Source organism: Pseudomonas sp. CBC3 (assembly GCF_037967085.1).
In the GTDB taxonomy this organism is placed as follows: domain Bacteria; phylum Pseudomonadota; class Gammaproteobacteria; order Pseudomonadales; family Pseudomonadaceae; genus Stutzerimonas.
Genome location: NZ_JBANEO010000002.1, coordinates 56042 through 171384 on the forward strand (window position 1 = coordinate 56042; position 115343 = coordinate 171384).

General features: G+C 61.7%; 96 protein-coding genes and 1 pseudogene (2 of these 97 running past the window's edge). 42 read left to right on the plus strand and 55 right to left on the minus strand.

Annotation, left to right across the window (positions count from 1 at the left end):
• A protein-coding gene (locus V6943_RS07405; protein ID WP_340553077.1) for a DUF3182 family protein crosses the window boundary here: on the plus strand, positions 1 to 217 show its end. 908 nt of this gene lie to the left of the window's left edge; only the last 217 of its 1125 coding nucleotides appear in the window; its start codon lies beyond the left edge, outside the window; it ends in the stop codon at positions 215 to 217.
• Complete coding sequence (locus tag V6943_RS07410) at positions 204 to 977, plus strand: alpha/beta hydrolase family protein (protein ID WP_181102016.1); 774 nt, start codon at positions 204 to 206, stop codon at positions 975 to 977. The genes V6943_RS07405 and V6943_RS07410 overlap by 14 nt, the downstream gene beginning before the upstream one ends.
• On the opposite strand, the gene V6943_RS07415 is transcribed toward V6943_RS07410, so the two are convergent.
• The 5 genes from V6943_RS07415 to V6943_RS07435 are packed head-to-tail and all read right to left on the minus strand — an operon-like array spanning position 974 to position 6535.
• A complete protein-coding gene (locus V6943_RS07415) occupies positions 974 to 2002 on the minus strand; it encodes an ion transporter (RefSeq protein WP_340553078.1) in 1029 nt (342 codons plus the stop codon). The two genes, V6943_RS07410 and V6943_RS07415, sit on opposite strands and share 4 nt — an antisense overlap.
• Complete coding sequence (locus tag V6943_RS07420) at positions 1995 to 2585, minus strand: cob(I)yrinic acid a,c-diamide adenosyltransferase (RefSeq protein WP_340553079.1); 591 nt, start codon at positions 2583 to 2585, stop codon at positions 1995 to 1997. The genes V6943_RS07415 and V6943_RS07420 overlap by 8 nt, the downstream gene beginning before the upstream one ends.
• 21 nt (positions 2586 to 2606) lie before the next feature.
• Positions 2607 to 4610 (minus strand): ATP-binding protein, encoded by a 2004-nt coding sequence (locus tag V6943_RS07425; RefSeq protein ID WP_340553080.1) that lies wholly within the window; start codon positions 4608 to 4610, stop codon positions 2607 to 2609.
• A gap of 42 nt (positions 4611 to 4652) precedes the next feature.
• Complete coding sequence (locus V6943_RS07430) at positions 4653 to 5570, minus strand: putative 2-dehydropantoate 2-reductase (RefSeq protein ID WP_340553081.1); 918 nt, start codon at positions 5568 to 5570, stop codon at positions 4653 to 4655.
• On the minus strand, positions 5570 to 6535 hold the full coding sequence (locus tag V6943_RS07435) for a GGDEF domain-containing response regulator (protein ID WP_340553082.1): 966 nt from the start codon (positions 6533 to 6535) through the stop codon (positions 5570 to 5572). Before V6943_RS07435 ends, V6943_RS07430 begins: the two co-directional genes overlap by 1 nt.
• Positions 6536 to 6679: 144 nt before the next feature.
• Here V6943_RS07435 and V6943_RS07440 point away from each other — a divergent pair, with 144 nt between their 5' ends.
• Both V6943_RS07440 and V6943_RS07445 read left to right on the plus strand, forming a co-directional pair.
• Positions 6680 to 7159 (plus strand): YajQ family cyclic di-GMP-binding protein, encoded by a 480-nt coding sequence (locus V6943_RS07440; protein WP_181102006.1) that lies wholly within the window; start codon positions 6680 to 6682, stop codon positions 7157 to 7159.
• 88 nt (positions 7160 to 7247) lie between these two features.
• Positions 7248 to 8072 carry a mechanosensitive ion channel family protein gene (locus V6943_RS07445; RefSeq protein WP_340553083.1) on the plus strand — a complete coding sequence of 275 codons (825 nt, stop codon included), beginning with the start codon at positions 7248 to 7250 and terminating at the stop codon, positions 8070 to 8072.
• Between the two features lie 55 nt (positions 8073 to 8127).
• On the opposite strand, the gene V6943_RS07450 is transcribed toward V6943_RS07445, so the two are convergent.
• Together V6943_RS07450 and V6943_RS07455 are read right to left on the minus strand one after the other, a co-directional pair.
• Positions 8128 to 9828, minus strand: a complete 1701-nt coding sequence (locus V6943_RS07450) for an AmpG family muropeptide MFS transporter (protein ID WP_340553084.1) — start codon at positions 9826 to 9828, stop codon at positions 8128 to 8130.
• Between the two features lie 34 nt (positions 9829 to 9862).
• Entirely contained in the window at positions 9863 to 10222 is a 360-nt protein-coding gene (locus V6943_RS07455; protein WP_340553085.1) for an MGMT family protein, read from the minus strand.
• 141 nt (positions 10223 to 10363) lie between these two features.
• On the opposite strand from V6943_RS07455, the gene V6943_RS07460 reads away from it, so the two are divergent.
• A complete protein-coding gene (locus V6943_RS07460; protein WP_340553086.1) occupies positions 10364 to 11368 on the plus strand; it encodes a DUF481 domain-containing protein in 1005 nt (334 codons plus the stop codon).
• Positions 11369 to 11459: 91 nt separating this feature from the next.
• On the opposite strand, the gene V6943_RS07465 is transcribed toward V6943_RS07460, so the two are convergent.
• The gene (locus tag V6943_RS07465; RefSeq protein ID WP_340553087.1) at positions 11460 to 12218 is read right to left on the minus strand and encodes an SDR family oxidoreductase; all 759 of its coding nucleotides are present in this window, start codon (positions 12216 to 12218) and stop codon (positions 11460 to 11462) included.
• A 103-nt stretch (positions 12219 to 12321) separates the two neighbouring features.
• On the opposite strand from V6943_RS07465, the gene V6943_RS07470 reads away from it, so the two are divergent.
• From V6943_RS07470 to V6943_RS07495, 6 genes are all read left to right on the plus strand, one after another.
• Entirely contained in the window at positions 12322 to 13026 is a 705-nt protein-coding gene (locus V6943_RS07470) for a HugZ family pyridoxamine 5'-phosphate oxidase (protein WP_340553088.1), read from the plus strand.
• 126 nt (positions 13027 to 13152) lie between these two features.
• Positions 13153 to 13617, plus strand: coding sequence for an FxsA family protein (locus V6943_RS07475; RefSeq protein WP_181101992.1), 465 nt, complete (start codon positions 13153 to 13155; stop codon positions 13615 to 13617).
• Between the two features lie 248 nt (positions 13618 to 13865).
• Positions 13866 to 14159, plus strand: coding sequence for a co-chaperone GroES (locus tag V6943_RS07480; protein WP_181101990.1), 294 nt, complete (start codon positions 13866 to 13868; stop codon positions 14157 to 14159).
• 58 nt (positions 14160 to 14217) lie between these two features.
• Complete coding sequence (gene groL / locus V6943_RS07485) at positions 14218 to 15867, plus strand: chaperonin GroEL (protein WP_340553089.1); 1650 nt, start codon at positions 14218 to 14220, stop codon at positions 15865 to 15867.
• 231 nt (positions 15868 to 16098) lie between these two features.
• The gene (locus V6943_RS07490) at positions 16099 to 16329 is read left to right on the plus strand and encodes a hypothetical protein (RefSeq protein ID WP_231752207.1); all 231 of its coding nucleotides are present in this window, start codon (positions 16099 to 16101) and stop codon (positions 16327 to 16329) included.
• A gap of 54 nt (positions 16330 to 16383) precedes the next feature.
• Positions 16384 to 16683: a DUF2845 domain-containing protein gene (locus V6943_RS07495; protein WP_181101986.1), complete on the plus strand. Its 300-nt coding sequence runs from the start codon at positions 16384 to 16386 to the stop codon at positions 16681 to 16683.
• A gap of 25 nt (positions 16684 to 16708) precedes the next feature.
• Here the strand turns inward: V6943_RS07495 and V6943_RS07500 are convergent, their stop codons facing one another.
• The 7 genes from V6943_RS07500 to V6943_RS07530 form a co-directional block, all read right to left on the minus strand.
• A complete protein-coding gene (locus tag V6943_RS07500) occupies positions 16709 to 19738 on the minus strand; it encodes a multidrug efflux RND transporter permease subunit (protein WP_340553090.1) in 3030 nt (1009 codons plus the stop codon).
• Between the two features lie 24 nt (positions 19739 to 19762).
• A complete protein-coding gene (locus V6943_RS07505; RefSeq protein ID WP_340553091.1) occupies positions 19763 to 20917 on the minus strand; it encodes an efflux RND transporter periplasmic adaptor subunit in 1155 nt (384 codons plus the stop codon).
• A 299-nt stretch (positions 20918 to 21216) separates the two neighbouring features.
• A complete protein-coding gene (locus V6943_RS07510; RefSeq protein WP_340553092.1) occupies positions 21217 to 22842 on the minus strand; it encodes a methyl-accepting chemotaxis protein in 1626 nt (541 codons plus the stop codon).
• Between the two features lie 121 nt (positions 22843 to 22963).
• On the minus strand, positions 22964 to 24058 hold the full coding sequence (locus V6943_RS07515; RefSeq protein ID WP_340553093.1) for a DUF1513 domain-containing protein: 1095 nt from the start codon (positions 24056 to 24058) through the stop codon (positions 22964 to 22966).
• 1 nt (position 24059) lies between these two features.
• Positions 24060 to 25127, minus strand: coding sequence for an imelysin family protein (locus V6943_RS07520; RefSeq protein WP_340553094.1), 1068 nt, complete (start codon positions 25125 to 25127; stop codon positions 24060 to 24062).
• 39 nt (positions 25128 to 25166) lie between these two features.
• Positions 25167 to 26582: a di-heme oxidoreductase family protein gene (locus V6943_RS07525; protein ID WP_340553095.1), complete on the minus strand. Its 1416-nt coding sequence runs from the start codon at positions 26580 to 26582 to the stop codon at positions 25167 to 25169.
• A gap of 172 nt (positions 26583 to 26754) precedes the next feature.
• Complete coding sequence (locus V6943_RS07530; RefSeq protein WP_340553096.1) at positions 26755 to 28098, minus strand: imelysin family protein; 1344 nt, start codon at positions 28096 to 28098, stop codon at positions 26755 to 26757.
• 186 nt (positions 28099 to 28284) lie between these two features.
• Here V6943_RS07530 and V6943_RS07535 point away from each other — a divergent pair, with 186 nt between their 5' ends.
• Together V6943_RS07535 and V6943_RS07540 are read left to right on the plus strand one after the other, a co-directional pair.
• Positions 28285 to 28857: a LemA family protein gene (locus V6943_RS07535; protein WP_340553097.1), complete on the plus strand. Its 573-nt coding sequence runs from the start codon at positions 28285 to 28287 to the stop codon at positions 28855 to 28857.
• A gap of 37 nt (positions 28858 to 28894) precedes the next feature.
• Complete coding sequence (locus tag V6943_RS07540) at positions 28895 to 29743, plus strand: GIDE domain-containing protein (protein WP_340553674.1); 849 nt, start codon at positions 28895 to 28897, stop codon at positions 29741 to 29743.
• 61 nt (positions 29744 to 29804) lie between these two features.
• Here V6943_RS07540 and V6943_RS07545 read toward each other — a convergent pair whose 3' ends face one another.
• The 3 genes from V6943_RS07545 to V6943_RS07555 all read right to left on the minus strand — a co-directional run bounded on the left by V6943_RS07545 (position 29805) and on the right by V6943_RS07555 (position 33730).
• A complete protein-coding gene (locus V6943_RS07545; RefSeq protein ID WP_340553098.1) occupies positions 29805 to 30488 on the minus strand; it encodes a spermidine synthase in 684 nt (227 codons plus the stop codon).
• A gap of 64 nt (positions 30489 to 30552) precedes the next feature.
• Positions 30553 to 32613, minus strand: a complete 2061-nt coding sequence (locus tag V6943_RS07550) for a putative bifunctional diguanylate cyclase/phosphodiesterase (RefSeq protein ID WP_340553099.1) — start codon at positions 32611 to 32613, stop codon at positions 30553 to 30555.
• A 493-nt stretch (positions 32614 to 33106) separates the two neighbouring features.
• On the minus strand, positions 33107 to 33730 hold the full coding sequence (locus V6943_RS07555; RefSeq protein WP_197445516.1) for a TetR/AcrR family transcriptional regulator: 624 nt from the start codon (positions 33728 to 33730) through the stop codon (positions 33107 to 33109).
• A gap of 254 nt (positions 33731 to 33984) precedes the next feature.
• On the opposite strand from V6943_RS07555, the gene V6943_RS07560 reads away from it, so the two are divergent.
• Complete coding sequence (locus V6943_RS07560; protein ID WP_340553100.1) at positions 33985 to 34803, plus strand: substrate-binding periplasmic protein; 819 nt, start codon at positions 33985 to 33987, stop codon at positions 34801 to 34803.
• Between the two features lie 17 nt (positions 34804 to 34820).
• On the opposite strand, the gene V6943_RS07565 is transcribed toward V6943_RS07560, so the two are convergent.
• The gene (locus V6943_RS07565; protein ID WP_340553101.1) at positions 34821 to 36281 is read right to left on the minus strand and encodes a sensor domain-containing diguanylate cyclase; all 1461 of its coding nucleotides are present in this window, start codon (positions 36279 to 36281) and stop codon (positions 34821 to 34823) included.
• A 234-nt stretch (positions 36282 to 36515) separates the two neighbouring features.
• Between V6943_RS07565 and V6943_RS20380 the strand changes: the two are divergent.
• Positions 36516 to 37544, plus strand: a pseudogene (locus V6943_RS20380) (HAMP domain-containing protein); the annotation flags it as partial.
• 129 nt (positions 37545 to 37673) lie between these two features.
• Positions 37674 to 38402, plus strand: coding sequence for a methyl-accepting chemotaxis protein (locus tag V6943_RS20385; RefSeq protein ID WP_445324132.1), 729 nt, complete (start codon positions 37674 to 37676; stop codon positions 38400 to 38402).
• A 130-nt stretch (positions 38403 to 38532) separates the two neighbouring features.
• Here V6943_RS20385 and V6943_RS07575 read toward each other — a convergent pair whose 3' ends face one another.
• From V6943_RS07575 to puuE, 7 genes are all read right to left on the minus strand, one after another.
• Positions 38533 to 39348 (minus strand): outer membrane protein OmpK, encoded by an 816-nt coding sequence (locus tag V6943_RS07575; RefSeq protein WP_131651043.1) that lies wholly within the window; start codon positions 39346 to 39348, stop codon positions 38533 to 38535.
• 75 nt (positions 39349 to 39423) lie between these two features.
• Positions 39424 to 40923, minus strand: a complete 1500-nt coding sequence (locus V6943_RS07580) for a uracil-xanthine permease family protein (protein WP_131651044.1) — start codon at positions 40921 to 40923, stop codon at positions 39424 to 39426.
• Positions 40924 to 41281: 358 nt separating this feature from the next.
• Positions 41282 to 42631 (minus strand): nucleobase:cation symporter-2 family protein, encoded by a 1350-nt coding sequence (locus V6943_RS07585; protein ID WP_181101954.1) that lies wholly within the window; start codon positions 42629 to 42631, stop codon positions 41282 to 41284.
• Between the two features lie 168 nt (positions 42632 to 42799).
• Entirely contained in the window at positions 42800 to 44047 is a 1248-nt protein-coding gene (locus V6943_RS07590) for a urate hydroxylase PuuD (protein WP_131651046.1), read from the minus strand.
• 141 nt (positions 44048 to 44188) lie between these two features.
• Positions 44189 to 44713 carry an ureidoglycolate lyase gene (locus V6943_RS07595; RefSeq protein WP_131651047.1) on the minus strand — a complete coding sequence of 175 codons (525 nt, stop codon included), beginning with the start codon at positions 44711 to 44713 and terminating at the stop codon, positions 44189 to 44191.
• A gap of 136 nt (positions 44714 to 44849) precedes the next feature.
• The gene (gene uraD / locus V6943_RS07600; protein WP_340553103.1) at positions 44850 to 45365 is read right to left on the minus strand and encodes a 2-oxo-4-hydroxy-4-carboxy-5-ureidoimidazoline decarboxylase; all 516 of its coding nucleotides are present in this window, start codon (positions 45363 to 45365) and stop codon (positions 44850 to 44852) included.
• On the minus strand, positions 45362 to 46294 hold the full coding sequence (puuE, locus tag V6943_RS07605; protein WP_131651049.1) for an allantoinase PuuE: 933 nt from the start codon (positions 46292 to 46294) through the stop codon (positions 45362 to 45364). Before puuE ends, uraD begins: the two co-directional genes overlap by 4 nt.
• Before the next feature lie 347 nt (positions 46295 to 46641).
• On the opposite strand from puuE, the gene uraH reads away from it, so the two are divergent.
• Positions 46642 to 46995 (plus strand): hydroxyisourate hydrolase, encoded by a 354-nt coding sequence (gene uraH, locus V6943_RS07610; RefSeq protein WP_131651050.1) that lies wholly within the window; start codon positions 46642 to 46644, stop codon positions 46993 to 46995.
• 554 nt (positions 46996 to 47549) lie between these two features.
• Here the strand turns inward: uraH and V6943_RS07615 are convergent.
• Positions 47550 to 48896, minus strand: a complete 1347-nt coding sequence (locus tag V6943_RS07615; RefSeq protein WP_340553104.1) for an NCS2 family permease — start codon at positions 48894 to 48896, stop codon at positions 47550 to 47552.
• Between the two features lie 368 nt (positions 48897 to 49264).
• Here V6943_RS07615 and V6943_RS07620 point away from each other — a divergent pair, with 368 nt between their 5' ends.
• Positions 49265 to 50020, plus strand: coding sequence for a GntR family transcriptional regulator (locus V6943_RS07620; RefSeq protein WP_181101941.1), 756 nt, complete (start codon positions 49265 to 49267; stop codon positions 50018 to 50020).
• A gap of 173 nt (positions 50021 to 50193) precedes the next feature.
• Here the strand turns inward: V6943_RS07620 and guaD are convergent, their stop codons facing one another.
• The 10 genes from guaD to V6943_RS07670 form a co-directional block, all read right to left on the minus strand.
• Positions 50194 to 51498 (minus strand): guanine deaminase, encoded by a 1305-nt coding sequence (gene guaD / locus V6943_RS07625; RefSeq protein ID WP_181101939.1) that lies wholly within the window; start codon positions 51496 to 51498, stop codon positions 50194 to 50196.
• A gap of 133 nt (positions 51499 to 51631) precedes the next feature.
• Positions 51632 to 52480: a xanthine dehydrogenase accessory protein XdhC gene (gene xdhC, locus V6943_RS07630; protein WP_181101937.1), complete on the minus strand. Its 849-nt coding sequence runs from the start codon at positions 52478 to 52480 to the stop codon at positions 51632 to 51634.
• A gap of 168 nt (positions 52481 to 52648) precedes the next feature.
• Entirely contained in the window at positions 52649 to 55045 is a 2397-nt protein-coding gene (xdhB, locus tag V6943_RS07635) for a xanthine dehydrogenase molybdopterin binding subunit (RefSeq protein ID WP_340553105.1), read from the minus strand.
• Positions 55038 to 56510, minus strand: a complete 1473-nt coding sequence (gene xdhA / locus V6943_RS07640) for a xanthine dehydrogenase small subunit (protein WP_340553106.1) — start codon at positions 56508 to 56510, stop codon at positions 55038 to 55040. The genes xdhB and xdhA overlap by 8 nt, the downstream gene beginning before the upstream one ends.
• Positions 56511 to 56807: 297 nt before the next feature.
• Entirely contained in the window at positions 56808 to 58163 is a 1356-nt protein-coding gene (locus tag V6943_RS07645; protein ID WP_340553107.1) for an 8-oxoguanine deaminase, read from the minus strand.
• 353 nt (positions 58164 to 58516) lie between these two features.
• Complete coding sequence (locus tag V6943_RS07650) at positions 58517 to 59218, minus strand: ABC transporter ATP-binding protein (protein WP_131651080.1); 702 nt, start codon at positions 59216 to 59218, stop codon at positions 58517 to 58519.
• A gap of 2 nt (positions 59219 to 59220) precedes the next feature.
• A complete protein-coding gene (gene livG / locus V6943_RS07655) occupies positions 59221 to 59988 on the minus strand; it encodes a high-affinity branched-chain amino acid ABC transporter ATP-binding protein LivG (RefSeq protein ID WP_131651081.1) in 768 nt (255 codons plus the stop codon).
• A complete protein-coding gene (locus V6943_RS07660) occupies positions 59985 to 61241 on the minus strand; it encodes a high-affinity branched-chain amino acid ABC transporter permease LivM (protein WP_131651082.1) in 1257 nt (418 codons plus the stop codon). Before V6943_RS07660 ends, livG begins: the two co-directional genes overlap by 4 nt.
• On the minus strand, positions 61238 to 62161 hold the full coding sequence (gene livH / locus V6943_RS07665; protein WP_131651083.1) for a high-affinity branched-chain amino acid ABC transporter permease LivH: 924 nt from the start codon (positions 62159 to 62161) through the stop codon (positions 61238 to 61240). Before livH ends, V6943_RS07660 begins: the two co-directional genes overlap by 4 nt.
• Before the next feature lie 255 nt (positions 62162 to 62416).
• Positions 62417 to 63535: a branched-chain amino acid ABC transporter substrate-binding protein gene (locus tag V6943_RS07670; protein ID WP_131651084.1), complete on the minus strand. Its 1119-nt coding sequence runs from the start codon at positions 63533 to 63535 to the stop codon at positions 62417 to 62419.
• A 199-nt stretch (positions 63536 to 63734) separates the two neighbouring features.
• On the opposite strand from V6943_RS07670, the gene V6943_RS07675 reads away from it, so the two are divergent.
• Positions 63735 to 64052, plus strand: coding sequence for a DUF2288 family protein (locus V6943_RS07675; protein WP_181101892.1), 318 nt, complete (start codon positions 63735 to 63737; stop codon positions 64050 to 64052).
• A 63-nt stretch (positions 64053 to 64115) separates the two neighbouring features.
• Here the strand turns inward: V6943_RS07675 and phnE (V6943_RS07680) are convergent, their stop codons facing one another.
• The 4 genes from phnE (V6943_RS07680) to V6943_RS07695 form a co-directional block, all read right to left on the minus strand.
• Positions 64116 to 64883, minus strand: coding sequence for a phosphonate ABC transporter, permease protein PhnE (phnE, locus tag V6943_RS07680; protein WP_340553108.1), 768 nt, complete (start codon positions 64881 to 64883; stop codon positions 64116 to 64118).
• Entirely contained in the window at positions 64880 to 65713 is an 834-nt protein-coding gene (phnE, locus tag V6943_RS07685) for a phosphonate ABC transporter, permease protein PhnE (protein ID WP_340553109.1), read from the minus strand. The genes phnE (V6943_RS07680) and phnE (V6943_RS07685) overlap by 4 nt, the downstream gene beginning before the upstream one ends.
• Positions 65707 to 66567 carry a phosphonate ABC transporter ATP-binding protein gene (locus V6943_RS07690; protein WP_340553110.1) on the minus strand — a complete coding sequence of 287 codons (861 nt, stop codon included), beginning with the start codon at positions 66565 to 66567 and terminating at the stop codon, positions 65707 to 65709. The genes phnE (V6943_RS07685) and V6943_RS07690 overlap by 7 nt, the downstream gene beginning before the upstream one ends.
• A 64-nt stretch (positions 66568 to 66631) precedes the next feature.
• Complete coding sequence (locus V6943_RS07695; protein WP_340553111.1) at positions 66632 to 67483, minus strand: putative selenate ABC transporter substrate-binding protein; 852 nt, start codon at positions 67481 to 67483, stop codon at positions 66632 to 66634.
• A 306-nt stretch (positions 67484 to 67789) separates the two neighbouring features.
• Here V6943_RS07695 and V6943_RS07700 point away from each other — a divergent pair, with 306 nt between their 5' ends.
• The 8 genes from V6943_RS07700 to V6943_RS07735 all read left to right on the plus strand — a co-directional run bounded on the left by V6943_RS07700 (position 67790) and on the right by V6943_RS07735 (position 75142).
• On the plus strand, positions 67790 to 68107 hold the full coding sequence (locus V6943_RS07700; RefSeq protein WP_256049070.1) for a hypothetical protein: 318 nt from the start codon (positions 67790 to 67792) through the stop codon (positions 68105 to 68107).
• Between the two features lie 99 nt (positions 68108 to 68206).
• A complete protein-coding gene (locus V6943_RS07705; RefSeq protein ID WP_340553112.1) occupies positions 68207 to 69262 on the plus strand; it encodes a M4 family metallopeptidase in 1056 nt (351 codons plus the stop codon).
• A gap of 14 nt (positions 69263 to 69276) precedes the next feature.
• A complete protein-coding gene (locus V6943_RS07710) occupies positions 69277 to 69600 on the plus strand; it encodes a protealysin inhibitor emfourin (RefSeq protein ID WP_340553113.1) in 324 nt (107 codons plus the stop codon).
• Positions 69601 to 69664: 64 nt separating this feature from the next.
• A complete protein-coding gene (locus tag V6943_RS07715) occupies positions 69665 to 70552 on the plus strand; it encodes an NAD(P)-dependent oxidoreductase (RefSeq protein WP_340553114.1) in 888 nt (295 codons plus the stop codon).
• Positions 70549 to 71331: a hydroxypyruvate isomerase family protein gene (locus V6943_RS07720; protein ID WP_340553115.1), complete on the plus strand. Its 783-nt coding sequence runs from the start codon at positions 70549 to 70551 to the stop codon at positions 71329 to 71331. Before V6943_RS07715 ends, V6943_RS07720 begins: the two co-directional genes overlap by 4 nt.
• A 125-nt stretch (positions 71332 to 71456) precedes the next feature.
• Positions 71457 to 72803 carry a spinster family MFS transporter gene (locus tag V6943_RS07725; RefSeq protein WP_340553116.1) on the plus strand — a complete coding sequence of 449 codons (1347 nt, stop codon included), beginning with the start codon at positions 71457 to 71459 and terminating at the stop codon, positions 72801 to 72803.
• 125 nt (positions 72804 to 72928) lie between these two features.
• The gene (locus tag V6943_RS07730) at positions 72929 to 74194 is read left to right on the plus strand and encodes an Hsp70 family protein (RefSeq protein ID WP_340553117.1); all 1266 of its coding nucleotides are present in this window, start codon (positions 72929 to 72931) and stop codon (positions 74192 to 74194) included.
• Between the two features lie 51 nt (positions 74195 to 74245).
• On the plus strand, positions 74246 to 75142 hold the full coding sequence (locus V6943_RS07735) for a CHAD domain-containing protein (RefSeq protein ID WP_340553118.1): 897 nt from the start codon (positions 74246 to 74248) through the stop codon (positions 75140 to 75142).
• Positions 75143 to 75199: 57 nt separating this feature from the next.
• Here the strand turns inward: V6943_RS07735 and V6943_RS07740 are convergent, their stop codons facing one another.
• Together V6943_RS07740 and V6943_RS07745 are read right to left on the minus strand one after the other, a co-directional pair.
• Positions 75200 to 75751 (minus strand): peptidylprolyl isomerase, encoded by a 552-nt coding sequence (locus V6943_RS07740; protein ID WP_340553119.1) that lies wholly within the window; start codon positions 75749 to 75751, stop codon positions 75200 to 75202.
• Positions 75748 to 76692 carry a LysR family transcriptional regulator gene (locus V6943_RS07745; RefSeq protein ID WP_256058252.1) on the minus strand — a complete coding sequence of 315 codons (945 nt, stop codon included), beginning with the start codon at positions 76690 to 76692 and terminating at the stop codon, positions 75748 to 75750. Before V6943_RS07745 ends, V6943_RS07740 begins: the two co-directional genes overlap by 4 nt.
• 63 nt (positions 76693 to 76755) lie before the next feature.
• On the opposite strand from V6943_RS07745, the gene V6943_RS07750 reads away from it, so the two are divergent.
• Complete coding sequence (locus tag V6943_RS07750; RefSeq protein ID WP_256049080.1) at positions 76756 to 77085, plus strand: 3-phosphoglycerate kinase; 330 nt, start codon at positions 76756 to 76758, stop codon at positions 77083 to 77085.
• A 214-nt stretch (positions 77086 to 77299) separates the two neighbouring features.
• Positions 77300 to 78646 (plus strand): DEAD/DEAH box helicase, encoded by a 1347-nt coding sequence (locus V6943_RS07755; RefSeq protein ID WP_340553120.1) that lies wholly within the window; start codon positions 77300 to 77302, stop codon positions 78644 to 78646.
• A gap of 48 nt (positions 78647 to 78694) precedes the next feature.
• Here the strand turns inward: V6943_RS07755 and V6943_RS07760 are convergent, their stop codons facing one another.
• Positions 78695 to 78988 carry a hypothetical protein gene (locus V6943_RS07760; RefSeq protein WP_181101863.1) on the minus strand — a complete coding sequence of 98 codons (294 nt, stop codon included), beginning with the start codon at positions 78986 to 78988 and terminating at the stop codon, positions 78695 to 78697.
• A 152-nt stretch (positions 78989 to 79140) separates the two neighbouring features.
• Here V6943_RS07760 and V6943_RS07765 point away from each other — a divergent pair, with 152 nt between their 5' ends.
• Positions 79141 to 79518, plus strand: coding sequence for a transcriptional regulator (locus V6943_RS07765; protein WP_131651103.1), 378 nt, complete (start codon positions 79141 to 79143; stop codon positions 79516 to 79518).
• A gap of 50 nt (positions 79519 to 79568) precedes the next feature.
• Here the strand turns inward: V6943_RS07765 and V6943_RS07770 are convergent, their stop codons facing one another.
• The 6 genes from V6943_RS07770 to V6943_RS07795 all read right to left on the minus strand — a co-directional run bounded on the left by V6943_RS07770 (position 79569) and on the right by V6943_RS07795 (position 87526).
• Positions 79569 to 81701 carry a glycoside hydrolase family 5 protein gene (locus tag V6943_RS07770; RefSeq protein WP_340553121.1) on the minus strand — a complete coding sequence of 711 codons (2133 nt, stop codon included), beginning with the start codon at positions 81699 to 81701 and terminating at the stop codon, positions 79569 to 79571.
• 588 nt (positions 81702 to 82289) lie between these two features.
• Positions 82290 to 84047 carry a S8/S53 family peptidase gene (locus V6943_RS07775; protein WP_445324126.1) on the minus strand — a complete coding sequence of 586 codons (1758 nt, stop codon included), beginning with the start codon at positions 84045 to 84047 and terminating at the stop codon, positions 82290 to 82292.
• Positions 84044 to 85009 (minus strand): L-histidine N(alpha)-methyltransferase, encoded by a 966-nt coding sequence (gene egtD / locus V6943_RS07780; protein WP_340553122.1) that lies wholly within the window; start codon positions 85007 to 85009, stop codon positions 84044 to 84046. Before egtD ends, V6943_RS07775 begins: the two co-directional genes overlap by 4 nt.
• Positions 85010 to 85011: 2 nt before the next feature.
• A complete protein-coding gene (gene egtB / locus V6943_RS07785; RefSeq protein ID WP_340553123.1) occupies positions 85012 to 86307 on the minus strand; it encodes an ergothioneine biosynthesis protein EgtB in 1296 nt (431 codons plus the stop codon).
• A 203-nt stretch (positions 86308 to 86510) separates the two neighbouring features.
• The gene (locus V6943_RS07790) at positions 86511 to 87200 is read right to left on the minus strand and encodes an SDR family oxidoreductase (RefSeq protein WP_340553124.1); all 690 of its coding nucleotides are present in this window, start codon (positions 87198 to 87200) and stop codon (positions 86511 to 86513) included.
• Positions 87201 to 87214: 14 nt separating this feature from the next.
• Complete coding sequence (locus tag V6943_RS07795) at positions 87215 to 87526, minus strand: hypothetical protein (protein WP_340553125.1); 312 nt, start codon at positions 87524 to 87526, stop codon at positions 87215 to 87217.
• 391 nt (positions 87527 to 87917) lie between these two features.
• On the opposite strand from V6943_RS07795, the gene V6943_RS07800 reads away from it, so the two are divergent.
• Positions 87918 to 92804 carry a DEAD/DEAH box helicase gene (locus tag V6943_RS07800; RefSeq protein WP_340553126.1) on the plus strand — a complete coding sequence of 1629 codons (4887 nt, stop codon included), beginning with the start codon at positions 87918 to 87920 and terminating at the stop codon, positions 92802 to 92804.
• Between the two features lie 255 nt (positions 92805 to 93059).
• Here V6943_RS07800 and rapA read toward each other — a convergent pair whose 3' ends face one another.
• A complete protein-coding gene (gene rapA, locus V6943_RS07805) occupies positions 93060 to 95909 on the minus strand; it encodes an RNA polymerase-associated protein RapA (RefSeq protein WP_340553127.1) in 2850 nt (949 codons plus the stop codon).
• Between the two features lie 182 nt (positions 95910 to 96091).
• On the opposite strand from rapA, the gene V6943_RS07810 reads away from it, so the two are divergent.
• The 4 genes from V6943_RS07810 to ccoM all read left to right on the plus strand — a co-directional run bounded on the left by V6943_RS07810 (position 96092) and on the right by ccoM (position 97492).
• Entirely contained in the window at positions 96092 to 96388 is a 297-nt protein-coding gene (locus tag V6943_RS07810) for an aspartate-semialdehyde dehydrogenase (protein ID WP_340553128.1), read from the plus strand.
• 23 nt (positions 96389 to 96411) lie between these two features.
• Positions 96412 to 96999, plus strand: coding sequence for an alpha-ketoglutarate-dependent dioxygenase AlkB family protein (locus V6943_RS07815; protein WP_340553678.1), 588 nt, complete (start codon positions 96412 to 96414; stop codon positions 96997 to 96999).
• Complete coding sequence (locus V6943_RS07820; RefSeq protein ID WP_340553129.1) at positions 96996 to 97157, plus strand: hypothetical protein; 162 nt, start codon at positions 96996 to 96998, stop codon at positions 97155 to 97157. The genes V6943_RS07815 and V6943_RS07820 overlap by 4 nt, the downstream gene beginning before the upstream one ends.
• Before the next feature lie 224 nt (positions 97158 to 97381).
• Positions 97382 to 97492: a cytochrome c oxidase subunit CcoM gene (gene ccoM / locus V6943_RS07825; RefSeq protein ID WP_305955872.1), complete on the plus strand. Its 111-nt coding sequence runs from the start codon at positions 97382 to 97384 to the stop codon at positions 97490 to 97492.
• A gap of 69 nt (positions 97493 to 97561) precedes the next feature.
• Here ccoM and pulA read toward each other — a convergent pair whose 3' ends face one another.
• Positions 97562 to 100681 (minus strand): pullulanase-type alpha-1,6-glucosidase, encoded by a 3120-nt coding sequence (gene pulA / locus V6943_RS07830; protein ID WP_340553130.1) that lies wholly within the window; start codon positions 100679 to 100681, stop codon positions 97562 to 97564.
• Between the two features lie 476 nt (positions 100682 to 101157).
• The gene (locus V6943_RS07835) at positions 101158 to 101628 is read right to left on the minus strand and encodes a MaoC family dehydratase (RefSeq protein WP_197445475.1); all 471 of its coding nucleotides are present in this window, start codon (positions 101626 to 101628) and stop codon (positions 101158 to 101160) included.
• A 332-nt stretch (positions 101629 to 101960) separates the two neighbouring features.
• Between V6943_RS07835 and fadD2 the strand changes: the two genes are divergently transcribed.
• From fadD2 to rarD, 5 genes are all read left to right on the plus strand, one after another.
• Complete coding sequence (fadD2, locus tag V6943_RS07840; protein ID WP_181101847.1) at positions 101961 to 103649, plus strand: long-chain-fatty-acid--CoA ligase FadD2; 1689 nt, start codon at positions 101961 to 101963, stop codon at positions 103647 to 103649.
• Between the two features lie 207 nt (positions 103650 to 103856).
• A complete protein-coding gene (fadD1, locus tag V6943_RS07845) occupies positions 103857 to 105545 on the plus strand; it encodes a long-chain-fatty-acid--CoA ligase FadD1 (RefSeq protein WP_340553131.1) in 1689 nt (562 codons plus the stop codon).
• Between the two features lie 390 nt (positions 105546 to 105935).
• Positions 105936 to 107540 (plus strand): M28 family metallopeptidase, encoded by a 1605-nt coding sequence (locus V6943_RS07850; protein ID WP_340553132.1) that lies wholly within the window; start codon positions 105936 to 105938, stop codon positions 107538 to 107540.
• A gap of 128 nt (positions 107541 to 107668) precedes the next feature.
• The gene (gene hrpA / locus V6943_RS07855; protein WP_340553133.1) at positions 107669 to 111706 is read left to right on the plus strand and encodes an ATP-dependent RNA helicase HrpA; all 4038 of its coding nucleotides are present in this window, start codon (positions 107669 to 107671) and stop codon (positions 111704 to 111706) included.
• 226 nt (positions 111707 to 111932) lie between these two features.
• Complete coding sequence (gene rarD, locus V6943_RS07860; protein WP_181101839.1) at positions 111933 to 112823, plus strand: EamA family transporter RarD; 891 nt, start codon at positions 111933 to 111935, stop codon at positions 112821 to 112823.
• Between the two features lie 81 nt (positions 112824 to 112904).
• Here the strand turns inward: rarD and V6943_RS07865 are convergent, their stop codons facing one another.
• Together V6943_RS07865 and V6943_RS07870 are read right to left on the minus strand one after the other, a co-directional pair.
• Entirely contained in the window at positions 112905 to 113234 is a 330-nt protein-coding gene (locus tag V6943_RS07865) for a DHCW motif cupin fold protein (protein WP_181101837.1), read from the minus strand.
• 228 nt (positions 113235 to 113462) lie between these two features.
• The gene (locus V6943_RS07870) at positions 113463 to 114092 is read right to left on the minus strand and encodes a DUF998 domain-containing protein (protein ID WP_340553134.1); all 630 of its coding nucleotides are present in this window, start codon (positions 114090 to 114092) and stop codon (positions 113463 to 113465) included.
• Between the two features lie 57 nt (positions 114093 to 114149).
• Between V6943_RS07870 and V6943_RS07875 the strand changes: the two genes are divergently transcribed.
• On the plus strand, positions 114150 to 114953 hold the full coding sequence (locus V6943_RS07875) for a LysR substrate-binding domain-containing protein (RefSeq protein WP_340553135.1): 804 nt from the start codon (positions 114150 to 114152) through the stop codon (positions 114951 to 114953).
• 185 nt (positions 114954 to 115138) lie between these two features.
• Positions 115139 to 115343 carry the 5' portion of a DUF6152 family protein gene (locus V6943_RS07880; protein ID WP_219853053.1) on the plus strand. The gene runs 239 nt beyond the window's last position, so only the first 205 of its 444 coding nucleotides appear in the window; it begins with the start codon at positions 115139 to 115141; the stop codon falls past the right edge of the window.

Here is a 115343-nt window from a genome sequence, read left to right on the forward strand (position 1 = left end):
GCAATCCTGGCGCATTGGCGGTGCCAGCAGTGCCGAGGTTGCGGCGCTGGAGGCGTTTATCCGAGGCGAGAGCGGGCCGGTCGTGCGTGCGTCATCGGTTGAAGTCTACGGTGAATCAACCGTGCCCGAAGGCGCAACGGTGCTGTTTCGCGGCGAGGACGCCGAGGTCGGCTTCATAACCAAATACGCAGTGGTGGAGGCTCATGGCAACCCATAGTGAAAGCGTGGATATCCTCGTAGATGACGAGCACATTGCCGGCACCTTTCTGTCGCCTCCGACGAAATTGCCGGGTGTGCTCTTCGTGCATGGCTGGGGCGGTAGCCAAGAGCGCGACCTGACCCGCGCTCGCGGTATTGCTGGTCTGGGCTGCATCTGTCTGTCGTTCGATCTGCGCGGCCATGCCCAAACGCTGGCGCAACAGCAGACTGTCACGCGTGAGCAGAATCTGCGTGATCTGATGGCGGCCTACGATCTCTTGGTACAGCATCCGAACATCGATCCTTCCGCGATCGCCGTGGTCGGCACCAGTTACGGCGGCTATCTGGCTGCGCTGCTTACTTCCTTGCGTCCGGTCAAATGGCTGGCGATGCGCGTGCCGGCGTTGTACAGGGATGATGACTGGGCGATACCCAAGCGCCAGTTGAGTCGCGATCTGCTCAATGAGCTGCGTGGTCGGCGGGTCGCTCCCGAGGAGAATCGGGCGTTGGCGGCCTGTGCCGAGTTTCGTGGCGATGTATTGATCGTCGAGTCCGAGCACGATCATCTGGTCCCGCACAGCACGATCATGAGTTACCGGGCGGCATTCCATCAGACCCATTCTCTGACTCACCGCATCATCCTTGGGGCCGATCATGGTCTGTCCCATGAGAATTGCCAGCAGGCCTACACCGATATTCTCGTCAAATGGGCCACCGAGATGGTCGTTGGTGGACGTGTCGGCCAGCAGCACGGTGCAGCCGCCGCGCGGTTGGGCTAGCCCGGCGGCGTCGGCGGCTCGATAGGGCCGACGAAGCGGCTCCAGCGCCGGTCGAGCACCTGCTGCTTGAGCACTTCGATGACATCGACCAGCAATTCCTCCAGCGCTAGATCGGTGTTTTCGTCCTGATACACCCAGGCCTCGAAGCATTCGTCAGCCAGGCTGCGAGCCAGGCGCTGGAATTGCGCGCCCCGCAGCCCGTCTACCGCGCCTTGGAGAAGCCGTGCCGCGATATCGGCGAGCGCATCGTCCAGGGTATCGACGACCCGGTCGCCAAGCGGCAGGCGACGCAGGCGAATGACCTCCGGGTTATTCGCCAGCGCCTGGTGGATCAATCCGTCGACATAGCCTTCGATGGCGCCGCGGTTGTCCCGATAGCCGTTCTCCAGCATGGCGTTCAGGCGACGAGATAGATCGTCGAGCAGCCGCTCCTTGCGCGGTCTTACCACCTCCTGCAGCAGCCGTCGGGAAAGGTCGTCGCTGGCACCAATCTCTTGCTGCATACGGCTGAACAGCCGAACCATGACGCGATCGGACAGCTCTTCCAGCAGCAGCAGGTAATAGCGGTGGACCAGTCCGTAGACCGGCCACCGGCGCATGTCGATAAGGCCCAACCGTTGCAGACGGATCAGCAAGCTGCCGACCCGCAGTACGCGCAGCCAGCGGAAACCGCTCAGAGGGATGCAGCCGAGTACGTCATACCAGTGAGCGAATGGGTAGTAATACCAGCGTGCATAGCGCCGTTCGAACAGCGCAATGGTCCAGCCAAGCAGCACGTCGAAAATGAATACCGCGACGAAGCCGAGATCGATCAGCTGGAAGTTGCGGTGGATCAGCGTGTCGTAGCGCCGATGCAGCTCGGGCAACCATCCGGCGAAGGCCTGGTTGATCGGCTGCACCATGAACAGACTGTCGAACAGGATCAGCCCGAGATTGATGCACACCAGCAGGACGATGAACGCTTCCCACGCGGCGTGCAGCCCGTCGTGCAAGCGTTCGCGCTGGCCTGCGGCTGGCTCAGGCATCGGTGCTGGCAGGTACGCTGGCGGGTTGCCAGAGAATTTCGGCACAGCCTTGGCGACGCGCGATCAGGCGAGCCACGACGAAGAACAGGTCCGACAGGCGATTCAGATAAGCCAGTCCGACCGGGCGCAACGGCTCGATGGCATTGAGCTGCTGGCAGCGCCTTTCGCTGGTGCGGGCCATGCTGCGGCATAGATGCGCGAGCGCGATCAGCCGGGTGCCGCCAGGCATGATGAAGTCTTCGAGCGGTCCGAGCTCCGCATTCCAGCGGTCGATCGCTGCCTCCAGGCGCGCTACCTCGGTAGGAGTCAGCGCTTGATAGTCCGGCATCGCCAGTTCGCCGCCCAAGTCGAATAGGCGATGCTGGCAGGGGGCCAATACTTCGATCAGCTCAGCCAGATCTGGCCAGCGCGTCTGCGCTTCGGCAAGTTCGGCAAGCAACAGGCCCAGTTGGCTGTTGAGCGTATCGATTTCGCCCATGGCTTCGACCCGCGGGTGGTCCTTGGGGACGCGGCGGCCATCTGCCAGGCCGGTTTCTCCGGCATCGCCGGTGCGGGTATAGATCTTTGACAGTCGATTGCCCATCTGTAGGTTCCTGGTGGTGCTTCAGTTGGCGTCGGACGTGGATGGTAGCGGCAGGCGCAGGGTGAAGGTCGTTCCCTGGTCCGGCTTGCTTTGCACTTCCATCTGGCCCTTGTGATTGTTGGTGATGATGAAATACGAAACGGAAAGACCCAACCCGGTTCCCTGACCCACCTCTTTGGTGGTGAAAAAGGGCTCGAAGATTCGCTTGCGGATGTGTTCGGGAATGCCACCGCCGTTGTCTTCCACATGAATTTCAGCCCATGGCGGGTTCAGACGCGTCCGCAATGTGATCTGTCCACGGCCTCGCTCCGGTTTCTGGTGGATGGCCTGGGCCGCGTTTTTCAGAAGATTCAGCAGTACCTGTTCCAGCTCGTTGCCGATGCAGGGGACTCGGTCCACTTGCGGATCGAAGTCGCGGATGATCTCCAGCGAGCGAAAGTCGAACCCCTCCATCAGCGCGAAGTCGTTACCGGCGATCTCCAGCGCCTGATCGATCAGTACGGGCAGTTGGCATTCGGCCAGTTGGCGGTTGCTCATGCGGCTGAAGCTCAGCATGTGGCTGACGATCTTGGCCGCGCGCGAGCCGGCCTGCTGGATGCCGTCGAGCAGCTGCGGGATTTCTCGCCGTTGCAGGTATTGATTCACCGCTTCCAGCCGAACGCCGGTGTCGTCGGCTGCTTCGCGGTTTCGCTCCAGGTCCGGTGACAGCCGCCGACGGATGTTCTGTGCGTTGTGCAGGATCGCCCCGAGGGGGTTGTTGATCTCATGCGCCATGCCTGCGGCGAGACCGCCCACTGAAAGCATCTTTTCCGATTGCACCATGATCTCTTCCATATTGATGCGTTCTGTGATGTCGTCGATGCGAATGACCACGCCACCGCCGCCCATCAGGGGATAGAGCGTCAGCGCGTAATGTCGGGGCTCGTCGTTGAAGGTCCAGGTGACGCGCTCGATCTTTTCCACCTGATGCCGTTCGGAAGCTCGGCGAATCTGAGTCAGGAAGGGTCTTAGCGGCTCGAAGGCGATGAACACGGGTTGGTTCAGCGCGTCGTCGATGGAGGTGCCGGAGAGTTCGCTGGCCTGCTGGTTCCATTGGGTCACGTAGAGCTGCTCGTCCAGAGCGATGAGCACCGATGGCATCGAGTCGATGATGCTGTTCAGGTAGTTCTGAAAGCCGGTGAGCTTCTTCTCGATCTTGCTGCGAACCTGTACTTCCAGCTCCAGCTTGCGGTTGGTGTGGCGGGTTTCCTCGGCCAGTCCCTGGGCATGGTCGAACGCTTCCTGAGCGTCGTCGCGCGCACGCTTGAGCTGTTGTTCCCGTGCCTCCATGCGCGACAGCATGGTGTTGAAGGCATCGGCCAGATGTCCGATTTCGTCGCGGTTCCTCGGCGTCGCGCGAAGCGAGTAGTTTTCTTCGCGTGTGACCTGGCGGGACAGGGCCTCGAGGTCATGGATCGGGCGGGTGATCATCTGCCGGATCTGCCGGGCGACCAGTATCCAGAGCAGTAGGCTGGTCAGAAGGATGGCGACGCTGGCAGTCAGGGTGCCGGTGTAGAAGGCCCCTGGCAATTCGCTACTGGCCACGATCAGCAGGTGGCCCGGAGGCCCTTCGGCTTGTGGTAGTTCCACCAGTAAATTGGCGCGCATCTCAGTCTTTTGCCATGCGGGTAGCTCGCTTACCTGCTGCGGCAGGCCCAGCGAATCGCCGTGATACAGCTGTGCCAGGCTCTGGCCCTCGCTGTCGTAGATCGCTGCTGCGCGCAGCGGGGCATAATCGTTCAGCTTCCGCAGGAGCCCGTCGGCGGCTGCTTCGGATGCCAGGGCGCGGTTGCTCAACTCGGGCGTAGAGAACAGCGCCCCAAGGGTATGCATGGCCTGCGGCGCAACACTCTGGCGGGAGATCCAGTAGGCCGCGCTGATGAAGACGAGATTCGATACCAGCAGCACTGCGGCAAGCAGTACGAGCAGGGCGATCAGCAGTTTGCGGCCGACCGGGAGATTTTCAAGGTGCTGGCGCAGAGTCATGGCAGGCACTGACTTAGGGTGTTTCAGCAGGGTAGCGGTGCCTCAGTCCGCGGGCAATCCGTGGGCACGCAGGAATGCCTGGAGCTGTTGCTGCAGGCTGAACAGCGCCGGCACGTGCAGATCGTGCTGTCCCGCGGCCAGACAAGCCTGGCCGAGCAAGAAGCTGACTTCGGTCCGGCGTCCGTTTCGCACGTCCTGGTGCATCGAGGAATAATTGTTGGCCGTTGCCTCGATGATCGAGAGCACTTCGCCTTCGAGCCCATGAGCTGCGTCACATTGATCGCAGGCTCGGAGCACCTCCGCGAGTTCATTGCAGAGTCGGTGGAGCTGCTCGGGGAACGCCCGTAAGTCGCCGTTGCGGCAGTCATTCAGGACGGTCAGGGGATTGATGGCGCAGTTGATCGCCAGCTTGCGCCAGAGCTTGCCCATGATGTCTTCCGTCCAGCCGTGCGGAATGCCCGCGGCGACCAGATCGGCGAGCCAGGATGGCTGATTGCGATGGTCGGGTTCGCCCAGCCAGTTCTGTCCTTGGCCGGCATGGACGATTCGGAAGTCAGCCTGACGATAGGCGCCCTCGGTACTAGAAACGAATATGCAGCGGCTGCCGGGCCAGCGTGCCGCAATGGCCTGCTGGCTGCCCAGGCCGTTCTGCAACAGAAGAATTTGCGATCCATTGACCAGACGCGATGCCACCTCGGCGATTGCGTCTTGCGCATCGTATGCTTTGCAGGCAACCAGCAGCCGGTTTATCGGCGTGGCTGCATCCGGCAGCTCCGCGGGTACCGGATAGACAGCGGTGACGCCGGCCTCGGTCAGGCTCAGGCCACCCGCGGCGCGGTAATCAGCGAGTCGTTGCGGGTTGCGTAGGATGACTTGCACCGGTACGCCGGCGCGGTGCAGGCGCGTCGCCCAGAGCCCGCCGAGGCTGCCAGCGCCCAGAACATGCCAGGTATCGATCATCAGGCTGGTTGCCGAAAACGCAGGGGCACGATACGTCCAGTGGTGTATGCGTCGGGCAGCAGGGCCGCGGCGCTTTCGATCAGCGTCTGGGGCTCGACCGGCAGGGTACTCGCATCGAGGCTGACCAGACCGATGCCGGCCTTGATCGAAATGAAGCCTTCACTGGTCTTGAACGCCTTGAGGTTGAGCCCTTCGTGCAAGCGTTTGAAGCTGCTCGGCGAACAACCGCGCAAGTCGTCGACCAGGGCGAGCAGGCCGAAGTGGTGATCATCCAGGCGGGTGAGGGTATCCAGCGGCCGCACCAACTGACCCAGGCGCCGAGCGATGCCTCTCAGCAGTTCGTGATGAAGAAGCTCGCCGTAGCGCTCTCGCTGATCGAGGAGTTCCGGCAGGCCGATCACCAGATAGCACAACGCGCCGCCACGGCTCTCGATATGACTCAGGCTGTCGCCGAGCCGCTGACGAAGATGGCGCATGTTGCCCAGCCCGGTAATCGGGTCGATCAAGTTGCGATTTTCCAGGCTGGCGATGTTCTCGGTCAGCAGACGGTTTTCCCGCATCAGCCGCTGCAACGAGCCACAAAGCCGATCGGCGGCATACACGCGAGGTACCAACTGCTCGTTCATCACCGACTTGCCGATGAAATCATCCACCCCATGATCGAATGCCTTGCTCAGTACGTCCTGACCGTCTCGCCCGGTCAGCAGAATGATGTAGGTGTAGTGATGGGACATTTCGTCCTGCTGACGGACCTGAGTGGTCAGTTCCAGCCCGTCCATTTCGGGCATCAGCCAGTCGGCGAGCAGAACATTAGCCGGGCGTTGCTCAATGAGCTCCAGCGCAGCGCTGGCACTGTTGGCGAAGCGAATGTCCTCGTACCCGGCCTTCGAAAGGGCGCGACCGATCATCACGCTGGAAAATTTGGCGTCGTCGACCACCAGGATACTGAGTTGGGGGTTGGGCATTCATGCGCTCGGTTAAGGAGGGTTGCCGTAACAGGCCAGGGGCCGGGCGTTATTGGCCTGAACCGTTATAATGATCGCCCATTTGAATCGTCAAGCTAAGCGCGCTGGGTCACACCGTTGCGCCGTATTTATAGGAGGAAGGCCATGCCCTCGTTCGACGTGGTGTCCGAACTGGACAAACACGAAGTCACCAACGCCGTCGACAATGCGCTCAAGGAACTGGACCGGCGCTACGATCTGCGCGGTAAAGGTACCTTCGAGTTCAAGGAACTGACGGTCCATCTGACCGCCGATGCCGACTTCCAATTGGAGCAGATGCTGGAGATCCTCAAGCTGAGCCTGGTCAAGCGCAAGATCGATATTCAGTGCCTGGAGTTCAAGGATCCGTACCCATCCGGCAAGTCGGTCAAGCAGGACGTGGTGCTGCGCGAAGGCATCGACAAGGAGCTGGCGAAAAAGATCGTTGCGTATATCAAGGAGGCCAAGCTCAAGGTGCAGGCGGCCATTCAGGGCGAGCAGGTTCGAGTGACCGGCAAGAAACGCGACGATCTGCAGGAGGCCATCGCCTTGCTGCGGGCCAAGGAGTTCGGCATGCCGCTGCAGTTCAACAACTTCCGCGACTGATTTCCCCGGCACTTTAGGTGCCTTCCGTTTTAGCCGAGCGGCCTGCCTGACGGCACGCTCGGTTTTTCCCTGAGGGAGACGTCCACTGATGGATTTCAGTGTCGATTATCTGGTCGATCTATCCGAGGCATGGTTGCCGATCGTCCTGCAATACGGTGCTCAGCTGTTGCTGGCGCTGGCGACTTTCCTGATTGGCTGGTGGCTGGTCAACACGTTCGTCAGCAAGATTGGCAACCTGCTACAGCGGCGCCAGGTGGACGCTTCGCTGCACGGCTTCATCGAGAGCCTGGCGAGCATCGTGTTGAAGGTCCTGCTGCTGGTCAGCGTGGCGTCGATGATCGGGGTGGAAACCACCTCCTTCATCGCGGTGATCGGTGCGGCCGGTCTGGCTATCGGTCTGGCACTGCAAGGCAGTCTGGCGAATTTCGCCGGTGGGGTGCTGATCCTGGTGTTCCGTCCGTTTCGCGTTGGCGAGTGGATCGAAGCCCAGGGTGTGGCTGGCACCGTGCATTCGATCCAGATCTTCCACACGATCCTCAAGTCGGGTGACAACAAGACCATTGTGGTGCCCAACGGCAGCCTGTCTAACGGTCACATCACCAACTATTCGCGCGAACCGCGTCGTCGCGCCGATATCAACGTAGGAATCGACTACAGCGCGGACATCAAGCTGGCGCGCAAGATCCTGCTAGAAATCGCAGAGGACGAGCGCGTGTTACGTGACCCTGAACCGGTGGTCTTCGTGACGGGGCTGGGCGATAGTTCTGTCAATCTGTCGCTGCGGGTCTGGGTAGCGACCGGCGACTTCTGGCCTGTGACCTTCGGCTTCACCGAACTGCTGAAAGAACGCTTCGACGAGGCGGGCATCGGCATTCCGTATCCGCAGCGCGTGATGCATCTGGTTCAAAGCTGACGCTCAGTAAAGATGCTCAGTAAAAAAGAAGCCGGCGATTTCGCCGGCTTCTTTTTCAGCTTCGCTCGGTAGACGGGACCGAATCAGAGGCTTCCGGTGGCCGGCGGCTGCGGGACCACTGCCAGGCAATCAGCACCAGAGTCGGTACGCCGAGCAGTGCAGTGACCAGGAAGAAATCGCTGTAACCAAGGTGTTCGACCATGACGCCGGAGTAGCCGCCCAGGAGGCGCGGCAATAGGAGCATCAACGAACTTAGCAGGGCGTACTGGGTGGCCGAGAACTTCAGGTTGGTGAGGCTCGACAGATAAGCGACGAACGCCGTGGAGGCCAGGCCGCCACTGAAGTTATCGCAGGATATAGTGACGATCAGCATGTTCAGGTTGGCGCCCATATCCACCAGCAGCATGAACATGAGGTTGGTGGCCGCTGATGCGACACCGCCGATGAACAGGATCGGCAGAATGCTGAAACGGACGATCAGCAGACCGCCAAACGCCGCGCCGAGCAGCGTCATGATCAGCCCGAACAGCTTGCTGACGCTGGCGATCTGGTCCTTGCTGAAGCCTTGGTCGATATAGAAGACGTTGGCCATCACGCCCATCACCGTATCCGACATCCGGTACGTGGCGATCAGCCCCAACAGCAGCAGCGCCTGCCAGCGATAGCGCAGGATGAAATCGGTGATCGGCGTCAGCACCGGTCCCATCAGAATACGGCCGGGACCGGATAAGCAGCCCCAGCAGATCAGCAGATACATGGTGCCGCGTGGCCAGTAGCCACCCCAGTAGGACTGGAACATGCCAGTGGTCGAAACCATCAGGATGATCAGCACGATTACTGAAACCGCCTGATGCACGAAATCGAATCGCGCCGGGCGCTGGCGCTGTCCGGCCTGGTGCAGCATCTGCCTAACGGGGAACAGCAGAGCCCGCCCCCAGGGCGACAGCGAGCCGATAATGAATAGTAGGTACAGTGTGGCGCGGGGCCAGGCCTGGGCAATCAGCGCGTTGATCATCGCCGGTACGGATATCAGCAGGACCAGCAGCAAACCGACTCCCGCCAACTGGTGGTTGAAGCTGTATTTCGAGGGCTCGTTGGGCAGCGGCGCGGCGCCCTCCGGCTCGGGAATCAGCAGGCTGGTGACCAGGCCCGGGAGTATCAACAGCGCGAAGGCTATATAGGTCGTGGCCCAGGCGCTCTGGCTATATTCGAGATTGGTCGAGCCCAGCCATTCGGCGAGAAACAGTGCGCCAGCGCTGGCCAGCAGCATGGCGATCCGGTAACCGGTCATGTAGCTCGCGGCTAAGGTTGCTTGCAGCTTGTCCTCGGCGATCTCCAAACGATAGGCGTCGATGGCGATGTCCTGGGTGGCCGAAGCGAAGGCCACCGCGACAGCCAATGCAATCAGCATGGTCAGGTTGTGCTGCGGGTTGCATAGCGCCATGCCAATCAAGCCGACGGCAATCACCGCCTGCGACAGCACCAGCCAGGAACGGCGGCGCCCCAAAGCGCCGATCCAGGGCAGGCGCCACTGGTCGAGCATCGGTGACCAGACCCATTTGAATGCGTACGCCAGGCTAATCCAGCTGGCAAAGCCAATGGTTTCGCGCGATACGCCCGCTTCCCGCAACCATACCGAAAGCGTGGAAAACACCAGGATTGCGGGCAGGCCTGCGGCGAAGCCGAGCACCAGCAGGGTCAGCGAAGCGGGGCTGGCATAGGCGGCGAGTGCGGCGCGCCATGTTTCACGGGACATATGACGGGACGGACAGAAATATGAAGCGCGCACTCTACCCGCTGTGCTCCGACGAATGCCAGCCGTGCCGACGTATGTCGACACGGTCGTTGATGATGGTCACGCCCTCGGCGCGTAACCGCATGCGTTGCTCATGCCCCGCAGCGCTGCCTGCTGGCAGACTGAGCCGTCCGCCAGCGCCGATCACTCTGTGCCAGGGCAGGCTGGTGCCATCCGGTAGTTGCGACATCAGCCGGCCAACCCAGCGCGCAGCACGACCGAGTCCGGCCATGGCGGCCACCTCGCCATAGCTCACCACCTTGCCCGTCGGGATCTGGCCCATGACGAGGTAGACGGCGGCGCGACGCGCTTCGGCGTCGGCACCCGGAGGTAATAAAGGTGGCTGGTCAATCATGCGGAATGCTTCCTTCGTGAGCCGGGACCGATTGGGCGGCGCTGAACTCGTTTCCCGTTCAGCGGTCAGTGCTTGCTGTGACAAAAAGCATAGGGATAATGCCTGCCTTTTAACCGCATCTACCCAGAATTTCAGTCATCTATGCTCTCTAGAACCCTGCTTTGCGTGTCTCTTTCCGTAATCTCCCTGCCTTCGTTCGCCGATACCGTATGGTTGAAGAACGGTGATCGCCTGACCGGCAAGATCAGTGTGATGGATGGCGGTAAATTGCTGATCGAGACCGACTACGGCGGCTCGATCCCCGTGAAGTGGAGTCAGGTCGCAACGCTGGAGAGCAACCAGCAGTTACTGATCAAGCAGGACGATGTGACCGGCGAAGTGGCCAAGTCGCTGCAGGCCGCAGATGACGGCAAAGTCACCCTGAGCAACGGTAGTGTGCCGCGTACGGTTCCGCTGGCCAGCATCACTCAGATCATCCATCCGAAACCGCTGATCCAGGATCTGACCTGGAAAGGCAACGTGGACGTGGCGCTGGACTACAAGCGCGCGGAAACCGATACGGATGATTACGACATCTCCTTCGATACCTCGGCTCGGCACGGGCTCTGGCGCCACAGCGGGGCGGCCAATTACAACCGCGAATACCGCGACGGCGTAACCGCGACCGATAACTGGGATGCCGAATACGCGCTGGATCGCTTTATCGACGAACACTGGTTCTGGCAAGGGCGCTTCGAATACAAGCGCGACAAGGTCGAGGACGTCCGCCGCCAGCGCTCACTGGGTACCGGTCCGGGTTATCAGTTCTGGGATAACGAACTGGGTGCTTTCTCCCTTGCCTCGTTGATCAACCGCAGTGACTACGAGTTTGCCAGCGGAGAGACGGAGAATTTCTATTCGCTGGCGATGAAGTGGAAGTACAACCGCTATCTGGTGGGCAAAACGTTCGAACTGTTCAGTAACGGTGAAATCGGCAAGCCGCTGGAAAACGTCGCTGATTATGAACTCGATGCCGAGGTGGGGCTGCGCTACAAGGTGACCGACTGGGCGTCGCTGAACATGAAGGCTGAAAAGGACATCGTCAGCGGCGCGGAAAGCGACATGGATGAAACGCGTTACAGCATCGGTTTCGGCGTGGGTTGGTAAAAGTTTCAAGCGTCAAGCTATGAGCTGCAAGAAGAAAAGCGGTGGGATGTTTCTACTTGCAGCTTGAAACTCGCGGGTCTTCCAACTGCCTTTACAGCCGCAGCCCGCCATCCAGCTCCAGAATACGTCCTGTGTAGTAGTCGTTCTCGAAGATGTAGGCGACCGAGTGGGCGATTTCCATCGGCTTGCCGAGCCGCTTGAGTGGAATGCCGGCGGCCATTTTTTCCAGCGCTTCGGGTTTCATGCTGGCGACCATTTCGGTCTCGATGAATCCTGGCGCAACACCCGCCACACGTATGCCGTAGCGTGCCAACTCCTTGGCCCAGACCACCGTATCCGCCGCTACGCCCGCCTTGGCGGCGGAGTAGTTCGCCTGGCCCATGTTGCCGGCTCGTGAAATCGAAGAGATGTTGACGATCGCGCCCTGACGCTTCAGCTCGATCATCTTCGCGGCTACTTCGCGGGTGCAGAGAAACACGCCGGTCAGGTTTACATCGATCACGGCCTGCCATTGCGCCAGGCTCATTTTCGACAGCTCGCCGTCTTTCACCTTGATGGTCAGGCCATCGCGGAGAATGCCGGCGTTATTGACCAGCCCGTCGAGGCCGCCGAAGTCGTCACTGACCTGGCTGACCATGTGGTTGACCTGTTCTTCACTGGCCACGTTGCATACGTAGGCCCGCGCATCGCCGCCCGCGCTCTTGCAGGCCGCCACCGCTTCGTCCAGCTTTTCCTGATTGAGATCGACCAGCGCCAATCGCGCGCCCTTGCCGGCGAGGTATTCTCCCATCGCGCGTCCCAGGCCTTGTCCGCCGCCTGTAATGATGATGACTTTGTCTTTGAGCTGCATGCGAATCTCCTCTTGTGGCTCTTGCCGCGGGAAACGACGCCCGCCGGTGAAACCGTTATGCTGAGCGCCCCGTCGAATCGAACAAAGCTATCGAGGACCCCCTGTGAGCACTGAAGCCGTCAAGCATGCCCGACAACTCCTGCTCAAGGAATACCGTGGCGTGCTCTCGACGCACTCCGCAGCGATGCCCGGATTTCCCTTCGGCTCCTCGGTGCCCTATTGCCTGACCGAGAACGGGTGGCCGCTGATTCTGATCAGCCGAATCGCCCAGCACACGAAAAACCTCAAGGCTGATCCGCGCTGTTCGTTGCTGGTGGCCGAGCGCGGCGTCGAAGATGTACAGGCCAACGGGCGCCTGACCGTATTGGCCGAGGCGCGCCAGCTCGACGATGCTTCAGCCATCGACGCAGCGGCGGCGCGTTACTACCGTTACTTTCCCGAATCGCGCGACTACCACAGGGCGCACGACTTCGATTTCTGGAGCCTGCAGCCGGTTCGCTGGCGCTACATTGGCGGCTTTGGTGCGATTCACTGGCTGGACGATGTGGCGCTGAGCAATCCGTTCACTCGGGCCGGCGACGCCGAGAGCGGAATGCTCGAGCATATGAATGACGACCATGCCGCAGCCATCGCCCATTACGTTGAGCGGGCTGGGTTGCCATCCGCGCCTGCTGCGCAGATGGTTGGCATCGACAGCGAAGGTTTTCACCTTCGCATCGGCCAGACCATTCACTGGCTGGCGTTTCCAGACACCTGCGACAACCCGGGTGCGGTGCGCCAGGCACTGGTCGCCATGGCGCGCCGCTGATTCAGCCTGAGGTAAGCACAGGGGCGAATAATCCGGTTACAGCCTACTCTTTGGGCGGGTTGAATTCGGTACAAGCTGCCGTCATCTACACGAGATCGGAAGCCGTTCTTCCGCCAAGGACTATCGATGCGTATTTTCTTACTGCTGTTTCTCCTATTCCCGCTAGCCGAGCTGGCATTGCTGATTCAGGTCGGCAGCTCGATCGGTGTGCTGCCGACCATTCTGTTGCTGATCATCAGCGGTATGGCCGGCATTCTGTTGTTGCGTCTGGCAGGTTTCGCCACCGCCTGGCGTGCGCGCGAGCGGCTGGCGCGTGGCGAGCTGCCGGAGCGTGAAATGCTTCAGGGGCTGATGATGGCCGTCGCGGGCGGTTTGCTGTTCCTGCCCGGATTCCTCAGTGACATCATCGCGTTGCTGGTGCTGTTTCCGCCATCGCGCAAGCTGTTTCTCGCCTTCGTTGGCCGCCGTGTCGAGGCCCAGGCCCAGCGTCGTCGAGCCTTTGCCGATGACCTGCGCCAGCAGCAGGAGCGTCAAGCCGGGCCACAGCGTCCCAATGTCATCGAGGGCGAATGGGAGCGTCGCGACAAGTAATGCTTGCTGCCCGAGCGAAAAGGCATGCGCAAGCATGCCTTTTTCATTTTTCAATGCAAAAAATCAACGCGCGCCCTTGAAATCATTTTGCGCGCCCGCATGTAGCGGTCACCGCAAGGTCGCTGTCGTGTTCGACAGTCCGTCTTCTGCGGCTCGCATTGCGGGCCGCAACCGGCACCGCCGGATTTGCCCAACCCGCCGATGAAAATGCATCGGCATGGAAACCACTGTACTAGGAGAGATCGACAATGAAGCTTCGTCCTCTGCATGACCGCGTCGTGATTCGCCGCAGCGAAGAAGAAACCAAGACCGCAGGCGGCATCGTGCTGCCGGGCTCCGCTGCCGAAAAGCCGAACCGTGGCGAAATCGTCGCAGTTGGTACTGGCCGCGTTCTGGATAACGGCGAAGTACGTGCGCTGGCCGTCAAGGTTGGCGATCAGGTCGTATTCGGCCCTTACTCCGGCAGCAACACCGTCAAGGTCGACGGTGAAGACCTGCTGGTAATGAGCGAGAACGAAATCCTCGCCGTCGTCGAAGCCTGATCAGCGCCCGGTCCATAGCGAACTGCGCTCCATCAACAGAATTTGAGGAAGAATCAACATGGCTGCTAAAGAAGTTAAGTTCGGCGACTCCGCTCGCAAGAAGATGCTCACCGGCGTCAACGTCCTGGCTGACGCGGTAAAAGCGACCCTCGGTCCGAAAGGCCGTAACGTCGTTCTGGAAAAGAACTTCGGCGCTCCGACCATCACCAAAGACGGCGTTTCCGTTGCCAAGGAAATCGAGCTGAAATGCCGTTTCGAGAACATGGGCGCGCAGCTGGTCAAGGACGTTGCGTCCAAGGCCAACGACGAAGCCGGTGACGGCACCACTACCGCTACCGTTCTGGCTCAAGCCATCGTCAACGAAGGCCTGAAAGCCGTCGCTGCCGGCATGAATCCGATGGATCTGAAGCGCGGCATCGACAAGGCGACCATCGCCGTTGTTGCCGAGCTTAAGAACCTGGCCAAGCCTTGCACTGACTTCAAGGCCATTGCCCAGGTCGGCACCATCTCCGCCAACTCCGACAGCTCCATCGGCGCCATCATCGCCGAAGCCATGGAAAAGGTCGGTAAAGAAGGCGTCATCACCGTTGAAGAAGGCTCGGGCCTGGAAAACGAACTGTCCGTCGTAGAAGGCATGCAGTTCGACCGCGGTTACCTGTCCCCTTACTTCATCAACAAGCCGGACACCATGGTTGCCGAACTCGACAGCCCGCTGCTGCTGCTGGTCGACAAGAAGATCTCCAACATCCGCGAACTGCTGCCGGTACTGGAAGGCGTGGCCAAGGCCGGTCGTCCGCTGCTGATCGTTGCTGAAGACGTCGAAGGCGAAGCCCTCGCTACGCTGGTCGTCAACAACATGCGCGGCATCGTCAAGGTTGCTGCCGTCAAGGCGCCTGGCTTCGGCGACCGCCGCAAGGCCATGCTGCAGGACATTGCCATCCTGACTGGCGGTACCGTGATTTCCGAAGAAGTCGGCCTGAGCCTGGAAACCGCTACCCTGGAGCACCTGGGTAACGCCAAGCGCGTCGTGCTGAACAAAGAAAACACCACCATCATCGATGGTGCTGGTCAGCAGGTCGACATCGAAGCCCGCGTTGCGCAGATCCGCAAGCAGGTCGAAGACACCACGTCCGACTACGACAAAGAGAAGCTGCAAGAGCGTCTGGCCAAGCTGGCTGGCGGTGTTGCCGTGATCAAGGTCGGTGCCGGTACCGAAGTCGAGATGAAAGAGAAGAAGGCCCGCGTCGAAGACGCCCTGCACGCCACTCGTGCAGCCGTTGAAGAAGGCGTGGTACCTGGCGGCGGCGTGGCCCTGGTGCGTGCGCTGCAGGCCATCTCCGAGCTCAAGGGCGAGAACGAAGACCAGAACGTCGGTATCGCACTGCTGCGTCGCGCTGTTGAAGCGCCGCTGCGCCAGATCGTTGCCAACGCTGGTGGTGAGCCAAGCGTCGTAGTTGACAAGGTCAAGCAGGGCGAAGGCAACTACGGCTTCAACGCGGCGTCCGACACCTACGGCGACATGATCGAGATGGGCATCCTCGATCCGGCCAAGGTTACCCGTTCCGCGCTGCAGGCTGCTGCCTCCATCGGCGGTCTGATGGTCACCACCGAAGCCATGGTCGCCGAAAGCATCGACGACAAGGCTGCTCCAGCCATGCCGGACATGGGTGGCATGGGTGGTATGGGTGGTATGGGCGGCATGATGTAAGCCGACCGGCTCCCGCTGTAGCTGTATGAAAAGGCCCCGCTTCGTGCGGGGCCTTTTTTTCGTAACTGAAGCGACATTCATGACGCTGTCATGCTTTGGTGGCAGCGTGAGCCGCCTTGCCGTTCGTTGCCCATGCGAGCGAAAGCGACCATTGGTCGTCTGGCTGGGCAGCAGGCTAAATTGTGATCTATGGTGAGTTTCTCGACTCACCTAATAACAAGGGCTTGCGCGATGAAGCTTGAAATTGCTCGAGGACTTTTTCTAGTCGGCGCACTCAGCGTTGCTTCCTTGTGCGCTGCTGCCTGGAGCGAGCCCGACGCTCGCGTCGTGTCGCGCAGCGATGTCAGTGATCATTGTGCAGTGCCGCGAGTCGCTCGAGCTTCTTCGATCGACGTGCGGCCAGATCACGATCTGCTGCTGTTCATGTACGGCCTATCTCAGAGCCTGATCGGGCGGGGTTGAACGGACAAGCTCCGCGCTATCGCTGACGGGGCGGTGTCCTTCAAGGAGACTGCAATGAAACGCGCGGCGCTTATCCCAGTGTTAGGCGCGTTTTTTCTTGGACAAGCCTATGCAGCAACCATGCGCTGTGACGGCGGACTCATTGCCACAGGCGCAGGTTCGTTTGAAGTGCTGACCAAATGCGGCGAGCCTTACGACAAGGAAATCGTGGCGCCTGCAACCCGGCCTGACGGGAATCCGGCAAGGGGATCTGTGACTGTGGAGACATGGATTTATGGTCCAAATAATGGGGCGCATCGCTTCCTGCGCTTTATCGACGGGCAATTAGTCAAGATCGAAACCCGGCGGTTATAGGCCCCACATCAGGCTATTTGCTCAATCAAGCTGTCCTTTCCGGGCTTGCCAATACCGTATAGACGGCCGGCAGAACGAATAGCGTGAAAAGTGTGCCGATGGTCATGCCCGTGGCGATCACCGTTCCGATGTCGAAGCGGCTGACGGCTCCGGCACCACTGGCCAGGATCAGCGGAACCATGCCGAATACCGTTGCTGCCGTCGTCATCAGGACCGGTCTCAGTCGAATCGCTGCCGCTTCTTCTACCGCTTCGCGGCGGCTCATACCCTGCTCGCGGCGTAGCTGATTGGCGAACTCGACGATCATGATGCCGTGCTTGCTGATCAGCCCGATCAGCGTCACCAGTCCGACCTGGGTATAGATGTTCATGGTCGACAGGCCGAGAAAGAGCGGCACCAGCGCGCCACAGATCGACAGCGGCACCGTGATCAGAATCACCAGCGGATCGCGGAAGCTCTCGAACTGCGCCGCCAGCACCAAGAAGATAACGGCCAGCGCGAGAGCGAAAGTCGTGTACAGGGCGGTCCCCTCCTGAATGTACTGGCGCGACGCACCGGCGTAATCGAAGGTGAATCCCTGCGGCGCTTCTTCTTGAGCGATGCTGAGCAGCGTGTCGATGGCCTCGCCCATGCTGACGATCGGGAAGCCCTGTATCGTCGCTGCGTTGAGCTGCTGGAACTGCTTCAACTGCGTCGGCCGGGCCCGGTCATGGATCTTGATCAGCGTCGACAAGGGCACCATCTCGCCCTGGTCGTTCTTCACGTAGTAGTTCTTCAGCCAGCCGGGATTGTCCCGGTAGGCTCTTTCGACCTGGGCGATCACCTTGTAACTGCGACCCTCGATGGTGAAGCGGTTGATCTCGCTTTCGCCGAGCAAGGTGGCAAGCGTCACGCCAAGGTCTTCCATCGTTACGCCCATTTGCGCGGCCTTTTCGCGGTCGATATCGACGACGATTTCGGGTTTGTCGAAGGCCAGGTCTACATCGAGGAAGGCGAACTTGCCGGACGCTTCGGCTCTTTCCTTGATGCGCTCGGTGACCTGCAGCAGCGACTCGTAGTCGCTCGCGGTGTTGATCACGAACTGAAAGGGAAGGCCTTCGCCAGTGCCGGGCAAGGATGGCAGGTTGAAGCCGAACACCTGCAAGCCAGGAATGCTGTCGAGCTTGGCCTGCACCTCTGGCAGTACCTCCATCTGGGTACGCTCGCGCTCATCCCACGGCTTCATCAAAAAACCGCCAATGCCGCTCTGTACGCCGTCGAACCCGTTGATCTGGAACCAGGAGTAGTACTCGGGGAAGGATTTGAAGATTTCCAGGAATTGGTCGGTATATGCGTTCAGATAATCGAGGTTGGTCGTTTGCGGTGCGCTGGCCATCATGAAGATGATGCCTTGATCCTCTTCCGGAGCCAGTTCGCTTTCGGTGAATGTGAGCAGAACCGGAATCAGCCCGAGCACGATCACCGCGAACACCAGCACCACCGGGCGGGTATTCAGCGTGCCATGCAGGGCGCGCTGGTAACGCAGCTTCAGCCGGTCGAACAGCATGTCCAGCCGGTGCGCCAGGCCCGTCGAGTTCTCTTCATGACGCAACAGCCGCGAGCACATCATGGGCGACAACGTCAGCGCCACAACGCCGGAGATCAGCACCGCGCCGGCCAGCGTCAGCGCGAATTCCTGGAACAGCGCGCCGGTCAGTCCTTGCAGAAAGCCGATGGGCGCATACACCGCCGCCAGGGTGACGGTCATGCTGACCACCGGCATGGCGATCTCGCGCGCCCCGTCGATGGCTGCCTGGAAGGGTGTCTTGTCTTGTTCGATGTGTCGGTGGATGTTTTCGACCACGACGATGGCGTCGTCCACCACCAGGCCGATCGCCAGCACCATGGCTAGCAACGTCAGCAGGTTGATCGAATAACCCATGGTCTGCATGAAGAACATCACGCCAATCATCGACAGCGGAATGGTCACCACCGGAATCAGTACCGAACGCAGCGAGCCGAGGAACAGGAAGACCACGATGATGACGATGACCACCGCCTCGGCGAGGGTTTTCACCACTTCATCAATGGACGCCTGGATGAAACGCGTGGCGTCATAGGCGATAGTCACCTTCAGATTCGGTGGCAGTTGCGATTCGATCTCCGGCATCACTGCACGCACTTCGCGGATCACATCCAGCGGGTTGGCGCTCGGCGTGCTCTTGACGCCGATGTAGACCGATGGGATGCCGTCGAACGAGCTGATGGCGTTATAGCTCTCGGCGCCCATTTCGACCCGTGCGACATCGCCGAGCAGCACGCGACTGCCGCCCTGGGTTTTCAGCGGAATCGCCGCAAAGGCTTCCGGCGTCTTCAGGTCGGTGTTGGCATTGATGCTGGTGACGACATATTGGCCTTTCACCTCGCCGGCAGCGGAAAGGAAGTTGTATTGACGCACCGCCTCGTTCACGTCGCTTGCGGACAGGCCATGGGCGGCGAGTTTCACCGGGTCCAGCCAAAGCCGCATGGCGAAGACTTGATTGCCGAGAATCTCCGCCTCGGCCATGCCGGGCAGGGTGGCCAGCTTCGGCTGAATCACCCGCGACAGGTAATCGGTGATTTGCGGATTGCTCAGCTGCTCGCTGTAGAAGCTGATGTACATGAGCGCGGTCGAGTCGGCGGCCTGCTTGTTCAGCACCGGGTCTTCGGCGTTCTGTGGCAGCTGGTTCTTTACCGAGTTGGCCTGGCTCAACAGCTCGGTGTAGAGCCGGTCAGTGTCGGCGCCGATGCGCGCGTAAACCGAGATGACCGACAGGTTCTGCCGGCTCACCGAGGTCATGTAATCCACGCCTTCGGCGCTGGCCAGACTCTGCTGCAGCGGTTGGGTGATATAGCCCTGAATCGTTTCGGCGTTGGCGCCGGGATAGGCGGTGGTCACCGTGATCAGCGCGCTTTCCATCTGCGGATACTGACGAATCACCAGGCTGTTGAACGCCTGGAAGCCGAGCAGCACGATCAGCAGGCTGACCACGCTGGCCAGCACCGGGCGGCGAATGAATGGGTCGGTAAAAGCCATGAGGATGTCTTTCCTGTGTCGACGTCAGCGGGCGTCGGAGCCGTTGTTCGGCTCGAGTTCGAGCGTGCGCTTGTCGGCGATGGCCACGTGAGTGCCGGTGTCCAGCTTGAGCTGACCGGCAATCACCACCTGTTCGCCGGCATCGAGTCCGTCGAGGATCACCACGCGGCCGTCGCGCCGCTCACCGGTTTCGACGAAGCGACGTTCCACCACCAGATAAGGTTCGTTGCGCTCGGGCGCTTCGTCGCCTTCCTCGGGTTCGGGCGCCTGGCCTTCCTTCACCAGCAGTACCGAATTGCCGTACAGCGTGTAGGTGATGGCTGTCTCCGGCACAACGACCTGGGGCCCGTCGTCCGGCAACAGCACCTGCAGGTCGGCGAACATGCCGGGCAGCAGCCGCTCGCCGGGATTGGCCAGCTCCGCGCGCACCTGGATGTTGCGGGTGGTGACGTCCACCTTGGGATTCAGGGCGACGAGGGTTCCCGTGAACCGCTCGCCGGGAAAAGCCGGCACCTGGATGTGCACGGGCAGGCCGATGGCGAGCGAGGGCACCTGTTGTTCGGCCACGTAGAAATCGACGAACAAGGTGGACAGGTCCTGCAGCGTCGCGATCGGCGTACCGGCGGCGACGAAGTCACCAACGTCCACCTGTCGAATGCCGATGGTTCCGGAAAAGGGCGCAAGAATGCGTTTCTTCGCCAGGCTGGCCTTCAGCTGCTCGACCGCGGCCGCCGCTTTCTGCGATTCGGCGTTGAGCCGATCGTATTCGCTGCGTGATATGGCTTGGCGGTCGACCAGGCTGCGCGCTCGCTCGAACTCCACTTTCGCCAGATGCAGATCGGCTTCGGCGGCAACCAGGCTCGCCTGTTCGATTTCACTGTCGAGCAGAACGATTGGCTGACCCTTGTTGACCTTTTCGCCCGAGCGGAACTGTACGTCGCTGACGGTGCCGACGACCTCCACGGATAGATCGATGCCCTGGAACGCCGTGAGCGTGCCGATCGCCGAAAGTTGGCGTTGCCACGGCTGTCGGCGCGACTCCACGACCTCGACGTTGACGGGCGGCTTCGGGGCCTTGAACTGTTGGATCTGCGTGTAGATGGAATTGAACTTGATGGCGGCGAGAATCAATACAACGACAATCACCGCGCCCAGCATGAGCAGCATGCGGCGCAACATTTTCCGTATTCCCTGGAGTGGTGGGCCGGCTGACTACTGCCATGAACGAGGCAGCCGTGCGGGTAAACACTGGATCACCGAATGCCGCCCTGACGGGATGCTCGGCCTTTTACTGTTCCGACCGGTGGGGTCGGAGAACAGCGAAATTAGTCCTGAATCGAATGTATGTAAAGCAGTCGATAGATAGGCCCGACGTGCAGTCTTGGGCGCGCAAACAAGAGGGGTAGAGCGGCGCGTCCAGCATTCGCCGTCACCGGCCCGCTTTTATGGCGAGGCCGGTGGGTCAGGGCAGGTTTGCGTCAGCCTGCGAGACGGTGAGTTACTTCACTGAGCTGCGCCGACAAGCCGTGCAGGTTCTGACTGGCTTTTTCGGTGCGCTCGACATTGCTCTGATTGGTGGTGGCGATTGCGGTGATCTCGGTGAGGTTGCGTGAGATGTCTTCCGCCACGGAGGTTTGTTCCTCGGCAGCGGTGGCGATCTGCCGGTTCATGTCGCGAATCGCTTCGACTTCCAGCGTGATGCGTTGAAGCATGCTGCCCGCTTCGGTCACCCGCTCGACTCCTTCATCGCTACGGCTCTGGCCGTTTTCGATCGCGCGCACCGCATCCACCGCGCCGGTCTGCACCGTATCGATGATCTGGTGAATCTCGGCGGTGGAGTCGGCCGTGCGCCGGGCCAGCGTGCGCACTTCGTCGGCCACGACGGCGAATCCACGGCCCGCGTCGCCAGCCCGTGCCGCTTCGATGGCGGCGTTCAGCGCCAGCAGATTGGTTTGATCGGCGATGCCGCGTATGACCTCCAATACCTTGCCGATTCGACCACTGTCAGCCTCCAGACGGCGAATGACGTCGGCCGTATTGCTGATCTCGCCACGCATGTGGGTGATCGTCTGAATGGTCGAGCGCATCATGCTTTCGCCCTGCTGCGCCGAGTGGTCGGCAGCGTCTGCGGCGCGCGCGGCGTCAGCGGCGTGGCGTGCCACTTCTTGAGCCGTAGCGGACATTTCGTGCATGGCGGTTGCGACCTGATCGGTGCGAGAGAACTGTTCGCGGGTGCCTTGGCCCATCAGCGCCGCGATGGCGTTCAGTTCGCCGCTGGCATTGTCTAGGTCCGAGGTGCTGCGCTGCAGGCGGGTGAATGTATCAGCGAGAAAGTCACGCAGAATATTCGCGGCCGCTGCTAGACGTCCTAGTTCGTCGGCACGGCTGGTGTCGACGTGTTCGCTGAAATTGCCCTGGCTGAGTTTGGCGATGTGGTCGATCAGATGACGGATCGGGTTAATCAATTGGCGATTGACTAGCCACAGGCTGAGAAGCGCGACCAGCGCGCCAGCGATGACCATGATCAGCGACCCGGAGATGATGGCCTGGTCGGCGGCGTGGCCGATTTCATCGGAGCTGTGCAGCGCTGACTCACGCAGCTGTTCGACCAGAGCGCTCAGCTGTTCGCTGGTGGCGCGGTCGATGCCCTGAACGGATTCATCGCCTGCTACCGGATCGTTACCAGCGGCGATATAAGCATCGCGCCCGGCTCGATACTCGACACCGAGAGCGCGATGTTCTGCTCGTAGCGTTTCGATCTTGCTCGACAGGTCCGGTCTGTGGCTGCTCAGTTGTACGAGCGTGGACAGTAACTCCTGGACTTTGCGCTCCTGCTTTTCGAAGCTCTGCCAATACTTATTCATGGCATCAGACGATTTTCCACGCAGCAGGACGTTCTTCCATTCCTGCACCTGTACCTTGAATTCCAGATTGGCTTCGTCAATCAATCGCGACGCTTCGACCGGCCCTTTCAGCAGAGTCTGGTATGCCGAAATATCCTTGGACAGGAAGAAAAAACTGGCGAGGGCGATCACGAGCATCACCAGCAGGCTGGCGCCGATCAGACCCAGTAACTGAGCCCGTAGGGATTTTTTCAGAAACATCAGAGCATTCTCGTATCGAGTAGGTGCGCTTGCACTAATGGCAAGAACTAACCGGGCGCTCACAAGGGTGACCGCCCGGTCGCTTTGTTTTTCGGCGCATCGTCTCGATACTTGAGGACTTTCAGACCAGGCGCAAATGGTTGTCCCAGAGCCCTGCCGGTAGTTGCAGCGGGCTACTGACGAAGCGCTCGCCCAGGCAGTCGACCAATCGGCAACGACCTTGTCCCGAACTCACCACGAAGCCCTGTTCGACCGCCGCGACGCCGGCGCAATCGGGCAGGTGAATTTCTTCGCGCAGAGCAGCACTGTCCAGATCCCAGATGAAGACCTTATTGCCGCGCGGCGCCGTCACGGCCAGCAGGCGCAGCGGGTCATTGATCGCCAGGCTGGCGGTGTACTGGTTCATCGTCTGGCGCTGCGCTTCACCCAGCGGGAACGCCTGGAACGCCTCACCGGGACGCTTGATCGCTAGCAGCGGGACCGCATCCATGGGATCGCCTTCGTACTGCTGGCCGGAAACCACAGTGCCGTCCTCGCCAACCGCAAGGTGACGCACGCTGTTCATCTGCTCGGGCAGCTGCTCCTTGCTGATCAGCGTACCGTCGCGATGGAGCAGCACCAAGCTCGGCTCCATGGCATCGAGATTCATCATCTCGCGACTGTCGGCCTCGGTGCGGATGCCGCCATTGGCAATCACCAGGGTCTCGCCGTCGGGCATCCACAGCAGCTGATGCGGGCCGATGCCATGGCTGGAATGCTCGCCTTCGCGGACCAGCCGGCGCTCCTCGACGCGGTAGATGCCAATCACTCCGCGACCGGCATCGGTGGTGTCGTTCTCAGTGGCGTAGAACAGGTCGCCGCTGGCATGAAACACGCCGTGCCCATAGAAGTGTCGGTCAGGTGGCGAGGCGATGACCTGTAGCAGGGTGCCGTCCCGGCTGTCGAGCAGATAGCTTTCGCGGCTCGGCCTGCGCCCGACGAAGACCGCCAGCGGCAGATGCGGATGGACATAAACGTCATGGCAGCGCTCATTGACCGGCGTGGCGAACACGCGGCTGCCGTCGAGTCGATAGCCGACCGCGTAGTGACGGCCATCGGCATCATCGCGCGCGGAGAGCAGCAGCGGTTGCTCACTATGACGGGTCAGTGTCCAGCCACCGACGGCGGAGACGGCGACCAGAGCACTGCCCAGTCCGAGAAAGGCTCTACGTTTCATATCAATCTCCGTCGTGAGCGTTGAAGCCGATCTGCACGCCCAGCGCGCGGGCCAGTTCGTTCTGATGCAAGCGGTGTAGTACGTCGATGTCCTGGTACAGCGCGTTCAGCCTTTCGCGACCGGCCTCGTCGGCGATCAGTTCGCTGAACGGCAGCATGATGTCCGTCAGGTGTTGGCGGGCCGTCGCGTAAGCGACGTCGATGCGTTTGACCAGGTCGCTCTGATCGGCAGGCACCAGACGTTTGAAGCCGTTGTCATCGGCGCCTTGCCAGAGTTTTTGTGCACCGGCGAGGGCGGCATCGATACTGCCGAGCGTGGCGTCGCTGCGCCAGGCTTCGGCCTGGAAGGGCTGCGGGAAGCCTTTGGTCTGGCGACCCAGCGGGGCGCCGAGCTTTTTCTTCAGACCGTCCAGCGCGGTGACCTGTACGCGCAACAGATCGGCGATCGCCTCTTGCGATTCGGCATAGCGCTCGTTAGGGAACTCGCTGAGTTGCGCGACCATGCCGCCTTCGGCCTGCCACTCCTGCAGCATGTTCGCGGCAAGCTTCTGTTGGTGCTCGCCGATGGCCTCGAGCAGCCGGCAATGGCGCGCCTTGGACTCGTCGTCCTGCAGGTCGACGGCCTTGTCGAACAGCACGTATTCGTAAGCCGAAAGGCCCTGCAGCACGACGCTCGCGTTTTCCAGGTCGGCCTGGGTCAGCTGGGGATTCTTCTTCAGCAGAGCGGTGACCTGCCGTCCTACCAGATTTTTCTTGTCGGGCCAGAACTGCACTTGCCAGGCTCGGTTGCCTTCGCCCATCGGCCCGATCAGCAGCGGTTGCAGGCCCGTCCAGGCGAATTGTGCCTGCAGGAAGGTCTTGCGCGCGTCGTCCAGTTCTTCGTTGCACGCGCAAAAGGCAATGCTGCTTGCGGCCATGCGCCGGTTGGTTTCGGCCCACTGGGTATAGGCAGGCAGCAGGACTTCATCGGCCAGGTGCTTGCTCGTTTCGGTAAAGGGGTCGGACGGCGCGCAGGCGGTTAACATCAGGCCCAGTGCGGTGGCGGAGAGGATTGAAAGGTTGAAATGCATGTTGCTCCTCGGCAAGGCGGGTCGCCGGTTGGTCCGGCGCTAGAGTGATTCGAGAAAAGCCAGCAGGGCGCTGCGTTCATCGCTGTCGAAACCGAGCACGGCCTGTTTGGCTCGTTCCGCTTCGCCGCCGTGCCAGAGTATGGCTTCGAGCAGGTTGCGCGCCCGTCCGTCATGCAGAAACTGGGTATGTCCGCTGACCGCTTCGGTCATGCCGATGCCCCATAGCGGTGGGGTTCGCCATTCACTGCCGCTGGCTTCGAACTCCGGCCGGTGATCGGCAAGCCCTTCGCCCATGTCATGCAGCAGCAGATCGGTATAAGGGCGAATCAGCTGATTGGCCAATTCGGGCTCGGCGGCATCGCCCGTGGTGAATGTTGGCACATGGCAGCTCTGGCAGCCGGCACGGTGGAACAGTGCTTTGCCCTGAAGGATCTGGGGGGCGTCAACGTCGCGGCGCGCCGGTACACCCAGATTGCGAGTGTAGAACGACACCAGACGGAGGATGTTGTCGCTGACTTCCGGCTCGCCCCCGTGGGGCATGGTCAGGCAATCCGTTTGCCGATCGGTACAGCTGTTGCCGGTGAACAGACTCGTGGTCAGGCCCATGTCGTTGAAAAACGCATCGGCATTCTGCTGGTTGAGGTTCGGTTGTCCGGCCTTCCAGCCGAAGCGGCCAATCGCGGTGTCACGCGTGACCTGGTCGAACACCCGGTTAGGGCGGCCGGATATGCCGTCGCCGTTGCTGTCGTCCGGGTCGGCGTTGGCCAGTAGCGCTGCTTCGGGAATGGCTTCCAGCAGACCCAGGCCGATCATTTGCGGTGCCACACGGACGGAAAATTGCGTATCGGGATGCATGGGGCCGTAACCGAGCTCGGTGATGGCCAGCTTCGGTTCGCGCAGCTCGACTTCGAATCCGTCGGCGAATCGCTCGATCCGGGTGGCATAGCTGAGACGGACCTTGCCCTCCGGCATCACGCCGGGAATGGCCATATCCTGCAACTGACCACCGTAGACGGGCTCCGGTGCGATACCGCGCTCGCGGATAACCTCGGCGTGCTCGGCACCGGCGGGAATCGATAGCCGTACCAGCATGGAAACGGCATTGCCGCGCTCGGCATCGGCGGGATGGCCGCGACCGTCTTTGATGTGGCAGCTCTGACAGGCGTTGGTATTCATCAGCGGACCGAGGCCGTCGCGCGCCGTGGTCGAAGCCGGCGCAATGACCCAGGGATTTCGGAAGAAGCTGTTGCCGACACTGAAATCCAGTCGCCTCACAGGCGATAGATTGGCAGAGGGCATCGAGAAGGCGTTCTGATCGAACTTCATCACGGTCGCGCTACCGGCGGAAAGCGCTTCGCCCGGCTCGGCCTGCTCGAAGCGTGGCGCCTGCTCGCCGCAGGCGGCAAGACTCATGGCCAGCAGCAGGGCGATAGCAGAGCGAGAAAGCGGGTGCATCAGGTGTACCTGGGCGTGTGACAGGGCGGCAATCTTAGCAGCCTAATGGAGTGTGAATAAGAGCAGTTTGCATTTGGTCTGGCTCTGGTTGCTACAGCTTGGCTGTTAGCGAAAGAGCGCACCATGAACGGCATTCAGGGAGCGGCCTTGCACCGCTCCCTGAAATACAGGATCAGAACTGGTGATTGGCAGTGTCCGGGTTCAGGTCGCCGATACCCAGTGCGGCAGCGGCTTTCTCGATCGAACCGGTCTGTTGTACCAGCGCCCCGATCGCGGCGCGGACTTTTTCCTGCCCTTCATTATTGTCAGGTGCGATCAACTGATCGAACGCTTCACCCTCGTTGGCGCTGACGACCAATACCTGCATTTTGGCTTCGGTGGTTTCCAGATCGGTCTTCAGCGTGGTGTTGACCTGCGGATCGACGCCATCGACCAGCGAGGCCAGGCTCGGCCCGCTGAGCGTGCTGCCATCGACGCGGGTGTACTCGCCGAGATAGACGTTCCTGATGCCCTTGGCATTGAAGAAATGCGAGTTGTGGGTGTTATCGCTGAAGCAGTCGTGCTCGTCTTCCGGTGAGTTGGCTTCCAGCGCGACCTTCATGCGCTCGCCCGCCAGTTCGCCGAGCGAAAGGCTGCCCATGCCGAAGAACATCTTGCGCAGGCCATTCTCGGCAGATTCGCTTTCCAGGCTGGCGCGATAGTTGTCGGCGACACCGGGCTTCCACTCGTTGACCATCTCTTCGAGGTCGGTGACCAGGAGATCGGTCGCGGCTTTCAGGTAGGTGCGGCGGCGATCGCAGTTACCGCCGGTGCAATCTTCACCTTCGATATAGTCGCTTACGGGACGGTTACCTGCGCCAGGGCCGGTGCCGTTCAGGTCTTGACCCCAGAGCAGGAATTCGATGGCGTGATAACCGGTGGCGACGTTGGCTTCCGAGCCGGCCAATTCGTTCAGGCTGGCGAGCTTCTCGCCGGTGATTTCGCTGACGTCGAGCTTGTCTTCGCCGATCTGCAATTCCTTGTTGGCGATGATGTTGGCAGTGGCGCCGGGGTTGCCCAGGGCGTGCTGATAGTCGCCCTCGACGTAGTCGATCATGCCTTCGTCCAGCGGCCAGGCGTTGAGCTGGCCTTCCCAGTCATCGACCACGGCGTTGCCGAAGCGGAACACTTCGGTCTGCATGTAGGGCACACGTGCGGCGAGCCAGGCGTCCTTGGCGGCCTGCAGGGTTTGCTCCGTCGGATCGGCGAGCAGGGCGTCGATGGCTTCCTGGAGCTTCATTGCAGTGCTGTGCGCATCACTGAAGATGGCATGCGCCATGTCCGCGTAATGCTTGACCACCGCCTGTGCGGCTTCTTCGTTCAGGGTCGCTTCTGGCGCGCTCGCAGTTGCCGGCTCGCTCTGGGTGGTTTGCGGAGCGGCGGCCTGTTCGGCTGGCGCTTTGTCTTCGCCGCAACCTGCGAGTGAAATGGCGACAGCGAGAAGGCTGGCGGTGGCCCAGACGGGGGTGCGTAGCATGGCGGGTTCCTTTGCGTGCAGGTGAGAAAAAGGAAGGCCGACCCAGAGGGTGCGGCCATTCGCTGCAGGGCATAATGCGAAAGATTTGCATTTTGTGCAAAGAAAATGCGTGGAGCAGGTCGCGCTTGCCATTGTGCGGTCCGGCTAGAATGCCGCCTCCGAATTCGGACTTTGTGGAGATACTCGATGAGCCTGGGAGCCGTTCTTGCGTGGGTCGTGCTGTTTCTTGCCATCGCTTATGCAGTGGTGCTTTACAACGGCTTGGTGCGCCTCAAGCACGGCGTAAGCAAAGCCTGGTCGAACATCGACGTGTTGTTGCGCCAGCGGCACGAAGAGCTGCCCAAACTGGTGGAAACCTGCAAGCAATACATGCAGCACGAGCGCGGCACGCTGGAACAGATCATCAGGGCGCGCAATGCGGTGTCCGATGCGCGCGAGCAAGGCGATGTCGGTGCGCTCGGGCAGGCGGAAACCGGGCTGCGCGCGGGGCTTGGGCGGCTATTCGCGCTGGCCGAAAACTATCCGGAGCTGCGCGCCAACGAGAGCTTTCGGCATCTGCAACAGCGCATCAGCGGGCTGGAAAGCGGCATCGCCGACCGTCGCGAGCTGTACAACGAGTCGGTCAATCTGAATAACGTGCGCATCGAGCAATTCCCCGACGTGTTGCTGGCGCGCGCATTCGGTTTCCGCGAGGCGCCCTTGCTGCAGTTCAGCGAGGCGGAAAAGGCGGACGTCGACCTGAAGCCGCTGTTCGGCTGAGGGCTTCAGCGTGCTGCTGGCGGGCGTGGGTGTGGCGATGTGTCTGGGCGGCGGTTGGCTGTGGGTTAGCCGATGGTCGAAGGTCCGCCACCTGCTGGATACGCCGACCTCGAAGATCCGCTCGGCCGCGCAGGGCTATGTCGAGCTTGCCGGCATGCTGGGCGAGGTTGCCGATCTGCCGGTCATGCTGGCGCCGCTGACCGCCAAACCCTGCCTATGGTGGCGCTATCGGATCGAGGAATACCGCGCCGCGGGCAAGCGCAGCAGCTGGCGGGTCGTCGAACAGGGATGCAGCGACCGCCCGCTGCGCTTGAGCGATGCCACTGGCGACTGCCTGATCGACCCGAAGGGCGCCGAGGTATTGCCTGCGCGCCGCGACGTCTGGACCGGCGATTTGCGCCATCCCAGAGGGCTGCCGCCGACAGGCGTCCTCGCTTGGTTAAGTGGCCATCGCCGCTATCGCTACACCGAAGAGCGCTTGCATGCCGGCGAGCCGCTGTACGCCATCGGCGATTTTCGGACCACCGCGGGCGGCCGGCAGGGGCTCGATCTCCATGCGGCGCAAGGACAGGTCGTGCGGGAGTGGAAGGGTGATTACGCCGGCTTGCTGCGGCGTTTCGATAACAATCGCGACGGCAAGCTCGACGACACGGAGTGGGCGCGGGTTCGACTCGCTGCCGGTCTCGAGGCGGAGCTGCGGCACCGCCTTGCCAGTAGTCGTCCGGCGGAACATCGGCTTGCACGGCCGACCGAAGCGCTGCCATTCGTGCTTTCCAGCCATGGCGAGGAAGTCCTTGCGCGCCGCTACCGCTGGCAGGCGATCGGTGGCGCTGCGCTGTGCGCTGGCGGTGCCTGGTTGCTGACAACGCAGCTGGCGTTTATCTGATCCACAGCTTGGCGATCTCGGCCGCGCACTGTCATTGGTTAGGGGCTTGTTGGTGTCCGGCCTAACGAGATTTTTTCTCTGCTATCCAGATGGTATGCCGTGTGCCGCGGTTTCCGTGGGCGAATACCTGGACCTCTTCGGCCTTGAAGCCCGCTTTGGCCAAGCGCTGCGAGAAGGCTTGGTCCGCGCTCGCTGACCATACCGCCAACAGGCCTTTCGGGCGCAGAGCTTGCGCGCAGGTATCCAAACCCTCTGCTGAATAGAGCCAGCTGTTGTGCTTCTGGGTCAGCCCTTCCGGTCCGTTATCGACATCCAGCATGATCGCGTCGAAGCCTTGAGGTTCGCGCCGTAGCACGTCAGCGACATCATGGTTGAGCACGCGGGTGCGCGGATCGTTGATCGGCAGTCCGGCCTTCTCTCCGAGCGATCCGCGGTTCCACTCGATCACGCCGGGCACCAGTTCCGCGACCTGTACTTCGGCATCCTTGCCGAGGTGTTTCAACGCCGAAGCCAAAGTGAACCCCATGCCCAGCCCACCGATCAGCACGCGGGGGCGTGGACGCTGGGCGATCCGTTCGCAGGGGATTCGCGCAAGGGCATCTTCGGAGCCGTGCATACGTGTGTTCATCAGTTGGTTGCCATTGCCGCCCTGAATCTTGATGACAAAATCATCACCGTATTCGAACAGGCAGAGGGCACCGCCGCCGGGGATATCGGCGGTGTCGATCAATACGAAACGCTTCATGCAAGGCTCATCGAAGGGAAAATAAGGAAGCGCAGTGAAAGAGCTGCGCCACGGAAGAGTGCGCTCACAGCGGCTCTGAATTGAACGTGCGCTCGAAACGTCTGGATTGGCGAAGCAGGGCGGTCAGTTCGGGGCCCGGTAGGGGCCTGCTGTAGTAATAGCCTTGGCCTTCGTTGCAGCCTTCATCAATGAGATAGCGCTCTTGCTCGGCGGTTTCCACGCCCTCGGCAATTACCAGCATATTGAGACTTTTGCCCAGCTGGATGATCGCTCTGACGATGGTCGTGTCGCCTTCGTCGGCGGACATGTCGCGCACGAAGCTCTTGTCGATCTTGATCTTGTCCAGCGGCAGGCTTTTCAGATAGCTGAGCGAGGAATAGCCGGTGCCGAAGTCGTCGATGGCGATCAGCGCTCCGGAGCGGCGCAGGCTGTGCAGGTTGTGTGTAGCGGCGGCGATGTCTTCCATCAGCCCGGTCTCGGTTACCTCTAGCTCCAGGGTTTCAGGCGGCAACCGGTGGTTTTTCAGCAGGTTGTTGATCGTCGTCGGCAGTTCGGCATGGTGCAACTGGACCGTGGAGAGGTTGACCGCCATGCGCAGGTCGCTGAACCCCTGCAGATGCCATTCGCTCAGCTGTTGGCAGGCCTGATCGAGCACCCATTCGCCGATGGCGATGATGCTGCCGTTCTGTTCGGCGAGAGGAATGAAAATGTCCGGCGGAATCATCTTTCCGCTCGGCTGCGTCCAGCGCAGCAGGGCTTCGACGCCGGTGATGCGCTTCAGTCGATAGTCGATCTGCGGCTGGTAGACCAGATGAAATTCATTGCGTTTGACCGCTTCGGCCAGGTCGTTCTGCAATTCCCGGCGCGTTCGCATTTCGCTGTCGATGCTCGCCACGTAAAACTGGTAGCGGTTGCGCGAGCGGTTCTTGGCCAAGGTCATGGTCTGTTCGGCTTTCTGCAACAGCTTCTCGGTACTGTCGCCATCTTCCGGGTACAGCGTGATACCGATGGTGGCGCGCAGGCGGATGCTTTGCTGATCGAGGGTGACCGGCCGCTCCAGATCGTCGAGTACTTTCTGCGCCAGTTCCGCGGCCTCGTAAGGTTGTTCGCAGCCGAACAGCACCAGCACGAACTGGTCGCCACCCAGGCGGGCAAGGGCACCGACACGTCCGCTCAGGCTTCGCAAGCGGTCGGCCAGCGCGACCAACATACGGTCGCCGCACTGGTAGCTGAACTGCTCGTTCACCCCCTTGAAATCATCCAATCCCAGGCAGAGCACAGCCACACGGCGTTGCAGCCGGGCGGCCTCGCCGAGAATATTGTCGAGCTGTTGCTGCAGCTGTTGCCGATTGGGCAGCCCGGTGAGCGAGTCGTACTGGGTCATGCGTTCCAGGCTGCTTTCCGCGGCATGGCGCAGCTGCATGTTGTGCTGGATGGAGGCGAGCAAGCCGTTGGCGGTTTCTACCCAGAGGCCCAGCTCGTTTCGCTCGTGCCCCTTTGGCATCGGTAGTGAATGCTCGCCGGGACGGCCTGGATTGATGCGCGACAGGTGCTCGGTGAGCTTGGTCAGCGGTCGCGTCAACAGCCATTCGTAAATCAGGTAAAGCAATAGACCCAGGGCCAGCGCACGGAGAATGCCGACGAAGAAGATGATGATCGAGTCGCTGATGAATTCCTCTCCGTAGGGAGCGGTGTCGAGCGTGATGCGCAGGTCGCCGTAGTATTCGTTGTAAGGAGGACGACCAATCAGCGGAATCGAGAATTCCTGACTGCGACCGAGTATCGGGTCGGTTAGCCAGCGTGTCGGTGCGGATATGAGTGGGCGGGATTTATCGGCCAGAGGCTCTTCGCCGGGATGGGCGATTGATGCCTCGTTAATCGACTCGTGCTGAAACAGGCCTTCCATGACCTGTGAGCCCATTTCGCGGTCCAGGCTGTAGATCGCCTGTGCCGAGGGGTCGCGCGTCATGCGCAGGATTCGCTGGGCCTCTGCATTGATCAGTTGGCGAGTTTTATAGGCATCGAAAACGATCTGTGCACAGCTCAATACCAGCCCAACGGCGAGCGCTGACAGCAGAACGATACGGAGTAATTTCCTCGACAGGCTGTTGCGCAATGCAGTCAAAAGAATTTCCTTTTTCCAGGCCGATGCTAGGGTCTGTTGACGTTTCGTCGCAAGCCGCGTTGCTGCGCCAAATGTCGCCAGGCCGGGCGGTGCTCCGCAAGGCGCGGGACGCAGACAATGGCCTGGGCCGGCCGCGTCGTTCCCCAGCCAAGTCCCGCAACTCCGCATGGCGCCATTTGCCGCGCAACCCTTCGGGCCGAGCCTGTTTTTGCGCGATGCGGCGGTTCTCGTCGCTCATTTGGAACAACCAAACCTCACTCCTCGTGCCTTGCCTCGCGCAAACACAGGCTCCGGCGCGGCCGCGAACGATACGTCAACAGACCCTAGCGCAAGTATTGGCAGTCATGAAGGAAACGTCAAAAGCTAGGCATGCCTATGGGGCAAAACGTTATCAGAACCCTCGATGCCCCGCCGAACCTTCCGTCGACCACCTCAGGACATAGCGATATGTCGTGCAAGCGGCATGCTAGAGGCTTCGACAAGCATAGTTGGTTCAGCTGACTGCGGACGTTTCCTTTACCTCGCAACCCTTGATGACCATACGAATGATCGTATCGGCAGCGGCTTCGTAATCTGCATCGTCGAGAGAGGCTTTTCCCGTCACGGTGGATATCTGCCAGTCGAAATCGGCATAGGTCTGGGTCGCCGCCCAGATGCTGAACAACAGATGATTGGGGTCGACCTTCGCCATCAGTCCCTGATCGATCCAGCCTTGGATGCGAGCCACGTTGTGGCTGGCCTGGGCGTTTAGCTGCTCCGCCCGTTCGGCTGGCAGATGGGGCGCGCCATGCATGATTTCGCTTGCGAATACTTTGGAGGCGCAGGCGTGCTCGCGTGAAATCCGGATTTTGGTGCGGATATAGGCACGTAACACATCGGCGGGTTCGCCGGGCTGATTGAAGGGGGCGGATGCTTGCAGCAGCGGCTCGACGATGCTGTCGAGCACCTCGCGATAGAGGTTTTCCTTGCTCTTGAAATAGTAATAGACGTTGGGCTTGGGCAGCCCGGCGCGATTGGCGATGTCGCTGGTCTTGCTGGCGGCGAAGCCCTTTTCGGCGAACTCTTCACTGGCAGCGCGCAGGATCAATTCTTTGTTGCGCTCGCGGATACTGGACATAGGGCCTGTTCAATTCACGACCACCCGCCTGGTGGCCAGCCGCGGCATGCTAGCACCGGCCTCCAGACCGTCTCAAGACGGGCCCGTCAATCCGCCTATTTGTGAACAAATTCTTAAGTCTTTGTACACAATTATAAAAGAACGCTGCTACGCTACTGCCATCAGTGCAGCGTCATGGATATCGCCTTTCGCATTTTCCTGCCGGCTCGCCTCAAGCCTGCCGAACGGGTCGTCCAACTTACAAGGAGTTCCAAATGAAGAAATTTCTTGCGGTCGCCTTGCTGGCGCTCTCAGTGCCTGTAGCCGCCGAGCAAACCTATGTAATCGGCGTCGAGCAGGCAGCATTCATGCCGCACTACAGCGGCGATGCGCAAGGCAATTACGGGGGCTTCGCCCGTGAGCTGCTGGATAGTTTCGCCGCGTATAGCGGCGTGCGCCTGACATACAAGGTGTTGCCAGCGGACGAGCTGTTGCCGGCGTTGCTGAACGGGCGTGTCGATGCCAAGTATCCCGATAACCCCAACTGGTCCGGACCCGCTAAAGCCGGACATCGTCTGCACTACAGCCAGGCGGTGGTCAATTATGTCGACGGTGTGATGGTGGCGCCGCGGCGTGTGGGGCGAGGTATCGATGAGCTCAGGCGACTGGCGGTGGTCGATGGCTGGACGCCCTGGGGCTACGAGGACCGGGTCGCGGCCAACCAGATCCTGCTGGTCGGTAGCGAGAACCTGCCGCGCATGGTGCGTCAGGCACTGCTCAAGGATAGCGACGGTGCCTATTACAACGTAGTGGTGGCGGCGCATTACTTGAACAACGTGCGCGCCAAGCCGGGAGCGCTGGTCTTCGATGCCGATCTACCGCACACACGTAGCACCTTTAACCTGTCCAGCCTCAATCATCCCGAACTGATCGAGCATCTCGACCGCTACCTCAAAATCCAGCTGCCCGCCGTCGCCGCGCTCAAAGCCAAGCATCAGGTGGAGGCGAACCTGTCATCGGAATACATCGGCATGGAACAGTGGAAAATAGAGTTTCTGCAGCGACAGAAGGCCAAGGAAGCCGCCAGCAACTAGCGCATCGGTAGCGACGATCAATTGGCAGCTATGCCCGTTGCGCTACAGACTTGGTTGCGTCCGCCATTTTTCGCCCGATACAAGGCCCGGTCGGCGGCGCCCAGCAGAGACTCCAGGTTACCGCCCGGTGACAGTTGGGCCGCGCCTATGCTGACCGTCACTCGTAATGGCGTGCCTTCGAAATCGAATGTCGCAGCCTCGGTGGCTGCACGGATTTTCTCCGCTAGCGCCAGTGCGGTGGCCAGATCGGTGTCCTTGAACATGATCACGAACTCCTCGCCACCCCAGCGCGATATCAAGTCGCTCTGGCGTATTTGTCCGGCCAGTAGCCTGGCGAAGCTGCGCAATAGAAAGTCGCCGCCGAGGTGGCCGTAGGTATCGTTGAACGTCTTGAAGTGGTCGAGATCCAGGATCAGTACGCAAAGGTCGCTACGCTGGCGTTTTGCTTCGAGCATCGCCTGCTCGGCGACCAGGCCGAAGCCGCGCCGGTTGAGCAACTCGGTCAGCGCATCGTGGATGGCCATGGCTTCGATACGTTGCAAATAGCGGCGGCTGATCGAACCGACCAGCCCAAGCACTATCAGCATGACGCTGAACCCGATCAGCAGATTGATCCAAAGGGTGCGCTGTACCGGCGCCATGACGTTGCTTTCGCGCTTGTCCACCATCAGATACCACTTCAACTCTGGGATGTAGCGGATGTTGATGAAATGCTGCTCGCCATCGCTTCGGTAAAGGAACGAGCCGGTCCGCAGCTCGGGTAACTGCTGCTTGAGGTCGGCCAGTGCGGGGATATCGCTCAGATGAGCACCGCGCGGAATCTCTTCCGACCCAGCTTCGCTACCGGTTACGACGACGTTCTGCTGGCTGTCGACGAAGTAAATGGTGCGCTGATAGCGCCGTTGATAGGTATCCATCAGATGACGCATGCGATCCAGACTCATACCGACCCCGGCCACACCGAGGAACGAGCCATCACTTGCTGTCATTCGATAGTTGAGAAACAGGGTCAGACGCCGGACATCCACGACAACTTCCCAAGGCGTCCCGGCACCTTCGAAACGGTAGAACCAGTGGTGCGCCGGCTCATCGGGCCGCATGGGCTGGTGTGCATCATCGGTGTAGTAGATCTGCGAGCGATCAGAGGCGAAGAAGGCGTTTGACGTGTCGTAACGCTTCTTGATGGCTTGAAGGTAGCGAGTGATCAGCTTCGTGTTGCGCTCACCCTGATCCACCCAGTCGAGCAGCAACGGATCTTCGGCCATGGCGGAGGCGACCTGGACCAGCTTGACCAGATCCTTTTGCAGTTCCAGGGAGATCACGTCTGCCGTCAAGGGAAGCTCGGTGCCGATGATGCTGTGGCGGATGGTGTCGCGCGACGCGAAGTAATTGGCGATGGTCGCGATCAAGAAGCCTAGCCCGATGATGAAGGCAAGCAGCGTCAACAGCGTGGTCTGCTTCAGATTCGGTTGATACATCCATTCCCCTTGTAGCCCGACGAATGCTGGCGAGGCGCTTTGCCTGAGCGCGATTGCCGAGCCGCCGGACGGTATCTAAAGGCATCGGAAACCTGGCCGATAGCCATTTAAGCTCTAGAAGCTAATATTTCGTATACATTTCAGCAATGAAGTGTGTACGTTAAGAAAAAAACAAAGCGAGATACCTCCATGCCTTTCATGCGACGCAGTATTCAGTGGCAGTTGATCGTGAGTATGGGGGCGGCCCTGCTCACAAGTATTCTGATCGTCATCGCCGTTTATTCCTCGGCGGTCAATCGCCTGGCGGAACGCTATCTGATCGGAGAAGCGCTGCCAGCCAACGTCACAGCGATCCGTAACGATATCCAACGCACCCTGGCGGAGCCGATCACCGCGACGAGCGGCATTGCCGGCAATATCTTTGTGCAGGAGTGGATGCGCGATGGCGAGAGCGCGGACCAGGCGGCCGCGATCAGCCGCTACCTCGACGGTGTGAAGATGCAGCAGAACGCGCTGACGACCTCTGTCGTGGTGCTGGAGAGCGGCAACTACTACTCCGAGACGGGCCTGTCACGTACGCTCAACCGCAGTGCTGCTGCCGACAGCTGGTTCTACAGCCTGATCGACGGCAACATCGAACAGCGCATCGAGATCGACATCGACAAGGCCTCGCGCCAGCCAACGCTGTTCATCAATCAACGCATCAGTTCCGGTGGAAAGATCCTAGGCGTGGCGGGGCTTGGATACAGCCTGAAAAGCATGTCCGAGCTGATCAGCAATTTCCGTTTCGGCGAGCGTGGGAATGTCTATCTGGTCGGCAGCGATGGCCGGGTCAAGGTCCATCCGGCTACCGAGCACAATGATCGTACCGAGCTTCGCACCTTGACCGGCGCGCAAGCGGCCCAGGAACTGCTTGCCGGCGCCAACAAGGCGATACGTTTCGAGCGTGACGGCGAGGTCATCCTTGCAGTGGCCCAACCGATCGAAGGCCTGGGCTGGTTACTGGTAAGCGAGGTTCCCGAGGCGGAGATCTTCGGTGAAGCGCGACGCACGCTGTGGACCATCAGCCTGATCGCCGCCTGTATCGCGCTGTTCTTCCTGGGGCTGGTGGTACTGCTGGCACGCGGGCTGGTCCGGCCTATTCGCCAGGTGACTTCGGCGCTGGTGGAAATCGGTGGCGGTGGCGGCGACCTGACCCGTCGGCTTGACGAGAGCCGTGCCGATGAGCTGGGTGATCTGGCGCGTGGTTTCAATCGTTTCATTGGTAGCCTGCGCGGCCTCATCGGCGACGTGCTGAGTACCAGCCAGCAGTTGCGTACCGCGGTGGGACAGGTGGCGGAAGTGGTCGACAACACCGCAACCCGTGCCGAGCGCCAGAACGAGATGACCGACATGGTCGCCACGGCCGTCAATGAAATGGGCCTGACGGTGCAGGAGATCGCTCGCAACGCCAGCAGCGCCGCGCACGCCTCGCAAGGTGCGCGTGAAGAAGCGCTGCAGGCGGGCAAGGTGGTTGGAGAGTCCATCGCGCACATCGAAAAGATGTCCGGTGAGATTGGCCACGCTGCTGAATCTGTGACCGATCTTGCTCAGCAGGTAGCGTCCATCGATAAGGTGCTGGCGGTGATCCGCAGCATCTCGGAACAGACCAACCTGCTTGCGCTCAACGCGGCCATCGAAGCGGCACGTGCCGGAGAAATGGGGCGTGGCTTCGCGGTCGTCGCCGATGAGGTGCGCACCCTGGCCAGTCGCACCCAGGCATCGACAGATGAAATTCAGCAGATGATTCAAGGCCTCAAGAGCGGTGCGGACAACGCGGTCAGCTCGATGCATGCCGGACAGGCTGCCACCGGTACCGGTGTGCAAGCCAGCCAGCTCACCGGCCAGTCATTGAACGCCATCACCGAGCAGGTCGAAGCGATCAGCGACATGAACGCTCAGGTGGCTGCGGCGACCGAAGAGCAGAGCAGCGTGACCGAAGAAATCACTCGCAACGTCCAGGGTATCGCCGACCTCGCCCAGGCGACTGCCAGCGATGTGCAGGGTTGCCGCGAGGACTGTCATGCGCTGAGTCGCCTGGCGGACGATCTGAGCCGGCAGATGGGCAGTTTCAAGTTGTGATGAGCGAAGGGCGCCGGGGAGAACTGGCGCCCTTCATTTACAGGATGAGCATGTCCGGCAAATGAATCGTGCAGAAACAAAGAAGGCAGCCATCGGCTGCCTTCTTTGTATTCATCAACTGACCGTATCGTCAGAAGTGCGCTTTCACCAGCAAGCTAAAGGTGTTCTGGTCGGTTGGGCCAACAAAGTTCTCACTAACGAACCCGCCGTCCTCGATGCCATATTTATTGGACCAGTAGTCGTACTCGATACCCACGTAGAGCTTGCCGGGCTCGCCGTCGAGCGCCTTGCCCAAGTCATATTTGATCTGCGGGTTGATGTGCAGGTTTTTCGAGATGAAATCGCCGCGGCTCTCGGAGCCGGCATCGTTGACCACCCAGTCGATATAACCATCGAAGAGTATGTCGGACTTGCCTACCGGGAAAGTCATGGCCCAAGTCGGGGTGACCTGCCATTGGCCGGACGGTTTGCCTGTGGTGCCGTCGGGCTTGCGGTAGTAGACGTTGATCGCCAGACGATCGAAGCCTGGCACATCCAGGTCGACGGCCGGGCCAAGCAAGTAGTTCTGGTTCGGGACCCCGTCGGTGCTTTCGCCGCGCTCGTAAGTGGCTGCCAGGAGCACATCCTTGATCGGGCCGAAGGACATTTCCTGGCCCGTGATCTTGCCCAATGACAGGCGCGGGGCAAACTCGCCGTAGTAGGTATGCCCATCACTGCCGCTGACGCCGTTGTACCAGATGTTATCGACGAACAGGAACATGTCGCCCCAACTCCAGCCGCTGGCATGTTCGAACGTGATCGTCTGCTGGATATCTGGGTTGATCTTGAAATCCTTGCCGTACAGGTACGTCAGGCTGTTGTTCTGCCAATGCATCTCGGCGAAGGCCGGAGCGGCAAGCAGACTGCCAGCCAGCGCCAGCGAAAGAGGAGCGAGTTTGAAGTTCATGCGGAGTGCCCTTTGGTTTTGTTGTTGTGAATGCAGTGCTGCCAGGGCACCGTGGTGCCCTGGCGCCAGGGCTGATCAGCCCGTTGGTGTCAGGTGCGCTGAGGGATCGTTGCTGGTCGCCTTCGGTGCAACCTTCGAATAATCCGGGATGTTGACCGCCAGGGTATTGGTGCCGACCGAATCCTCGATCAGGTTGTCGGGGTCATAGTCGTCCAGTTCCTCCGGTTCGCGAGGCAGGATGAAATTGAGCAGGATTGCGCTGAAGGCGCCAATGGTGATCGGCGAGCCGAAGATGTTCTTCAATACCTCGGGCAGATTGTTCAGCACATCTGGTACCGCAGCCACGCCCAGCCCGAGACCCAATGAGATGGCGACGATGAGCATGTTGCGACGGTTCAGGCCTGCTTCGGCGAGGATCTTGATCCCGGCGATCGCGACGGTGCCGAACATGATCAGCGTGGCACCGCCGAGGACGGGTTTGGGCATCAACTGCAGTACGCCGCCCACTGCTGGGAACAGCGCCAGCAGAATCAAGATGCCAGCGATATACAGCCCGACATGGCGGCTGGCGACGCCGGTCAGTTGGATCACACCGTTGTTCTGGCTGAAAGTCGTCATCGGCAGGCTGTTGAAGGTTGCCGCCAGCAGCGAACTGCAGCCATCGCCCAGGATGCCACCCTTGATGCGCTTCATGTAAAGGGGACCCTTGACCGGCTGGCGCGAAATCATCGAGTTGGCTGTCAGGTCACCCGCAGTTTCCAGAGGTGTGATCAGGAAAATCACTGCGATCGGAATGAAGGCCATCCAGTCGAAGGCGAAGCCGAACTTGAACGGCTGCGGCACGCTAACTGCCGGGAGCGCCGCGAGACTTGAAAAATCCACCATGCCCATCATCCAGGCGGCAAAGTAGCCTACCGCCAAGGCGACGATCACTGCCGACAGCCGCAGCAGTGGCATACCGAAGCGGTTGAGCAGAATGATAGTGCCAAGCACTAGCCCAGCCAGCGCCAGGTTGTGCAGCTCGCCTGGGTTTTCAACCCCGTAGCCGCCGGCAATATCCGTCATCGAAACCTTGATCAGCGACAGGCCCATCAGACAGATGATGGTGCCGGTAACCACCGGCGTGATGATCCGGCGTAGTCGATGGATGCACTGACTTACCCCGATCTCCACGAAGGCGGCGCAGAAACCGACACCGAACAGCGTGGCCAGGATTTCTTCGGGGCTGCCGCCGCGACCCTTGACGATGAAGCCTGCCGCCAGGATCACGCTGAGAAAGCCGAAACTGGTGCCTTGTAAGCAGAGCATGCCAGCGCCGACCGGGCCAACCCGTTTGGCCTGGATAAAGGTGCCGAGGCCGGACACGAACAGCGCCATGCTCACCAGATAGGGCACGTATTCGCCCAGACCAAGCACGCTGCCAATGATCAGGGTCGGAGTGATGACGCCAACGAAACTGGCCAGCACGTGCTGGATGGCGGCAAATGTGGCGGGAAGCGGACCCGGGCGATCCTCGAGTTGATAGATCAGGTCCTGGTTGGGAGCGTCACCGCTCCTGGATTCGGTTGCGGTCATGGTCAAGCCTGCCATTAGTTATTGTTCGGTCATGGGCTTTGGGGCTGCACGGACCCCGATCGCTGGTCGCCGAAAGTTGTTCCGGCGGTCAGGATGAGCTGACTATAGCAACCTGTGAACATGCGGTTAAACAATTAATTTCAATATTGTGCACAATCTCGACGAGCGCAAATAGAAGACGAGCGGCGCCCGATCGGGTGGGTAGTGCGGTTGGTTTAGCGCTGGCGTTAGTGTCCGGCAGGGTGGTGCAGTTTGGTGGCGAGCTTTCGTCGGCGGGGCGGAGGCAGCGGAGTCGGTTCGGCGCCGCGAGCGGAGTCGGTTCGGCGCCGCGTTCCGTCGCGGCGCGCTCCGTCATGGATCAGTGTTGAGCCGCACCGGTCAGCGCATTGCGCTCCGGCCCGCCGAGCACGTTGAACAGCAGGTTCAGCGTCACAGCGCTGATGGTAGCTACGGCGATTCCGCTATGGGTGATGGGCTCCATCCAGTGCGGCAGGTGCGCGAAGAACTCGGGACGGACTACCGGCACCATACCCAGACCGATGCTCACCGCGACCAGCAGCTGGTTGCGACGGTCACCGATATCGGCTTCCTGCAGAATCTTGATGCCCGTGGCTGCGACCATGCCGAACATGGCGATGCCGGCGCCGCCCAAAACCGCCGCGGGAATCGAGGCGACCATGAACGCGGCCTTTGGAAGCAGGCTAAGGCTGATCAGGAACAGTCCGGCAACGGCGGTCACGTAGCGGCTGCGCACGCCGGTCATCTGCACCAGGCCGATGTTCTGCGCGAACGACGAATGCGTGAAGGTGTTCATGAAGCCGGCAAAGAAAGTCGCACCGGCATCGCACAGCAGGCCGCGGCGCAGCTGCTTGGGGTCGACTTCCTGTCCCGTGATCTTGCCCAGCGCGAGAAACATACCGGCCGACTCGACGAATATGATCACCACCACCAGACACATCGAGAGGATCGGTGCGAGGAGGAATTGCGGTGCGCCGAAGTGATTCGGCGTGACCACCTGGAACGCCGGCGCCGAGTTGATGCCCGACAGGTCGACCATTCCCAGGCTGGCCGCCAGCACGTAACCCAACGCCATGCCCACCAGTACCGAGACGTTGACCCAGAAGCCGCGCATGAATTGGTTGATCAGCAAAATCACAGTCAACACCGCAGCCGCCACGCCGAGATAGGGCAAGGCGCCGAACTGGCCGGTGGTGCTGCCGCCGCCGGCCCAGTTCACTGCTACGGGGAACAGCGATAGGCCGATGGCGGTAATCACCGTGCCGGTCACCAGCGGCGGAAAAAGACGGACGATCTTGGAGACGAAGGGGGCGATCAGCAGCCCGAAGAAGCCGGCGGCGATGGTCGCGCCGAAGATACCCGTCATGCCGACACCGGGCATGCCGGCCATGACAACCATGCTGCTGACCGCAGCGAAACTGGCGCCCATCATCACCGGCATGCGAATGCCGACCGGACCGATCCCCATGGATTGAACGATCGTGGCAATACCCGCCACCAGTAGATCGGCATTGATCAGGAAAGCGATTTCCTCGCGAGAAAGGCCGGCAGCCTGGCCGACGATCAGCGGTACGGCGACAGCCCCGCCATACATCAGCAATACGTGCTGAAAACTCACCAGCAGCATCTGCAACAAAGGCAGCTGCTTTTCTGTAACGGGCGCGGTTTCCCGCTGGGTTACATCGTTCATGCAAAACACCTCGGACGCTTTTGTTATTGGATGTCGCGTGGCCCCGCTGAACGTGCGGGGCTGATATTCGAGCTGTGATTCTGCTAGGGCAGAACCCTGTTACGGCTATTCATGAGGTAGTAATGGATAAAAAAAAGCCGCGCTCGAAAGCGCGGCCTGCGGGCACGATCAGTTGATCTGCGCGCCCTTATCGATCCAGGCACCGAGCAAGTCGCGCTCTTCCTGAGTCATGTTGGTCATGTTGCCCAGTGGCATGATCTGGCTGGCCACGGTCTGCGCATGAATCTTCGCGGCCTGCAGTTTGATCTGCTCAGGCGTGTCGAACATGACCCCGGCGGGTGGCGCGCTGAATAGCGGGCTGCTCGGCTGGGCGGCATGGCACACGGTGCAGCGCTCGTTGATCACCTGCTTGACCTCGGCGAACTCGCTATTGCCGGCTTCGGCGCTCGCGGTGCCGCTTTGCTGCGCGGACATGCTCGCTTGCTCCGGGGAGGTGGCGGCCAGGTTGGGTGCAGCGGGCTGGCGGTTCGGCGACAGCACGAAAGCCAGGCAGATCATGCCGACTGCGGCGGCGGGCAAGGCCCAGGCGAAGCGGTTGCTGTCGTGGCGGGTGTTGAAGTAGTGGCGTACCAGTACCGACAACGCGCCGAGTGCGGCCAGGATCAACCAGTTGTACTGGCTGCCGTAGGTGCTCGGGAAGTGGTTGCTGATCATGATGAACAGCACCGGCAGGGTGAAGTAGTTATTGTGACGCGAGCGCAGCAGGCCCTTGGCCGGCAACAGCGGATCGGGTGTGCGGTTCTGCTCGATGGCGGCGACCAGTGCGCGCTGGGCCGGCATGATGATACGGAACACGTTGCCGACCATGATGGTGCCGATCAGTGCGCCGGTATGGATGTAGGCAGCGCGACCGCTGAAGATCTGCGAATAGCCCCAGCAAGCGGCGATCACCAGAACGAACAGGACCAGGCCGAGCAGCGCTGGCGTCTTGCCCAGTGGCGAGTCGCAGAGCAGGTCATAGATGAACCAGCCGACGATCAGCGAACCGAAGCCAATGGCGACCGCTGCAGCGGGAGAGAGGTCGCTGCCTGGCAGAACCAGATAAAGGCTGGGGTTGAGGTAATAGACCACCATCAGCAGGGCGACGCCCGATAGCCAGGTGGTATAGGCCTCCCACTTGAACCAGTGCAGGTTCTCCGGCATTTGCGGCGGTGCGAGTTTGTATTTTTCCAGGTGGTAGATACCACCGCCGTGGATCGCCCAGAGATCGCCGGACAGGCCTTCTCGGGGGTTGGCACGGTTAAGGTTGTTTTCCAGCCAGACGAAGTAGAACGAGGCACCGATCCAGGCGATACCGACGATCATATGAATCCAGCGAATACTCAGGTTCAGCCATTCGGTCAGATGTGCTTCCACGATAATTACCTCTTGCACGGCTGGCGTACCAGCCGGTTGTTTCTTCTTATTCGACTCGTTGCAAGTGTTCCGCTTGTTCGGCGGCGCGTATGTCCGGCGTCGGTTGTGCGCGGCAACCGTGCCGGCGTGGCGCTTGGACGATCAATCGGTCGCTTGCTCGGAGTCCCGGTGGGGGTCGAGGAGAACCAGCTCGTCCTCGGTGAAAAAATGCTCGTCGCAGTTGTTGCCAGAACCGCTGCGATCGACCACCAGGAATTCATCCCGCTTTTCGATCGTCAGCACCGGGTGGTGCCAGACGCCGCGGTGGTAATTGACGCCTTGCCTGCCGTTGCTGCGGAAGGCGCGGACGTGTCCCGGTACAGGTGCATCGCCAAGTGGCGCGACCACGACCAGAAAGGGGTTGCCGAGCAGCGGAATGAACGCCTGGCTGCCCAGCGGATGTCGTTCGAGCATGCGAATGGCCAGCGGCATCTCCAACGCGTCGGCGGCGAAGATGCTGATGATGGCCTGGTCTTCCGGCTGCGCGGTCTCTACCGACGCCAGCTTGTGATAGCGGCGGGTGGAACCGTTGTTGATCATGAAGTAGTCGCTGCCTTCGGTTTCGATCACATCACCGAAAGGGGCGAAGGCTTCCTTGGTCAACGGTTCGATCTTGAGTGTGCGCATGGCTGGTGCTCGTTGTTGAATTATGTATGGTCGAGGCCCTATCCGTAGGGTGGGTCGGGCGGCGCTCCGCTTCAGCCCACCGTAACAAGGCCGGCTGTATGCATGGTGGGCTGAAGCCCACCCTACGTCTGCCTGCTCACATCGTCTGCAGACGGAACAGCGCGATCTTGTTGATCTCGCTCACTGCCCGGTCGAATTCCTGCTCCGGGGTGTTGTGCAGACGTTCCTCGAACGCCGCCAGAATCTGGTGCCGGTTGCTGCCCTTGACCGCCATGATGAAGATGAAACCGAACTTTTCCTTGTAGGCCTCGTTCAGCTCTGTGAAACGGGCGAATTCCTCGGCGGTGCATTCATGGATGCCGGCTCCGGCCTGCTCGGAGGTGCTCGATGCGGTCAGCTCGCCACGCACCGCGGCCTTGCCAGCGAGATCAGGGTGAGCATTGATCAGCACCAGCTGCATTTCACGCGGCGCGCTCAGGAGTATGTCGGCCATGCGTGCATGCAGCGTCTCGATGTCGTCGAGACTGGCATCGACTCCCTTGTCATAAGCCTGCTCGGCGACCCAGGGCGAGTGCTCGTAAATGTCGGCGAAGGCAGCGACGAACGCGTCGCGGTCGAGGCTGGAAGGCTGCAATGTCTGAAAACGGCTCATGCGGCGGGTTCCTGTCTGAGAGGGAGGGTGGCATGCCAGTGGCGAGCAATATCAACACGGCGGGCGAACCATACCTGCTCGTGACTCTTGGCGTACTCGACGAAGCGCTGCAGAGCGGCCAGACGTGCCGGGCGACCCAGCAGGCGACAGTGCATCCCGATGGACAGCATCTTGGGCGCGCCCTCGGTGCCTTCGGCGTAGAGCACGTCGAAGGCATCCTTCAGGTACTTGAAGAAGTCGTCGCCGGTGTTGAAGCCCTGCACCTGGGTGAAGCGCATATCGTTGGTGTCCAGCGTGTAGGGGATCACCAGGTGCGGCTTGTCCGGCGTGGATTCCGGGTCCCAGTAGGGCAGATCGTCGTCGTAAGTGTCGGAATCGTAGAGGAAACCACCTTCCTCACGCACCAGGCGGCGGGTGTTCGGCCCGGTGCGGCCGGTGTACCAGCCCAGCGGACGCTCGCCGGTGAGGTTGGTCAGGATGCGGATCGCCTCGAGCATGTGCTCACGCTCTTCGGCTTCGTCCATGTATTGGTAGTCGATCCAGCGATAGCCGTGACTGCAGATCTCGTGGCCATCGGCGACCATCGCTTTGATCACGTCCGGATGCCGTTGCGCAGCCATGGCCACGGCGAAAATGGTCAGCGGAATATCGTGCTTGCGAAATAGCTTGAGCAGGCGCCAGACGCCGGCGCGGCTGCCGTATTCGTAGAGCGACTCCATGCTCATGTGACGCACGCCCTGGAACGGCTGGGCAGAAACCATCTCGGAGAGAAAGGCTTCGGACTCCTTGTCACCATGCAATACGCAGCGCTCGCCGCCTTCTTCGTAATTGAGCACGAAGGACAGGGCGATGCGGGCATTGCCCGGCCATTGCGGATGGGGTGGGTTTTCGGCATAGCCGATAAGGTCACGAGGGTAGTCGGCGCTCACTTGTTATTCCTTATTTGAATACGGGTCGCCACCGTGAATTGCTGTACGACCGTCATGAGTTGATTGTATACAAAACGTTTTGCAGTTTGTAAATCATCAATCTTTAATTTTTCTCGTGTGTCGTTCGGTGGTAGCGATTGCCACGCTCGTTCTTCAAAGGCGTACGCTCTAGATAGGGGCTCTGCAACGGGCAGAGCGGCAGGCAGGATGAAAGGGCGTTAGATTGTGTACAATTTTAATGAAACCTGTCTTTCAAAAGCCTGTACGCATGCTATGCTCGAACCCAGTCCACACCAATCACAAGAGGAGGCGGGCATCAGCGGTGTTGATCCGCGATGCCAGAATCTATGGGACGTTTGACTACTCATGTACTGGATGCCGCTCACGGCTGCCCTGGCAGCGACATCCGCATCGAACTCTATCGGGTCGAAGGCGAGCGCCTCGAGCTGATCACCACGCGCCAGACGAATGCTGATGGCCGTTGCGATTCACCATTGCTGGAAGGGGACGACTACCGTTCCGGTGTTTACCAGCTGCAATTCAGTGCCGGTGACTATTACCGTGGCCGTGGCGTGCAACTGCCCGAGCCGGCGTTTCTGGATGTGGTCGTGCTGCGCTTCGGCATCAGCGCCGAGCAGGATCATTACCACGTGCCACTGCTGATTTCTCCGTACAGCTACTCCACGTATCGCGGTAGCTGATCGGCTGGCTGCCGCGACTACTGCGGCAGTGCTTTCTCCCATGCGTAAAGCTTGACTCTCTGAGTCTTCGACCCGCCTCTTTGGCGGGTTTTTTTGTGCGTGCGCCAGGCATGGCGCGTTGCGCCGTCACTGGTGTTGTTCGATTCGCTGTGGTGGCGAGCCGGTTATGTAGAGCCCTCTACATAACGGCAAAGGGTTGTTAGCGGAGGCAGGGGTGTCGCGGATTACCGTGAATCCGGAGGAGGCTCGAGGCTAATCCTGGCTGAAGGGCGCCTAGTTGAACGGAGGGATGATGCTGACAGGGCGCAACCACCGGCGGCGCGCTCGGCCTCGATGCCTACAGGGCCGACCCGTGCGCGATGAGGTGCAGCTCCGTAGGGTGGGCTTCAGCCCACCAGAACCTTCTGGCCGCAGTCGTGGGCTGAAGCCCACCCTACGAGGCTGCTGCTTTTATGGGCTTACTAAGCGAACAGCATTGCTTGATAGAAAATCCCCCAGCCAAAACGCAAAAAAGCCCCACCGCCGAAGCGATGGGGCCGTGCGATCCGCCAGATTTAGAGGAAGGCGAACTTGGCAATGAAGATCACGCAGAGCACGTACAGGCTGACCGACACTTTGTCGCGCTGGCCCGTCAGGATCTTCAGCGTCGCGTAGGTCAGAAAGCCCAGGGCGATGCCGTTGGCGATGGAGAAGGTCAGCGGCATCATCACCACGGTCACGATGGCCGGGATGGTGTCGGTGTGGTCCTTCCAGTCGATGTGCGCCATACCGCTCATCATCAGCATCGCGACGTAGATCAACGCACCGGCGGTGGCGTAGGCGGGAATCATGCCGGCCAGCGGGGCGAAGAACATGGCCGCGAGGAACAGCACGCCAACAGTGATCGCGGTCAGACCGGTGCGGCCACCGGCCGCCACACCCGCAGCGCTCTCCACGTAGCTTGTAACCGGCGGGCAACCGACAAAGGCCCCGGCGACGCTGGAGGTACTGTCGGCTTTCAGCGCGCGGGAGAGATTCTGGATCTGACCGTTCTCGTCCACCAGATTCGCCCGATGTGCGACGCCCATCAGCGTGCCGGCGGTGTCGAACATGTTGACGAACAGGAACGCCAGAATGACGCTAATCATCGCCACATTGAAGGCACCGGCAATGTCCATCGCCAGGAAGGTCGGCGCCAGGCTTGGCGGCATCGACACCAGCCCGTTGTATTCGACCAGACCCATGGCCAAACCGATGCCAGTGACGGCGAGCATGCTGACCAGGATCGCGCCGAACACATTGCGGTGACTGAGCACAGCGATCATCAAGAAACAGATCGCCGCCAGCAGAGCGGAGGGCTCGCCGAAGGAGCCCATGGACAGCAGCGTGGCCGGGTTGTCGACGACGATGCCGGCGGTCTTCAGGCCGATCAGACCGAGGAACAGCCCTACCCCAGCGCCCATGGCGAAGCGCAGGCTCATCGGAATGCTGTTGAGCAGCCATTCGCGTAGCCGTGACAGGCTCATGATCATGAACAGGACGCCTGACAGGAACACTGCGCCCAGCGCGATTTCCCAGCTGTAGCCCATCTCGCCGACCACCGTGTAGGTGAAGAAGGCGTTCAGGCCCATTCCCGGTGCGAGGCCCACCGGCCAGTTGGCGTAGAGCCCCATGAGCAGGCAGCCCAGTGCGGCACCGACACAGGTCGCGACGAACGCCGCGCCGTGGTCGATGCCCGCAGCCGCCATGATGTTCGGGTTGACGAAGATGATGTACGCCATGGTGACGAACGTTGTCAGGCCAGCGAGCAGTTCCGTTTTGACGCTGGTGCGGTGTTCGCTGAGTTTGAAGAATCGATCGAGCCAGCCGGGGTTGTTTGGTTGCAGCGCGGCGGTCTGCTGTTCCTGCTTAGTGGTGTCCACAAGGTGTTCCTCATCGTTCTTGTTGTCTATCACCCAGAGCGCGGTACTCTCGAGGGCAGGTGATGGTTAGGCTCGTCCTGTCGGTTTTTTTGACCGAGAGGTCAGGAAGGCTTGACGCGATTATGCTTTTGTATACAAGAATTGCAACTCGATTTGCAGAATTTCCGCCTGTTAATCGTCACCGCAGAATCCTTCTCAGCCGTGCGGCGACTTTTGCTGCTGGCCGAGGGGACTCCCAAGAGGCGACGTTTCTTCTTGATTGTGCACAATAAACAGTTATTTATTTGCCTGTTTGACTATCGACTACTGCCAGCAACGTCCCGAAGGCAGTAAAGTTCGGTCTGCCGAAATTTCTGACGCGAGTCACCATGAACGAACAGCTGCAGCCTCTGAAAAAGCCGACACGAAACGGCAAGGCCCGGACCGGAACCCAGGACGACATCGTTTACGCTCATATTTTCGACGCTATTCTCGAACAACGGCTGGCACCGGGCACCAAGCTCAGCGAAGAAGCGCTGGGGGAAATTTTCGGCGTGAGTCGCACCATCATCCGGCGCGCGCTGTCGCGGCTGGCTCATGAAGGGGTTGTGCTGCTGCGCCCGAACCGCGGTGCGGTGGTCGCCAGCCCGAGCGTCGAGGAAGCCCGGCAGATCTTCTTCGCGCGGCGCCTGGTGGAGCGGGCAATCACCGAGCTAGCGGTACAGCATGCTACTGACGAACAACTCGCCGAATTGCGACAGATGGTGCTCGATGAGCAGGATTGCTTCGCTCGTGGTGATCGCGGCGCCGGTATTCGACTCTCGGGCGAGTTTCACTTGAAACTGGCAGAGGCGGCGAAGAATGCCCCGTTGGTGAGCTTCCAGCGCAGTCTGGTGTCTCAGACCTCGCTGATCATCGCCCAGTACGAAAGTGGCAACCGCTCGCATTGCTCGTACGACGAACACAACCAACTGATCGACGCCATCGCCGCTCGCGACAGCGAGAAGGCGGTGAGCCTGATGCTGCACCACATGGATCACATCGACAGCAAGCTCAACCTCGACGAGGACAGCGCTTCGGATGATCTACATGCGGTGTTTTCCCACATTCTGGGGAAGGCGGGAAAAGCCGCGAAAAAGCGCTGAAGGCTGTATTGCGTTAAATGTAGGGCGGGCCGGGCGGCGTTCCGCTTCAGCCCACAGCAAAGTATGCCTTGGTGGGCTAAAGCCCACCCTACGATGCAGTTGGAATGGGGCTCCATGTAGGGTGCGCTCCGCGCACCGCCGCTTTGGTACTGTGCCAGGCGTACCCTTGGAGATCACGCCTTGCGGTGCACCGAAACCCCGGCCGCGTAGGTTTCCTTCACCGCGCGGTCGTCGCCGAGGATCATCAGGGCGAAGAGTCGCTCTTCCAGGCTGCGTGCCTGCTTCAGGCGGTACTCGATCAGCGGCGTGGCCTTGTAATCCAGCACCACGAAATCAGCTTCTTTGCCCGGTTGCAGGTTGCCGATCCGGTCGTCCAGATACAGCGCGCGGGCGCCGCCCAGGGTGGCGAGGTAGAGCGACTTGAATGGGTCCAGTTTCTTCCCTTGCAGCTGCATCACCTTGTAGGCCTCGTTCAGCGACTGTAGCTGGGAGAAACTGGTGCCAGCGCCGACGTCGGTACCCAGGCCCACGCGCACGCCAAAGCCTTCGACTTTCTCCAGATCGAACAGGCCGCTGCCCAGGAACAGGTTGGAAGTGGGGCAGAATGCCACCGCCGAGCCGGTTTCGCCGAGGCGTTTGCATTCGTCGTCGCACAGGTGCACGCCGTGGGCGAACACTGAACGCGCGCCGATTAGGCCGTGATGGTCGTAGACGTCCAGGTAGCCCTTGCGCTCGGGGAACAGCTCGCGCACCCATTCGATCTCCTGGCGGTTCTCGGACAGGTGGGTGTGCATGTACAGGTTCGGGTATTCCTTGAACAGCTTGCCGGCGGCCGTCAGCTGCTCCGGCGTGCTGGTCGGCGCGAAACGCGGGGTGACGGCGTAATGCAGGCGGCCCTTGCCGTGCCAGCGCTCGATCAGCTCCTTGCTGTCGGTGTAGCCGGATTCAGCGGTGTCGGTGAGGTAGTCCGGCGCATTGCGGTCCATCAGCACCTTGCCGGCGATCATCCGCAGGTTGCGCTTTTCACAGGCTTCGAAGAAGGCGTCCACCGACTCCGTGTGCACGCTGCCGAATACCAGCGCCGTGGTGGTGCCGTTGCGCAGCAGTTCGTTCAGGAAGACATTCGCAACCTCGCCGGCATGGGCCGGGTCGGCGAAGGCACGCTCGGTGGGGAAGGTGTAGGTGTTGAGCCAGTCCAGCAGCTGCTCGCCATACGAAGCGATCATGCCAGTCTGCGGGTAATGGATGTGTGTGTCGATGAAGCCGGGGGTGATCAGCGCATCCTTGTACTCGATCACCTCGGTACCGGCCGGCAGCTTGGACAACAGGTCGGCCGCATTGCCAATCTGCGCTACCTTGCCGTCCTCGACGACCAGCAGGCCGTCTTCGAAATATTCGTGGGATTGCTCGATGCCCACTTCGCGCGGATCGGCGAGGCTGTGAAGCAGGGCGGCACGGTAGGCTTTGGTTTGGGACATGGTGGTTCTCGGAAATCGTTATAGAGGGAATAGTGTGGAAGGCCCGGCTCGGGGCCAAGTTTTTAGCTCTGGCTGACCAGCGGACCGCTTCGCCGCGGGGCGCGCCTCTCACAAAAGAAGCGCGATCGTTCGCTCAGCCGATCTGCGAGCGGCGCGAGGCGGGCACCAGCATCGGGACGGGCTTTTCGCCGTCCTGGGCTTTTTCACCAAAATTCATGTTGTACGTGGCGATCACTTCTCCGGCGATGGATACGGCGATCTCGACCGGCAGCTTGCCTTTCACCTCGGCGATGCCCATCGGGCAGCGCATGCGCTGCACGGTCTCCGGCTGGAAGCCGCGATCGCGCAGGCGGTGCTCGAACTTGGCTCGCTTGCTCTTCGAGCCGATCAGGCCGTAGTAGGTGAAATCGTTGCGTTCGAGGATCGCCGCGGTCAGCTCGAGATCCAGCTGGTGATTGTGCGTCATGACGATGAAGTAGCTGCCGGCGGGCATGTTCTCTACCTCGTCGACCACTTCGTCGTTGACCACCTTCTCCACGCCGGCAGGGATCTGTGAAGGAAATTCGCTTTCCCGCGAATCGATCCAGCGCACCTTGCAGGGCAGGCTGGCCAGCAGCGGCACCAGCGCACGGCCGACGTGGCCGGCGCCGAACACGGCGATGTGCGCCTGCGGTTGGCCCATGGGCTCGAACAACAGCACGGTCGCGCCGCCGCAGCATTGCCCCAGGCTGGCGCCGAGGGAAAAACGTTCGAGGCGGGTTTCACGCACGCGGTTTTCCAGCATCTCGCGGGCGATCTTCTGTGCCTTGTACTCCAGGTGGCCACCGCCGATGGTGTCGAACAGGCGCTCGCGGCTGACGATCATCTTCGAGCCGGCATTGCGCGGCGTCGAGCCGCGCTCCTCGATGATGGTCACTAGCACGCAGGGTTCGCCGCGTTGCTGTAAGTCGGCGAGTGCTTCGATCCAGACCGTGTTGCTCATGGTTCTGTCCCTCGGATAGCGCCGCGCAGCGCTTCTTCCGTTGTAGTGTTCTGGTGGGCCGGCGGCGTTCCGCTGAGGCCCATCATTGACGTTCGCTCTTTGGTGGGCTGAAGCCCACCCTACGATACGATCCGACTCTGTTGTAGGGTGGGCCCGACTTCCAGCCCGTCAGGCCGGTGTCGTTTCCGTGGCTACCGCTGCAGTGGCGCTCTGCTTCAGCTTGCGCATCTGCTCGACGCCCCAGAGCACGCGCTCCGGTGTCGCCGGCGCGTCGATCTTCGGCTGTGCCTTGTAGTCGGCCAGGCTGGCCACGGCGTCCTTGATCGCGCACCAGACCGAGATGCCGAGCATGAACGGCGGTTCGCCAACGGCCTTGGAATGGAAGACCGTGTCCTCGGGGTTCTTGCGGTTTTCCACCAGCTTGACCCGCAGGTCCAGCGGCATGTCGGCCACCGCCGGCACCTTGTAGCTGGCTGGGCCGCTGGTCATCAGCTTGCCTTTGTCGTTCCACACCAGCTCTTCCATGGTCAGCCAGCCCATGCCCTGAACGAAGCCGCCTTCCACCTGGCCGATGTCGATGGCCGGGTTCAGCGAGGCGCCGACGTCGTGCAGAATGTCGCTGCGCAGCATGCGGTATTCGCCGGTCAGGGTATCGACGATCACTTCCGAGCAAGCGGCGCCGTAGGCGAAGTAATAGAACGGCCGGCCACGCGCCTGGTCGCGGTCGTAGAAGATCTTCGGCGTGCGGTAGAAGCCCGTCGAGGACAGCGACACCTGACCGAAGTAGGCCTGCTGGATCAGCTCTTCGAACGATACGAACTGGTCGCGGATGCGCACCTGACCATTCTTGAACTCCACATCTTCCTCGGTGACCTTGTAGTGCCGTGCTGCGAATTCGACCAGGCGCTGCTTGATGATCAGCGCGGCGTTCTGCGCGGCCTTGCCGTTGAGGTCGGCACCGCTGGAGGCAGCGGTCGGCGAAGTGTTGGGCACTTTGTCGGTGTTGGTGGCGGTGATCTGGATGCGATCGATATCGACCTGGAACACTTCGGCCACGACCTGCGCGACCTTGATGTTCAGGCCTTGGCCCATTTCGGTGCCGCCGTGGTTCAGATGGATGCTGCCATCGGTGTAGACGTGTACCAGCGCGCCGGCCTGGTTGAGAAAGGTAGCGGTGAAGCTGATGCCGAATTTCACCGGCGTCAACGACAGGCCCTTCTTCAGGACCGGACTCTTGGCATTGAACGCACGGATTTCCTCGCGGCGGCGAGCGTATTCGCTGCTTGCCTCAAGCTCGGCGGTCATCTCCTGGAGCATGTTGTGTTCGACGGTCTGGTAGTACGGCGTGACGTTGCGCTCGGTCTTGCCGTAGTAGTTGCGCTTGCGCACGTCCAGCGGGTCCTTGCCGAGGTGACGCGCGACGGCGTCCATGATCTCCTCGATGGCGACCATGCCCTGTGGGCCGCCGAAGCCGCGGTAGGCAGTGTTGGACGCCAGGTTGGTCTTGCAGCGATGGCCGTGGATCGTGGCATCGCCCAGGTAGTAGGCGTTGTCGGAGTGGAACATGGCGCGGTCGACGATTGAGCCCGACAGGTCCGGCGAATAGCCGCAGTTGCCGGCCAGGTCGATCTGGATGCCGTGCAGCAAGCCGTCGTCATCGAAGCCCACGTCGTATTCGACGTAGAAGGGGTGACGCTTGCCGGTCATGGTCATGTCTTCCATGCGCGGCAGGCGCATCTTGGTCGGCCGCCCGGTCAGGTGGGCGATCACCGCGCACATGCAGGCGGGCATCGAGGCCTGGGTTTCCTTGCCGCCGAAACCACCGCCCATGCGGCGCATGTCGATGACGATCTTGTTCATCGATACGCCGAGGACTTCGGCCACCAGTTTCTGCACCTCGGTGGGGTTCTGCGTCGAGGTGTAGACGATCATGCCGCCGTCTTCGGTAGGCATTACCGAGGAAATCTGCGTCTCCAGGTAGAAGTGTTCCTGGCCGCCGATGTGCAGCGTGCCTTGCAGGCGACGTGGCGCGGCAGCCAGTGCCGTCGCTGAATCGCCGCGCTTGTGGGTGTGGCTGTCGAGCACGAAATGCTTCTTGCGCAGCGCGTCGACCACATCGAGCACCGGCTCCAGGTCCTCGTATTCGATGATCGCGGCCATGGCGGCCTTGCGTGCGGTCTCCAGGCTGTCGGCGGCGACGGCGATCACCGGCTGGCCAACGTACTCGACCTTGCCGTCCGCCAGCAGCGGGTCGCCGGCGACTACCGGACCGATGTCCAGCTGGCCGGGCACGTCTTCGGCGGTGATGGCGATGGCCACACCGGGAATCTGGTAGCAGGGCGAGGTGTCGATGCTGACGATGCGGGCGTGAGCGCGATCGCTCATGCGCGCATAGACGTGCAGCTGGTTTGGGAATTCCAGGCGGTCGTCAACGTATACCGCTTCACCGGAAACGTGCTTGTCCGCGCTGTCGTGCTTGACACTCCGACCGACGCCGGTGACCAGGTCCTGCTTGAACAGGGCGGCTATTTCTTCCTGGGTCTTGGCAAGGCTGTGGTTAGACATAAGCGGTCACCCTCGTTTCGGTTTTCGGTGCGTGCTGTTCCAGGAAGCACTTGCGCAGCAGGTTTTGTGCAACCAGCAGGCGGTATTCGCGGCTGGCGCGGAAGTCGGTCAGTGGCGTGAAGTCCTGGGCCAGGGCTTCGCAGGCGCGCTCGGCCGTTTCGATGGTGAAGGCCGCACCATTCAGCGCGGTCTCACAGGCAGCCGCCCGCTTCGGAATCGCCGCCATACCGCCGAAGGCGATCCGTGCGTCGGCGATCACACCATTCTCGACACGCAGATCGAACGCTGCGCATACAGCAGAAATGTCATCGTCCAGTCGTTTGGACACCTTGTAGGCGCGGAAAATCTGATCCGGTCGAGCGCGCGGAACGATGATCTTCTCGATGAATTCGCCTTGCTCGCGAGCGGTGACCTTGTAGTCGATGAAGTAATCCTGCAGCGGCAGGGTGCGGCTGTTACCACCCTTACGCAGCACGACCTGGGCGCCAAGTGCGATCAGCAGCGGCGGCGAGTCACCGATGGGCGAGGCGTTGCCGATGTTGCCGCCCAGGGTGCCCTGGTTGCGGATCTGCAGTGAGGCGAAGCGATGCAGCAGCTCGCCGAAGTCAGGGTATTCGCGGGCCAGCGCTTCGTAGCAGTCGGTCAGCGCAGCGGCAGCACCGATTTCGATGCTGCTGTCGGTAACTTCGACTTTCTTCATCTCGGCGATGTGGCCGACGTAGATCATCACCGGCAGTTCGCGGTGGAACTGGGTGACTTCCAGCGCCAGATCGGTGCCACCGGCCAGCAGACGGGCATCAGGATTGGCGCTGTAGATTTCGGCCAGATCGCTCACTGTGAGCGGCGATAGGCAGCGCTTGTCGCCGCTGTTCAGCTCGGCGGTTTCGTGCGGTTCGATGGCTTTCAGCTGGGCGATGGTTTCGGCTTCGCGCGCGTCGAACTGGTCCGGCTGCTTGCCGCGGCAGGCTTGTTCGGCCGCTTCGAGAATCGGGCGGTAGCCGGTACAGCGGCAGAGATTGCCTGCCAGCGCTTCGTGGGTCTGGGCCGGATCGTATTCATTGACGGCACCTGACGCGGCGCGACTGATCGCAGCCCGATTCTTCTGCAGGGCAAACAGGCTCATGACGAAGCCGGGGGTGCAGAAGCCGCATTGCGAACCGTGGCAATCGACCATCGCCTGCTGGACGCTGTGCAGCTGGCCTTGATCCTTCAGGTCTTCGACGACGATCAGTTGCTTGCCGTGCAGGGCGGAAACGAAGGTCAGACAGGAGTTGAGCGTGCGATAACGCAGCCGGTCGCCGTCCAGCTCACCGACAACGACGGTACAGGCACCGCAGTCACCGGAGGCACAGCCTTCTTTAGTACCGGACTTGCCGCGATATTCGCGAAGGTATTCAAGTACGGTGGTATTCGGATCGAGAGTCTGCTCACGGCGCAGCTCTCGATTGAGTAGGAACTGGATCACGGAACCTCCGGGGTTTTTTGTTCTGGGCTCTGGCGTGGAAATTAGCTTTATCTGACTTTTAGGTCAACAAATACCTGACTCAAAAGTCAGAGCTGCCCACGAGTAAGCTTTCAGCGGCGAGAGCATGCCGCTTGGGTGTGCCGATTCATGCTTTGAGTGTGGCTTAGATCGGTGAATATTGCCGTCCGCCGCGACCGTTTGCTGCGAGCGGAGCGAGGTTCGCGCCGCAACCTGGAGCTGCGGTTACGACGCGAGTTGCCCATCAAAAGGACATAGTCACGCTGCGCGGTGTATCGTTCAGCCCGCCAGTAGAGCGCGTGCGGCTTGGCTGTGGTCGGCAATTAGTCCTGCCACATCCAGCCCCTCGACCAGCCCGTCGATCACTTGCCAGCGGCCGCTGATCATCACTCGGTCGGCACGGTCGGCACCGCATAGCAGCAGCGCTGAGATCGGATCGTGACTGCCGGAGAAGCGCAGTTCGTCCAGTTTGAATAACGCCAGGTCGGCCTGTTTGCCGACCGCCAGCTCTCCAATGTCGTCGCGGCCCAGCAGCCGCGCCGAGCCGCGGGTGGCCCAGCCCAGTGCCAGCTCCGGGGTGATCTTCTCGGCGCCGTAGCGCAGGCGCTGCAGGTACAGCGCCTGGCGCGCTTCGAGCATCATGTTGGATGCGTCGTTAGAGGCCGAGCCGTCCACGCCCAGGCCAATGGGGGCGCCAGCAGCTTCCAACTCCAGTGTCGGGCAGATGCCGGACGCCAGGCGCATGTTGGAACTCGGGCAGTGACAGATGCCGGTACCGGCCTGACCGAGGCGGGCGATTTCATCGGCGTTGAAGTGGATGCCGTGGGCCAGCCAGGTGCGGTCGGACAGCCAGCCGACGCTGTCCAGATAATCCACGGTGCGCAGGCCGAAGCGCTCAAGGCAGAAGTCTTCTTCATCGAGGGTTTCCGCCAGATGGGTGTGCAGGCGAACGTCCAGGCGCTCGGCCATGGCGGCGCTGGCGCGCATGATCTCCGGGGTCACCGAGAAGGGTGAGCAGGGCGCCAGGGCGATCTGGATCTGCGCGCCGTCGCCGCGCTCGTGGTAGCGCCCGATCAGCCGTTCGCTGTCGGCCAGGATCACCTCGGCTTCCTGCACTGTCTGTTGCGGTGGCAACCCGCCGTCGGCTTCGCCCAGGCTCATCGAGCCGCGTGTGAGCATCGCGCGCATGCCAAGGTCGCGCACGGCCTGGACCTGCACGTCGATGGCTTCTTCCAGCCCGTCGGGGAACAGATAGTGGTGATCGGCGGCGGTGGTGCAACCTGACAGCAGCAATTCGGCCAAGGCGACCTTACTTGCCAGTTCGAGCTTTTCCGGGGTCAGCCGTGCCCAGACCGGATAGAGCGTTTTCAACCAAGGAAACAGCGGCTGGTTGACCACAGGGCCCCAGGCGCGGGTGAGTGTCTGATAGAAGTGGTGATGGGTGTTGATCAGCCCCGGCAGCACGACGTGCTCGCGGGAGTCGAAAGTGCTGTCAACTGGCGCGGCGGGCGTCTGGCCGGCGGCAAGCAGTTCGGTGATGACGCCATTTTCGATGACCAGCCCGCCGGCGGCGTCCTGATCGTTAGCGGTGAAGATGGCGAGAGGGTTCTTGATCCAGATGCGGGTAGCGGCCATTGCCGGCTCCTCCTGAAATGATGGGTTCAGAAAAGCCAGCTCAGTTATGCCCTGTCTGCTGATCCAGGGGGACGCCTAGTCGGGGACGCCTAGTTGGGGGACGCCTGGTTGGGACGCCCCTTGGGCGCGAGGCGCGGACAACACGATAGTGGCTTGCGGTTGGGTTGTCACCCGGAATGCGCGTGCCCCTACGACCGAACATCGGTAACGCTGAGCGCATTGCCCAGCTGATTTGCTTGGAGAATGGCCGCCCTGAAAAACGAAACCCCACCGAAGTGGTGGGGTTCGTCAACAGCTCGCAAAGCTGAGCGCGGCCTTCAGACCTACAAAGCACACGCTTCTCCGCTCTCCGATCAACCGCCCAGGTAAGCGTCGCGGACCTTGGGGTTGCTCAGCAGCTCTTCACCGCTGCCTTGCATGACGATGCGTCCGTTCTCCAGCACATAACCACGGTCGGCCAGCTTGAGTGCCTGGTTGGCGTTCTGCTCGACCAGGAAGACGGTCACACCATCCTCGCGCAGCTGCTCGATGATCTCGAAGATCTGCTGGATGATGATCGGCGCCAGGCCCAGCGACGGCTCGTCGAGTAGCAGTAGCTTGGGCTTGCTCATCAATGCACGGGCGATGGCGAGCATCTGCTGCTCGCCGCCGGACATGGTGCCGCCGCGTTGCTGGTAGCGTTCCTTCAGCCGTGGGAACAACTGCAGCGCTTTGTCCAACTGCTCCTGGAAGTCGCCCTTGTTGGTGAAAAATCCTCCCATGGCGAGGTTTTCCTCCACGGTCAGGCGGGCAAAGATGCGCCGTCCTTCAGGTACCACGGCGATGTCCTTGCGCATGATGTCGCAGGTCTGTTTTCCGACCAGTTCTTCGCCCTCGAAGCGGATGCTGCCTTCGGAGGCCATCGGCGTACCGCAGAGGGTCATCAGCAGCGTGGATTTGCCTGCGCCGTTGGCGCCGATCAGCGTGACGATTTCGCCCTTGCGGACCTCGACGTCGACGTTATGCAGCGCCTGGATCTTGCCGTAGCAGGTCGAGACGTTTTCGAAATACAGCATGGTTACGCCTCCCCCAGATAGGCTTTGATCACGTCCGGATTGTCGCGAATCTGCTCCGGAGTGCCATCTGCCAGCGGGCAGCCCTGGTTGATCACGACGATATGGTCGGAAATGCTCATGACCAGCTTCATGTCGTGCTCGATGAGCAACACCGTCACGCCATGGGTGTCGCGCAGCATGCCGATCAGCGCCTTGAGGTCCTCGGTTTCCCTCGGGTTGAGGCCAGCCGCCGGCTCGTCGAGCATGAGGATGCGCGGGCGCGTCATCATGCAGCGGGCGATTTCCAGGCGGCGTTGCTGACCATAGGCGAGCGTGCCGGCTGGGCGGTTGGCGATATCCGTCAGGTTGACCTGCTCGAGCCAGTGCGCGGCGAAATCCATCGCTTCGTGCTCGCTCTCGCGAAACGCCTTGGTCTTCAACAAACCGGAGATGAAGCCGGTGTTGAGGTGGCGATGCTGGGCGACCAGCAGGTTTTCCACCGCGGTCATGTCCTTGAACAGCCGGACGTTCTGGAAGGTGCGAACCACGCCCTTGCGTGCGATCTTGTGGCCGGGCAGGCCCTGGATCGCTTCGCCGTCCAGTAGGATCTCGCCTGAGGTCGGCTGATAGAAGCCGGTCAGGCAGTTGAAGACGGTGGTCTTGCCCGCACCGTTGGGGCCGATCATCGAGACCACTTGCTTATCGTGTACGGTCAGGCCCACCCCGTTGACGGCCAGCAGGCCGCCGAAGCGCATGGTCAGGCCGCTTACTTCAAGAATCGGGCGGCTCATCGCTTCAGCTCCAGGTTTGGACGTTGCATGGGCAGAAGCCCCTGCGGACGCCAGATCATCATCAGCACCATCATGGCGCCGAACATCAGCATGCGGTATTCGCTGAACTCACGCATGAGCTCGGGCAATAGGATCATCACGATGGCGGCGAGAATCACTCCCAGCTGCGAGCCCATGCCGCCGAGTACCACGATGGCGAGGATGATGGCCGATTCGATGAAGGTGAACGACTCCGGTGACACCAGGCCTTGGCGTGCGGCGAAGAAGCTGCCGGCAAAACCGGCGAACGTCGCGCCGATGGTGAACGCGGAGAGCTTGATCACCGTGGGATTCATGCCCAGCGCGCGGCAGGCGATTTCATCCTCGCGCAGTGCTTCCCAGGCCCGGCCGATCGGCATGCGCAGCAGGCGATTGATCACGAAGAGCGTCAGCAGGACCAGCAGCAGGGCGATCAGATAGAGGAAGATCACCTTGTTGATCGAAGCGTAATCCACCCCGAAAAACTCGTGAAAGGTTTGCATACCCTCGGCGGCGCGCCGGTCGAACGACAGGCCGAACAGCGTCGGTTTGTCGATGCCGCTGATACCGTTTGGTCCACCGGTCAGCTCGGTCATGTTGCGTAGCAACAGCCGGATGATTTCGCCGAAGCCCAGGGTCACGATCGCCAGGTAATCGCCCCGCAGCCGCAGCACCGGAAAGCCCAGCAGAAAGCCGAACAACGCCGCCATGGCGCCGGCGATCGGCAGGCTGAGCCAGAACCCGAAGCCGTAGTAGTGCGAGAGCAGCGCGTAGGTGTAGGCACCGACGGCATAGAACCCGACATAACCCAGATCGAGCAGGCCGGCCAGACCCACCACGATGTTCAGGCCCAGGCCGAGCATCACGTAGATCAGGATCAGCGTGGCGATATCCACCGCACCGCGCGAGCCAAAGAATGGCCAAGCGAGCGCCACCAGCACCAGGCCGATGATGATGTAACGCTGAGTCGAGGGTAGGGTGAAGAAGTTGCCGGCGCCGGCGGGTATGGTCGGCAGGCTGGGGCTGGCCGCCCATCCCGCTGCCAGACGGGTGCGAACCAGCTGCCAGAAAAACATGGCCACGGCGCAGGCGGCGATGATCCAGAAGGTGGAAGCTTCGGCGCCATGGACCTCGACCTTGATACCCACCGTGGTGAGCTTCAGGCCGAATACCGGCACCGCGACGGCGATGACCAGCAGGGCACTGAAAAAGGCAGTACGCAGATGCAGAGTCATACCTTTTCCACCTCCGGACGACCGAGGATGCCGGTGGGGCGGAACAGCAGGACGAGGATCAGCAGCGTGAAGGCCACCACGTCCTTGTACTGGTCGCCGAAGATATCGGCGCCGAAGGCCTCGGCCACTCCCAATACCAGGCCGCCGAGCATGGCGCCGGGGATGCTGCCGATGCCGCCAAGTACCGCGGCGGTGAAGGCCTTGATGCCGGCCAGGAAGCCGATATGCGGGTTGATTACCCCGTACTGCATGCTGATCAGTACGGCTGCGACCGCTGCTAGCGCTGCGCCGATGACGAAGGTCAGGGCAATGATGCTGTTGGTGTTGATACCCAGCAGGTTGGCCATTTTCAGGTCTTCGGCACAGGCGCGGCAGGCGCGACCCAGACGCGAGCGTGAAATGAACAGCGTCAGGCCCAGCATGGCGAGGATAGTGACCACGAAGATCAATATCTGCATGTAGGAAACGACCACACCGTTCATGGCGCTTTCACCGAAGATGAAATTGCCAGGCATCAGGTTAGGAATCGCCTTGTCCTTCGAGTCCTGGGACAGCAGGACGACGTTCTGCAGGAAGATCGACATGCCGATCGCGGAAATCAGCGGAATCAGACGGTTACTGCCTCGAAGCGGTCGGTAGGCGACCCGTTCGATGCTGTACCCGTAGGCGCTGGTGACGATCATGGCGGCGGCGAATGCACCGATCATCAGAATTGGTAGCGCATCGAGCCCCATCATCGTAAGCCCGACGATGGCGATGAAGGTCACGTAGGAGCCGATCATGTATACCTCGCCATGAGCGAAGTTGATCATGCCGATGATGCCGTAAACCATGGTGTAGCCAATGGCTATCAAGGCATAGGTGCTGCCAACGGTCAGGCCGTTGATCAGCTGTTGGAAGTAGTGGTAAAGCTCAGGCATTACATTCTCCTGAACATCCTGCGTCCGTGCTCGCTACCAATGCAGGCCTGCTTCGAACACGCTGCATGGAGAATGCAGCGCCAAGGGCTCAGTGCGGATCACGCACCTACCTGTTCGACGCGGGCCAGCTCTGCAGGCTGCTCGCTTGGTTAAGGATGTTGCTGGGGCGGCCCTGTGCTTGTGGCCGAGTCAGCCCCGATCAGCTAAAACAAAGCCCACAGCGGGTGCCGTGGGCTTCGGTTGGTGGTTACTGGCTCACTTGGCTTCGGTCTTGGTGCCGTCCTGGTGCCATTCGTAAACCACGAAGTTGAAGTCCTTGAGGTCTCCCTTCTCGTCAAACGAGAGGTTGCCGGTCGGAGTATCGAAGGTGTTGCTGCGCAGCGCTTCGGCCACCTTGTCGGTGTCGGTGCTGCCAGCTTTCTCGATACCCTCGGCAATAACCTGGACTGCGGCGTAAGCGGGGAACACGAACGGGCCGCTCGGGTCCTGCTTCTTGGCCTTGAAGGCTTCGACCAGTTCCTGGTTGCGAGGATCCTGGTCGAAGGATTTCGGTAGGGTGACCAGCATGCCTTCGGAGGCTGCACCGGCGATTGCCGAAATTTCGGAGTTGCCGACGCCTTCAGGCCCCATGTAGCGCACGTTCAGGCCTTTTTCCTTGGACTGACGCAACAGCAGGCCCAGCTCCGGGTGGTAGCCGCCGTAATAGACGAAGTCGACACCGGCCTGCTTGAGCTTGGAGATCATCGAGGAGAAATCCTTGTCTCCGGCATTGATGCCTTCGAACACGCTGACCTTGACGCCTTTCTCTTCTAGCGTCTGCTTGACTGCGGTGGCGATGCCCTCGCCGTACTGCTGTTTGTCGTGGATGACCGCAACGTTCTGCGGCTTGACGTGGTCGGCGATGTAATTACCGGCGGTCGGGCCCTGCAGGCTGTCCAGGCCAATGGTGCGGAAGATCAGTTCGTAACCGCGCGAGGTGATGTCCGGGCTGGTCGAGGCCGCGGTAATCATCAGAATGCCTTCGTCTTCGTAAATATCCGAGGCCGGCTGGGTCGAGCTGGAGCACAGGTGGCCGACCACGAAACTGATTTCGTCATTGACGATCTTGTTGGCTACCGCAACCGCCTGCTTCGGGTCGCAGGCGTCGTCATACACGACGCCTTCCAGTTGTTGCCCGTTGACGCCGCCCTTCTTGTTGATCTGCTCGATGGCCATCTGGGCACCGATGAATTGCATGTCCCCGTACTGCGCGACGGCCCCCGTGACCGGACCGGCCAAACCGATCTTGATAGTGTCGGCGGCAAGCGTGTAGCTCGCGGCTCCCGTCAAAGCGATAGCCATGAAAAGTTTGGACAGACGCTGCTTGGTCATCATTTGCGCTCCACTTGCATATTATTGTTTGAATCCTGCTGGCTGCAGTGTCGTTAAGGGGCAAACGTCCCCAAACGGTACGGCAACTGTACCGGCACAGTGTAGAAGCGTCAGCACCTATTTGCACAGTCAGGAATTCGATCTCGTTTGATGAGATTTACCCGGGCGCTATCATTGCGCCCTTTCGAAACGGGTGAGTCTCATGAGCGAAGTACCAAGCACTCTCTATGCCAAGCTGCTGGGCGAAACCGCGTCGATCTCGTGGCAGGAATTGCAGCCTTTTTTCGCTCGGGGCGCTCTGTTGCGCGTCGCCAGCGACTTCGACCTGATCGAGGCCGCGCAGGCCGTGGCACAGGACGACCGGGAAAAGGTGACTGCATGGCTGGCTTCAGGCCATATCGCCAAGCTCGAGGTCGGGCAGGCGCAGGACTGGCTGGAGCGGGATCCGCCACTATGGGCTGTGGTCGTTGCGCCCTGGGTGCTGGTGCAGGAACGGGCGGCGAAGCCCAGTCTGCACTGATCCGGAGCCTGTTCTCGTTTCGCTGGGAACGCGCCGGAGCCTGCTCCGGCGCCGGCCAAACGCCTAGCCACGCACCCAGCGCATCCTCACCCAGCCGCTCAAGGCGTCCACCGCCAGCACCATCAGCAGCATCGCCAGGATGACCGTTGACGCCTGGGCTTGCTGGAACAGGCTGAGGCTCATGTAAAGCATCTGCCCCAGGCCGCCGGCGCCGACGAAACCGAGCACACTGGCCATGCGGATGTTGTTTTCCCAGCGATACAGGCTGTAGGCGATTAGTTGCGGCCACAGGACGGGCAAAGTGCCGTAGCAGAAGGCGCTGATGCGATCGCTGCCTGAAAGCCGCAACGCCTCGGCGGGAGCGCTCGGGGTGTTTTCCAGGGCTTCGGCGAATAGCCGTCCCAATACGCCAGCGGTGTGCAGCGCCAGGGCCAGAGTGCCGGCATTCGGCCCCAGGCCAGCCGCCAGTACCATCAGCGCCGCCCATACCAGCTCGGGAATGGCCCGCAATGCGTTGAGTAGCAGTCTGGAGAGGCCCTTGCCGAGCAACCCGAAACGTCCCGACGCCGGTAACGCCAGCGCCAAACCAAGCATTGCGGCCAACAGCGTGCCGATAGCCGACATCGCCAGGGTTTCCATCGCGGCGTAGCCAATCGCGCGCAGATGGGTACCTGACAAATCCGGTTCGAGGAAGCCCGACGCATACTCGGCCATCTGTCCCAGACCGTCGCGGCTGAACAGTGCACTGGCTTCGAGCTGCAGAACGACGAACGAGCCGATCACCGCGGTGATCAGCAACAGCGGCAAGGCATAGCGCGATAGCGCCCTCACACGAACCTCCGGCGCAACAGTTGGCTGATCAGGTCCGCCATCAGCACCAGGGCCAGGAAGGTCAGCAGCATGCTGGCCACTTCACCCCCGGCGAACATGCGCATCGACAGATCCAACTGCTGGCCCAACCCGCCGGCACCGACGAAGCCCATGACCACCGAAGCGCGAATCGCACATTCCCATCGGTAAACGGTGTAGGAGAGCATTTCACCCGCCGCTTGTGGCAGCACGCCATAGGCGAAGGCCTGCAGTCGCGAACCCCCGCCGCCGAGCAGCGCACGCGTGGGCAGCGGATCGACTGATTCGAAGATTTCCGCATAGACCTTGCCGAGCATGCCGGCATAAGTGATGGCGATGGCCAGTACCCCGGCGGTCGGGCCGAGGCCCACCGCGCGGACGAACAGCAGTGCCCAGACGATCTCCGGCACGCTGCGCAGCACGATCAGCAGACCACGCACTGGCCAGCGCAGTGACTGCGCCCACCAGTGCGGCCGCCCGCCGCGGCTGATGGCCGAGATCGACAACGCGCGTGTGGCCAGGATGGCGCACGGCAGCGCCACGACCAGCGCCAACGTCATGCCAGCGGTTGCGATGGCGAGCGTCTCCCACGTGGCTTGCCACAACAGAAGCAGGAAATCTTCGTCGTGCGCCGGTGGCCAGAAGCCGGAAAGGAATACCGCCATGGTGTCGGCGTTGCTGCCGTCGAACAGCACGCTGAGGTCCAGCTCGCTCAGCGTCAGGCCCGGCCACAGCAAGGCCAGCGCCAGCAGGGTCACCAGCAGACGCGGCCCGGCGGACGGGTCGCGCTGTGCGATGGCAGGGTTCAGCATCGGGGGACGTGCAGCGGCTGGCCGGGCAAGGACAGAGGCATTTGTTCATTGCCCAGCTGCTCGTTGGCGTAGAGCGCCTCGAGCTCGGCTGGCGTCACGTCCGTCGAGGCCTTGTCGAACAGGATGCGTCCCGCACGCACGCCGATAACACGCGGGAAGTGCTCAAGCGCCAGCTCTACCGCGTGCAAGCTGGCGACCAAAGTTGCCTGGCGGCGCATGGCTTCGCGGTTGAGCACATTCAGCGAGTATGCGGCGAGCACCGGGTCCATCGCCGAGACGGGCTCGTCGGCGAGGATGAGCGTCGGGCTCTGATACAGCGCGCGGGCGATGCCGACGCGCTGCAGCTGGCCGCCGGAAAGCTGATCGCAGCGCTCGTAGAGTTTGTCGGCCAGATCCAGTTGAGCCAATGCCTGTGCCGCGCCTTCCTTGTCCAGCGGATAGACCAGGCTGAGCAGGCTGCGCCCCAGCGACCATTGCCCCAGGCGACCGGCTAGCACCGAGGTGATGACGCGCTGACGCGGCGGCAACGGTGGTGCCTGGTGAATCAGTCCGATACGGGCGCGGAGTCCCTGCCGGGCGCTAGTCGACAGCGACCAAGGCCGGCATCCGAGCAGCTCCAGCCGGCCAGTACTTGGCGGTAGATGAGTCGCGAGCAGACGCAGCAACGTGGTCTTGCCCGCACCGGAAGGTCCGATGAGGGCAATTCGCTCGCCTTTGACGATCTGCAGATCGAGATCACGCAGCGCGACATGGCCGTTGGCGTGGCGATAGCTCGCGCCCGATAGCGTCAGGACAGGCTCGGCGCTGCTCGTGCATGTCGTCAGCAGCGCCGAACTCGATGTTGAATGGCTCATTCCGACCTGCCTGCTTGCCGCTCTCCAAACGCCCACAGGGCCGTTGCAGAACGGCCGGCAAGGCTCACTTCAGCAGGCCAGCGGCGCGCGCTGCTTCCTCGATGCCCTTGTAGTTTTCCGGGCGGGTCTCGATGAAGCGGCTGGCAGCCTGCAGGTCGAGAATTTTCTTGTGCTCCGGATTCGCCGGATCGAGTTCGAGTAATGCGGTCTTGATCTTTTCGACTAGCTCTGTATCGAGGTTGCCGCGCACCGTCCAGTTGTAGTCGTAGTAAGGCGGCGTCGTGGAGATCACGCGGACCTTGTCGGTATCGACCTTTCCAGCGGCGACCAGCTTGTCCCAGACCGAGGCGTTGAGCACGCCGGCATCGGCCTTGCCCGCCTCAACCCAGGCGGCGGTGGCATCATGTGCGCCGGAGTAGGCGATGCGCTTGAAGAACTGCTCGGGATCGATGCCGTCCTTGATCATGAAATAGCGCGGCATCAGGCTGCCGGACGTCGACGACACGGAGCCGAAGGCGAACGTCTTGCCCTTGAGATCCTGCAGGGTTTTCACTTCGGGATCGGCGGTGATGAATTTGCTTGTGAATTTCTCGTCCTGCTCACGCTGCACCAGAGGAATCGCATCGCCGGTCTTAAGGCGGGTCTGGACGAAGGTGAACCCGCCAAGCCAGGCCAGGTCGAGGCGGTCAGCAGCCAGGGATTCGACCACGGCGGCGTAATCGGACACCGGGGTGAACTTCACCGGCATGCCCAGCTGTTTTTCGAGGTATTGGCCCAGCGGCTCGAACTTGCGGATCAGCTCGGTCGGCGCTTCATCGGGGATCGCCGATACACGAAGGGTTTCGGCGGCATGTGAGGTGGCAAAAGACAGGGAAATGGCAAGGCCGGCGACGGCTGCCAGGGAGCGCTTCAACATTGTGGTTCTCCGGTTCAATAGCGGAAAAAGCGCGCGGATTATAGAGCTAGACCGATGCGCAGGGGCAAGTGGCTGGGTGGCGGCAGGTTTGGCGGCCCGTTAGGGGCCGTTTCTGCTTCGTACACGGCCGCGTCGGAGCCAGGTCCCGTTTCAGGCTTGTTCAGTAAGCGAATTAGTTGGAATCACTCAAGTCCGTAGGGCCGAATTCATTCGGCAGCAGATTGTGAAAGCAGGTCTCGGAAATTTTGTGATTCAGTTCGCCGTTGTTCTAGAATCCGCGCCCTTCTTGGGTGATGGCCTATTGCTATGGAACAGCAGCGAGACAAACGTACGCTTCACTCTCTTCGCAAACACATCGACGAATTGCTGGCAGCTGGCGCGACGATTATCGCGCGCGATCCGGTGACGCTGGTCAGCGACGGCCAGACGCTCAAGGTCAAGCACGGCATGCTCATCGGACATTCCGGTTTGCTCGATCTGGTCGAGCCGCTCACCGATCACCAGTGGCCGGATGCCTTGCGGCAGATGGCGATCGATCTGTGCATACAACAGCTGGACGAAGCGATCCGTGCATTGGAGAACAAGCCCGTCATGATGGCGTCGGAATCGGCGAACGACGGCTAGACTCAAGAAAATGTCCAGGCGAGGAAACGCAGCGGACGGGACCTGATCAGATATGCACGGATGCAGCCTGCGTTCGTGTCGTATTGAAGGGGGTTTTGCATGTTCGCTCGGAACTCGCACCACGGCTTCATTCCGCCCTATATCCTCAAGCGCATCATCGATAACGGCTCGCAGCACCAGCGCGACCGGGCGCTGGGGACGCTGGCCCATGTGCGCAATCTGTTGCCCAATCCGGGGCCGCCCAATCGCCAGCCGATGGCCAGCGTATTGCCCGAGCGTGGCCGGCCAGGCGAGCCGCGGCGCAGCGTCCACGATGCCCAGCAGCAGATGGTGCTGCCAGGTGTGCTGGCGCGAATCGAAGGCCAGCCGCCGGTCGCCGATGCGGCGGTGGACGAAGCCTACGATGCGCTCGGCACGACCCATGAATTTTTCTGGCAGGTGTTTGGCCGGGACTCGATCGACAATCACGGCTTTCCGCTGATCGGCACGGTGCACTACGGCGTGGATTACGAGAACGCCTTCTGGAACGGCGCGCAGATGGTGTTCGGTGATGGCGACGGCGAAATTTTCAACCGCTTCACGCTCTCGCTGGATGTCGTGGCCCATGAGCTAGCCCATGGCGTGACCGAAAGCGAGGCGGGGTTGGTGTACTTCAACCAGTCGGGTGCGTTGAACGAATCGGTTTCGGACGTATTCGGCGTGCTGGTGCGGCAGTTCAGCCTGAAGCAGACGGCGGACCAGGCCGACTGGCTGATTGGGGCCGAGCTGCTGACCGACCGTGTGCAAGGCTCGGCGCTGCGCTCGATGGCCAATCCCGGCAGCGCCTATGACGATCCTTTGCTGGGCAAGGACCCGCAGCCCGGTCACATGAATGATTTCATCGACACCCGCGACGACAACGGCGGCGTGCATCTGAACTCCGGCATTCCCAACCGCGCGTTTTATCTGGCCGCGACCGCCCTGGGTGGCTACGCCTGGGAAAAGGCCGGGCGCATCTGGTACGACACGCTGTGCGACCAACGCCTGGCCAAAGACGCGGATTTCCCCGCGTTCGCCCAATTGACGGTGGACAACGCGGTCGTTCGCTTCGGCGCGGGCAGTGACGAAGAGCGGGCGGTCGCGCAGGCCTGGGCAGATGTGGGCGTGAACCCATGATCGAGGAGGCGAGCATGAAACAGTTACCGGCACTGGATTCGGACGCGACCATTCGCCTGTCGCGGCAAGGCGGCTTTGCCGCGATACAGGCGCTCAGCCGCCCGCGAGAAATCGTCTTCGCCAGTTGTAACGAGCAGCAGCGCCAACAGATCTGTTCCGTACTCGAAGGTTGCCTGCCACTGGCGACCGCTGACGGCGGGCACGGCGACCGCCGCTATTACCAGATCGAACTCCGCTTCCGGCAGCAGGAACGCGACGATGAGATGGTGATCCAGGTGCCGGAAGAGCGCGCACCCGGCGAGCTGGTGCGGCTCTGGGACAAGGGCGAGGTGCTCTGAGCACGACTTGGCCGCACGGGCCGCCGCGGCGCTAGAATCGTCGCTCTTTATCGAGGAGCCTCCCATGTCTGAGTTGCCATCCATCGCCTTCGCCGGCATCGGCCTGATGGGCCTGCGCATGTGCCGCCGTCTGATTGCCGCGGGCTATCCGCTGACGGTTTGGAACCGTTCGCCGGAAAAATGCGCGCCGCTGGTCGAGGCCGGAGCGCGACAGGTGAACACGCCGGCTGAACTCTGCGCGACCGCCGATGTGGTGTTGCTGTGTCTGGCCGATACCGCAGTGGTGCGCGAGGTGGTATTCGGCGCGGGCGGTATTGTCGAAGGCGTGCGAGCGGGGCAAGTGCTGGTCGATCATTCCAGCCTGGAACCGGCGGCCACGCGCGCCATGGCCGTTGAGCTGGAGTCGCGCAGCGGCATGCGCTGGGTCGACGCGCCAGTATCTGGCGGCACCGCTGGCGCGGAGGCGGGCAGCCTGGCGATCATGGCTGGTGGACGTGTCGATGACGTCGAGCGGGTCCGACCGATATTGATGCAGCTGGGGCAGCGGCTGACGCATATGGGCGAGGTCGGCGCGGGGCAGGTGACCAAGGCCTGCAACCAGATGATCGTGGCCTGTAATGCGCTGGTCATCGCCGAAGTCGTGGCGCTGGCAGAGCGCTCTGGCGTCGACGCCAGCCTGATCGCGCCGGCGTTGGCCGGTGGTTTCGCCGACTCCAAGCCGTTGCAGATTCTCGCCCCGCAGATGGCCAACAGTGAATTCGAGCCGATCAAATGGCACGTGCGCACCCTGCTCAAGGACCTCGACACCGCCGTGCAGCTTTCCCGCGAAGAAGGCAGCGCCACGCCGATGACCGGGCTCGCCGCGCAACTGATGCGCCTGCATGGCAGTCAGGGGCACCTCGAACAGGACCCAGCCACCTTGGTGCGGATGTACCGGGAGCAGGGCCAATGAAGATCGCCGCCAATCTATCCATGCTGTTCAACGAGCTGCCGCTGGCCGAGCGCATCTTGGCAGCGCGCGTCGCCGGTTTCGATGGCGTGGAGATCCAGTTTCCCTACGAACTGCCGGCGATCCGCCTCAAGGAGCTGCTCGAGCGTGCCGGCGTGCCGTTGGTGCTGATCAATCTTCCGGCGGGCGATTTCATGCAGGGCGGCCCGGGTCTGGCTGCGGTCCCGGCGCGTCAGCAGGAATTCGATGCGGCGCTGCAGGAAGCGCTGACCTACGCGGCGATGACACGACCGGCCTGCGTCAACGTGTTGCCGGGGCGGTTGGCCGAGGGCGTCACGCGCGAGCAGGCGCTGGAAACGCTGGCCGATAACCTTCGCAAGAGCGCCGAAGCTTTCGCGTTGCTCGGCGTGCGCGTGGTGTGCGAGGCGATCAATCCGCTGGACATGCCGGGCTTCCTGATCAACACCCCTGAGCATCTGCAGGCCTTGCTGGAGCGCGTCGATCACCCCAACTGCCAGGCGCAGCTGGATCTGTACCACATGGCGCGACAGGGGCTCGACATCGCTGCCGGGATCAGGCTTCTGGGTTCACGCATCGGCCACGTGCAGTTCGCCGATTGCCCTGGACGCGGCGCGCCGGGTAGCGGCGGGGTGGCATTCGTGAGTCTGATCGAAACGCTGCGGGAGGCGGGTTACGACGGCTGGTTGGCCGCTGAGTATCGGCCCGATGGGCAAGATACCGAAGCGAGCCTGGGCTGGCTGGCGGAGTGGCGGCAGCGTTGATGCCATCGCCCGGCATAAGCGGGAATGATGTTGACAGACAGAAGCGTGAAGGAGCTCTAGAGTCATTCGCAGGAGAGCCGATTGACTCCATGGTCGGCCTATAACAATAAATCGAGAGCGACGTCATGCAGCCATCCAACCAAGCCGCGAACGCCTGGCGCGTCCTGTTCCTGCTGTTTCTGGCCAACCTGTTCAATTTCTTCGACCGCACCATTCCCGCCATCATCGCTGAGCCCATACGCCTGGAATGGAACCTCAACGACTTCCAGCTCGGCCTGATCGGCACCGCGTTCACTATCGTCTATGCGATAGCCGGAGTACCGCTGGGGCGCATGGCCGACATTGGCTCGCGCCGCAAGATCATGGGCTGGGGCCTGACCGCCTGGAGCGGCTTGACGGCAGTCAACGGCCTGGCCTGGAACTTCTGGAGCTTTCTGCTGGTGCGCATGGGTATCGGCATCGGCGAAGCCAGCTATGCTCCGGCGGCCAACTCGCTGATCGGCGATCTGTTCCCGGCGCACAAGCGGGCTCGCGCCATGGGCATCTTCATGCTCGGCCTGCCGCTTGGGCTGCTGCTGGCCTTCTTCACCATCGGTTCGATGGTCGAGTATTTCGGCAGCTGGCGCGCGCCGTTCTTCATCGCTGCCGTGCCTGGATTAGTGCTGGCGGTGTTCATCTTCTTCGTCAAGGAACCGAAGCGCGGCGCCGCCGAGACGGTGAAGGTGTCCCAGGAGCGGGTGCAGCAACCGGTGCGTAAGGTGTTGGCGATCCGTACCTTCTGGTGGCTGGTGCTGGCCGGATTGGCGTTCAACTTCGCGACCTACGCCTGTAACGCGTTCATGGTGCCGCTGCTGATGCGCTACCACGGTGTGCCGCTGGTGGAGGCTTCGGTGGCCACCGGTGTGATCGTCGGGTTGACCGGCCTGATCGGGCTGACCTTTGGCGGCTGGGTTGCCGACAAGATTCATCAGCGTTTCGCCCGTGGTCGGCTGATCTTTGCCGCAGCGAGCATGATCATCGCCACGCTGGCCACCGGTTATGCGCTGCTGGCGGGGCGTATCGAGGTCGGCGTGTTCGTTGCGGTCTTCAGCATCGGCTGGCTGTTCTCCTACAACTTCTACACCTGCGTTTACACCGCCATTCAGGATGTGGTCGAGCCACGTTTGCGCGCCACTGCCATGGCGCTGTTCTTTGCTGGTCTGTATCTGCTCGGGGGTGGCATGGGCACGGTGGTGGTGGGGCTGTTGTCGGATCATTTCGCCGAGTCGGCAATGCTCGCCGCGGGCGCCAGCGAGATGAGCGAAGCGTTCCGCGCCGAGGGTCTGCACGGTGCGATGTACCTGATCCCGGCGTCGTTGCTGCTGACCATGGCCTTCCTGTTCCAGGCCTCACGGACCTTCTGTCACGACGCCAAGCGCATGACCGACGGCATGAGTCAGTCTGCCAGCGAAGCGGAAGCGGCACTGGCCTGATTCGCCTCCCCATCGACAGCGCAGCCGCGCTGTCGATGGGCCCAGCTATCCCCCCGACGATTGGCCTGCATTTGCCGGCAGGCTCGCATAAACTGCGCGGCCGTTTTTGGCAGTCCGGATCGCATATGCACACTCCGTCACCCGCCCGCGCCTGCGGCATCGACTTCGGCACCTCCAATTCCACTGTCGGCTGGTGGCGCCCCGCCTGCGAGCCGCTGATTGCACTCGAGGACGATCAATACACCTTGCCTTCGGTGGTCTTCTTCAATGTCGAAGAACGTCGTCCGGTATATGGCCGGCTGGCCTTGGCCGAATACCTGGAGGGCTACGAAGGGCGGTTGATGCGCTCGCTCAAGAGCCTGCTGGGCTCCAAGCTGCTGAAGAGCGAAACCACGGTGCTGGGCAGCGCCATGCCGTTCAAGGACATCCTCGGTTTGTTCCTTGGAACGCTCAAGCAGCGCGCCGAAACCAGCGCCGGACGCGCCTTCGACGAGGTAGTACTGGGCCGTCCGGTGTTCTTCGTCGACGACGACCCGCAGGCGGACAAGGAGGCCGCCGACACCCTGGCCGCAGCGGCGAAGAAGATCGGCTTCAAGGACGTCTCGTTCCAGTACGAACCCATCGCCGCGGCTTTCGACTACGAATCACGCATCGAACGGGAAGAGCGCGTATTGATCGTCGATATCGGCGGCGGAACGTCGGACTTTTCCCTGGTGCGCCTGTCGCCGGATCGACGTCAGATCGACGATCGACAGAGCGACATTCTCGCCACCTCAGGCGTGCACATCGGCGGCACCGATTTCGACAAGCAGCTCAGCCTGCAGGGCGTGATGCCGTTGTTCGGCTATGGCAGCCGGATGAAAAGCGACGCACCGATGCCTACCAGCACGCACCTCAACCTCGCCACCTGGCACACCATCAACGCGGTCTATGCGCCGGCTTCGCTGCGCGCGCTGCAGAGTATGCGCTACGACATCGTCGACCCCACCGGGATCGACCGGCTGTTTAGTCTCATCGAACAACGCGCCGGACATTGGCTGGCGATGCAGGTGGAGCAGGGCAAGATCGAGCTGACCGAGCAGGACCGCTATCTCATCGACTTCGCGCGGATCGAAGCGGGGCTGCAGGCGAGTCTCACCCGCGACGGTTTCGAAACGGCCATCGACCCGCTGCTCGAACGAATCCGCGGCAACGTCAGTCAATTGCTGGCCAGTGCCGAGCTGAAGCACGATGACATCGACACGGTGTTCTTCACCGGCGGCTCCAGCGCGATTCCGGCACTGCGCCAGCGCATCGCCGCACTGCTGCCGAGAGCCCGTCATGTCGAAGGTAACCGCTTCGGCAGTATTGGTAGCGGCTTGGCCATCGAAGCGAAGAAACGTTACGGTTGATTTCCCGTGAGCCCCTGTCCGAGATGGCTCGCGGGCCTGTTGGGAGTAGTCATGGGTTACACACTTCGTCCGCACGATCCCGCCGCCGAGGTTCGCAAGGTCGCTCGACAGCGCATCGATAAAGCCATCGAGGCACTGAGCGTGCCAGCTGCCGAGCGAGCCGAGGGTGTGCATCAGGCGCGCAAGCGCTTCAAGGAATTGCGCGCGTTGCTGCGATTGGTGCGAAAGCCCTTGGGGGCTGAATTCAAGCGCGAGAATCGGCGCCTACGTGATCTTGGCCGCGCGCTGGCCGAATCTCGCGACGCCACCGCCATGCTGGAAAGCTGGGATCTGCTGAGCGAGCGGTTCCCTAAGCTGTTTGCCGAGGCGGGCTTCAAACAGATCCGTCGGCGCCTGCAGGCAAGAGCCAGGCAGGGCGAAGGCGATGCCGTCGACCTGGATGCCCGTATTGCCCAGGCGATCGATGAACTGCGCAATGCCAGCGCCTGCATCGATAGCTGGCCATTGAGCGCCGAAGGGTTCGAGCTGTTGGCCGCCGGGGTGGAACGCACCTACGCTGACGGGTGCGCCGAGCTGGCCAAGGTCAAACTCGAACCGAGCGACGAGCAGTTCCATGAATGGCGCAAACGGGTCAAGGATCACTGGTATCAGACGCGGCTACTGACTCCGAGCTGGCCGACGCTAATGCAGCTGCGCAGCGACTCGCTCAAGCGTCTGGCCGATCTGCTCGGCGACGATCATGACCTGGCGATGATGCAGCAGCTGATGCAGGCGCAGCCGCCGCTCTTCGGTGACCAGGCGCTACGTGAGCGGCTCGGCGATGTGATCGTCCAACGGCGTAGTGAAATGCAGCGCGACGCGCTGGCGCTGGGTGATGAGCTCTATCTGGAGGCACCGCGAGATCTGGTGGCGCGCTGGCAGCGCTACTGGGAAACCGCCGAGGCCTGACTGCACCAGGCGCCCGGCCATGAGGCCGAACGCCGGCAGTGGAAGGGGGAATCGAGGTTAGAGCTTCTTCGCGGAAACGATCGTCACCGGCTGCAGCGGGACGTTCTGCATCATGCTGCGGTTGCCGGTCGGCACCTGGGCAATCTGATCGACCACATCCATTCCGCGCACCACCTTGCCGAACACTGCATAGCCGAAATCGCGACCGCCATGGTCGAGGAAGGCATTGTCGCGGTGGTTGATGAAGAACTGGCTGGTGGCCGAGTTGACGTTCTGTGTGCGGGCCATCGCCAAGGTTCCGCGAACGTTGTGCAGGCCATTGTCGGCTTCGTTCTTGATCGGCTCGCCGGTCTTCTTCTGGCCCAGGCCTTCGTTGAAGCCACCGCCCTGGATCATGAAACCGGGGATCACGCGGTGGAACACCGTGCCATCGTAGAAGCCGCTTTCGACATAGCTGAGAAAGTTCTTCACGCTGATCGGTGCCTTCTCGGCTTCAAGCTCGATTTCGATTTCGCCCATGCTGGTGTTCAGCAGCACGTGTGGATTGTCTGCCGCTAGGAGGTTTCCGGCGAGCAACAGCGAGCAGGCGGCGAGTACGAGTCGTTTCATGGTGTAGTCCTGTTGAGGGTGGAAGCCTGGGCCGGTCGGCCATTGGCAGACGGCGATTGCGCATCGTACGTCTTGATCAGGTCGATGAGAATCTGCGTTGCCGGGCCGAGCGACTTGTCGGGGTTAGTGTAGAGATAGAACAACGGGCGGCGAATGCTGCCCTGGATCAACGGCAGCGGCTTGAGCACGCCTTCGGCCAGCTCGCGGCCGATCATGTGTCGCGGCAGCCAGGCGAAACCCAGGCCGCTGCTGACGAAGGCGACCGAGGTGGCCAGGCTGCCGACGGTCCAGCGTTGCTCGGCGCCCAGCCAACCGGCGTCGCGCGGCTGACGTTGGCCGGAATCGCGCACCACCACCTGCATCTGATTCTGCAGATCCTGCACGCTGAGCTTGCGCTGCAACTGGTGCAGCGAATGGTCGGCATGGGCGACGGCAACGAACTCAACGCTGCCCAGTTCGGCACCGAGGTAGCCGGTGATGTCCAGACTGGTGATTGCCAGGTCGGCGGTGCCATCCCTGAGCACATCTTCGACACCCGAAAGCACCTCCTCACGCAGCCGTACTCGGCATCCGCGGCTCTTGGGCATGAATTCGGTCAACGCGCGGATCAGCTTGGCGTTGGGGTAGGCGGCGTCCACCACCAGGCGTACTTCGGCTTCCCAGCCCTGCTCCATGTGATGGGCCAGCTCTTCGAGCTGTCCGGCCTGGACGACCAACTGCCGCGAGCGGCGCAGCAGCACCTCGCCGGCCTCGGTGAGCACGGCCTTGCGTCCATCGATGCGCAACAGCGGAACGCCTAGCTGCTCCTGCATGCGCGCCACGGTATAGCTGACCGACGACTGGGAGCGATGCAGCATCTCCGCTGCCTGGGCAAAGCCGCCGTGATCGATCACCGCCTGCAGGGTTCGCCATTGATCGAGGGTCACGCGTGGCACTTTCATTCCATTATTTCCCTGTCGCGTCTGTCTGGTACGCTGGCACGTCTTCACGAGGAGCCCGCATAAATGAAAAAAATACGCTTCGCCGCGCTCGCTTCGCTCGCAATCATCCCACTGAGCGCCCTGGCCGTCAGCTATCCGGTGGAGCTGGAGCAGCAGCTCAATGGCGCCGAAGTGCTGGCTACCACCGAAACCATCGACCGGGACATGGCCGGTCTGCTGTTGCAGAACTTCGGCGAGCGCCCTGTGAGCTGCTCGGCAGTGTTTCGCAACGGCCCGGAAGCACCGCGTACCCGTCGTACCACGCTCGAGGCTGGCGAGCGCAAGCCGCTGACCGCCAAGTTCAAGCGCGATGTGATCCGCCTGCGTATCAAGCTGACCTGCGAGCCGCAATGAGGTTCGCGCGGTGAGCCGATCGGGACGCGGTGGCCGGCTTCCAAGGCTCGGCTGAGCGCGTCGCCCATTCAATCGTTAGTCGCTTTTGCACGGACGCATTCGCCCGCGATGGGTTCGATCAACGATCCGGTCGATCGTCGCGCTGATAAAGCCGCCTTTCCACCGGCCGGACGCGTTAATCTATGCGACGTTTTTCGACCTTGAGGTATCCCCCTTGTTTGACCAATTCGCCCTGCATGAACGCCTGCTCAAGGCGGTCGCCGAACTCAAATTCGTCGAGCCGACGCCGGTGCAGGTGGCGGCCATTCCCCCGGCGCTGGAAGGGCGCGACCTGCGGGTAACGGCGCAGACCGGCAGCGGCAAGACGGCGGCGTTCGTGCTGCCGATGCTCAACCGGCTGATCGGCGATGCGGTGGTGCGCACCGACGTGCGCGTGCTGATCCTGCTGCCGACCCGCGAGCTGGCCCAGCAGACCCTCAAGGAAGTCGAGCGCTTCTCGCAGTTCACCTTCATCAAGTCGGCGATGATCACCGGTGGCGAGGACTTCAAGGTCCAGGCGGCGATCCTGCGCAAGGTCCCGGACATCCTCATCGGCACGCCGGGACGGATGATCGAGCATCTCAATGCGGGCACGCTGATTCTCAAGGACGTCGAACTGCTGATCCTCGATGAAGCCGACCGCATGCTCGACATGGGCTTCGCCGACGACGTACAGCGGCTGGTCGGCGAATGTGCCAAGCGTCAGCAGACGCTGCTGTTCTCCGCCACCAGCGGCGGCGCCGCCTTGCGCGAGATGGCGGCCAGTGTGTTGCGCGATCCGCTGCACCTTCAGCTCAACCGCGTCAGCGAGCTGAACGAGGGCACCCGTCAGCAGATCATCACCGCCGAGAGCATCGAGCATAAAGAGAAGCTGGTGCACTGGCTGCTGGCCAACGAGACCTACAAGAAGGCCGTGATCTTCACCAATACCCGCGTGCAGGCCGACCGTCTTTACGGACGGCTGGTGGCCGAGGGCGTCAAGGCTTACGTGCTGCACGGGGACAAGGATCAGAAGGAGCGCAAGCTGGCCATCGACCGCGTCAAGGAAGGTGGCGTGAAGGTTCTGGTAGCCACCGACGTGGCGGCGCGCGGTCTGGATATCGAAGGTCTGGATCTGGTGATCAACTTCGACATGCCGCGCTCGGGTGACGAATACGTGCACCGCATCGGTCGTACCGGGCGCGCCGGCGCCGACGGCCTGGCGATCTCGCTGATCTGCCATAACGACTGGAACTTGATGTCGAGTATCGAACGCTACCTCAAGCAGCGTTTCGAGCATCGCGTCATCAAAGGTTTGAAGGGCGGCTACATGGGCCCGAAGAACCTCAAGGCATCGGGCAAGGCCGCCGGCACCAAGAAGAAAAAGGACGACAAGAAGAAGGCCACCGACAAGAAGACCAAAGTGGCATCAAAACCGACGGCCAAGCGACCGAAGAACGCCAAGCGTGAAGCGCCTGCCTCGCAGGTCGTCAGTCAGGACGGCATGGCACCGCTGCGCCGTAAGAAGCCCACCGCCGAATAAGATCTCCACTACACACCGGGGCGTCGCAGCCCCGGTCATTCGTGTCCGTCAGCGCTTCTCCGCTGGTGCGATATCAGCTTTTTTCTCCGCTTCCTCGACGTGCTGCAGGCGCTTGTCATAGGCCTGGCATTCGTCGCCCAGCTGGTCGGCGGTCTGCTTGACCTCCATCTCCCGCAATTGCTCGTTGATCTCGGCAGCACGCTCGGGGTCGCTTTCGGTTAGCTGATTGACGCGTTCGGCCAGCTGCCGGGCCTTGGCGTTTATCTGGTCCGTGGTGCATTCGGCCAGTGCCGGCTGGCTGGCCAGCAGGGCGGCAGCGAGGGGGATCATCAGATATTTCATGGTGGTGCGCTCCTTTAAGACCTGTTCGGTGGATGCCATGCGAGCGCTTTGGTTCAGCCTTTCCCGTTGTGCTGATGATCGAACCATGCCGCAGCCGGCACGGTCCGTATTAGCAAGAGCCGCGTTCTGACGCGGTGCAACAGGAGAACGACATGACCTATGACTGGGATCTGATGCTGCGTCTGCTGCGCGAAGCGCAAAAGCCTGGCAACGAGGCCTTCGCACCGCGTCAATACGCCGATGAGCATGCGATTGCCATGGAGGATGCCGGCCAGCCACTGCCTAATCTCGATTCGCTCAAGGCTGAAGCGCAGAACTACGAGAGCCTGCTGTTCGAAGGGGGGTTTCTGGTGACGCGCCCGGAAGAGCAGGGCGGTAATGGTGAGAATTTCGTCCTGACCGAGCGGGGTTCACGGCTACTTGAAATGCTCGAAGGCGACACTGCGGGCACTGCGTACCGCCAGCGCCTGGATGACAAAGGCGAGGCAGCGCTAACGCCGGAGATCTTCGACGCCTTGGCGACAGGCTGAAAAAAATACGCCCCGCTAAGGCGGGGCGCAGATTTAGCCATACAGACCGGTTAGAACAGTGGACCGATGGTCCCGCAGGATTTGTTCGCCGCGTGCTTCTGCAGTACGGGCAGCTGCGGACGTGGCTTGCCACTTTTCACGTCCAGCGACAGTGCGTAGTCGCCCCACCATGGACCGGCAGCCCAGTAGGTGCTTGGGATGCAGTGCTTATTGAGATACTTCAGCAGGTTGTCGGTCGCCACGATTGCCGAGGGTGAGAAGTCCGGGGCGCCATGCTCGCCGATGAAACCACGCAGCTTGTTTTTGCTGAGCCACTCGACGAAAGGCTTGGCCCGGTTGACACCGATCATTGGATCGTAGACCTCTTTCCTGTTGGTGTAATAGCCCGAATAATCCTTGTCGAAATACAGGTGGGCTTCAAATACCAGATTGTTTTTCGAATCACGCATCCAAGGGTCGTTGACCAGCTGGGTGTTATAGGACGGCCAGTGGAATGCGCTGGACCAGCGGTCGCCGGCGATGACTACCCAGCGTTTGGAGTCGATGGTGCGGATGCTCTTCGCCGCAGCCAGGGCAGCGGTGGGCCACTTGCCGTTTGTGGTGTGTGGCTCGTTCATCAAGCCATATCCATAAACTGCCGGGTGGTTGGCAACCTTTTGTGCAATGCGTCGCCAGGCATCGGCAAAAGCGCTAATGGGCACTTCATTGGAACCGATCATCTTGCCGAAGTAGCGGTAGTAGTTATGCATGTCGAGGATGACCTGCATGTTGTACTTCTTTGCATAGTCAAGCGTCGCCATCATTCGCGCCAGCTCGACGCTGTTCAGCTCGCCGTTGAGCCTCGGTTGAATCCGTTCCCAACGAAATGGCAGACGTACCAGCTTTAGGTTGCGTTCGGCGTAGCGCTTGAAGTCAGCTTCGCCCGGGTAGATGTAGTGCTTTAGGTATGTCCCGGGCAAGGCGACGTCAGCACCAAACTCGGCACCGGCCAGGTTGATGCCGACCAGGTTGATGGGGTTTGCCACTGGCGCGTTGTTGGCTGGAGCGTTAGTTCCGGTGCCCGGGCTTGCCTGGCTGAAACCGGTGCTGCTGACCGACACGGTTCGCGGGTAACCCACGGCCTTCCCGTTGATGGCGCCACCGTCCATCATCACGGTCATATTGCCGCCCGATTGATAGATCAGGTTGATGGTGCGCACCTGCCCGTCGGCAAGCCTGACTTTCGCGCCCTTGTGGAAGGCTGCCTTGTTCTGGGCGGTCGCCTTGACGGAAATCCCTACGAACTTGCCGGTGTTATAGATGCCATTGACGAAATCGCCACCGTTGAAGGAGTTGAGTGCAATCGTCAGCGGTGCGGGCGAGCTGTTCGACGGCGGGGTTACGGCCGGCTTGGTGGGCTGGCTGGGCGCAGCCGGAGTTGGGGCCGGAGCCGGAACCGGAACCGGAACCGGAACCGGAGCGGTGCTGCCTACAGAAAACAACTTGTTTGGGTGGCCGAGCTTGGCGCTCAAAGTCGCGCCTGAAAGCATCACGCTCATGTTGTTGCCGGATACATACACGGCGTTGATCTTGCGCACCTGTCCGTCCGCCAGCTTCACCGAAGCGCCGGCCTTGAACGCAGAGCGGTTAGCACTGTTCGCCGGAATCGAATAGCCCGCCGATTTGCGCCACACACCATTCTGCCAATCGCTGTTGGTGTAATTGTTGATGGCGCTGCTATGGCTGGACGTACTGGCCGAGGGTGCCGGCTGCGGTGCGGCGATTGCCGGCGCGCCTGTATCCGAGCCCAGCGCCGAAACGGTTTTCGGATAACCGGTGGCCGCGGCGTTGAGCGTTGCGCCTGACAGCATCACGCTCATGTGCGCGCCGGAAAAATAGACGACCTTCACCGAACGAATCTCACCGTTCGCCAGCTTTACCTGCTCGCCTTTCTTGAATGCGGCTTTGTTAGCCGTTGTCGCCGGGATGGAAAACCCCGCCGATTTGCGCCAGGTCCCCTTGTTCCACTCGGGACTGGTGAAGTCGTTGACTTGCGCGGTGGCGACGGCCCTCGTCGCGCTTGCAGCGGACGAGGAAGCTGCTGCGTTGGCATCCTGGATCACCGTAGTGAGGCCAAACATCGCGGTAAGCATGAAGGCGCCGAGTACTGCTCGTGGTGCGCCCGAAACTGCTTTGAGGGACATTGATATCTCCGGAACTTAATACGACAAAAGGCACGCGTGCCCTTTAAAAAATTGCGGAAGCATTCATTGGGGGATGCAACAAACGAAGCACTGCCGACGACGCCACCCACTCACAACAAAGCAGCGAAACGGCAATACCGTTGGCTCGCTTTGAATGGATAGGCTTTATATAGAAGGATTAGCAGGCAGTAAAATTATTTTGGCGCCGGTAATTCGGCATAAACCTTGGTTTTAGTTATGTGGTTTCATATTGATATTATTTGATATCAATAAGCTACTAATTTCTAATAACGCAACCTGTTGATTAATAAGTAATTATTTTGCTTAGAGAAACAGGCTTAGCGCTGGTTTAGATAATTACCGTTTCGCTTGTTAGTTTGTCAGCGCATAAACGTAGCCAACCTGTTCATTGCAGAATATTTCTAAAGCACATACGCGGTTAACAAGCGAAACGTAATTAGCTCGTTCATTGAAAGATAAACGCTGTTGGATGGCAGATTGATAGCTCGGCTAGAAGAGCCGAGATGCAGGCACGGCGAATCAGACCAGGGCGGCTGACTCGCCGAAGCGGCGTCGGATCACGCTAGGTCAGCGCACCTGATCCAGGCTGTCGACGGTGAGCTCCAACGCCTTGCGCATGTCCAGGCGGGCCGAGCGACCGATGTCCTGATTGTTCATCTGATAGTTGCGCTCGGAAGGCAGAATCGGCGCGGTCAGGTCGTCGGCTTCGACCGGCTCGAAATCGCTGTCTCGGCCGATGGTCAGTGCGCTGCGACGTAACAGTTCCCGCACCTGCTCTGGCGCCAGATGCGGGTTGATCGAGAGCATCGTCGCGATGATGCCCGTCACCATCGGGGTGGCGTATGACGTGCCGCAATGCACCTCGCCGCGCTTGCCCGGCTCCAGCGTTGCGGCGCGCGTGCAGGCCGAGGCGGTGATGTCGACGCGCATGTCGACATTCGATGAAGGCCGCTTGGTGACGTATTCCGGATGCTCCACTGGCACGTCGCGCTTGTCGTTGCGCTGGTGGCCGCCGACGACCAACAATTGCTCGGTGATGAATGAGGACGGCAGGCGGTAGTCATCCAGACTGGAGCGCGCCGAGCCATTGCCGGCGGAATTCACCACCAGTACGTCGGGATGCTCACGGCGCAACCAGAGGAAGAACTCTTCGAGCAACTCCTCATAGCCGCTCATGGCGATGCCTGAACGAATCAGCGAGTCGACTTCCTCGCCCTCTACATCCCGCGTGCCGATGCGGTGGATGCCCCAGCTCCAATTCAATACGCGCACGCCATCCTCGACCAGGTTGACCGATGCGGCCACATTGGCGGTGATGCCGGCATCGGAGTTGCGCTCGACGATCACCTCGAAGCCGGCGCTGGCTGGCTCTAGTGCGCTCAGAAAACCGCTGTCGCTTGGCTCGATGCTACGCGCCGCAAGTATTCCGGTAACGGTGGTGCCATGTTCGTCCGGCGCCTCGGCGTCCCTGGCATACACGCATGTGCGCGGCTCTCGTGGATCGCAATCGCCTAAATAAGGAGCGAACTCGGGGGCGTCGAAGTCGACGTTGCGCTCGACGATGCCGATTCGCACAGGGTGCGTCTCGACAGGGGCTTGTTTGGACGGCACGCGGTGCTGGTAATAGTCGACGGCGTCCAAGAATCGATTGGCGACCCACTCACTGTGGCGCGGCTTGGGCTCCTTGTCCTGCTCCAGCGGCTCCTCGGCGCCGGATTCCTCGATCACCACCGCGTCTACGCCTACCTCGTTTCCCAGGCGCAGCACCATGGCGTCTCGCTCGGTCAGGTTCGTTACCGGCAGGCGCAACTGATAGATGTTGAGCGGTGCGATGGCGCCGACTACTTCGGCACCGTATTTCTTGGCCAGTTGCTGCGACTTTTCCAGGCCGTCGAGGTTTTCCTCGATGATCAGGCTGATCAAATCGACATAGGTGTTCAGCCCGTCCATGTTCTTGGTCACTTCGTCAGGGCCGGCTGCCAGCACATGGCTCCCGTTCATCGTCAGCCAGACCGGGTTGCTGCGGCGTTCGCCTTGCTCCAGCCACAGCGGCCCGCTCTCGTGCTCGGACTTGCTCAGTGACAACCGCAGCTTGCCGTCGCCTGAACGGGCGGCTTCGATCGGTTTGCCGCGCAGCATCAGCCTGACGTCGCCGTCATCGAGCCCGGTCGCACGCAGACAGAAGGTCAACTGATCGTCCGAGAAGAGGTCGCCGCAACGCTGCATATCCTTGAGCCGCAGCGGAGTCGATTCAGCCATCGCCAGGCTTGGGTTCAGCAGGCCCAGCGCAAGCCCGATCGATACGCAGAGATGAGCTGCCTTCATTGTCGACGCTGCAGATAGTGGACGCTGAACAGCTCTGCGGAGTCGGTCCACTGACCGCTGCAATCGAAGCCGGCACTGCTTGCGAGATTGGCGAAGGACTCCAGCGTGTACTTGTAGGAATTCTCGGTGTGCAGGCTTTCGCCGGCATCGAAGTGAAACCGCTGGCCGTCGACGGTCACGTCCTGCGCCTCACGGCTGATCAGATGCATTTCGATGCGCGAGTCATTTTCATTGAAGAAGGCGCGGTGAGCGAAACGTGACGGGTCGATATCGCTGTTCAGTTCTTCGCGGATACGTCGCAACAGGTTGAGGTTGAACGCCGCCGTGACATGGGCACGGTCGTTGTAAGCCGCTTCGAGCACGTCGCGGTCCTTGACCAGGTCAACGCCAATCAGCACGCCGCCCCCGGGCGGAAGGATGTCGTGCAGATGCCCAAGCAGCTTGCGCGCTTGCAACGGCGTGAAGTTACCGATGCTGGAGCCGGGAAAGAACACCAGCGGGTGATGGATGGTGAAGTCGTCCGGCAGCGCCAGCTCATCGGAGAAGTCGGCACAGGCGGCGTGTACTTCCAGCCATGGATAGTCGGCGGCCAGGCGCTGAGTGCTGGTCAGTAGGAACTGCTCCGAGATGTCGATGCCCAGATAACTGACCGGCCGCAACCCTTCGAGCAGCAGGCGCACCTTGCGGCTGGCGCCGCTGCCCAGCTCGATCAGGTCGGTCTGCGGTCCGGCGATCTCACGGATATCGTTCGCCGCATCGGCGAGAATCCGTTCCTCGGTACGGGTCAGGTAGTACTCGGGCTGCAGGCATATCTGCTCGAAGAGCTCCGATCCGCGCCGGTCGTAGAAGAACTTCGGCGAAATATGCTTCGGCGAGGCGGCGAAGGCGGCCAGCGTTTCGTCACGCAGCGAGGCCTCATGAGGTTGCTGGGTCTGGTCATGGAAATGCACGGCTAACGCCATCGTCATAGCTCCCTGGCCAGGCGTAGCCCGGCGAATTGCCAGCGCATGGCCGGCTGGAAAAAGTTGCGGTAGGTGGCGCGGATATGGCTTTGCGGCGTGGCGCAGCAACCGCCGCGCAGCACCATCTGGCCGGACATGAATTTGCCGTTGTACTCGCCCAGGCTGCCTTCCAGCGCGCGGAAGCCGGGGTAGGGGCGGTAAGCGCTGGCCGTCCATTCCCAGACATCTCCGAACAACTGCGCGGGCCCGTCATGGGGGGCGCTCGCCGCGACTGGCTGCAAATGATCGTTCTCCAGGAAGTTGCCGCGCAGTGGCTGTTCCACAGCGGCGATCTCCCACTCGGCTTCGCTGGGCAGCCGGGCGCCGGCCCAGCGTGCGTAGGCATCCGCCTCGTAGAAACTGACGTGGCAGACCGGCGCCTCCAGATCCAGCGGCCGCAGCCCGCCGAGGGTCATTTCGTACCAGGCGCCGTCGTCGCGGTGCCAATACAGCGGGGCGTTCCAGCCGTGCTGTTGGATATGTGCCCAGCCATCGGACAGCCAGAGCTTACTGCGCGCGTAACCGCCGTCGGCGATGAACGACAGATATTCGCGATTGCTCACCAATCGATCGGCCAGCTGGAAATCTTCGATGAACTGCCGATGTCGCGGTGTCTCACAATCGAAGGCGAAACCGTTGCCGTCGTGGCCGATGTGGCGCACCCCGCCGCCATAGTCGTGCCAGCGCAGGCGGTCGTTATGCAGTGTCGGTGCCGGTTTCAGATCGTTCCGGTAAACAGGGTGCAAAGGGTTTTGCGCCAGGATGTGCTTGATGTCCATCAGCAGCAGCTCCTGATGCTGCTGTTCATGCTCCAGGCCCAGCTCGACCCGGCGCAGGATTTCAACGGCATGCTGCCGGGGTGGATTGGCCAGAAGCTCGCCCATCGCCTGATCGACGTAATGGCGAAAGCGGTAGACGTCGTCCACGCCGGGCCGTGAAATCAGCCCGCGCTGGGCCCGTGGGAATGGCGTGCCGTGGGTTTCATAATAGGAATTGAACAGGTGGTCATAGACCGCATCGAGCGGCTTGTAGCCAGCCAGATACGGCTTGAGCACAAACGCCTCGAAGAACCAGCTGACGTGCGCCAAGTGCCATTTCGGCGGGCTGACGTCGGGCATGCTCTGGATGACGTAATCCTCGATCTGCAAGGGTGCGCAGATCGCTTCGCTGGTGGCGCGTACCTGCCGGAAGCGTTGCAGCAGGTGATCTGCTTCGGCGAGCGCCAGTTGCTGGTTTGGCCGTTCTGCCAGGTTGCCCATGGCGTCCCCCTTGTTTATGCCCGGCTAGTTCGAGACCGGGGACGGCCGAAAACCGCCTCTATAGCGACCCGAAGCGAGGCGCAAAAGTTTCTGAGATGTGGATGCGAGAGCGCTGCAATGGCTTCGCTTCGCCTGTGATGTAAAGCCCGATTGCGTTAGGCACTGAACGATGTCCGGCTAACGGCTGTTGCCGCTTTGCTGCGCTAGCCGACCGGCGGAGTAGGGCGGATAAGGATCTCGTTGACGTCCACGTGTGCCGGCTGCGACAGCGCGTAAACCACTGCTCGGCCAATGTCCTCCGGTTGCATCGCGTACGCCGGCGGTTCGTCGAACAGCGGCGTGTCGACCATGCCCGGCTCGATCAACGTGACCCGCACGCCGGTGCCGCGCAATTCCTCGCGCACGCTGAGGCCCATGCCGGTCACGGCCCATTTGCTGGCGCTGTACATCGAGCCGGGTATGACGAAGCGTCCTGCGGCCGAGCCCGTCAACAGCAAGTGGCCGCGACTGGCCTTGAGCGCCTCGATGCTGCAGCGCAGGGTCAGCCCGACGCCGTAGACATTGGTCAGCAGCATCTCGCGCCAGACTTCAGGGTCGGCGCCGCTGAAGCCGCCTTCGCTGCCGGGTATTCCGGCGTTGGCGTAGACCGCATCGAGCTGGCCGAAATGCTCCAGCACCTGCCGCACCATGGCTTGCTGCTCGGCGTATTCCTTCACATCACAGCGGATCGCCAGTGCGCGTTCCGATCCGCCGAGTTCGCTCACCAGTTCCGCGAGCTTGTGCTCGGAACGCGCCGCCAGCGCAACGCGGTAACCGGCTTCAGCGGCGAGCCGTGCGGTAGCCGCGCCGATTCCGGATGAAGCACCGGTGATCAGCAGAACCGGATCGCTCATGGTCACCTCCAGACTCAATAGTTTGGTGGGGTTTCCGGGATGCCGGTGTCGTCGGCCAGTACCGGCATGGTCCAGGGCTCGAGGCGCTGGTCCTTGTCTTCAACGTCGAGCCGCGCCTGCTCGATGACGCTGCCGAGCCGCTGCGCGCTGCTGTATTCCTCACGCGGCACGCTGGGCACGCGTAGCATCTCGGCACCGCTGCTCGACATCACGGTAAAACCGAAACTGTCGTCGTCCGGGTTGGCACTGGTCACGCAGCCGCACGGCAGAAAGGCTTCGGTGACCAGCTGCATCGCATCGTCGAGTGTCAGGGGTTGAGTGTTCATGGTGCTCTCCATTGGCGGGCTGTCTCCAAGTTGACCGCTAGGATCTGTTGACGTTTCGTCGCGAGCCGCGTTGCTGCGCCAAATGGCACCAGGCCAGGCGCGGGACACAGGTAATGGTTGTTCCCTTGCCAAGTCCCGCAACGCCGCATGGCGCCATTTGCCGCGCAACCCTTTGGGCCGGGCCTGTTTTTGCGCGATTCGGCGTTTCTCGTCGTTTATTTGGAACGACCAAACTTCACTCCTCGTGCCTTGCCTCGCGCAAAAACAGGCTCCGGCGCGGCCGCGTACGAAACGTCAACAGACCCTATGGCGAGCGGCTGTTTCCGAGTAAACGACGGGCTGCGAGCGTCTGCCCTTGTGGCTGCGCCACGGCGGCAGCATATTCGTGCGTATGAAACCGACTCCCGTGCACGACGCACTCGCTGCGTTCCATCCAGCGGTAGCTGGCTGGTTCGGCCGCAGCTTCCCTTCGCCGACTCCGGCTCAAATTGCCGCTTGGCCCCTGATCCGTTCCGGTCAATCGACGCTGATCGCCGCTCCCACCGGCTCGGGCAAGACCCTGACGGCGTTTCTCGCCGCGATCGATCAACTGGTTCGGCAGAGCGTGGCCGAGGGCGGCTTGGCGGACGAAACGGTCGTGCTTTACGTCTCGCCGCTCAAGGCGCTGTCCAACGATATCCGGGTGAACCTCGAGCAACCGCTGCTGGGCATCTCCGCCGAACTGGAGTGTTTCGGCCTGCCGGCGCTGCAGATCCGCACCGCCGTGCGCACCGGCGATACGCCGCAAGCCGAGAGGGCGGCGATGCGCAAGCGGGTGCCGCATATTCTGGTGACGACGCCGGAGTCGCTCTATGTACTGCTGGGCTCCGAATCCGGCCGGCAGATGCTGACGGGCGTGCGCAGCGTGATCGTCGACGAGATCCACGCCATCGCCGGCAACAAGCGTGGCAGCCATCTGGCGTTGTCGCTGGAGCGGTTGGAAGCGCTGTGCCAGCGTCCGCTGGTGCGTGTCGGGCTGTCGGCCACGCAGAAGCCCATCGCAGCGGTGGCGGACTTCCTGGTCGGCGTCGGCCGGCGCTGTGAAATCGTCGATATTGGCCATGGCCGCGCGCGTGACCTGGCGCTGGAGGTGCCGCCGGTGCCGCTGGAAGCGGTGATGAGCAACGCGGTGTGGGAACTGGTGTATGACCGACTCGCGGCGCTGGCCGGCGAACACCGCACGACGCTGGTCTTCGTCAACACGCGGCGAATGGCCGAGCGCGCCGCGCGACATCTGAGCGAGCGCCTCGGCAATGCAATGGTCGCCGCCCATCACGGCAGCCTGGCGCGCGAGCAGCGGCTGGACGCCGAGCAGCGGCTCAAACGTGGCGAATTGCGGGTGTTGGTGGCCACCGCCTCGCTGGAGCTGGGCATCGATATCGGCGACGTCGAGCTGGTCTGCCAGCTGGGTTCGCCGCGCTCGATATCGGCGTTTTTACAACGTGTCGGCCGTGCCGGGCATCAGGTTGGCGGTGTGTCCAAGGGGCGTTTATTCCCCAGTTCGCGCGACGACTTGATCGAATGCGCCGCCTTGCTCGACAGCGTGCGCCGCGGCGAACTGGACACGCTGACGATTCCCGTGGCGCCGCTGGATGTGCTGGCGCAACAGATCGTTGCCGAGGTGTCTTGCCGCGAATGGCAGGAAGATGACCTGCTGGCGCTGATTCGCCGGGCCGTTCCCTACGCGACACTCGGCGAAGGGAGTTATCAGACGCTGCTGGCGATGCTCGCCGAGGGCTACACCACCCGCCACGGTGCACGCGGCGCCTATCTGCATCGCGATCTGGTCAGCCGCAGCCTGCGAGGCCGACGCGGCGGGCGCCTGACCGCGCTGACGTCGGGCGGCACCATTGCGGACAACGCCGACTACGGGGTGCTGCTCGAACCTCAAGGCTTTAACATCGGTACGGTGAACGAAGACTTCGCGGTGGAAAGCCTGGCCGGCGACGTATTCCAGTTGGGCAACACGTCCTACCGCATCCTCAAGATCGAACCTGGCCGGGTACGGGTCGAGGACGCCCAGGGCCAGCCGCCGAACATCCCGTTCTGGCTGGGCGAAGCGCCGGGGCGTAGCGATGAATTATCGGCTGCGGTGGCGAGGTTGCGGCAGGAGATCGAGGATCGGCTGAACACCGTCGCCCCTCACCCCAACCCTCTCCCCAAAGGGGCGAGGGGGCAGTCCGAGTGGGGTGAAGCTGATTGGGTTGGCTTGGCTGCCGAAGTGGCAGGAGCGCGAGGGGCGGTTGATGATCGGCTGAATACCGCTGCCCCTCACCCCAACCCTCTCCCCGAGGGGGCGAGGGGGCAGTCCGAGCGGGATGAAGTTGATGGTGTTGGCTTGGCTGCTGATGTGGCCGGAGCGCGAGGGGCGGTTGATGATCGGCTGAATACCGCTGCCCCTCACCCCAACTCTCTCCCCGAGGGGGTGAGGGGGCAGTCCGAGCGGGATGAAGTTGATGGTGTTGGCTTGGCGGCTGAAGTGGCCGGAGCGCTTGGGGAGGTTGATGATCGGCTGAACACCGACGCCCGTCACTCCAGCCCTCTCTCCAAAGGGGCGAGGGGGGAATCCGAGTGGGGTGAATCGAATGCGAGTGACTTGAGGTCTGGTGCAAGGGCTGGAGCATTCCCGTCGCGCCCGGTGGCCGCAGGCTTGTCTCCCTCTCCCCTTGCGGGAGAGGGCTGGGGTGAGGGGGAGGCGATGCGCACGCTGGACCTGACCTTCGCCATCGCCTGGCTAACCGACACCCTCGGCCTACCAGACCCCGCCGCCCGACAGATCGTCGAATACCTGGCCCGGGCGCGCGCGGCACTGGGCGCGCTGCCCACGCAGAACCGGCTGATCATGGAGCGCTTCTTCGATGAATCAGGCGGCACCCAACTCGTCATTCATTCGCCCTACGGCAGCCGGATCAACCGCGCCTGGGGCCTGGCCCTGCGCAAGCGCTTCTGCCGAACCTTCAACTTCGAGCTGCAAGCGGCGGCGACCGAAGACGCGATTATCTTTTCGCTCTCGACCAGCCACAGCTTCCCGCTCGACGATGTTTGGCGCTACCTGCATTCCAACAGCGCTGAGGCGGTCCTGATCCAGGCGCTACTCGACGCACCGCTGTTCGGCGTGCGCTGGCGCTGGAACGCGACCACCGCGCTGGCGCTGCCACGCATGGCCGGCGGACGCAAGGTGGCGCCGCAGTTACAGCGGATGAAGAGCGAAGACCTGCTCGCCACCGTTTTCCCCGATCAGGTCGCCTGCCTGGAAAACATCGTCGGCGAACGCGAGATCCCCGAGCACCCGCTGGTGGCGCAGACCCTGGACGACTGCCTGCACGACGCCATGGACAGCGAAGGCTGGCTGGCGCTGTTGCGGCGCATCGAGGCGGGTGAAGTCGAGCTGCTCGCGCGTAATCTGCCGGCGCCGTCACCGCTGGCTATGGAAGTGCTGGGCGCGCGTCCCTATGCCTTCCTCGACGACGCGCCGCTGGAAGAGCGCCGCACCCAGGCGGTGCTCAATCGACGCTGGACCGATCCCGAGTCCAGTGACGATCTGGGCGCGCTGGATGCCGCTGCGATCGAAGCGGTGCGCGAGCAAGCCTGGCCGCACGCGCGTAATCCGGATGAGCTGCATGAGGCACTGGTCGGCCTTGGCGGTATAGCCGAGAGCGAGGCATCGGCCGAGCAGGATTGGCTTGGCTGGCTGGGTGAACTGGCCCGTGGCGGTCGCGCGACGCGAATGCAGATCGCGCAGGATCGTGCGCTCTGGCTGCCCATCGAGCGCTTGGCGCTGTTGCGGTCGATCTATCCCCACGCACGTTGCGAGCCGGCGCTGGCGACGCTGCCCGGCTTCGATCAACAGTCGAACGAGGATGAGGCGTTGGTCGAGCTGATCCGCGCGCGGCTGACCGGTTTCGGCCCCTTGCCGGTCTCGCTGATCGCTCAGCCATTGGCCTTGCCGGCCTCAGCCGTCGCCCAGGCCCTGATCCGTCTGGAATCCGAAGGGTATGTATTGCGTGGTCGCTTCACACCCGGCGCGAGCGAAGACGAATGGTGCGAGCGGCATCTGCTGGCGCGCATCCACCGTTACACAGTCAAACGCTTGCGCCGCGAGATTGAACCGGTGGAGCGCGCAGATTTCATGCGCTTTCTGTTCGACTGGCAGCACCTGTCCGAAGCGACGCGGATGCAGGGCCGCGACGCGCTCGGCACGGTGGTCGAACAACTAGAAGGGTTTCAGGCCGCCGCCGGGGCCTGGGAGAGCGACCTGCTGCCTGCGCGGTTGAAGGACTACGGTCGCACCTGGCTGGACGAATTATGCCAAACCGGGCGCATCGTCTGGACGCGCCTGGCCGGGGGGATCAAGGCCAGCAGCGGCCCGGTGCGTGGCACACCTATCGTGCTGTTGCCGCGTCGACACCTCGTGGCCTGGTATGCGCTGGCTGGCGACGCACCGCAGCCAGAGCTTTCGTCACGGGCGCAGCGGGTTTTCGAGACGCTGCAAGGGCAGGGCGCGCTGTTCTTCGATGAGCTGCAGCAGGACGCGCATCTGCTGCGCAGCGAACTGGAAAATGCGCTCGGTGAGCTGGTCGCGGTCGGGCTGGTCAACGCCGACAGCTTCGCCGGCCTGCGCGCCTTGCTGGCGCCCGCCGCTAAGCGTTCACGCAGTGGCCGGCAGAGTCGCGGCGGTGCCTTCATCGGTGGCATGGCCGATGCGGGACGCTGGGCGCTGGTCCGCAAGGGTGCGAAGGCGCCGGTCGAAACCGCAACGTCGCGCTCGCCTGCGCTCGATCCCGAAGCGCTGGAACACATCGCCATGACGCTGCTGCGCCGCTACGGCGTGGTGTTCTGGCGGTTACTGGATCGGGAAGCGGACTGGCTGCCGTCCTGGCGCGAGTTGTTGCGCGTTTACCACCGGCTCGAAGCGCGTGGCGACATTCGCGGAGGGCGCTTCGTCGCGGGCGTACCGGGCGAGCAGTTCGCTTTGCTGGAGGCGGTCGGCCTGCTGCGAGAGATACGCAAGCGGCCGCTCACGGGCGAGATGATAGCGGTGTCGGCGGTCGATCCGCTGAATCAGCTCGGTACCCTGCTGCCGGGCGAGCGCGTGCCGGCAGTGGCAGGCAATCGCATCCTCTATCGCGACGGTGTACCGCTGGGATTGCTGATCGCCGGCAAACCGGAACTGCTGGCGGAACTGGGCGAAGAGGATCAGCGCAAAGCACGACAACTGCTGGCGGTAGCGCGGCGTTAGTGAGATTTGGGCTTCTGGCTAAAAGCGCAGCCCTGCGTTCTGCATTCGCCGCGGGTCGTGCCTCCCACTTGGCGCGGTGCACCGGCTGCTTTCGTAGGAGGCCCGCCCTCGGGGCGAAGCGGGGTGGAGACAATGTGAGGCGGTAAGGTCTGATGTGAGCTGGAGGCTGGAGGCTTGAACCTCTCAGCCTCCAGCCTCCAGCCTCAGGCCTTCAGCCCAACGCCCAAGACCTGAGCCTCCCAAGACCATCGACAATCACCCTGCAACCAGCACGCGTATCGCCTCCAGGCGCAGCGCTGCTTTCTCCAGCATGGCCAGTCCTTCTTCACGCTGCTTGCGCAGAGCTTCGATCTCGCTGTCCCGCACGCTGGGGTTGACCGCTTGCAGGGCGGTCAGACGCGCCAGTTCTTCATCGAGGTTGGCTTTCAACCGACGCTGTGCTTCGGCTACGCGCTCGCTGTGACGCGGGGCGATCTTGGCTTCGGCGCCAGAAATCTGCGCCGACAGCACGTCGCGTTGGGCCTGCACGAACTTGTTGGCGCTGGCCCGCGGCACGCTTTCCAGCTGATCGGTGAGGGTTTCGAAGGCCACCTTAGGGGCGAGGTCGTTGCCGTTGGCATCAAGTAGGCAGCGCAGCGCCAGCGGCGGTAGGAAGCGGTTCAGCTGCAACGCGCGCGGCGCCACCACTTCGCTGACGAACAGCAGTTCCAGCAGCACGGTGCCCGGCTTGAGCGCCTTGTTCTTGATCAGCGCCACGGCGGTGTTGCCCATGGAGCCGGACAGCACCAGGTCCATGCCGCCCTGCACCATGGGGTGTTCCCAGGTGAGGAACTGCATGTCTTCTCGGGCCAACGCCTGCTCGCGGTCGTAGGTGATGGTCACCGCTTCGTCATCGCCGAGCGGGAAGCTGGCATCAAGCATTTTTTCGCTGGGGCGCAGGATCAGGGCGTTCTCGGAATGGTCTTCGCTGTCAATACCGAAGGCGTCGAACAGTTCTTCCATATAGATCGGCAGCGCGAACTGGTCGTCCTGTTCCTCAATGGCTTCGACCAGCGCAGCCCCTTGTTCGCCGCCCCCGGAATTGAGCTCCAGCAAACGGTCGCGACCGGCATGCAGTTCGGCTTCCAGGCGTTCGCGTTCGGCACGCGCTTCGTCGATAAGCTGTTGAAACTCGTCATCGTCGCCTTCTTCCAGCTGGCTCAGCAGGCGCGGGCCGAACTGGTGCTGCAGGGCGTTGCCGGTCGGGCAGGTGTTGAGGAAGGCATTCAGCGCCTGGTGATACCACTGGAACAGACGTTCCTGAGGGCTGGTTTCCAGGTAGGGCACATGCAGCTGAATAACGTGCGCCTGGCCGATGCGGTCGAGACGGCCGATGCGCTGTTCGAGCAGGTCAGGGTGCGCCGGCAGATCGAACAGCACCAAATGATGAGCGAACTGGAAGTTGCGGCCTTCACTGCCGATTTCGGAGCAGATCAGCACTTGGGCCCCAAACTCCTCGTCGGCGAAGTAAGCCGCGGCGCGATCACGTTCGAGAATGCTCATGCCTTCGTGGAACACGGTGGCCGGAATGCCGGAGCGCACGCGCAGGGCGTCTTCCAGATCCAGCGCGGTCTCGGCGTGGGCACAGATGACCAGCACCTTGAATTTCTTCAGCATTTTCAGCGTATCGATCAGCCACTCGACGCGCGGATCGAAGGTCCACCAGCGGTTCTGCGCCTCGGGCTCGTCCAGCTGGCTTTGGAAGGCGACTTCCGGATACAGCTCGGCGTGCTCGCCCAGCGGCAGCTCCAGATATTCGGCCGGGCAGGGCAGCGGATAAGGATGGAGTTGGCGCTCTGGGAAGCCACGCACGGCGGCGCGGGTATTGCGGAACAACAGGCGCCCGGTGCCGTGGCGGTCGAGCAGTTCGCGGATCAGGCGGCTGCTGGCCTCGATGTCGCCATCGGTAGCCGCTGCGAGCAGCGCTTCGCCCTCGGCGCCGAGGAATTCGTGAATCGTCTGGTGCGCCTTTTGCGATAAGCGGCCTTCGTCGAGCAGTTCCTGCACCGCTTCGGCGACCGGCTGGTAGCTGGCGCTTTCGGCGCGGAAGGCTTCCAGATCATGGAAGCGGTTCGGGTCGAGCAGGCGCAGACGGGCGAAGTGGCTTTCTTGGCCCAGTTGCTCCGGCGTGGCGGTCAGCAGCAGCACGCCGGGAATGACCTCGGCCAATTGCTCGACCAGCTTGTATTCGGCACTGGCGTTTTCCGGGTGCCAGACCAGGTGATGCGCCTCGTCCACCACCAGCAGGTCCCAGCCGGCAGCGAAGGCGGCGTCTTGGGCACGCTCGTCGTCCTTCAGCCATTCCAGCGACACCAGCGCCAGTTGGGTGTCCTCGAAGGGGTTGCTGGCATCGCTCTCGATGAAGCGTTCGTCATCGAACAGCGCGACCTGCAGATTGAAGCGGCGGCGCATCTCCACCAGCCACTGGTGCTGTAGGTTTTCCGGCACCAGGATGAGTACCCGGTTGGCGCGGCCGGAGAGCAGTTGGCGATGGATCACCAAGCCGGCTTCGATGGTTTTGCCCAGGCCCACTTCATCGGCCAGAAGTACCCGTGGCGCGATACGGTCGGCGACTTCGCGGGCGATGTGTAACTGGTGCGCGATAGGTTGTGCACGCGCGCCACCCAGGCCCCACAGCGAGGAGGTCAGCTGTTTGCTCTGGTTTTCCAACGTGTGGTAACGCAGTTTGAACCAGTTCAGCGGGTCGATCTGGCCGGCGAACAGGCGATCGCTGGCGAGGCGGAACTGGATGAAATTCGACAGCTGGGTTTCCGGCAGCGTTCGGGCTTCGTTCTGCGCGGTCAGGCCGTGATAGACCAGCAAACCGTCGACGTCGTCGACTTCGCGCACTGTCATCTTCCAGCCTTCGAAGTGCGTGACTTCATCGCCCGGGACGAAGCGCACGCGGGTCAGCGGAGCACTGCGCGCGGCGTACTGGCGGGTTTCGCCGGTCGCGGGGTAGAGCACGGTGAGCATCCGCCCATCCTGCGTGAGGACGGTTCCAAGGCCGAGTTCCGCTTCGCTGTCGCTGATCCAGCGTTGCCCCGGTAGATACTGCTGCGCCATGCTGCCTCCCGCTGTGAAAAAAGCGCGCTATGGTAACGGAACACTGCCGCGAGAGCGACGACAGATGCCCACTGGAGTGTAGTCCTGCTGTTAAAGTCGGCAGCGGTTCAGCCGATCAACTGGTACAGGCCCATCTCACGGGTAACCGGTTGATCTCGGGCTGCTTAAGGGAGAGAGCGAAAATGCTGCCAATCATTCCGCCAGGCACCGTTCAGGTCACCGCGCAACAGGATGTGGTCAAGCCGCGCCCCGACATCGCCCCGGTTACGCCGGTAGAGCCGAGCGCCGATGAAAGCTCGGTCGAGCTCGATCGGCGACACCCGCAGGAAGCTGAGCAGATGTTGCGCGACGAACAGCGCCGCCGTCGGCGCCGTGGCTATACCGCCCAGGAGCTTGCCGAGGGCGAAACCACCGAAGAGGATCAGGACGCCCTCGATGAGTTGCCGCGCCAAGGGCTCTGGGTGGATGTCGAGGTTTGACACATTCGTTAGCCGGTGCCGCGATGATCGACCTGCCGCACGCTGAATTGGCCTACCTTCCGCAATGGATCGGCGTGGATATAGCCGACCACTGGCTGCACGAGCTGATGCTGCAGACGCCCTGGTCGCAGCCCCGGATAAAACTCTACGGCCGTAGTTTCGCCGTACCGCGATTGGTCGCCTGGTATGGCGATACCGGCGTGGGCTACCGTTATTCGGGGCTGGTTCATGAACCGTTGTTATGGACACCGCTGCTGGCCGACATCCGCGAACGGGTGCAGCGGCAGGTCGGCCAACGGCTGGACGGCGTGCTGCTCAATCTATATCGCAACGGGCAGGATGCCATGGGCTGGCACAGCGATGACGAACCGGAGCTTGGTCCGGAGCCGTTGGTGGTTTCGCTCAACCTGGGCGCGACGCGGCGCTTCGACTTTCGTCGAAAAGGCACCAGCCGCATCGAGTATTCGCTCAATCTGGGACATGGTTCGCTGCTGGTCATGAGCGGTCCGACGCAGCATTATTGGCAACACCAGATCGCCAGAACGCGCAAGGTTTCCGAACCGCGCCTCAACCTGACATTCCGCCAGATCATCCGCGAGCCAGTCTTATGAGCAACGATGTAAAGCTGATCGACTTCAGTGCCGAACGTGAAAAGCGCATTTATGACATCAAGGAAAAGCGCCTGGCCGAAATGCGCGATGCATTCGAACAGGCGCTGCCCTTGGCCAAGCCGAAAAAGAAAGCCAAAAGCAAACCGAAGAAGCGCTGAGAAAGCCAGTCTACGCCACACTTCCAGTAGCGCCTTTGCAGCTCTCCGATTCGCCGCTTCGCCGTCGCTCCCTTCCGCATACCCTCGTTTTCTTGATCCAGATCAGCTCGTACGGCGCCTGCTGTGCCCGGCTTCGCGCCTATTGATTCCCGTCAATTTTTTATTCGGGCGAGAAGGCGACTATGCAGCCATCAGACAGCGCAACACCTTGGAGGCAAGAAATCATGTTCGTCGATAATGTGGTGCTCGCAGGGGTGGTCACGGTCGGCCTGATGGTCGCCTTCCTTGGCGGTTTCGGATTTTTCATCTGGCGGGACGCGCAAAAGAAGCGGTGATCCGGCCGGTATTACAGAGCACGCAAGGCATTTGGGCGACTTAGGTCGCCCTTTTTTATTGCCTGCGGTTCAACGACGGCTCTGGGATTGCACGAACACCGTGCTGGTGAAGGGCGGCACCTCGAACTCGTCGGAAGTCACTTTGGCCTGACGCGCAATCGGATCGCTCGATTCCTGTAGCACTGGATGCAGCTGGTAACCGCTACCGCCCGGCAAGCGAACACGCTCGGGCGAAGCGTTGAGCACCACCATCAAAGACTGATAGCGCCGGTCGAGATCGCGGCCGTCGCGCGGGCCATCGGCCAGGCTGAAGGCGATCACGCCCGGTTGCTGCTCCGGACCCGTGTTGTGGAATTGCAAGCGGCGTTGCACCTCGCGGGCGCTGTCGAGCTGGAACAGCGGGCTGTCGCTGCGGATCGTCAGCAATTCGAGAAATCGACGCTTGGCGGCGACGATGTTCACTGCGCTCGGCCTGGCATGAGGGTCGGCGATGACCTGGCGGATCAGTGGCCAGTTGTCGCCATCCTTGTCAGCACGCGGCAGGCCCTTGTTCCAGTTGTTGTCCTGGTAGCTGAAATCCACCGTATTGAACCAGTCACCCGAGTCGTAACTGTCACGCTGCATGGATTTGGAGCGCAGGATGTCCGAGCCGAGATGGATGAAGGGCAACCCCTGGCTGAACAGCGGCACGGACAATGCGACCAGTTGCAGGCGGACGCGGTCAGCAACCGGGAGGTTGGCCGGGAGCTTGTACTGGTTGTTGTCCCATAGCGTCTGGTTGTCGTGCTTGGAGACGTAGTTGATGGTTTCCTGCGGGTCGAGTGTGTAGCCGGCGGGTTGTCCGTTGTAGTCGATCTCTCCGCCGCTGCGCAGGCTGCCGTCGGCGCTGATGAATTGGAAGTCGCGCAGACCGCCGGCGATGCCGACGCGGATCAGGTCCGCCGCGTGCAGCAGTTGCGCCTTTTCCTGCGCGCCAGCGCCGGACAGCTCATTCGGTCGGACATAGAGGCCATTGGCGAAACCCTGATTGCGGCGGATGCTCTCGCCACCGTCGAAGGGGCTTCCACCGCGCACCGCATCGCGCTGCCGATCGTTGAAGGTGCCGATGCCGGTGCCGGCCATGTTCAGCTGCGTGGCGTTGACGCCACGGGCATTGCCCGCCACTTCGCCGAAATCCCAGCCTTCGCCGTAGAAGTAGGTATCCCGGTCGATCCGGCGGACGGCTCGATAGGCGTCCACTACATTCTTGCGCAGGTGATGGCCCATCAGATCGAAGCGAAAGCCGGCGACCTTGTAGTCGCGAGCCCAGACCTCCAGCGAATCGGTCATCAGCTTGGCCATCATGCGGTGTTCGCTGGCGGTGTTTTCGCAGCAGGTCGATGTTTCCACGGCGCCGGTGGATGGATCGCGACGGTGGTAATAACCGGGCACGATCTTGTCGAGCACCGATTTCTCGGCCAGCCCAGAGGCGTTGGTGTGGTTGTAGACCACGTCCATCACCGTGGCGAGGCCGTTGCTTGCGAGCGCCTGGACCATCTGACGGAACTCGATGATGCGCTGCACGCCTTCGGCGTCGCTGGCGTAGCTGCCTTCCGGTGCGGTGAAGTGGAAGGGGTCGTAGCCCCAGTTGAAATTGTCGAGCGCGCGCAGGTCGTTGTAGAGCGATTGCGCCTGTCCGCTGGCCGGATCGAACCCTTGCAGCACTTGGCGAATGCTCGTCGCACCGCAGTATTGCGCCCAGCGCTGGCGGGCGCCGGAAGACAGCTCGCAGAGCTTGGCGAAGGGATCGTCCAGGTCGACGCGGCGAGCGGGGTCTTCGTCAACGGTGGCGATGTCGAACGCTGGCAGCAGCTGCACATGGGTCAGCCCGGCCTTGCGTAGATCGCGCAGGTGGCGCATGCCGTTGCTGTCCGGCTGGGTAAAGGCGCCGGAGGTGCCGCGCAGATCGGCCGGCAGACTGGTGTCGCTGGCGCTGAAGTCGCGGATATGCGTTTCGTAGATGACGCTCGCTTCGGGGCGTTCCGGATGTGGTGGACGCAACGCGTCCCAGCCGGCGGGCTTGAGGTCGCTGGCGTCCAGGTCGACGACCTGGGCGTACTGGCTGTTGAGCGACAGGCTCAGGGCGTAGGGATCGCTGACCAGTGTCGTCTCGATCTTGCCGGTGCTTGGCCGATAGGCCGTGACTTCGTACTGGTAATACTGCCGATCCAGCGACGGCGGGCCGTCGAGGCTCCACACGCCGAGGCGTTCGTGCATTGTTTTCGGGTAGCCAGGCAGCAAACGCTTGGACGCGTCGAACGCATGCAGGCGGACCCGCTGGGCCGTCGGTGCCCAGAGTTTGAACGACACGCCGCGCCCATCGACTCGCGCGCCGAGGTCGCCGTTGTAGGCGAATAGCTGATCGAGAACGCCTGCCGTCTGTACTTCGGTGGCGTCAATGACCTGTTGCTGCGCGTCATAGGCGACCACCACCAGCTGACTCATGACGGCGCGACGTAACGCCGGTGCGCCGGCCACGAAGCGGAAGGCCTGCGCTTCGGCCAGATGCGGATGCTGGCGTTTGAGCCCTTCGCGAAGCGTTGCGGGGCGCAGCGCGAGCGCGGTGCCGCCGCTGACCGTGCGTGTCTCGCCGTCGATACGGATGCTGGCGTCGGTGGAATAACGCAATTCGAGCCGGCTGGCCGCTGGCGCGCCGTCGACCAGCGCCAGCGTGAACGGATCGAGCCAGTGCGCACGCGCGCCCTTGATCGCGACCTCGGGCCCGCTCAAGGGCGTGCTGGAAAGTTGTGCGGTGCCGCTGAGCGTAAAGACACGACGGCCCAAGTCGTCGAAGCGCCAGGTCAGGTCGCCGCCACCCAGGTCCTTTTCGTCGCCTTTGTGCATGATCAGGTTCAGGCAGCTGGCGTCGGCGGTCAGTGCGATACGGTAGTAGGCGCCGTGCTCCGGATCGGTGCCGGCTGCTTGCAAAGGTTGATCCCAGCCGGTTTCCGTCTGGCTGCCATTGCATGCGGCCGTGTTCCATAGATGCAGGCCCCAACCGGCGTAGTCGCCGTCGGCTCGTTGGTAATACAGCAGGGCCTCATCGGGGCCAGGGTCGAGCGGTGCGGCCGATGCTGGCTGGAGGGCCAGCGAAAAGCCGCCGAGAACGAGCGCCGCCAGGCGCCGATAAGCGATCGAGCGTATGAGCATGGTTGAGGTCCCGGTGTTGTTATTGTTGTACCGCACGCAGGATGGTCGACGCGCGGTGGACGCTGCGCATCCTCCGTGGGGGTTGCTCGTGGGGCGTAGCTTGGGGCCGTAATAGCCTTCTGCTTGCCCCACCATGCCGAGAACGTCTGGTTGGTGGTGTTGCCCGGTCCTCGCTGCGGTGGGCTGAAGCGGAACGCCGCCCGGCCCACCCTACAACTGGTTGGGCTTGGGGTAACCGGGTGGGGTTGCTGATCGAGGCCGGCGGGTGACTCGTCTTTCGGAAAAAGATGGGCACGGCGCAATCGGGCATGGAAAGCCTGACTGTTTAAACAACGTCGTTCACTTAGCCGTTCGCCCGAGGTCGGGCCTCTCACGAAAGCGGCAGGTACATACCCGTTCCGTAGGAGGCGCGCCCTCGCGGCGAATACAGGCTGCAGGCCTGTCCAAACGCACCTGTTTCGAGTTTGCCCAATGGCTCAACCGAAGTTGATCGGCGGCAGGTCCTTCAACTCCACGGTTTCTTCACGGCGCGGTGCGAGTACTTCGGCTTCGCCATCCACGACCTGTTCATCGTTCTGGTTGAACACGCGCGTGGCGATGCGTACGCGGTTCTTCGGCAGTTTTTCGAGAATTTCCAGGCGCACGGTCAGGGTGTCGCCGAGCTTGACCGGGCGGGTGAATTTCATCGTCTGGCCGAGATAGATGGTGCCCGGGCCGGGCAGGGTGCAAGCAACGGCCGCGCTGATCAGTGCACCGCTGAACATGCCGTGGGCGATGCGCTCCTTGAACGGCGTGCCGGCGGCGAATTCCGCGTCGAGGTGGACGGGGTTGCGGTCGCCCGACATGGCGGCGAAGAGCTGGATGTCGCGCTCCTCGACGGCTTTCTCGAAGCTTGCGGTCTGGCCGACTTCCAGAGCGGAGTAGGGCGTGTTGCTGATGGTGGTCATTAAGTTTCCTCGGGCGCAGTCGGGGCAGGGGCCGTCCGACGGGTCGATATGAATTGCGCTGCGCGATGAGCGCTGCGCCTGCGATGCGGCTGCATTCTAGTGAGATGTCGCGGTCTTGTCCCAGCGAGAGTCACGGCGTGACTCGTGGGTTCCCGCGAGGCGCGGTACGTCTTCTTTCACTATTGCGTATAGCTGACGTGTGCGCCTCGGAATCGTGGCTTGCCGTGACGAAAGATTCACAACAGTGATTTGCGCGACGCAACGCTGTTGCGCTGTGCGGTCGAACTGCTAACTTCGCCGCAGCCCACTCTCAGGTAACGAGGCCAATAACAATGCAACCTGATTTCTGGAACGACAAACGACCCGCCGGTGTGCCCAATGACATGGATATGGGTGGGTTCCGCTCGGTGGTGGAGGTGTTCGAGCGCTCCTGCAAGACCCATGCGAACCGCCCCGCATTCAGCAATATGGGCGTCACGCTCACCTTCGCTGACCTCGATCGTTACTCGGCGGCCTTCGCGGGCTGGTTGCAGAATCATACGGATCTGCAACCGGGGGATCGCATCGCGGTGCAGATGCCCAACCTCCTGCAGTATCCGATCGCCGTTTTCGGTGCCCTGCGTGCCGGACTGATTGTGGTCAACACCAACCCGCTGTACACCGCGCGGGAGATGCGCCACCAGTTCCAGGATTCCGGCGCGCGGGCGCTGGTATATCTCAATACCTTCGGCAAGCTGGTGCAGGAGGTGCTGCCTGATACCAGCATCGAGGTGCTTATCGAGGCGCGGATCGGCGACATGCTGCCCTCCTTCAAAGGCCTGCTGGTCAATGCCGCGGTCAAGCATGTGAAGAAGATGGTGCCGGTCTACAGCCTGCCTCAGGCTGTGTCGTTCAAGCATGTGCTGCGCGACGGTGCCCGCCACAGCCTGAAGCCGGTTCCGCTGACGCTCGATGACGTCGCGGTGCTGCAATACACCGGCGGTACCACTGGCGTCGCCAAGGGCGCGATGCTCACCCACGGCAATCTGGTCGCCAACATGCGTCAGGCACATGCCAACATGCAGCAGCTCGGCGCCGACGGCCACCCGATCATCAAGGAAGGGCAGGAAGTGATGATCGCGCCGCTGCCGCTGTACCACATCTATGCATTCACGGTGAATTGCATGTGCATGATGGTGACGGGCAACCACAACGTGCTGATCACCAACCCGCGCGACATCGACGGCTTCGTCAAGGAGCTGCAGAAGTGGCAGTTCACCGCCTTCCTCGGGCTGAACACCTTGTTCGTCGCGCTCATGTCGCATCCGGAGTTCAAGAAAATCGACTTTTCCTCGCTCAAAGGCACCAACTCCGGCGGTACCGCACTGGTATCGTCGGTGGCCGAGCGCTGGAAGAGCCTGACCGGCGTCACTGTGACCGAGGGTTACGGACTGACCGAGACGTCGCCAGTGGTCTGCGCCAACCCTCACGGCGACAAGTCGCGGCTGGGCACCGTCGGCCTGCCGGTGCCGGGCACGGCGCTGAAGGTGATCGACGACGAGGGCATCGAGCTTGCGCTAGGTGAGCGTGGTGAGCTTTGCGTTAAGGGTCCGCAGGTGATGAAAGGCTATTGGCAACGACCGGAAGCTACCGCCGAAGTGCTCGACGACCAGGGCTGGCTGAAGACTGGCGACATCGCTGTGATCGACCCTGATGGTTTCGTGCGTATCGTCGATCGCAAGAAAGATCTGATCATCGTTTCCGGTTTCAACGTCTATCCGAACGAGATCGAAGACGTGGTCATGGCGCATCCGAAGGTGGCCGCCTGCGCCGCGATCGGCGTCGCCGACGAGAAGTCAGGGGAGGCGGTGAAGCTGTTCGTAGTGCGCAGCGATACCAGCCTGACGGTCGAAGAGCTGCAAGCCTACTGCCGGGAAAACTTCACCGGTTACAAGGTGCCCCGGCATCTGGTCTTCCGCGACGCGCTGCCGATGACGCCGGTTGGCAAGATCCTGCGCCGGGAGCTGCGCGAGCAAGCCTGAGGTAACGACTTGGTGCTACATAGTGAGTGACTGATCGTTCGTGATCAGTCACTTTGTGTCGTTTTAACCAGCTGTGGCCACTGTTCGGCCTGTGCCAAAGCTGCTAACCTCGGCCCGCTTTTTGACCGGAAAACCGGGTACAAAAATTAACAAAACACAACAAAACAGCTGCTATATGCAGTGAAGCTGTCGCTGAGGAGTGGGGTCATGACCGATAACTTCTGGAAGGATAAATATCCTGTCGGGGTCGAGAGCGAAATTAATCCCGATGAGTTCCAGAACATCCAGGCAGTGCTGAAACAGTCCTGTGAGCGTTTCGCTGACAAACCGGCCTTCAGCAATCTCGGCAAGACCCTGACCTACGGTGAGCTATACGCCCTATCCGGCGAATTTGCCGCCTACCTTCAGCACAACACCGATCTGCAGCCGGGCGACCGGATCGCGGTCCAGCTGCCCAACCTGCTGCAATATCCCGTCGTGGTATTCGGCGCCATGCGCGCCGGGCTGATCGTGGTCAACACCAACCCGCTGTATACCGCGCGGGAAATGGAACATCAGTTCAATGACTCCGGCGCCAAAGCATTGGTCTGCCTGGCCAACATGGCTCATCTGGCCGAAGAAGTGCTGCCTAAGACCGGCATCAGACACGTCGTCGTCACCGAAGTCGGTGACATGCTGCCGACGGTCAAGCGCCTGCTGGTCAATGCCGTGATCAAGCACGTGAAAAAGATGGTGCCCTCCTACAACCTGCCGAAGGCGGTCAAATTCAACGACGCCATGGCCCTCGGCCGTGCCAAGGCGGTTCGAGAGTTCAATCCTGCCGGTGACGACATTGCCGTGCTGCAGTACACCGGCGGTACCACCGGCGTTGCCAAGGGTGCGATGCTGACCCATCGCAACATTGTCGCCAACATGCTGCAGTGCCGCGGCTTGATGGGCACGGAGCTGGGGGTCGGCTGTGAAACCATGGTTGCGCCTCTGCCGCTGTATCACATCTACGCGTTCACCTTTCACTGCATGACGATGATGCTGATCGGCGCCCATAACGTGCTGATCACCAACCCGCGTGACCTGCCGGCTTTCGTCAAGGATCTGGGCAAGTACCGTTTCAGCGGCTTCGTCGGGCTCAACACCCTGTTCGTCGCGCTGTGCAACAACGACGACTTCCGCAAGCTGGACTTCTCTTCGCTGAAGGCAACCTTCTCCGGCGGTATGGCGCTGCAACAGGCAGCCGCCGAGCGCTGGCAACAGGTGACTGGCTGCTCCATCTGTGAAGGCTTCGGCATGACCGAAACCAGCCCGGTAGTCTCGGTCAACCCGTTCGGCGGTATCCAGATTGGCACCATCGGTATCCCGATGCCTTCCACCCAGTGCAAGGTCATCGACGACGAAGGCAATGAACTGCCGATTGGCGCGACGGGCGAGCTGTGCGTGAAAGGGCCGCAGGTGATGAAGGGCTACTGGCAGCGCCAGGAAGCCACCGACGAAGTTCTCAGCGCCGATGGTTGGCTGAAGACTGGCGACATCGGCATCATTCAGGAAGACGGCTATCTGCGGATCGTCGATCGCAAGAAGGACATGATTCTCGTGTCTGGCTTCAACGTCTATCCCAACGAACTCGAAGACGTGCTCGCGACGCTGCCGGGCGTGATGCAGTGCGCTGCGATCGGGGTTCCGGACGACAAGTCCGGTGAGGCGATCAAGCTGTTCGTGGTGGTCAAACCGGGCGAGAGCGTGACCAAGGAGCAGGTCATGCAGCACATGCATGACAACGTCACCGGCTACAAGCGGCCCAAGGCCGTCGAGTTCCGCGACAGCCTGCCAACCACCAACGTCGGCAAGATTCTGCGTCGTGAATTGCGTGACGAGGAGTTGCGCAAGCTCGGCAAGAAGTAAAGCATTCCGCCGGACATCAAGCCCCGCTTTGGCGGGGCTTTTCTTTATCCGCAACGCTCATCCGTGCTCATCCGTTCCGAGCCGCCCAGGTTCGAGTTCAATCAACCCGACAAGCGGTGCTGCCGTCTGGCGCAAAGTTCGAACCGAGACGAGGTTGCCCCGGTCTAGGACGCTATGGCCGCGTCCCGCTTTCCGGTCGTTGAACCCCAACCTGCCTCGCTATGTAACGCTGAAGCTGCAAGATCGTTTTCTGTAGATGCGATCGTGCGGGCGGCTTCGCCTTGCTATTCGCTGCACGCCGGGTTTCAACGTCGGTCGTGCCGTAAGGGGACGATGGCGCATGCCATTTCGCGGCCTGCCCATCAATCTCGTTGCAAGGATGAGTTACCCATGCAGAAAAAAAACAATGCACGTCGGGTAGTTGCTTCTCTCGCTCTAATCGCTTCCGCTTCAGCCCTGGCTGCGCCTTCCGTGGAAACGGCACATTTCGATGAGTTATGGTCACCCGGCAAGCCCGACTCCAGGGCGTGTCGGTCCCCTCTGCTGGTTGGCACGCCGCTGGGTCTGCCGCGCTGCATGCAGGCCAGCAATATCATGAAGCACCTGGAGAACCTGCAGGACATCGCCGCGCTGAATCAGGGCAACCGGGCCTCCGGTCAGCCCGGTTACCAGGCCTCGGTGGATTACGTGCGCACGCACCTCGAGCGCGCTGGTTATGAGGCCAGGGTGCAGAGCTTTCCGTTCCTCGCCTTCTACCCTGCGGGCCCCGGCTCGCTGAATGCCGTCACGCCGCAACCGGCGCAATACGCCTGGGAAGAAGACTTTACCTACGCCGACCAGACCGATCCGGGCAACGTCACCGCGCCGGTGGTTGCGGTGGACCTGTCGCTCGGCGCCGGCAACACTTCGACCAGCGGCTGCGAGGCGGCGGATTTCGCTGGCTTCCCGGCTGGCGCCATCGCATTGATGCAGCGTGGCACGTGCCCGTTCGGCGACAAGGCGACCAACGCTGCGGCTGCGGGCGCGTCCGGCGCGATCATCTTCAACCAGGGCGATACCGAGGATCGCAAGGGGCTGATGGCTGCCACGCTCGGTGAGGACTATCAGGGCGGTATCCCGGTCCTGTTTTCGACCTACGACCTCGGTGTCGCCTGGGCGGGTACCGAAGGCTTGCAGATGAGCATGAACGTCGACGTGGTGCGCGAGCAGACCGAAACCTACAACGTGCTGGCCGAAACCCGCCGGGGCAACCCTAACAACGTGATCGTTGTTGGCGCGCATCTGGACTCCGTATTCGAGGGGGCCGGCGTCAACGATAACGGTTCGGGCAGTGCCGCCTTGTTGGAAATGGCGGTATTGATGGGCAAGGCACATCCGTTGAACAAGGTGCGCTTCGCCTGGTGGGGGGCGGAAGAGTCGGGTCTGGTCGGTTCGACCTATTACGTTAATCAGCTGCCGGACGAGGAGAAACAGCGGATCAAGGCGTACCTGAACGTGGACATGATCGGCTCGCCGAACTACGCCAACTTCATCTACGACGGTGACGGTTCGGACTTCGGCCTGCAGGGTCCGCCCGGCTCGGCGGCGATCGAGCGTCTGTTCCGCTCCTACTTCCAGCTGCGCAACGAGCCGTCCGAAGGCACCGAGATCGACTTCCGTTCCGACTATGCGCAGTTCTTCGATGACGGCATCGCTTTCGGTGGTTTGTTCACCGGAGCCGAAGACATCAAGAGCCAGGAGCAGGCGCAGCGTTACGGCGGTACGGCGGGGCAGTCGTTCGATCCGTGCTACCACACCGAATGCGACAACCTGGGCAATATCTCCACCGAGGCGTTGGAGCTGCACGGCGATGCGCTGGCCTTCGCCACCAGCTGGCTGTCGCTGTCGACCAAGATGGTCGACGACGAGATTGCTGCCGCAGCCGAGCAGAGCATAGGCACCATGCGCATTCAGCAGGTTCAGGAAAGGTCTCGCTGGGGCCTTTGGATCAGGTAGGCGCGTAACCCCGCGCCGATTCGTCGGCGCGGTTCCTCCCGTTCGGTCATCCAGCTCCCGATCCGCCTACGGCCAGCCGGCCAAATCTGCGACAATCGCCGTCCTCCCGAAATCGCTTATGGCTGTCCATGACCGACGCAACGCCCGCTTTCGACACCCTGCACAAAAATCTCGACCAGGCCTTCAGCGCCGACCGCCATCGCCTGCGCCGGCAGTTGCATGAGCTGAGAAAAAAGCCAGACGAGGGCAAGCTCGCGCAGTGGCTCGAACGCTTTCAGACCTCGGCTGCCAAGGTCGAGGCGCGGCGGCAGAGCGTGCCGGCCATCCGTTATGACGATGCCCTGCCTATCGCCGCCAAGCGCGACGAGATCAAGGCCGCGCTGGAAAAGCATCAGGTGCTGGTGATCGCCGGCGAAACCGGTTCGGGCAAGACCACCCAGCTGCCGAAGATCTGCCTGGAAATCGGCCGTGGCGTGCACGGGCTGATCGGCCATACCCAGCCGCGGCGTCTGGCCGCGCGCAGCGTTGCCACGCGCGTGGCGGAGGAAATCGGTACGCCGCTGGGCGAGCTGGTGGGCTATCAGGTGCGCTTCGAGGACCAGAGTACCGACAGCACGCTGATCAAGCTGATGACCGACGGCATCCTGCTGGCTGAAACCCAGCACGACCGCTTTCTGGAAAAGTACGACACCATCATCGTCGACGAGGCCCACGAGCGCTCGCTGAACATCGACTTCCTGCTGGGCTTCCTCAAGACGCTGCTGCCGCGCCGGCCGGATCTGAAGGTCATCATCACCTCGGCGACTATCGACCTGGAGCGCTTCAGCAAGCACTTCAATGACGCGCCGATCATCGAGGTTTCAGGGCGTACCTATCCGGTAGAGACCTGGTATCACCCATTGGCAGCGGAGACCGACGAAGACGGCAACCGCGTCGAGGACGATCTGACCGTCGACCAGGGCATCCTCGCCGCGCTGGACGAGATCGAAGCCCATGAGAAGAGCATCGGCAAGCGCCCCGGCGACGTGCTGGTGTTCCTCCCCGGCGAGCGCGAGATTCGCGATGCCGCTGAGATGCTGCGCAAGGCCAACCTGCGCCTGACCGAAGTACTGCCGCTGTATGCGCGGCTGACGCCTGCCGAGCAGCAGAAGATTTTCCGCCCGGCAGCGGGGCGCAAGATCGTGCTGTCCACCAACGTGGCGGAAACCTCGCTCACCGTACCGGGCATCCGCTACGTGATCGACTCCGGCACCGCGCGTATCAGCCGCTACAGTTACCGCGCCAAGGTCCAGCGCCTGCCCATCGAGGCGGTGTCCCAAGCCAGCGCCAACCAGCGCAAGGGCAGGTGCGGACGCGTCGAACCAGGCATCTGCATCCGCCTGTACAGCGAGGAAGATTTTCTTTCCCGCCCCGAATTCACCGATCCGGAAATCCTGCGTACCAACCTCGCCGCGGTCATTCTGCAGATGCTGCACCTGCGCCTGGGCGACATTCAGGACTTCCCCTTCATCGAGCCGCCGGACGGCAAGGCCATCAGCGACGGCTTCAACCTGTTGCAGGAACTCTCCGCGGTCAACCGTGAGAACCAGCTGACGCCGCTCGGTCGCCAGCTGGCGCGCCTGCCCATCGACCCGCGGCTGGGCCGCATGCTGCTGGAAGCCGCGCAGCAGGGCAGTTTGGCCGAAGTGCTGATCGTCGCCAGTGCGCTTTCCGTGCAGGACGTGCGCGAGCGCCCGGCTGATCGCCAGCAGCAGGCCGATCAGGCGCACGCGCAGTGGAAGGACCCCGATTCGGATTTCGCCGCGCTGATCAACCTCTGGCGCGGTTTCGAAGAGAAGCGTCAGGAACTGGGCTCCAACCCGCTGCGTACCTGGTGCCGGAAGAACTTCCTCAACTACCTGCGGCTGCGCGAGTGGCGTGATGCTCACCGCCAGCTCACCCTGATCGCCCGTGAGCTCAAGCTGGGCGCGAGCAAAGCCCCGGAAGCTGTTGTGCCTTCACTCGCCAAGGGCCGAAAAGCAGCCGAGCAGATCACGCCGACCACCGATACCAAGGTCAACGTGGTCTTCCGCCAGCAGGCCGAGGCTAGCGAAGCCGCACAGAAGGCCAAGGGCTACGCCGCGGTGCACAAGGCGATCCTATCCGGCCTGCTCAGCCAGATCGGCCACAAGACCGAGGACGGCGATTTCCTTGGCGCACGCCAGCGGCGCTTCTGGGTGCATCCATCCAGCGTGATTGGTCGCAAGAAGCCCAACTGGATCATGGCCGCCGAGCTGGTGGAAACCACCAAGCTGTTCGCCCGGATGGTGGCGAAGATCGAGCCCGAGTGGATCGAGCCGCTGGCCGGCCACCTGATCAAGAAGAACCACTTCGAGCCGCACTGGGAAAAGAAGCGTGGCCAGGTGGTGGCCTACGAGCAGATCACGCTCTACGGTCTGATCGTGGTGGGCAAGCGCCCGGTGCATTACGGCCCGGTCGATCCGCCCACGGCGCGCGAACTCTTCATCCGCGAGGCGCTGGTGCGCGGCGAGATCAACAGCCGATCCCGTGCGCTTTCTGCCAACCGCGAACTGCTGGAGCGCATGGACGAGTTGGAAGCCAAGGCCCGCCGGCGCGACATTCTTGCGGACGAGGAAACCCTGTTCGGCTACTACGATGCGCGGCTGCCCGTCGACATCTACCAGACCGCCAGCTTCGAGAACTGGTACAAGCGCGAGAGCCAGAAGAACCTGCAATTGCTGGTCATGCGCGAGGAAGACGTGTTGGCCCGCGAGGCCCGCGAAGTCACCGCTGCGCAGTATCCCGATACCCTACGCATCGGCGAGCTGCAATTGCCGTTGGAGTACCACTTCGAGCCCAACCACCCGCGCGACGGCGTGACCCTGCGCGTGCCGGCGCCGCTGCTACCGCAACTGCGCCGTGAGCGGCTGGACTGGCTGGTGCCGGGGCTGATCGAGGCCAAGGCCGTGGCGCTGGTGCGCAACCTGCCCAAGGCGATACGCAAGAACTTCGTGCCGGTGCCGGATTTCGTCGGCGCGGCGCTGGCGAAGATCACCTTCGGCGAGGGTTCGCTACCCGAGGCGCTGGGCCGTGAACTGCTGCGCATGACCGGTGCCCGCGTGCCGGAAGAAGCCTGGCACGACGCGGCTACCGGGCTCGACAGCCATTTGAAGATGAACATCGAAGTGGTCGACGCCCGTGGCAAATTCCTCGGTGAAGGCCGCGACTTGGCCGAGCTTACCGCGCGATTCAGTGAGGCCAGCCAGGCCGCGCTGGCGCCGCTCCAGCAGAAGGCCGAGCAGAAGCCGGTCGAGGCCAAGGGCTTTGCTCAGGTGGCGGAGAAGACCCAGGCGAAGATGGCCGGGTTGTCCATGACCGTCTACCCGGCGCTGGTGGAGGAGTGTGGCGTGGTCAAAGAGGGGCGCTTCCCGACCCAGGCCGAGGCCAACTATCAGCACCGCCGCGCCCTGCAGCGCCTGCTGCTGCAGCAATTGGCCGAGCCGTCGAAATATCTGCGCAACAAGCTGCCGGGGCTGACCGAGCTGGGCCTGCTCTATCGCGACATGGGCAAGGTCGATGCGCTGGTTGAGGACATCCTGCTGGCGAGCCTGGACAGCTGCGTCCTCGACGGCGAAACCCAGCTACCGCGCGAAGGCGCCGCTCTGGCTGCGCTGGCCGAGAAAAAACGTGGCGAATGGACCGGCCACGCCGAGCGCCTGGCGCGCTTGGTGCTGGATATCCTCAAGCTCTGGCACGGCCTGCAGAAGCGCTTCAAGGGCAAGATCGACCTGGCCCAGGCCGTGGCGCTCAACGATATCAAGGCGCAACTCACTAACCTCGTTTATGCAGGCTTCGTCCGCGAAACGCCCGTCGAATGGCTGAAGGAATACCCGAGATATCTGAAGGCCATCGAGCAGCGTTTCGAGAAGATCGGCGCGCAGCTGCAGCGTGATCGCGTCTGGTCTGGCGAACTTGCAGGCTACTGGGAGCAGTACCAGGCGCGGCTGAAGAAGCACCAGCAGGAAGGCAAGCGCGACCCGGAGCTGAGCCAGTACCGTTGGATGCTAGAGGAATACCGCGTTTCGCTCTGGGCGCAGCAGCTCGGGACGAAGATGCCGGCTTCGGACAAGCGGCTGAGCAAACAGTGGAGCCAAGTCGAGCCGTAAGCCAACGCCGCTTCCGGCGCGGTCCCAACGTAGGGTGCGCTCTGCGCACCGCATGCAAGAGGCCTGGCGGTGCGCAGAGCGAACCCTACGCGAAGCCAGCCGGCCTTGGTGGAGCGGCTCCTCCCTGGCTGTTTCCCGTTTCGTCGTGACCCGCGTAGTTTCGGCTTGTGGCGGAGCTCAATAAACCTATGGCTGCGGCGCCGATACTTCGAGATTTGAGACGTTTATGCAAAACCGGAACAGTCTGCCGGGCGTGGCCAGCTCGGTCGGGGCGTCGATACTTTTCGCCACGCTGTACTACTACACCTCGCTGCTCGAACCGCTGGACGGCCAGCAGATATACGGCTGGCGCATCCTGCTTACCGCGCCCTGCCTGGCGGTGCTGCTGATCGGCTTCGGGCGCTGGGGCGAGGTTCGCCAGATCCTTGCGCGCCTGTCGGCAGAACCGAGGTTGTGGCTCGCGCTGCCGCTGTCTTCGGCGCTGGTCGGGTTACAGCTCTGGCTGTTCATGTGGGCGCCAATCAACGGCCACGGGCTGGACGTCTCCCTCGGCTACTTCCTGCTGCCGCTGACCCTCGTGCTGACCGGCCGGCTGGTGTTCGGCGAGGCGATCAGCCGCCTGCAGCGCCTGGCCTGCATACTGGCGGCCGTTGGCGTTGGTAACGAACTGCTGCTTGCCTCGTCCCTTTCCTGGCCAGTGCTGGCGGTCGCGCTCGGCTATCCCTGCTACTTCATCCTGCGCCGCCGGATCGGCACCGCTAACCTTGGCGGTCTGTGGCTTGACCTCGTCATCAGCCTGCCAGTCGCCGCTACCTTCGCCTTGGGCGATAGCGCCACCCTGCAACAGGTCATCGCAAGTCCACGGCTGCAACTGCTGATCTTCGGATTGGGCGCGCTCAGCGCCCTGGCACTGGCCCTGATGATCATCGCCACCCGCCTCAACCTCGCCCTGTTCGGCCTGCTCAGCTACGTTGAGCCGGTGTTACTGGTCGTGGTCGCGTTACTGCTCGGCGAAAGCATCGCGCCGGACCAATGGCTGACTTATGGCGCGATCTGGATGGCAATTGCGGTGCTGGTGGTGGAGGGAGTGAGGGCGTTGAGGAGGGGGAGGGGTTAGCTGTTTAGGTGGCGCAGATTCGACCGGGCGGCCGGTCGCGATAGGCAAAATCGGCCAAACGCTGCTACTCGCTCTCAGGTATCAATCCACGACGAACAACTTGGCGCCGGTAGCGGTTGAAGACCGGTGAGCCTCCGCGTTGTCGGCCACTTGGTAGCTCATGCCGGCGCTCAAAGTGAATGTACGGCCATCATCGAGTTCGGTCTCCAGTTGACCTTCCAGACATAGCAGAATGTGTCCCTTCCGGCACCAATGATCGGCAACGTATCCAGGGGAGTAGTGAACCATTCGAACTCTCGTATTACCGAATTGGCAGGTACGCCAGAGCGCCGTGCCGGTCTCACCCGGATGCGCAATGGGTTCTATTTTCGACCAGTCGGTAGTGCCGAATGGGATGTCAGTGAGTTCCATGGTTGCCTTGCCAAAAGGGTAAGGTTCGAATCCTACCGATACGCCACCAAGCCAGATAGATACAGATCGGCCTTGTTTCTCCAATACACCCACGTACAACCCACGGGCGCCTCAGACGACTATTCGAAAGAGGTCTAATCAAGCGGTTCGGAGCAAGTCGGGGCTCCGTACATTGTCGGCGTCCGTCCAGGCGACCCTGACCGCCTGCTATCGGCCAGGAGCGGACGCTCACGAAGCCAACTCACCACGATTGGCAATCCATGCCAGTGCCGCGACCCAAACTACGGATACGGTGTAATTGAGCCGCTGATACAAACCAAATCCATGTCCATCGTCGAATGCTTTGGCCATCATGCCGACAGTCACGACAGCAAAGATCACGCAGAGTATCGAGAACCATCCGAACGCTGGCGATGACAACAGCCTCTTGCTAAGAGCCCCCCAAAGCGCGGTCGCCAGCGTCAGCGAGAGGAACATGACTAGTCCTGCCAGGTTATGAACCTGCTGAGACGGCGAGGGTTGTGCAGGTGCGCATCCTGGATCGCATGAGAACACCCCAGTAGCAAAGCTTGCCAGACCGTGGATCAGTATCAGCTCTGCGCTGAGCTGGGCTAGACGCGATGTCGTGAACCTCCGAGCAACACCCAGAGCAAAAAGCACGAAGAGCACGCCTAGGGGGAAGTTGTTCACCCAGGCGGAGAACGGGTGGGTGGGGGCTCCTACTGCCCCTAACTGGCTCATCGCCTGGTCGATATGGCTGTAGCCCGGATAGCTCAGCGACGTTAGCGCCACGCCCGCAAAGAGCCAGAGGGGAATTAATAGCCCCAGGCACAGTAAAGTTCGGTCAAAGGTACTCACGGTGCGGCCTTCCCTTGTCATGGCAACTACCAACTCCATCTCTCGTAAAGTGCCTGCATGCTAGGGATCACTGATGCTTTCGAGCTAACGATTTTTTTGCAAGGCAGCTTGCGCATGCGTCATCCTGTCGCCCCTTCAAACCACGGATGGATCCATGAGCAGACGTCCGTCGAGTTGTCAGTTGCTGGTGACAACTATGCTTCGCACATTCGTGCGGCACTGGCCGATATCGAACGGCACACCCGCCAGCTCGTTGCAGACGCTAGGGGCAGTACCTCGCTGGAAATTGGCGTCATTCCCACATTCGCCAGTCGTTGGTTGATACCCAGGCTGGCTCGATTCCAGGCGCGCTACCCCGATATAAAAGTGAATCTCCACGAACGCACACAGCCCTTTTCCCTTGAGCAAAGTGGCTTGCACGCTGCGATCAACTACGACCATCCCGTCTGGCAGACAATGCGAGTACAGCCGCTCTTTGTAGAACCGATGGTTGCCGTCTGTCACCCTCGCCTTGCAAGCGAAATACCCGAAAGCATGCCGCTACTTCACAAGCTCGCGAGCCCCTATAGTTGGGCTCGTTATGCAACGCTTGCTGAATTGCCACTGGATTCCAACTCGACAGGCCCCACCTATGATCGCTATGCGCTGCTGATCGAAGCGGCGAAAGCCGGCATAGGAATGGCGCTCGTGCCTAACTGCTACGTTGAGGAGGAGCTGCTTGGAGGCCGGCTTGTAGCTCCTTGGCCGGCATTCGAAGAACTCTGCGAACGCTACGTCCTGGTAACTCGCCCGAGTACGCATGCCGCTTCTGCACTGACGAATTTCAAACGTTGGCTTATGGAAGAGTCTGCTTCCGGCTAGGCCATAACTGGCAATCATCCCTGAGCTTTAGACAGCAACTCCGTCCGGTTTCGGCCAAAAGGCTGCCGTCGAAAAAAGCTGCTACACATCACTTCAGGAACGTAGAACTGGCAGTTGCTCTACGGTAAAAACCGGGAACTGGGTCCAATGTGTCGACTCTCAATTATTTATTCGCTCAAAGGAGCATGATTATGTCGGTATCAAGCGAAAGCCGAACCGCCATCCGAGCAACCCCCCTCACGGCGCGCGATGCGGCGCATCGTATGGTCTTAATGCTTTGCGTCACAGCGATGGTGCTGTTTACAACGCAGGCCTTCGCTCACCACGGTTGGGCCTGGGCGGAAGAAGAACAGTCGGAGTTGAAGGGCACGATTACCGAGATTTCGATGG

Bases quoted from the DNA above. Each gene is read 5' to 3' on its own strand.
- V6943_RS07865 (WP_181101837.1), bottom strand. From the start codon at position 113,234: ATGGAACTCACTGACATCCCATTCGGCACTACCGACTGGTCGAAAATA.
- rarD (WP_181101839.1), top strand. From the start codon at position 111,933: ATGCAAAACCGGAACAGTCTGCCGGGCGTGGCCAGCTCGGTCGGGGCG.
- guaD (WP_181101939.1), bottom strand. From the start codon at position 51,498: ATGTCCCAAACCAAAGCCTACCGTGCCGCCCTGCTTCACAGCCTCGCC.
- V6943_RS07775 (WP_445324126.1), bottom strand. From the start codon at position 84,047: ATGAAGGCAGCTCATCTCTGCGTATCGATCGGGCTTGCGCTGGGCCTG.
- livH (WP_131651083.1), bottom strand. From the start codon at position 62,161: ATGCCTGAGCTTTACCACTACTTCCAACAGCTGATCAACGGCCTGACC.
- egtD (WP_340553122.1), bottom strand. From the start codon at position 85,009: ATGGCGTTAGCCGTGCATTTCCATGACCAGACCCAGCAACCTCATGAG.
- hrpA (WP_340553133.1), top strand. From the start codon at position 107,669: ATGACCGACGCAACGCCCGCTTTCGACACCCTGCACAAAAATCTCGAC.
- xdhC (WP_181101937.1), bottom strand. From the start codon at position 52,480: ATGAGCAACACGGTCTGGATCGAAGCACTCGCCGACTTACAGCAACGC.
- V6943_RS07760 (WP_181101863.1), bottom strand. From the start codon at position 78,988: ATGAAATATCTGATGATCCCCCTCGCTGCCGCCCTGCTGGCCAGCCAG.
- V6943_RS07500 (WP_340553090.1), bottom strand. From the start codon at position 19,738: ATGGCTTTTACCGACCCATTCATTCGCCGCCCGGTGCTGGCCAGCGTG.
- V6943_RS07620 (WP_181101941.1), top strand. From the start codon at position 49,265: ATGAACGAACAGCTGCAGCCTCTGAAAAAGCCGACACGAAACGGCAAG.
- V6943_RS20385 (WP_445324132.1), top strand. From the start codon at position 37,674: ATGGTCGCCACGGCCGTCAATGAAATGGGCCTGACGGTGCAGGAGATC.
- V6943_RS07560 (WP_340553100.1), top strand. From the start codon at position 33,985: ATGAAGAAATTTCTTGCGGTCGCCTTGCTGGCGCTCTCAGTGCCTGTA.
- V6943_RS07475 (WP_181101992.1), top strand. From the start codon at position 13,153: ATGCGTATTTTCTTACTGCTGTTTCTCCTATTCCCGCTAGCCGAGCTG.
- V6943_RS07670 (WP_131651084.1), bottom strand. From the start codon at position 63,535: ATGATGACCAAGCAGCGTCTGTCCAAACTTTTCATGGCTATCGCTTTG.
- livG (WP_131651081.1), bottom strand. From the start codon at position 59,988: ATGAGCCGCCCGATTCTTGAAGTAAGCGGCCTGACCATGCGCTTCGGC.
- V6943_RS07720 (WP_340553115.1), top strand. From the start codon at position 70,549: ATGAAGATCGCCGCCAATCTATCCATGCTGTTCAACGAGCTGCCGCTG.
- V6943_RS07585 (WP_181101954.1), bottom strand. From the start codon at position 42,631: ATGAACGATGTAACCCAGCGGGAAACCGCGCCCGTTACAGAAAAGCAG.
- V6943_RS07660 (WP_131651082.1), bottom strand. From the start codon at position 61,241: ATGACTCTGCATCTGCGTACTGCCTTTTTCAGTGCCCTGCTGGTCATC.
- V6943_RS07435 (WP_340553082.1), bottom strand. From the start codon at position 6,535: ATGCCCAACCCCCAACTCAGTATCCTGGTGGTCGACGACGCCAAATTT.
- V6943_RS07810 (WP_340553128.1), top strand. From the start codon at position 96,092: ATGCTGCCAATCATTCCGCCAGGCACCGTTCAGGTCACCGCGCAACAG.
- V6943_RS07480 (WP_181101990.1), top strand. From the start codon at position 13,866: ATGAAGCTTCGTCCTCTGCATGACCGCGTCGTGATTCGCCGCAGCGAA.
- ccoM (WP_305955872.1), top strand. From the start codon at position 97,382: ATGTTCGTCGATAATGTGGTGCTCGCAGGGGTGGTCACGGTCGGCCTG.
- V6943_RS07545 (WP_340553098.1), bottom strand. From the start codon at position 30,488: ATGAAGCGTTTCGTATTGATCGACACCGCCGATATCCCCGGCGGCGGT.
- V6943_RS07555 (WP_197445516.1), bottom strand. From the start codon at position 33,730: ATGTCCAGTATCCGCGAGCGCAACAAAGAATTGATCCTGCGCGCTGCC.
- V6943_RS07700 (WP_256049070.1), top strand. From the start codon at position 67,790: ATGGAACAGCAGCGAGACAAACGTACGCTTCACTCTCTTCGCAAACAC.
- V6943_RS07695 (WP_340553111.1), bottom strand. From the start codon at position 67,483: ATGTTGAAGCGCTCCCTGGCAGCCGTCGCCGGCCTTGCCATTTCCCTG.
- V6943_RS07705 (WP_340553112.1), top strand. From the start codon at position 68,207: ATGTTCGCTCGGAACTCGCACCACGGCTTCATTCCGCCCTATATCCTC.
- V6943_RS07425 (WP_340553080.1), bottom strand. From the start codon at position 4,610: ATGACTCTGCGCCAGCACCTTGAAAATCTCCCGGTCGGCCGCAAACTG.
- V6943_RS07795 (WP_340553125.1), bottom strand. From the start codon at position 87,526: ATGAACACTCAACCCCTGACACTCGACGATGCGATGCAGCTGGTCACC.
- V6943_RS07735 (WP_340553118.1), top strand. From the start codon at position 74,246: ATGGGTTACACACTTCGTCCGCACGATCCCGCCGCCGAGGTTCGCAAG.
- V6943_RS07450 (WP_340553084.1), bottom strand. From the start codon at position 9,828: ATGTCCCGTGAAACATGGCGCGCCGCACTCGCCGCCTATGCCAGCCCC.
- V6943_RS07530 (WP_340553096.1), bottom strand. From the start codon at position 28,098: ATGCTACGCACCCCCGTCTGGGCCACCGCCAGCCTTCTCGCTGTCGCC.
- V6943_RS07730 (WP_340553117.1), top strand. From the start codon at position 72,929: ATGCACACTCCGTCACCCGCCCGCGCCTGCGGCATCGACTTCGGCACC.
- V6943_RS07495 (WP_181101986.1), top strand. From the start codon at position 16,384: ATGAAACGCGCGGCGCTTATCCCAGTGTTAGGCGCGTTTTTTCTTGGA.
- V6943_RS07510 (WP_340553092.1), bottom strand. From the start codon at position 22,842: ATGTTTCTGAAAAAATCCCTACGGGCTCAGTTACTGGGTCTGATCGGC.
- V6943_RS07595 (WP_131651047.1), bottom strand. From the start codon at position 44,713: ATGCGCACACTCAAGATCGAACCGTTGACCAAGGAAGCCTTCGCCCCT.
- V6943_RS07440 (WP_181102006.1), top strand. From the start codon at position 6,680: ATGCCCTCGTTCGACGTGGTGTCCGAACTGGACAAACACGAAGTCACC.
- egtB (WP_340553123.1), bottom strand. From the start codon at position 86,307: ATGGGCAACCTGGCAGAACGGCCAAACCAGCAACTGGCGCTCGCCGAA.
- V6943_RS07505 (WP_340553091.1), bottom strand. From the start codon at position 20,917: ATGTTGCGCCGCATGCTGCTCATGCTGGGCGCGGTGATTGTCGTTGTA.
- V6943_RS07835 (WP_197445475.1), bottom strand. From the start codon at position 101,628: ATGACCACCATCAGCAACACGCCCTACTCCGCTCTGGAAGTCGGCCAG.
- uraH (WP_131651050.1), top strand. From the start codon at position 46,642: ATGGGACGTTTGACTACTCATGTACTGGATGCCGCTCACGGCTGCCCT.
- V6943_RS07565 (WP_340553101.1), bottom strand. From the start codon at position 36,281: ATGTATCAACCGAATCTGAAGCAGACCACGCTGTTGACGCTGCTTGCC.
- V6943_RS07410 (WP_181102016.1), top strand. From the start codon at position 204: ATGGCAACCCATAGTGAAAGCGTGGATATCCTCGTAGATGACGAGCAC.
- V6943_RS07725 (WP_340553116.1), top strand. From the start codon at position 71,457: ATGCAGCCATCCAACCAAGCCGCGAACGCCTGGCGCGTCCTGTTCCTG.
- V6943_RS07415 (WP_340553078.1), bottom strand. From the start codon at position 2,002: ATGCCTGAGCCAGCCGCAGGCCAGCGCGAACGCTTGCACGACGGGCTG.
- V6943_RS07465 (WP_340553087.1), bottom strand. From the start codon at position 12,218: ATGCAGCTCAAAGACAAAGTCATCATCATTACAGGCGGCGGACAAGGC.
- pulA (WP_340553130.1), bottom strand. From the start codon at position 100,681: ATGCTCATACGCTCGATCGCTTATCGGCGCCTGGCGGCGCTCGTTCTC.
- V6943_RS07815 (WP_340553678.1), top strand. From the start codon at position 96,412: ATGATCGACCTGCCGCACGCTGAATTGGCCTACCTTCCGCAATGGATC.
- V6943_RS07690 (WP_340553110.1), bottom strand. From the start codon at position 66,567: ATGAGCCATTCAACATCGAGTTCGGCGCTGCTGACGACATGCACGAGC.
- V6943_RS07460 (WP_340553086.1), top strand. From the start codon at position 10,364: ATGCTCTCTAGAACCCTGCTTTGCGTGTCTCTTTCCGTAATCTCCCTG.
- fadD1 (WP_340553131.1), top strand. From the start codon at position 103,857: ATGACCGATAACTTCTGGAAGGATAAATATCCTGTCGGGGTCGAGAGC.
- V6943_RS07750 (WP_256049080.1), top strand. From the start codon at position 76,756: ATGAAAAAAATACGCTTCGCCGCGCTCGCTTCGCTCGCAATCATCCCA.
- V6943_RS07515 (WP_340553093.1), bottom strand. From the start codon at position 24,058: ATGAAACGTAGAGCCTTTCTCGGACTGGGCAGTGCTCTGGTCGCCGTC.
- V6943_RS07540 (WP_340553674.1), top strand. From the start codon at position 28,895: ATGTGTCTGGGCGGCGGTTGGCTGTGGGTTAGCCGATGGTCGAAGGTC.
- fadD2 (WP_181101847.1), top strand. From the start codon at position 101,961: ATGCAACCTGATTTCTGGAACGACAAACGACCCGCCGGTGTGCCCAAT.
- V6943_RS07525 (WP_340553095.1), bottom strand. From the start codon at position 26,582: ATGCACCCGCTTTCTCGCTCTGCTATCGCCCTGCTGCTGGCCATGAGT.
- V6943_RS07520 (WP_340553094.1), bottom strand. From the start codon at position 25,127: ATGCATTTCAACCTTTCAATCCTCTCCGCCACCGCACTGGGCCTGATG.
- groL (WP_340553089.1), top strand. From the start codon at position 14,218: ATGGCTGCTAAAGAAGTTAAGTTCGGCGACTCCGCTCGCAAGAAGATG.
- V6943_RS07850 (WP_340553132.1), top strand. From the start codon at position 105,936: ATGCAGAAAAAAAACAATGCACGTCGGGTAGTTGCTTCTCTCGCTCTA.
- V6943_RS07575 (WP_131651043.1), bottom strand. From the start codon at position 39,348: ATGAACTTCAAACTCGCTCCTCTTTCGCTGGCGCTGGCTGGCAGTCTG.
- V6943_RS07745 (WP_256058252.1), bottom strand. From the start codon at position 76,692: ATGAAAGTGCCACGCGTGACCCTCGATCAATGGCGAACCCTGCAGGCG.
- V6943_RS07580 (WP_131651044.1), bottom strand. From the start codon at position 40,923: ATGACCGCAACCGAATCCAGGAGCGGTGACGCTCCCAACCAGGACCTG.
- V6943_RS07455 (WP_340553085.1), bottom strand. From the start codon at position 10,222: ATGATTGACCAGCCACCTTTATTACCTCCGGGTGCCGACGCCGAAGCG.
- V6943_RS07650 (WP_131651080.1), bottom strand. From the start codon at position 59,218: ATGCTGTATTTCGAAAACGTCTCGACCTGCTACGGCAAGATCCAGGCG.
- V6943_RS07420 (WP_340553079.1), bottom strand. From the start codon at position 2,585: ATGGGCAATCGACTGTCAAAGATCTATACCCGCACCGGCGATGCCGGA.
- V6943_RS07765 (WP_131651103.1), top strand. From the start codon at position 79,141: ATGACCTATGACTGGGATCTGATGCTGCGTCTGCTGCGCGAAGCGCAA.
- phnE (WP_340553109.1), bottom strand. From the start codon at position 65,713: ATGCTGAACCCTGCCATCGCACAGCGCGACCCGTCCGCCGGGCCGCGT.
- uraD (WP_340553103.1), bottom strand. From the start codon at position 45,365: ATGAGCCGTTTTCAGACATTGCAGCCTTCCAGCCTCGACCGCGACGCG.
- V6943_RS07740 (WP_340553119.1), bottom strand. From the start codon at position 75,751: ATGAAACGACTCGTACTCGCCGCCTGCTCGCTGTTGCTCGCCGGAAAC.
- V6943_RS07790 (WP_340553124.1), bottom strand. From the start codon at position 87,200: ATGAGCGATCCGGTTCTGCTGATCACCGGTGCTTCATCCGGAATCGGC.
- V6943_RS07715 (WP_340553114.1), top strand. From the start codon at position 69,665: ATGTCTGAGTTGCCATCCATCGCCTTCGCCGGCATCGGCCTGATGGGC.
- V6943_RS07490 (WP_231752207.1), top strand. From the start codon at position 16,099: ATGAAGCTTGAAATTGCTCGAGGACTTTTTCTAGTCGGCGCACTCAGC.
- V6943_RS07430 (WP_340553081.1), bottom strand. From the start codon at position 5,570: ATGATCGATACCTGGCATGTTCTGGGCGCTGGCAGCCTCGGCGGGCTC.
- V6943_RS07535 (WP_340553097.1), top strand. From the start codon at position 28,285: ATGAGCCTGGGAGCCGTTCTTGCGTGGGTCGTGCTGTTTCTTGCCATC.
- V6943_RS07800 (WP_340553126.1), top strand. From the start codon at position 87,918: ATGAAACCGACTCCCGTGCACGACGCACTCGCTGCGTTCCATCCAGCG.
- xdhB (WP_340553105.1), bottom strand. From the start codon at position 55,045: ATGTCTAACCACAGCCTTGCCAAGACCCAGGAAGAAATAGCCGCCCTG.
- V6943_RS07710 (WP_340553113.1), top strand. From the start codon at position 69,277: ATGAAACAGTTACCGGCACTGGATTCGGACGCGACCATTCGCCTGTCG.
- V6943_RS07820 (WP_340553129.1), top strand. From the start codon at position 96,996: ATGAGCAACGATGTAAAGCTGATCGACTTCAGTGCCGAACGTGAAAAG.
- V6943_RS07645 (WP_340553107.1), bottom strand. From the start codon at position 58,163: ATGGCCGCTACCCGCATCTGGATCAAGAACCCTCTCGCCATCTTCACC.
- V6943_RS07675 (WP_181101892.1), top strand. From the start codon at position 63,735: ATGAGCGAAGTACCAAGCACTCTCTATGCCAAGCTGCTGGGCGAAACC.
- rapA (WP_340553127.1), bottom strand. From the start codon at position 95,909: ATGGCGCAGCAGTATCTACCGGGGCAACGCTGGATCAGCGACAGCGAA.
- V6943_RS07445 (WP_340553083.1), top strand. From the start codon at position 7,248: ATGGATTTCAGTGTCGATTATCTGGTCGATCTATCCGAGGCATGGTTG.
- V6943_RS07875 (WP_340553135.1), top strand. From the start codon at position 114,150: ATGCTAGGGATCACTGATGCTTTCGAGCTAACGATTTTTTTGCAAGGC.
- V6943_RS07770 (WP_340553121.1), bottom strand. From the start codon at position 81,701: ATGTCCCTCAAAGCAGTTTCGGGCGCACCACGAGCAGTACTCGGCGCC.